At 60.3% G+C, this 114,268-nt stretch carries 102 protein-coding genes, 1 tRNA gene, 3 pseudogenes and 1 riboswitch; of the genes and pseudogenes, 60 read left to right on the top strand and 46 right to left on the bottom strand.

All coding sequences use genetic code 11. The features are described from left to right. Window positions 1-56 precede the first annotated feature (56 nt). The 5 genes from modA to J4E08_RS19480 are packed head-to-tail and all read left to right on the top strand — an operon-like array spanning window position 57 to window position 4,783. Window positions 57-806 carry a molybdate ABC transporter substrate-binding protein gene (modA, locus tag J4E08_RS19500; protein ID WP_349539902.1) on the top strand — a complete coding sequence of 250 codons (750 nt, stop codon included), beginning with the start codon at window positions 57-59 and terminating at the stop codon, window positions 804-806. A 3-nt stretch (window positions 807-809) separates the two neighbouring features. Continuing rightward, on the top strand, window positions 810-1,499 hold the full coding sequence (gene modB / locus J4E08_RS19495) for a molybdate ABC transporter permease subunit (RefSeq protein ID WP_349539901.1): 690 nt from the start codon (window positions 810-812) through the stop codon (window positions 1,497-1,499). Further along, window positions 1,499-2,566: a molybdenum ABC transporter ATP-binding protein gene (modC, locus tag J4E08_RS19490; RefSeq protein ID WP_349539900.1), complete on the top strand. Its 1,068-nt coding sequence runs from the start codon at window positions 1,499-1,501 to the stop codon at window positions 2,564-2,566. Before modB ends, modC begins: the two co-directional genes overlap by 1 nt. 31 nt (window positions 2,567-2,597) lie before the next feature. Continuing rightward, window positions 2,598-3,263, top strand: a complete 666-nt coding sequence (locus tag J4E08_RS19485) for an SDR family NAD(P)-dependent oxidoreductase (RefSeq protein ID WP_349539899.1) — start codon at window positions 2,598-2,600, stop codon at window positions 3,261-3,263. Next, window positions 3,257-4,783 carry a cryptochrome/photolyase family protein gene (locus tag J4E08_RS19480; RefSeq protein ID WP_349539898.1) on the top strand — a complete coding sequence of 509 codons (1,527 nt, stop codon included), beginning with the start codon at window positions 3,257-3,259 and terminating at the stop codon, window positions 4,781-4,783. The genes J4E08_RS19485 and J4E08_RS19480 overlap by 7 nt, the downstream gene beginning before the upstream one ends. A 71-nt stretch (window positions 4,784-4,854) precedes the next feature. Here J4E08_RS19480 and J4E08_RS19475 read toward each other — a convergent pair whose 3' ends face one another. Beyond that, a complete protein-coding gene (locus tag J4E08_RS19475) occupies window positions 4,855-6,297 on the bottom strand; it encodes an MORN repeat-containing protein (RefSeq protein ID WP_349539907.1) in 1,443 nt (480 codons plus the stop codon). A gap of 149 nt (window positions 6,298-6,446) precedes the next feature. Here J4E08_RS19475 and J4E08_RS19470 point away from each other — a divergent pair, with 149 nt between their 5' ends. Beyond that, window positions 6,447-8,105: an NAD+ synthase gene (locus tag J4E08_RS19470; RefSeq protein WP_349539897.1), complete on the top strand. Its 1,659-nt coding sequence runs from the start codon at window positions 6,447-6,449 to the stop codon at window positions 8,103-8,105. Between the two features lie 54 nt (window positions 8,106-8,159). Here the strand turns inward: J4E08_RS19470 and J4E08_RS19465 are convergent, their stop codons facing one another. From J4E08_RS19465 to J4E08_RS19450, 4 genes are all read right to left on the bottom strand, one after another. Beyond that, a complete protein-coding gene (locus tag J4E08_RS19465; protein ID WP_349539896.1) occupies window positions 8,160-8,681 on the bottom strand; it encodes a PRC-barrel domain-containing protein in 522 nt (173 codons plus the stop codon). Window positions 8,682-8,816: 135 nt separating this feature from the next. Beyond that, window positions 8,817-9,206, bottom strand: a complete 390-nt coding sequence (locus J4E08_RS19460) for a metallopeptidase family protein (RefSeq protein ID WP_349539895.1) — start codon at window positions 9,204-9,206, stop codon at window positions 8,817-8,819. Between the two features lie 59 nt (window positions 9,207-9,265). Then, window positions 9,266-9,790 (bottom strand): RNA 2',3'-cyclic phosphodiesterase, encoded by a 525-nt coding sequence (gene thpR, locus J4E08_RS19455; RefSeq protein WP_183969127.1) that lies wholly within the window; start codon window positions 9,788-9,790, stop codon window positions 9,266-9,268. Window positions 9,791-9,871: 81 nt separating this feature from the next. Next, window positions 9,872-10,813, bottom strand: coding sequence for a 1-phosphofructokinase family hexose kinase (locus J4E08_RS19450; RefSeq protein WP_349539894.1), 942 nt, complete (start codon window positions 10,811-10,813; stop codon window positions 9,872-9,874). A gap of 144 nt (window positions 10,814-10,957) precedes the next feature. Between J4E08_RS19450 and gltX the strand changes: the two genes are divergently transcribed. Next, a complete protein-coding gene (gene gltX, locus J4E08_RS19445) occupies window positions 10,958-12,277 on the top strand; it encodes a glutamate--tRNA ligase (protein WP_349539893.1) in 1,320 nt (439 codons plus the stop codon). A 77-nt stretch (window positions 12,278-12,354) separates the two neighbouring features. On the opposite strand, the gene J4E08_RS19440 is transcribed toward gltX, so the two are convergent. Beyond that, window positions 12,355-12,942 carry a gamma-glutamylcyclotransferase family protein gene (locus J4E08_RS19440; RefSeq protein ID WP_349539892.1) on the bottom strand — a complete coding sequence of 196 codons (588 nt, stop codon included), beginning with the start codon at window positions 12,940-12,942 and terminating at the stop codon, window positions 12,355-12,357. Window positions 12,943-13,037: 95 nt separating this feature from the next. Here J4E08_RS19440 and J4E08_RS19435 point away from each other — a divergent pair, with 95 nt between their 5' ends. The 5 genes from J4E08_RS19435 (at window position 13,038) to gcvP (ending at window position 18,544) form a co-directional block, all read left to right on the top strand. After that, a complete protein-coding gene (locus tag J4E08_RS19435) occupies window positions 13,038-13,556 on the top strand; it encodes an RrF2 family transcriptional regulator (RefSeq protein WP_349539891.1) in 519 nt (172 codons plus the stop codon). An 8-nt stretch (window positions 13,557-13,564) separates the two neighbouring features. Further along, a riboswitch (glycine riboswitch) is annotated at window positions 13,565-13,663 on the top strand. 147 nt (window positions 13,664-13,810) lie between these two features. Then, window positions 13,811-14,932, top strand: a complete 1,122-nt coding sequence (gene gcvT, locus J4E08_RS19430) for a glycine cleavage system aminomethyltransferase GcvT (protein ID WP_349539890.1) — start codon at window positions 13,811-13,813, stop codon at window positions 14,930-14,932. Between the two features lie 17 nt (window positions 14,933-14,949). Next, window positions 14,950-15,309, top strand: coding sequence for a glycine cleavage system protein GcvH (gene gcvH / locus J4E08_RS19425; protein WP_183969119.1), 360 nt, complete (start codon window positions 14,950-14,952; stop codon window positions 15,307-15,309). Continuing rightward, window positions 15,278-15,601 carry a hypothetical protein gene (locus tag J4E08_RS19420; RefSeq protein ID WP_349539908.1) on the top strand — a complete coding sequence of 108 codons (324 nt, stop codon included), beginning with the start codon at window positions 15,278-15,280 and terminating at the stop codon, window positions 15,599-15,601. The genes gcvH and J4E08_RS19420 overlap by 32 nt, the downstream gene beginning before the upstream one ends. Before the next feature lie 96 nt (window positions 15,602-15,697). Continuing rightward, the gene (gcvP, locus tag J4E08_RS19415; RefSeq protein ID WP_349539889.1) at window positions 15,698-18,544 is read left to right on the top strand and encodes an aminomethyl-transferring glycine dehydrogenase; all 2,847 of its coding nucleotides are present in this window, start codon (window positions 15,698-15,700) and stop codon (window positions 18,542-18,544) included. A 5-nt stretch (window positions 18,545-18,549) separates the two neighbouring features. Here the strand turns inward: gcvP and J4E08_RS19410 are convergent, their stop codons facing one another. From J4E08_RS19410 to J4E08_RS19390, 5 genes are all read right to left on the bottom strand, one after another. Next, window positions 18,550-19,968 (bottom strand): UdgX family uracil-DNA binding protein, encoded by a 1,419-nt coding sequence (locus J4E08_RS19410; protein WP_349539888.1) that lies wholly within the window; start codon window positions 19,966-19,968, stop codon window positions 18,550-18,552. Then, window positions 19,968-21,203: a putative DNA modification/repair radical SAM protein gene (locus J4E08_RS19405; RefSeq protein ID WP_349539887.1), complete on the bottom strand. Its 1,236-nt coding sequence runs from the start codon at window positions 21,201-21,203 to the stop codon at window positions 19,968-19,970. Before J4E08_RS19405 ends, J4E08_RS19410 begins: the two co-directional genes overlap by 1 nt. Before the next feature lie 57 nt (window positions 21,204-21,260). Then, complete coding sequence (locus J4E08_RS19400) at window positions 21,261-22,145, bottom strand: inositol monophosphatase family protein (RefSeq protein WP_349539886.1); 885 nt, start codon at window positions 22,143-22,145, stop codon at window positions 21,261-21,263. Between the two features lie 146 nt (window positions 22,146-22,291). Further along, window positions 22,292-24,808 (bottom strand): ABC transporter permease, encoded by a 2,517-nt coding sequence (locus J4E08_RS19395; protein ID WP_349539885.1) that lies wholly within the window; start codon window positions 24,806-24,808, stop codon window positions 22,292-22,294. Further along, entirely contained in the window at window positions 24,805-25,503 is a 699-nt protein-coding gene (locus J4E08_RS19390; protein ID WP_183969108.1) for an ABC transporter ATP-binding protein, read from the bottom strand. Before J4E08_RS19390 ends, J4E08_RS19395 begins: the two co-directional genes overlap by 4 nt. A 13-nt stretch (window positions 25,504-25,516) precedes the next feature. Here J4E08_RS19390 and J4E08_RS19385 point away from each other — a divergent pair, with 13 nt between their 5' ends. Then, window positions 25,517-26,200: an arylesterase gene (locus tag J4E08_RS19385; protein WP_502949299.1), complete on the top strand. Its 684-nt coding sequence runs from the start codon at window positions 25,517-25,519 to the stop codon at window positions 26,198-26,200. A gap of 1 nt (window position 26,201) precedes the next feature. On the opposite strand, the gene J4E08_RS19380 is transcribed toward J4E08_RS19385, so the two are convergent. The 6 genes from J4E08_RS19380 to J4E08_RS19355 form a co-directional block, all read right to left on the bottom strand. Then, a complete protein-coding gene (locus J4E08_RS19380; RefSeq protein ID WP_349539883.1) occupies window positions 26,202-26,399 on the bottom strand; it encodes a hypothetical protein in 198 nt (65 codons plus the stop codon). A gap of 36 nt (window positions 26,400-26,435) precedes the next feature. Continuing rightward, entirely contained in the window at window positions 26,436-27,596 is a 1,161-nt protein-coding gene (locus J4E08_RS19375) for a geranylgeranyl reductase family protein (protein ID WP_349539882.1), read from the bottom strand. Window positions 27,597-27,628: 32 nt separating this feature from the next. Continuing rightward, window positions 27,629-28,177, bottom strand: a complete 549-nt coding sequence (locus J4E08_RS19370) for a L,D-transpeptidase (protein WP_183969105.1) — start codon at window positions 28,175-28,177, stop codon at window positions 27,629-27,631. Window positions 28,178-28,311: 134 nt separating this feature from the next. Continuing rightward, window positions 28,312-28,968 (bottom strand): MotE family protein, encoded by a 657-nt coding sequence (locus tag J4E08_RS19365; protein WP_349539881.1) that lies wholly within the window; start codon window positions 28,966-28,968, stop codon window positions 28,312-28,314. A 9-nt stretch (window positions 28,969-28,977) separates the two neighbouring features. Then, window positions 28,978-29,322, bottom strand: a complete 345-nt coding sequence (locus J4E08_RS19360) for a hypothetical protein (protein WP_183969102.1) — start codon at window positions 29,320-29,322, stop codon at window positions 28,978-28,980. 11 nt (window positions 29,323-29,333) lie between these two features. Then, window positions 29,334-29,855, bottom strand: coding sequence for a flagellar basal body-associated FliL family protein (locus J4E08_RS19355; protein ID WP_349539880.1), 522 nt, complete (start codon window positions 29,853-29,855; stop codon window positions 29,334-29,336). Between the two features lie 126 nt (window positions 29,856-29,981). Here J4E08_RS19355 and fliF point away from each other — a divergent pair, with 126 nt between their 5' ends. From fliF to J4E08_RS19330, 5 genes are read left to right on the top strand one after another with little or no spacing between them, the layout of a single operon-like run. Next, on the top strand, window positions 29,982-31,586 hold the full coding sequence (gene fliF, locus J4E08_RS19350; protein ID WP_183969159.1) for a flagellar basal-body MS-ring/collar protein FliF: 1,605 nt from the start codon (window positions 29,982-29,984) through the stop codon (window positions 31,584-31,586). Then, complete coding sequence (locus tag J4E08_RS19345; RefSeq protein ID WP_183969098.1) at window positions 31,583-32,200, top strand: FliH/SctL family protein; 618 nt, start codon at window positions 31,583-31,585, stop codon at window positions 32,198-32,200. The genes fliF and J4E08_RS19345 overlap by 4 nt, the downstream gene beginning before the upstream one ends. Beyond that, complete coding sequence (locus J4E08_RS19340) at window positions 32,193-32,477, top strand: FliM/FliN family flagellar motor switch protein (protein WP_349539879.1); 285 nt, start codon at window positions 32,193-32,195, stop codon at window positions 32,475-32,477. The genes J4E08_RS19345 and J4E08_RS19340 overlap by 8 nt, the downstream gene beginning before the upstream one ends. 4 nt (window positions 32,478-32,481) lie before the next feature. After that, on the top strand, window positions 32,482-33,213 hold the full coding sequence (gene fliP / locus J4E08_RS19335; protein ID WP_183969094.1) for a flagellar type III secretion system pore protein FliP: 732 nt from the start codon (window positions 32,482-32,484) through the stop codon (window positions 33,211-33,213). Between the two features lie 58 nt (window positions 33,214-33,271). Beyond that, window positions 33,272-34,483 (top strand): MFS transporter, encoded by a 1,212-nt coding sequence (locus J4E08_RS19330; protein WP_349539878.1) that lies wholly within the window; start codon window positions 33,272-33,274, stop codon window positions 34,481-34,483. Here the strand turns inward: J4E08_RS19330 and trhO are convergent. Together trhO and J4E08_RS19320 are read right to left on the bottom strand one after the other, a co-directional pair. Continuing rightward, a complete protein-coding gene (trhO, locus tag J4E08_RS19325; protein WP_349539877.1) occupies window positions 34,480-35,409 on the bottom strand; it encodes an oxygen-dependent tRNA uridine(34) hydroxylase TrhO in 930 nt (309 codons plus the stop codon). The genes J4E08_RS19330 and trhO overlap by 4 nt on opposite strands. A gap of 39 nt (window positions 35,410-35,448) precedes the next feature. Continuing rightward, complete coding sequence (locus tag J4E08_RS19320; protein ID WP_349539876.1) at window positions 35,449-36,666, bottom strand: Hsp70 family protein; 1,218 nt, start codon at window positions 36,664-36,666, stop codon at window positions 35,449-35,451. 102 nt (window positions 36,667-36,768) lie between these two features. Between J4E08_RS19320 and pncA the strand changes: the two genes are divergently transcribed. The 6 genes from pncA (at window position 36,769) to J4E08_RS19290 (ending at window position 43,433) form a co-directional block, all read left to right on the top strand. Further along, window positions 36,769-37,362 (top strand): bifunctional nicotinamidase/pyrazinamidase, encoded by a 594-nt coding sequence (pncA, locus tag J4E08_RS19315; RefSeq protein ID WP_349539875.1) that lies wholly within the window; start codon window positions 36,769-36,771, stop codon window positions 37,360-37,362. Between the two features lie 113 nt (window positions 37,363-37,475). Next, window positions 37,476-39,419, top strand: coding sequence for a hybrid sensor histidine kinase/response regulator (locus J4E08_RS19310; protein ID WP_349539874.1), 1,944 nt, complete (start codon window positions 37,476-37,478; stop codon window positions 39,417-39,419). Beyond that, entirely contained in the window at window positions 39,377-40,666 is a 1,290-nt protein-coding gene (gene pncB / locus J4E08_RS19305) for a nicotinate phosphoribosyltransferase (protein ID WP_349539873.1), read from the top strand. Before J4E08_RS19310 ends, pncB begins: the two co-directional genes overlap by 43 nt. Window positions 40,667-40,776: 110 nt before the next feature. After that, entirely contained in the window at window positions 40,777-41,862 is a 1,086-nt protein-coding gene (gene hisC, locus J4E08_RS19300; RefSeq protein WP_183969081.1) for a histidinol-phosphate transaminase, read from the top strand. Further along, window positions 41,859-42,785, top strand: a complete 927-nt coding sequence (locus J4E08_RS19295) for a prephenate/arogenate dehydrogenase family protein (protein ID WP_349539872.1) — start codon at window positions 41,859-41,861, stop codon at window positions 42,783-42,785. Before hisC ends, J4E08_RS19295 begins: the two co-directional genes overlap by 4 nt. 12 nt (window positions 42,786-42,797) lie before the next feature. After that, complete coding sequence (locus J4E08_RS19290; protein WP_349539871.1) at window positions 42,798-43,433, top strand: extensin-like domain-containing protein; 636 nt, start codon at window positions 42,798-42,800, stop codon at window positions 43,431-43,433. 7 nt (window positions 43,434-43,440) lie between these two features. Here the strand turns inward: J4E08_RS19290 and J4E08_RS19285 are convergent, their stop codons facing one another. Then, a complete protein-coding gene (locus J4E08_RS19285; protein WP_349539870.1) occupies window positions 43,441-43,875 on the bottom strand; it encodes a hypothetical protein in 435 nt (144 codons plus the stop codon). A gap of 200 nt (window positions 43,876-44,075) precedes the next feature. Here J4E08_RS19285 and J4E08_RS19280 point away from each other — a divergent pair. Further along, window positions 44,076-44,258 (top strand): annotated as a pseudogene (locus tag J4E08_RS19280) (transposase); the annotation flags it as partial. On the opposite strand, the gene J4E08_RS19275 reads toward J4E08_RS19280, so the two are convergent. Then, window positions 44,248-44,454: a hypothetical protein gene (locus J4E08_RS19275; RefSeq protein ID WP_349539869.1), complete on the bottom strand. Its 207-nt coding sequence runs from the start codon at window positions 44,452-44,454 to the stop codon at window positions 44,248-44,250. The pseudogene J4E08_RS19280 and the gene J4E08_RS19275 overlap by 11 nt on opposite strands. Between J4E08_RS19275 and J4E08_RS19270 the strand changes: the two genes are divergently transcribed. Continuing rightward, window positions 44,383-44,739 (top strand): hypothetical protein, encoded by a 357-nt coding sequence (locus J4E08_RS19270; RefSeq protein ID WP_502949300.1) that lies wholly within the window; start codon window positions 44,383-44,385, stop codon window positions 44,737-44,739. The genes J4E08_RS19275 and J4E08_RS19270 overlap by 72 nt on opposite strands. 1 nt (window position 44,740) lies before the next feature. Here the strand turns inward: J4E08_RS19270 and J4E08_RS19265 are convergent, their stop codons facing one another. Further along, the gene (locus J4E08_RS19265) at window positions 44,741-47,203 is read right to left on the bottom strand and encodes a response regulator (protein ID WP_349539866.1); all 2,463 of its coding nucleotides are present in this window, start codon (window positions 47,201-47,203) and stop codon (window positions 44,741-44,743) included. Window positions 47,204-47,221: 18 nt separating this feature from the next. Between J4E08_RS19265 and J4E08_RS19260 the strand changes: the two genes are divergently transcribed. Then, complete coding sequence (locus J4E08_RS19260) at window positions 47,222-47,563, top strand: DUF2853 family protein (protein ID WP_349539865.1); 342 nt, start codon at window positions 47,222-47,224, stop codon at window positions 47,561-47,563. A 1,627-nt stretch (window positions 47,564-49,190) separates the two neighbouring features. Then, complete coding sequence (locus tag J4E08_RS19255; protein ID WP_349539906.1) at window positions 49,191-49,619, top strand: EVE domain-containing protein; 429 nt, start codon at window positions 49,191-49,193, stop codon at window positions 49,617-49,619. A gap of 37 nt (window positions 49,620-49,656) precedes the next feature. Here the strand turns inward: J4E08_RS19255 and J4E08_RS19250 are convergent. The 4 genes and pseudogenes from J4E08_RS19250 to tsaD all read right to left on the bottom strand — a co-directional run. Further along, window positions 49,657-49,972: pseudogene (locus J4E08_RS19250) on the bottom strand (IS3 family transposase); the annotation flags it as partial. A 298-nt stretch (window positions 49,973-50,270) separates the two neighbouring features. Continuing rightward, window positions 50,271-50,540: a YciI family protein gene (locus tag J4E08_RS19245; protein WP_183969065.1), complete on the bottom strand. Its 270-nt coding sequence runs from the start codon at window positions 50,538-50,540 to the stop codon at window positions 50,271-50,273. 3 nt (window positions 50,541-50,543) lie between these two features. Continuing rightward, window positions 50,544-51,506 (bottom strand): NAD(P)H-dependent glycerol-3-phosphate dehydrogenase, encoded by a 963-nt coding sequence (locus tag J4E08_RS19240; protein WP_349539864.1) that lies wholly within the window; start codon window positions 51,504-51,506, stop codon window positions 50,544-50,546. Beyond that, window positions 51,503-52,582 carry a tRNA (adenosine(37)-N6)-threonylcarbamoyltransferase complex transferase subunit TsaD gene (gene tsaD, locus J4E08_RS19235; protein WP_349539863.1) on the bottom strand — a complete coding sequence of 360 codons (1,080 nt, stop codon included), beginning with the start codon at window positions 52,580-52,582 and terminating at the stop codon, window positions 51,503-51,505. Before tsaD ends, J4E08_RS19240 begins: the two co-directional genes overlap by 4 nt. Window positions 52,583-52,675: 93 nt before the next feature. Between tsaD and J4E08_RS19230 the strand changes: the two genes are divergently transcribed. The 4 genes from J4E08_RS19230 (at window position 52,676) to J4E08_RS19215 (ending at window position 57,490) form a co-directional block, all read left to right on the top strand. Continuing rightward, window positions 52,676-53,443: a uroporphyrinogen-III synthase gene (locus J4E08_RS19230; protein ID WP_349539862.1), complete on the top strand. Its 768-nt coding sequence runs from the start codon at window positions 52,676-52,678 to the stop codon at window positions 53,441-53,443. Window positions 53,444-53,462: 19 nt separating this feature from the next. Then, complete coding sequence (locus tag J4E08_RS19225) at window positions 53,463-55,028, top strand: COG4223 family protein (RefSeq protein WP_349539861.1); 1,566 nt, start codon at window positions 53,463-53,465, stop codon at window positions 55,026-55,028. 13 nt (window positions 55,029-55,041) lie between these two features. Then, on the top strand, window positions 55,042-56,589 hold the full coding sequence (locus tag J4E08_RS19220) for a heme biosynthesis protein HemY (RefSeq protein WP_183969055.1): 1,548 nt from the start codon (window positions 55,042-55,044) through the stop codon (window positions 56,587-56,589). Between the two features lie 825 nt (window positions 56,590-57,414). Further along, window positions 57,415-57,490: transfer RNA gene (locus tag J4E08_RS19215), tRNA-Thr, on the top strand. A gap of 547 nt (window positions 57,491-58,037) precedes the next feature. Here J4E08_RS19215 and J4E08_RS19210 read toward each other — a convergent pair. Then, window positions 58,038-60,239: an NADP-dependent isocitrate dehydrogenase gene (locus J4E08_RS19210; protein ID WP_349539860.1), complete on the bottom strand. Its 2,202-nt coding sequence runs from the start codon at window positions 60,237-60,239 to the stop codon at window positions 58,038-58,040. 318 nt (window positions 60,240-60,557) lie between these two features. Between J4E08_RS19210 and J4E08_RS19205 the strand changes: the two genes are divergently transcribed. The 6 genes and pseudogenes from J4E08_RS19205 to J4E08_RS24605 all read left to right on the top strand — a co-directional run. Continuing rightward, window positions 60,558-61,955: a polysaccharide biosynthesis/export family protein gene (locus tag J4E08_RS19205; protein ID WP_183969051.1), complete on the top strand. Its 1,398-nt coding sequence runs from the start codon at window positions 60,558-60,560 to the stop codon at window positions 61,953-61,955. An 80-nt stretch (window positions 61,956-62,035) separates the two neighbouring features. Next, window positions 62,036-62,815, top strand: coding sequence for a metallophosphoesterase (locus J4E08_RS19200; protein WP_349539859.1), 780 nt, complete (start codon window positions 62,036-62,038; stop codon window positions 62,813-62,815). Window positions 62,816-63,176: 361 nt separating this feature from the next. Further along, window positions 63,177-64,241, top strand: coding sequence for a lipid A-modifier LpxR family protein (locus tag J4E08_RS19195; RefSeq protein WP_349539858.1), 1,065 nt, complete (start codon window positions 63,177-63,179; stop codon window positions 64,239-64,241). Window positions 64,242-64,413: 172 nt separating this feature from the next. Then, window positions 64,414-65,478 (top strand): Hint domain-containing protein, encoded by a 1,065-nt coding sequence (locus tag J4E08_RS19190; protein WP_349539857.1) that lies wholly within the window; start codon window positions 64,414-64,416, stop codon window positions 65,476-65,478. Between the two features lie 126 nt (window positions 65,479-65,604). Then, window positions 65,605-66,156 (top strand): hypothetical protein, encoded by a 552-nt coding sequence (locus J4E08_RS19185; RefSeq protein ID WP_349539856.1) that lies wholly within the window; start codon window positions 65,605-65,607, stop codon window positions 66,154-66,156. Between the two features lie 483 nt (window positions 66,157-66,639). Next, window positions 66,640-66,891 (top strand): annotated as a pseudogene (locus J4E08_RS24605) (zinc-binding dehydrogenase); the annotation flags it as partial. 116 nt (window positions 66,892-67,007) lie between these two features. Here J4E08_RS24605 and J4E08_RS19180 read toward each other — a convergent pair. From J4E08_RS19180 to J4E08_RS19155, 6 genes are all read right to left on the bottom strand, one after another. After that, window positions 67,008-67,478, bottom strand: coding sequence for an Hsp20 family protein (locus J4E08_RS19180; protein ID WP_349539855.1), 471 nt, complete (start codon window positions 67,476-67,478; stop codon window positions 67,008-67,010). Between the two features lie 296 nt (window positions 67,479-67,774). Next, the gene (locus J4E08_RS19175) at window positions 67,775-68,497 is read right to left on the bottom strand and encodes a trypsin-like serine peptidase (RefSeq protein WP_349539854.1); all 723 of its coding nucleotides are present in this window, start codon (window positions 68,495-68,497) and stop codon (window positions 67,775-67,777) included. A gap of 157 nt (window positions 68,498-68,654) precedes the next feature. Then, window positions 68,655-69,941, bottom strand: coding sequence for a glycolate oxidase subunit GlcF (glcF, locus tag J4E08_RS19170; RefSeq protein ID WP_349539853.1), 1,287 nt, complete (start codon window positions 69,939-69,941; stop codon window positions 68,655-68,657). Between the two features lie 14 nt (window positions 69,942-69,955). Further along, on the bottom strand, window positions 69,956-70,294 hold the full coding sequence (locus J4E08_RS19165; protein WP_349539852.1) for a hypothetical protein: 339 nt from the start codon (window positions 70,292-70,294) through the stop codon (window positions 69,956-69,958). Next, window positions 70,294-71,403: an FAD-binding protein gene (locus J4E08_RS19160; RefSeq protein ID WP_349539851.1), complete on the bottom strand. Its 1,110-nt coding sequence runs from the start codon at window positions 71,401-71,403 to the stop codon at window positions 70,294-70,296. Before J4E08_RS19160 ends, J4E08_RS19165 begins: the two co-directional genes overlap by 1 nt. Window positions 71,404-71,449: 46 nt before the next feature. Continuing rightward, window positions 71,450-72,895 (bottom strand): FAD-linked oxidase C-terminal domain-containing protein, encoded by a 1,446-nt coding sequence (locus J4E08_RS19155; RefSeq protein ID WP_349539850.1) that lies wholly within the window; start codon window positions 72,893-72,895, stop codon window positions 71,450-71,452. Window positions 72,896-73,102: 207 nt separating this feature from the next. On the opposite strand from J4E08_RS19155, the gene J4E08_RS19150 reads away from it, so the two are divergent. Both J4E08_RS19150 and J4E08_RS19145 read left to right on the top strand, forming a co-directional pair. Then, the gene (locus tag J4E08_RS19150; protein WP_349539849.1) at window positions 73,103-73,513 is read left to right on the top strand and encodes a CopD family protein; all 411 of its coding nucleotides are present in this window, start codon (window positions 73,103-73,105) and stop codon (window positions 73,511-73,513) included. A gap of 17 nt (window positions 73,514-73,530) precedes the next feature. Next, a complete protein-coding gene (locus J4E08_RS19145) occupies window positions 73,531-74,238 on the top strand; it encodes a DUF599 domain-containing protein (protein WP_349539848.1) in 708 nt (235 codons plus the stop codon). Window positions 74,239-74,548: 310 nt separating this feature from the next. Here J4E08_RS19145 and J4E08_RS19140 read toward each other — a convergent pair whose 3' ends face one another. Genes J4E08_RS19140 through J4E08_RS19125 form a run of 4 tightly spaced genes read right to left on the bottom strand, consistent with a single transcriptional unit; the run spans window position 74,549 to window position 81,265 of the window. Beyond that, complete coding sequence (locus tag J4E08_RS19140; protein WP_349539847.1) at window positions 74,549-76,603, bottom strand: glutamine amidotransferase; 2,055 nt, start codon at window positions 76,601-76,603, stop codon at window positions 74,549-74,551. Beyond that, window positions 76,600-79,377: a DUF4159 domain-containing protein gene (locus tag J4E08_RS19135; RefSeq protein ID WP_349539846.1), complete on the bottom strand. Its 2,778-nt coding sequence runs from the start codon at window positions 79,375-79,377 to the stop codon at window positions 76,600-76,602. The genes J4E08_RS19140 and J4E08_RS19135 overlap by 4 nt, the downstream gene beginning before the upstream one ends. Continuing rightward, complete coding sequence (locus J4E08_RS19130) at window positions 79,374-80,249, bottom strand: DUF58 domain-containing protein (protein ID WP_349539845.1); 876 nt, start codon at window positions 80,247-80,249, stop codon at window positions 79,374-79,376. The genes J4E08_RS19135 and J4E08_RS19130 overlap by 4 nt, the downstream gene beginning before the upstream one ends. Continuing rightward, a complete protein-coding gene (locus tag J4E08_RS19125; protein WP_183969018.1) occupies window positions 80,246-81,265 on the bottom strand; it encodes an AAA family ATPase in 1,020 nt (339 codons plus the stop codon). The genes J4E08_RS19130 and J4E08_RS19125 overlap by 4 nt, the downstream gene beginning before the upstream one ends. Before the next feature lie 69 nt (window positions 81,266-81,334). Between J4E08_RS19125 and J4E08_RS19120 the strand changes: the two genes are divergently transcribed. Next, the gene (locus tag J4E08_RS19120; RefSeq protein ID WP_349539844.1) at window positions 81,335-81,916 is read left to right on the top strand and encodes a DUF1285 domain-containing protein; all 582 of its coding nucleotides are present in this window, start codon (window positions 81,335-81,337) and stop codon (window positions 81,914-81,916) included. Window positions 81,917-82,017: 101 nt separating this feature from the next. Here J4E08_RS19120 and J4E08_RS19115 read toward each other — a convergent pair whose 3' ends face one another. Both J4E08_RS19115 and J4E08_RS19110 read right to left on the bottom strand, forming a co-directional pair. Then, complete coding sequence (locus J4E08_RS19115; RefSeq protein WP_349539843.1) at window positions 82,018-82,392, bottom strand: rhodanese-like domain-containing protein; 375 nt, start codon at window positions 82,390-82,392, stop codon at window positions 82,018-82,020. Window positions 82,393-82,403: 11 nt separating this feature from the next. Continuing rightward, window positions 82,404-83,297 (bottom strand): MBL fold metallo-hydrolase, encoded by an 894-nt coding sequence (locus J4E08_RS19110; RefSeq protein ID WP_349539842.1) that lies wholly within the window; start codon window positions 83,295-83,297, stop codon window positions 82,404-82,406. Window positions 83,298-83,489: 192 nt separating this feature from the next. Between J4E08_RS19110 and J4E08_RS19105 the strand changes: the two genes are divergently transcribed. The 7 genes from J4E08_RS19105 (at window position 83,490) to J4E08_RS19075 (ending at window position 95,585) form a co-directional block, all read left to right on the top strand. Then, the gene (locus J4E08_RS19105; RefSeq protein WP_349539841.1) at window positions 83,490-84,716 is read left to right on the top strand and encodes a urate hydroxylase PuuD; all 1,227 of its coding nucleotides are present in this window, start codon (window positions 83,490-83,492) and stop codon (window positions 84,714-84,716) included. Between the two features lie 389 nt (window positions 84,717-85,105). Beyond that, on the top strand, window positions 85,106-87,010 hold the full coding sequence (gene mutL, locus J4E08_RS19100) for a DNA mismatch repair endonuclease MutL (RefSeq protein WP_349539840.1): 1,905 nt from the start codon (window positions 85,106-85,108) through the stop codon (window positions 87,008-87,010). Beyond that, complete coding sequence (locus J4E08_RS19095) at window positions 87,007-88,176, top strand: DNA recombination protein RmuC (RefSeq protein WP_349539839.1); 1,170 nt, start codon at window positions 87,007-87,009, stop codon at window positions 88,174-88,176. Before mutL ends, J4E08_RS19095 begins: the two co-directional genes overlap by 4 nt. A gap of 242 nt (window positions 88,177-88,418) precedes the next feature. Next, a complete protein-coding gene (gene aceE, locus J4E08_RS19090) occupies window positions 88,419-91,076 on the top strand; it encodes a pyruvate dehydrogenase (acetyl-transferring), homodimeric type (protein WP_349539838.1) in 2,658 nt (885 codons plus the stop codon). A 76-nt stretch (window positions 91,077-91,152) separates the two neighbouring features. Next, window positions 91,153-92,427 (top strand): 2-oxo acid dehydrogenase subunit E2, encoded by a 1,275-nt coding sequence (locus tag J4E08_RS19085; protein WP_349539837.1) that lies wholly within the window; start codon window positions 91,153-91,155, stop codon window positions 92,425-92,427. 5 nt (window positions 92,428-92,432) lie between these two features. After that, complete coding sequence (gene lpdA, locus J4E08_RS19080) at window positions 92,433-94,157, top strand: dihydrolipoyl dehydrogenase (RefSeq protein WP_349539836.1); 1,725 nt, start codon at window positions 92,433-92,435, stop codon at window positions 94,155-94,157. Between the two features lie 294 nt (window positions 94,158-94,451). Next, window positions 94,452-95,585 carry a hypothetical protein gene (locus tag J4E08_RS19075; RefSeq protein ID WP_349539835.1) on the top strand — a complete coding sequence of 378 codons (1,134 nt, stop codon included), beginning with the start codon at window positions 94,452-94,454 and terminating at the stop codon, window positions 95,583-95,585. Window positions 95,586-96,125: 540 nt separating this feature from the next. On the opposite strand, the gene J4E08_RS19070 is transcribed toward J4E08_RS19075, so the two are convergent. Then, window positions 96,126-96,773: a ChrR family anti-sigma-E factor gene (locus J4E08_RS19070; protein WP_349539834.1), complete on the bottom strand. Its 648-nt coding sequence runs from the start codon at window positions 96,771-96,773 to the stop codon at window positions 96,126-96,128. Next, entirely contained in the window at window positions 96,770-97,348 is a 579-nt protein-coding gene (locus J4E08_RS19065) for a sigma-70 family RNA polymerase sigma factor (protein WP_343056004.1), read from the bottom strand. The genes J4E08_RS19070 and J4E08_RS19065 overlap by 4 nt, the downstream gene beginning before the upstream one ends. Window positions 97,349-97,582: 234 nt before the next feature. Here J4E08_RS19065 and J4E08_RS19060 point away from each other — a divergent pair, with 234 nt between their 5' ends. The 5 genes from J4E08_RS19060 to J4E08_RS19040 all read left to right on the top strand — a co-directional run bounded on the left by J4E08_RS19060 (window position 97,583) and on the right by J4E08_RS19040 (window position 101,347). Further along, window positions 97,583-98,878 (top strand): NAD(P)/FAD-dependent oxidoreductase, encoded by a 1,296-nt coding sequence (locus J4E08_RS19060; RefSeq protein WP_349539833.1) that lies wholly within the window; start codon window positions 97,583-97,585, stop codon window positions 98,876-98,878. Next, window positions 98,875-99,651 carry a DUF1365 domain-containing protein gene (locus tag J4E08_RS19055; RefSeq protein WP_349539832.1) on the top strand — a complete coding sequence of 259 codons (777 nt, stop codon included), beginning with the start codon at window positions 98,875-98,877 and terminating at the stop codon, window positions 99,649-99,651. The genes J4E08_RS19060 and J4E08_RS19055 overlap by 4 nt, the downstream gene beginning before the upstream one ends. Beyond that, window positions 99,648-100,205: a DUF3833 family protein gene (locus tag J4E08_RS19050; protein WP_349539831.1), complete on the top strand. Its 558-nt coding sequence runs from the start codon at window positions 99,648-99,650 to the stop codon at window positions 100,203-100,205. Before J4E08_RS19055 ends, J4E08_RS19050 begins: the two co-directional genes overlap by 4 nt. After that, window positions 100,202-100,933 (top strand): SDR family NAD(P)-dependent oxidoreductase, encoded by a 732-nt coding sequence (locus tag J4E08_RS19045; RefSeq protein WP_349539830.1) that lies wholly within the window; start codon window positions 100,202-100,204, stop codon window positions 100,931-100,933. The genes J4E08_RS19050 and J4E08_RS19045 overlap by 4 nt, the downstream gene beginning before the upstream one ends. A 72-nt stretch (window positions 100,934-101,005) precedes the next feature. Continuing rightward, window positions 101,006-101,347, top strand: coding sequence for a DUF3775 domain-containing protein (locus J4E08_RS19040; protein WP_349539829.1), 342 nt, complete (start codon window positions 101,006-101,008; stop codon window positions 101,345-101,347). Here the strand turns inward: J4E08_RS19040 and J4E08_RS19035 are convergent. Then, a complete protein-coding gene (locus tag J4E08_RS19035; protein ID WP_349539828.1) occupies window positions 101,344-102,597 on the bottom strand; it encodes a DNA polymerase IV in 1,254 nt (417 codons plus the stop codon). The genes J4E08_RS19040 and J4E08_RS19035 overlap by 4 nt on opposite strands. A gap of 98 nt (window positions 102,598-102,695) precedes the next feature. Here J4E08_RS19035 and J4E08_RS19030 point away from each other — a divergent pair, with 98 nt between their 5' ends. The 3 genes from J4E08_RS19030 to J4E08_RS19020 are packed head-to-tail and all read left to right on the top strand — an operon-like array spanning window position 102,696 to window position 104,276. Beyond that, complete coding sequence (locus J4E08_RS19030; RefSeq protein WP_183968981.1) at window positions 102,696-103,589, top strand: SPFH domain-containing protein; 894 nt, start codon at window positions 102,696-102,698, stop codon at window positions 103,587-103,589. Beyond that, a complete protein-coding gene (locus tag J4E08_RS19025) occupies window positions 103,589-103,855 on the top strand; it encodes an NfeD family protein (protein WP_183968979.1) in 267 nt (88 codons plus the stop codon). The genes J4E08_RS19030 and J4E08_RS19025 overlap by 1 nt, the downstream gene beginning before the upstream one ends. Further along, window positions 103,848-104,276, top strand: a complete 429-nt coding sequence (locus J4E08_RS19020) for an NUDIX domain-containing protein (protein ID WP_349539827.1) — start codon at window positions 103,848-103,850, stop codon at window positions 104,274-104,276. The genes J4E08_RS19025 and J4E08_RS19020 overlap by 8 nt, the downstream gene beginning before the upstream one ends. Before the next feature lie 258 nt (window positions 104,277-104,534). Here J4E08_RS19020 and J4E08_RS19015 read toward each other — a convergent pair whose 3' ends face one another. Together J4E08_RS19015 and pyrF are read right to left on the bottom strand one after the other, a co-directional pair. Next, window positions 104,535-104,807, bottom strand: coding sequence for a hypothetical protein (locus tag J4E08_RS19015; RefSeq protein WP_183968977.1), 273 nt, complete (start codon window positions 104,805-104,807; stop codon window positions 104,535-104,537). 397 nt (window positions 104,808-105,204) lie between these two features. Beyond that, window positions 105,205-105,939: an orotidine-5'-phosphate decarboxylase gene (pyrF, locus tag J4E08_RS19010; RefSeq protein ID WP_349539826.1), complete on the bottom strand. Its 735-nt coding sequence runs from the start codon at window positions 105,937-105,939 to the stop codon at window positions 105,205-105,207. Window positions 105,940-106,357: 418 nt separating this feature from the next. Here pyrF and clpB point away from each other — a divergent pair, with 418 nt between their 5' ends. Next, window positions 106,358-108,970, top strand: coding sequence for an ATP-dependent chaperone ClpB (gene clpB / locus J4E08_RS19005; protein WP_349539825.1), 2,613 nt, complete (start codon window positions 106,358-106,360; stop codon window positions 108,968-108,970). A gap of 82 nt (window positions 108,971-109,052) precedes the next feature. On the opposite strand, the gene J4E08_RS19000 is transcribed toward clpB, so the two are convergent. Together J4E08_RS19000 and J4E08_RS18995 are read right to left on the bottom strand one after the other, a co-directional pair. Further along, the gene (locus J4E08_RS19000) at window positions 109,053-109,535 is read right to left on the bottom strand and encodes a fasciclin domain-containing protein (RefSeq protein ID WP_183968971.1); all 483 of its coding nucleotides are present in this window, start codon (window positions 109,533-109,535) and stop codon (window positions 109,053-109,055) included. A gap of 195 nt (window positions 109,536-109,730) precedes the next feature. Continuing rightward, on the bottom strand, window positions 109,731-110,171 hold the full coding sequence (locus tag J4E08_RS18995) for a DUF302 domain-containing protein (protein ID WP_183968969.1): 441 nt from the start codon (window positions 110,169-110,171) through the stop codon (window positions 109,731-109,733). A gap of 116 nt (window positions 110,172-110,287) precedes the next feature. On the opposite strand from J4E08_RS18995, the gene J4E08_RS18990 reads away from it, so the two are divergent. The 3 genes from J4E08_RS18990 to msrQ all read left to right on the top strand — a co-directional run bounded on the left by J4E08_RS18990 (window position 110,288) and on the right by msrQ (window position 113,518). Beyond that, a complete protein-coding gene (locus tag J4E08_RS18990; protein WP_183968967.1) occupies window positions 110,288-111,853 on the top strand; it encodes an FMN-binding glutamate synthase family protein in 1,566 nt (521 codons plus the stop codon). A 166-nt stretch (window positions 111,854-112,019) separates the two neighbouring features. Beyond that, window positions 112,020-112,919 carry a protein-methionine-sulfoxide reductase catalytic subunit MsrP gene (gene msrP, locus J4E08_RS18985; RefSeq protein WP_349539824.1) on the top strand — a complete coding sequence of 300 codons (900 nt, stop codon included), beginning with the start codon at window positions 112,020-112,022 and terminating at the stop codon, window positions 112,917-112,919. Continuing rightward, entirely contained in the window at window positions 112,919-113,518 is a 600-nt protein-coding gene (msrQ, locus tag J4E08_RS18980) for a protein-methionine-sulfoxide reductase heme-binding subunit MsrQ (protein WP_349539823.1), read from the top strand. Before msrP ends, msrQ begins: the two co-directional genes overlap by 1 nt. The last annotated feature ends 750 nt before the right edge of the window (window positions 113,519-114,268 follow it).

Here is a 114,268-nt window from a genome sequence, read left to right as displayed (position 1 = left end):
GTTCTGCCGGTGATTTTCATCTGGCGATGTGTCTGCCCACATGCGACACCTTTGATATGAAACGCATCGTCGCCTCTCTTGTTGCTCTCAGTCTCGCCACGCCCTTGGCCGCGCGCGAGGTGACGGTCTTTGCCGCGGCCTCCCTTCGCACAGCCTTGGACGAGGTCATCGCGGCCTACGAACGAGAGACCGCCGACGAGGTCGTGGTCAGCTACGCCGGATCGTCGGCGCTGGCGCGACAGATCCAGCAGGGGGCTCCGGCGGATGTATTCCTGTCGGCAAACGTGGGCTGGATGGACAGTCTGGAGGACGCGGGACTGCTGGCCGAGGGCACGCGCACCGATTTGCTGGGCAATGCGTTGGTCCTGGTCTCTGGCACGCCCGGTGACCCTGTAATTCTCGGACCGGAAACGGATCTGGTGGGACTCTTGGACGGCGGCAAACTGGCCATGGCGCTGGTGGATGCAGTGCCCGCCGGCATCTATGGCAAAGCAGCGTTGGAGCATCTGACGCTGTGGGACAGCGTCGCGCCGCAGGTTGCGCAGACTGATAATGTGCGGGCGGCACTGGCTTTGGTCGCGCTGGGCGCCGCACCGTTTGGGATCGTGTACGCCACCGATGCGCAGGCAGAACCGAGGGTCTATGCACGCGCCAGTTTTCCGTCCGACAGCCATCCCCCCATCATCTACCCGATGGCCGCACTGGATGGACAAGCACAGGAGGCCTTGCCTTTCGTGTCATTTCTGAAAACGCCTGAAGCCAAAACCCTTTTCGAATCCAATGGCTTCCGTGTTCTGGATGACTGACTGATGAGCTGGCTCGGGCCGCAGGAATGGGCCGCCGTAGCCCTGTCGTTAAAGGTGTCGTTCTGGGCCATGCTGTCCTCGCTGCCATTTGGGATGCTCTGCGCCTACGCCTTGGCCCGTTGGCGGTTTCCCGGGCGACAGGTCCTGAACGGTCTGGTGCATTTGCCCCTGATCCTGCCGCCGGTTGTAACAGGCTATCTGTTGTTGATGACCTTCAGTCCGCGGGCTCCGGTGGGGCAACTGCTCGACACCATTGGCCTGCCGCTGGCGTTCCGTTGGACCGGCGCGGCCTTGGCTGCGGCTATCATGGGCTTCCCTTTGATGGTGCGGGCCATGCGTCTGTCCATTGAGGCGGTTGACCCCAAACTTGAAGAAGCCGCAGCCACGCTTGGGGCGTCCCGCGCTTGGGTCTTTTGCACCATCACCCTCCCTTTGATCCTGCCGGGCGTTCTGACCGGCGCGATTCTTGCGTTTGCCAAGGCGATGGGAGAATTCGGGGCCACGATCACCTTCGTTTCCAACATTCCGGGCCAAACACAAACGCTGCCGTCCGCGATCTACGCGTTTCTGCAGGTGCCGGGTGGCGAATCCTCTGCGCTGCGGCTGGTCGTTGTGTCCGTGGTGGTGGCCATGACGGCGCTGATGCTGTCTGAATGGGTGTCGCGCAAGATTGCCGCGCGGGTTGGCGCGTGATGCTGGAGATCGCGCTGTCTCACCGTTTTGGCGACTTTGCGCTGGACGTCGAGCTGCATTTACCACCCGGCCTGACAGTGCTTTTTGGCCGTTCCGGCTCCGGGAAAAGCAGCGTGATCAAGGCGGTCGCGGGCCTGTTACGTCCAGACAAGGGGCGGATCGTTCTCCAGGACCGCGTGCTGGGGGACACCGACCGCAACATCTGGCTGCCGCCTCACAAACGCGGGCTTGGAGTTATATTTCAGGAAGGTCGTCTGTTTCCACATCTGACAGTGCGTCAAAATTTACTTTACGGGCAAAGGCGCGGAGGCACAGGCGAGCTGTCCGATGTGGTGGACATGCTGGGCATAGGTGATCTTATACACCGCCGGCCCGCAGGCCTATCTGGCGGTGAACAGCAGCGCGTGGCCATCGGTCGGGCGCTTTTGGCGAATCCTGGCGTGATCCTTGCCGACGAACCGCTTGCCGCGCTGGACGAGGCGCGAAAGGGCGACATTCTTCCGTATTTCGAAATGCTCAGGGATCGGGACATCCCGATCCTTTACGTCACCCATTCGCCGGCAGAGGTCGCCCGTCTTGCAACGCAAGTCGTCGTTCTCGACGAGGGGCGCGTGCTGCGTCAAGGCACGGCGCGCGACGTTTTGGGCGACCCTGCTCTGGTGCCAGCAGGCATCCGCGGCGTCGGTGCCGTGCTCGAAGCGCGGGTTGCCCGCCATCACGATGACGGACTGACTGAACTGGATGCCAGTGGCGTGCCGTTGTTTCTGCCGCGCGTCTCCTCGTCAGTCGGTGACGTCGTGCGCATTCGTATCGCGGCGCAGGAGGTCATTCTGTCTCGGTCGCGTCCCGAAGGTTTGTCCGCGCTGAATATCCTTCCGGGTCATGTGGATAGCATCCGCTCAGGGGATGGCCCCGGCGCGCTGGTGGCCTTGCGCACGCCCGCCGGTCGGGTGCTCGCCCGGGTCACGCAACGCTCTGCCCAGGCGCTTGGATTGACGGAGGGCGTATCGTGCCATGCGGTGGTCAAGACTGTGGCCATTGCGCCGGAGGACATCGGCCGGGGTTGAACCCCGTCGCGCTCCCCCTAACTGGCGCATGATGAAACGCGCATTGATCATAGGGTCGTCCGGCGGCATTGGCGCAGCCTTGGCGCAGGCGCTTGAGGCCCGAGATATAGAGACCGTAGGCCTGTCACGCTCCGTTGACGGGCTGGACATCACCTCCGAGGACAGCGTGGCCGAGGCATTGGGTCATCTGGAGGGGACATTTGACCTGATCTTTGTCGCCACAGGTGCGCTGCGGATCAACGGCGCAGCGCCGGAAAAATCGTTGGACGCTGTGGATGCACGGGCCTTGGCTGACCAATATGCGGTCAACGCGATCGGACCGCTCCTGATCCTGAAACACGCCCGCCGCCTGCTGCCACGACACGATCCATCGGTCTTTGCGGTTCTGTCAGCGCGGGTCGGCTCTATCGGCGACAACCGGTTGGGCGGCTGGTACGGATATCGGGCAGCAAAGGCGGGCGTGAACCAATTTATTCACGGGGCGTCGGTAGAATTAGGGCGTAAATACAAAGGCCTATGCTGCATCTGCCTGCACCCCGGCACGGTGGAAACGGACTTCACCAAGGGCTATCAGGACCGCCATGCAACGGTCACACCCGACGTCGCGGCGGAACGCCTGTTGGATGTGATCGGCGGCCTGACGTCACGGGACAGTGGTCGCTTCCTCGATTACGCGGGAAAGGACATTCCGTGGTGAACCTTGTCCTCGTCCTTGGGGACCAGCTGTCCGACCGCGTGGCGGCGTTGAAAGCCGCTGATAAATCGCGGGATGTGGTGGTGATGGCCGAGGTCGCGGATGAGACGACCTATGTTGGCCACCACCCCAAGAAGATCGCGCTGATCTTCGCAGCGATGCGCAAATTCGCGACGCGCTTGAGGGATGACGGTTGGCAGGTCGCCTATACTGAACTCGACGACACCGACAATTCCGGCAGCATCTGTGGAGAGTTGCTGCGTCGTGCAGAGCAGTTCAGCGCCAGCGATGTCATCGCCACCGAACCCGGCGAATGGCGGTTGATCGACGCTTTGAACCACTGTCCGCTCAAGGTGCAGCAGGTGGAGGATGATCGTTTCATCGCCACGCACCGGGATTTCAATGAGTGGGCCACGGGTCGCAAAGCCCTGCGTATGGAGTATTTTTACCGCGACATGCGGCGCAAGACCGATTTGATGATGGACGGTGATCAGCCCGCTGGCGATCAGTGGAACTACGATCACGACAACCGCAAACCGGCCTCTGGCGAGGTGGATACAGCCCCGATGCAATTCACGCCGGATGAGACGGTTGAGGAGGTCTTGGATCTGGTCGAGGCGAGGTTCGGTGAAAATTTCGGAGAACTTCGACCTTTCACCCTCGCCACGGATCAGGCGCAAGCCCGCCGTGCGCTTGCGCATTTCGTCAAATCCGCGCTGCCGAAATTCGGTGACTATCAGGATGCGATGATGGAGGGGGAGGCCTTTCTCTGGCACGCGCATCTGTCTGCTTACATCAACATCGGCCTGCTTGATCCGCTGGAAGTCTGCCAAGCGGTCGAGCAGGCTTGGAAAAATGGGGACGCGCCGATCAACGCCGCCGAAGGATTCATCCGCCAGATCATCGGCTGGCGGGAGTATGTGCGTGGCATCTATTTCCACGAGGGGCCGGATTACACCCAGCGCAATGGTCTGCGGCATTCCCGGGACCTGCCGTGGTTTTACTGGGGCGGCGAGACGCGGATGCGCTGCGTGGGCCAAGCGGTCGATCAGACCCGCACCGAAGGGTATGCCCATCACATTCAGCGCCTCATGGTCACGGGCAATTTCGCCCTGTTGGCCGGGATTGACCCGCATCAGGTGCATGAATGGTATCTGAGCGTCTACATTGATGCCTTCGAGTGGGTGGAAGCGCCCAACACCATCGGCATGAGCCAGTTCGCGGACGGCGGCGTGATCGCGTCAAAGCCCTATGTCTCGTCCGGAAACTACATCAAGAAGATGTCGGATCACTGCGGCAAGTGCAGTTACAACGTCAATGCGAAGGATGGAGAGGACGACGCCTGCCCCTTCAACCTGCTATATTGGCATTTCCTCGATCGGCACCGCGACCGGTTCTCGGACAATGGCCGCATGGGGAACATGTACCGCACGTGGGACCGTATGGCAGAGGATAAGCGCGGTCGAATATTGGACCGCGCCAACGCATTCCTGAAAAGCATGGACAACGGCCAAACGGTCTAACAGATTGCCGACCCGTCTAGGGCAATGCAGCTCAGATCAGTGGGCAACGCCTTGGACCATCAATCGACCCGTTACTGATCCGTCGGAACCTCGGGCGCCTCATCCGGGGCAGGGGTCGTCGTCGAGTTTCGGGTCAGCGCGCCGCCGATCCACTCCCCCGTGGCCTGTTCCCCAGAGGCGTAGCGCATGGTGCCTTCGCCCTGTCGCTTGCCGTCGACAAAGTCGCCCTCGTAGACATCGCCATTGGCGTAGGTTGCCACGCCCTTGCCGTTGATCTCGCCGTTGGACCAGCCGCCTTCGTAGCGGAAGCCCGATGGCATGACGATTGTGCCTTGCCCATGACGCAGCCCATCGCGGAACTGCCCCTCGTACACCGTCCCGTCGGGGTAGGTTGCCGTGCCGGTGCCGTGGCGTTCACCGTCCTGCCATGCGCCTTCGTAACGGTAGCCGTCCGGGTATGTCATAACGCCCTGGCCTTCATTGCGCGCGTTGATGAAATCGCCCTCGTAAACCAGGCCATTGGGGTAGGTCGCGCGGCCCTGACCGTCGATCACACCATCGATCCAGGTGCCCTCGTACGTCGCGCCATCAGGATAGGTGATCTTGCCCGTGCCGTTCGCCAGGTCGCCCTGGAATTCACCCTCGTAGACTGATCCATCAGGATAGGTGACTTTACCCTGACCTTCGATCTGACCGGACACCCAGTCGCCGGTGTATTGATAGCCGTCCTGCCCGCTAAAGGTGCCAACGCCGTGCCGCTGGTCGTTGTTGAACGCGCCCTCGTAGGTGTCGCCGTTCTTGTAGGTGACTTTGCCCAGACCCTCGCGGCGGCCATCGACCAGATCGCCCTCGTAAATATCGCCGTTGGGTTGGGTCAGCTTGCCGCGTCCGTCGATCTGACCGTCGCGCCATGTGCCCTCGTAGACTAGCCCGTCGGTCATGGTGAGCTTGCCCATGCCGTCGCGCTCGCCATTGGCCACGCGCCCCTCGTAGACCGAACCATCGGGGTAGTTGATGTCGGCATTGCCTTCTTTCACACCGTTCACCCACTGGCCGTCATAGACGTAGCCGTTGGGCGCGGTCATCACGCCCTTGCCGTGGTGCAGCGCGTTGCGGAAGGACCCCTCGTAGCGCACGCCATTGGCATAGGTCGCGACACCTTGTCCGGTGATCTTTCCGTCCAGCCAAGACCCTTCGTAGGTGCCACCGTCGGCAAAGGTGATGCGGCCCGCGCCCTCCGGCTTTCCCTTGGCAAAGGTGCCTTGGTACACTGATCCGTTCGGAAAGCGTGCCACGCCTTGGCCGCGGATCTCGCCCTCAACCCATGCGCCATCGTATTCGTAGCCATTGGGCAGGCGGTAAGTGCCCTGGCCGTGCTGCAACCCGTCCTGAAAGGTGCCTTCGTAGACGCCGCCGTCGTCATATTCCTTGGTCACGACATCGCCGTCCTGCGCAAACGCCACAGGTGTTGTGGCGAGCGTCGCGATCAGGGTGAGAATGGCCTTGGTCTTCATGAGCTGCCGCCCTCCCAGCGGGTGTTCCGGTAGGGAATTGGTAAAGGAGGGGGCGACACGGGGCAACGCCGTTTTGGCCATGACTTTGCGGGCGGCTTTCATCCGCCCTCTGGTCTGCTATGTGGAGGGCAAAGTTGAAAGGACGCGCGATGACCGATCGTTTCCGCCTGACCATGGCGCAGCTGAACCCCACTGTGGGTGATCTCAGGGGCAACGCTGAAAAAGCGCGTGCCGCCTGGGCGCAGGGGCGCGAGGCCGGGGCCGACCTTGTGGCGCTGCCAGAGATGTTCATCACGGGCTACCAGACGCAGGATCTGGTGATGAAGCCCGCCTTCATCAACGACGCGGTTGCGACGATCGAGGCACTGGCGCGCGACTGTGCCGACGGCCCTGCGCTGGCCATCGGCGGTCCATGTCCCGAAGGAACGAAGCTGCACAATTCCTACTACGTGCTGCAGGATGGCAAGGTTGCCTCCATCACTCACAAGTTTTTCCTGCCCAATTTCAACGTCTTCGACGAGGTGCGCCTGTTTTCCCGCGATCAGATGCAAGGGCCGGTCTCGGTCAACGGTGTCCGTCTCGGGATGCCGATCTGCGAAGATGCCTGGTATCCGGACGTGGTCGAGGCGATGGAGGAATCGGGTGCGGAGATCCTGGTGGTGCCCAATGGCTCCCCCTATTTCCGCAATAAGTACGAAACCCGCCTGAACAAGATGGTCGCCCGGGTGATCGAAAGCAGCTTGCCGTTGGCCTACCTCAACATGGTGGGTGGGCAGGACGATCAGGTGTTCGACGGTGGTTCCTTTGTCCTGAACGCCCACGGCGCGCCGGCGGTGCAGTTCCCCGTTTTCGACGAAGTGGTTGAAACAGTGGAATTTACCCGAGGCGACAACGGCTGGGTTGCAGAGCCGGGCCGCTTTGACAAACACCCCGACGCTTGGGAGCAGGATTACCGCGTCATGGTCGAATCCTTGCGCGATTATTGCGGCAAGACCGGATTTGGCAAGGTGCTGCTGGGCATGTCGGGCGGCATCGACTCCGCCTTGGTGGCAACGATTGCCACTGATGCGCTGGGCGCGGACAACGTGCGCTGCGTCATGCTGCCCTCGGAATACACGTCGGATCATTCGCTGGAAGATGCCAAAGGCTGCGCCGAGGCGCTGGGGGTCCGCTATGATTTCGTGCCGATCACCGAAGGACGCGATGCGATTACCAACACGCTTGCCCCACTGTTCGAGGGCACGCAGCCCGATCTTGCGGAGGAGAATATCCAAAGCCGCCTGCGGGGGCTGCTGCTCATGGCGCTGTCGAACAAGTTTGGGGAAATGCTGCTGACCACCGGCAACAAATCCGAGGTCGCAGTGGGTTATGCCACGATCTACGGTGATATGGCAGGCGGCTATAATCCGATCAAGGATCTCTACAAAACCCGTGTGTTCGAGACGTGCCGCTGGCGAAACGCCAATCACCGCGCATGGATGAATGCCCCCGAGGGTGAGGTCATTCCCGACCGGATCATCACCAAACCGCCTAGCGCCGAATTGCGTGAAGACCAGAAGGACAGCGACTCGCTGCCCGACTACCCTGTGCTTGATGCGATTCTCGATATTCTTGTGGATCAGGACGGCTCTGTCGCGGATTGCGTAGATGCCGGATACTCGCGTGAAGATGCGCAGCGAGTGCAGCACCTGCTCTACATCAGCGAATACAAGAGATACCAATCCGCACCCGGTGCCCGCCTGACGCCGCGCGCCTTCTGGCTGGATCGCCGTTATCCCATTGTAAACCGTTGGCGCGACGAAGGCTGAACGCAAAGAAAAAGGGGCCATAAAGGCCCCTTCCTCTATCAAACTAGAACTGAATTAGTTCCAAGGCGCTTCGTCAACGCTCTCACGCTGTTCCAGCTGCTCTTCGTTCAGACGCGTCACGATGGCGTAGGTCTTGTCGTCGACCGGAACCAGTTTGACGTCGTTCATTTCCAGCATCACGTGCTTGTCACCGATGTCGAGGAAACCGCCGACCTCAGCCACAACGCCAATCATCTGACCGTTGGAGTCGAGCACGATGTCTTCGATCTCGCCGATCTCGTTCCAGTCAGCGCCGACTTTGTCGTAAGTCATGTCCCATGCGGAGCCTTCGTCGTTGGCTTCGTTCATGGTGTAGATGTTGCCGCCGGTGATATCGCGGGTACGGATCAGCTTGGCGTCAGACTCCATGTCGTCGTTCATCGCAGTATCGGTCGTCTCCACCCCGTTGGTCTCCATCTGAGTGGATTCCATCTTCGTGGTGTCCTTGGCCATCGCGTCGTCTGCGGAGTGGCTCTCGGCGAATGCGCCGGTTGCGGCTACGGACAGTGCGAGTGCGGATGCATAAAAGGTTTTCATGGTGTGCTCCCTAGTTGGTTTCTGGGTATCTAACGGGGGAGAGCGGCAAGTCGTTCCAGTTTGTTTCGACTGAATATTTTTTAATCGTTCTGGAACTTTTCCCGTATTGAGGGTGTGGAATGTGTTAACCGCGTCCTATTCCCACCACGGGTCAATGGCGGCGATATCGCCGTCTGACCAACCAAAGTGATGCGCGATTTCATGCACCACCACATGCGTCACCAGATCCTGCAGGTCCACATCGCCGCGGGTCTTCCATTCATGCAGGATAGGCTGTCGAAACAGCCAGACCGTATCGGGGAAGGGCGCCGGGTCGGACACGGATTTGAACGGCAGCGGTACACCGTCGTAAAGCCCGGTCAGCTCCAGCGGGTCATCGATCTGCATTTCATCGAGGATATGTTGACGCGGCCAATCTTCCACGCGCAGCAATATTTGCGCAGCAGGGGCACGAAAGGGATCTGGCAAATCGGCCAGCGCGGTTTCGGCCATGGCGCGAAAGGCATCGGGATCTGTGCGTGTCATAGGGTTCAGATATGCGGGCGGGACGCCAAGCGAAAGCATCTCTTGGTGAAATACCCAGATCAGCCCAGGGGATAAGATCCCAGCAATTCATGCACTGCTCCGTCGCTGTTCAGATGCGACTGAAAGAGTGCAAAGTTTGTGCAAACCGCCGTTGGCATCCGTGCTCCGGCCAGCGCGGCCAGCGCGCCAGAGGCATTGGCCCCCCCCTTGAGCCGCGCCAGCGTGACGTGGGGCCGAAAGCGCCGCCGCTCCAGCGTCAGACCCGCGCCGCGCAGGCGTGAGCGGACCCGATCATACAGCTCCATCAAGGGCGCGTCGCCGTCGACCTCCAAGCCAACGACCTGCCCGTCACGTCCGCCCAACAGTGCGGCACCGCTCAATGTCAGGGGGATTTGCGGCGCGCGCAGCGTTTCCAGCCCTTCATGCAGCGCTTGCGCGATTTGCTCGGGTTGGTCGCCAAGAAAGGCCAGTGTCAGGTGCAGGTTTTCTTCCGGCACAGGTCGACCTATCGGCAGCTGGGCCTGTAGATCAGTCAGGGCGGCACGGGTTTCCGGCGGAAGGGTCAGGGCAATGAACAAGCGCATTCCGCGACACTGCCACGGAAGGACCGACCAGCGCCAGAGCCGGAGGGCTTTCCTTGGGGTCTCAGCAGGTTAACACACCGTTTACAGTTTGAGCAGAGTCGTGCGTGGCAGCATCTCGGCGTAATCCTCCGGGCGGCAAAGCTGCGTGCCCGGACTGATGACGGCAGCCGCCGCCGCAGCGGCCCCCCTGCGCAGGGCCTCGGGCGGGGCCTCTCCTGTTGCGATGGCCAGAGTGAACCCACCGACAAAGCTGTCCCCCGCGCCGATGGCAGAGACCACACGGTCGTTGGCGGCGGAGGTGTGCCATTGGCCATCCGGTGTCGCCATGACCGAGCCATCCGCCCCGCGCGCGATAATCACCAGCTCTCCCGCGCCGCGTTGGCGCAGAGTCTCGGCGAAGGCGGCGCTGTCGACGCGGGTCTCCAGCGGCAGCCCGGACAGGTCGCGCGCCTCGTGGCTGTCCATCCGCAAAACGTAAGGTGCGGGCGGTACGCCTTGCGCTTGCAGATCCAGATGAGGCCCGGACGTGTCGATAATCACTCGCCGTGGTGCCAGGCGCGTGCAGGCCCGGGGCAGGAAGCCCGGCTCCGCCCCCGGCGGCATCGACCCGGAAAACACGATCAAAGCATCCTCCGGCGCCTGCGCCACGATCTGATCCAGCACGCTGTCCAATTGCGCCTCGGTCCAGATGGGGCCGTTCAGAACGAACCGATACTGGTCCCCGCTGGCCGCGTCGGTGACGGCAAAGCTGTGGCGGGTCTCTCCCGGGGCACCAACGCGCAAGGGGTCCAGCCCGTAGTCCACCAACAGCGCCGCCAAAGCGTCGCCTGTCGGTCCACCCAGGGCCACCAAAGGTCGCGCGACGCCGCCAAGTTGCGTAATGGCCCGCGCCACATTCACCCCGCCGCCGCCGGGCTCGGCGCTTTCAGGCCCGCAGCGCAGCTTTCGATTGGGCGACACCTGCGCCGTCGACGTCGCAAGGTCGAGAGCCGGGTTCAACGTGACAGTGAGAATTTGTGACATGTGCGGTCCTCTGCTCAGGTCTTGCCGCGACTTTGGCACAAGCGCCCCTGAGGACAAGTCGGATTTGCCCAGCCTGACGCGCGTCAGCCTAGACAATTCTGGCGCAATGTGAAAACAGCGCTTTCTGTCAGGAGGCCCCATATCATGACCGTAACCCGCTTTGCCCCGTCGCCCACCGGCTGGATTCACGTCGGTAACCTGCGCGCCGCGCTGTTCAACTACCTCATCGCCAAAAAGGCGGGGGGCACGTTCATCCTGCGCATCGACGACACCGACCCTGAGCGGTCGAAAGAAGAATACGTCGACGGTATCAAGCGTGACCTCGAGTGGTTGGGCATTCATTGGGACAAGGTGGAGCGCCAGTCCGAGCGGCTCGACCGCTACGTCGAAGCAGCGGACAAGCTGCGCGAGATGGGCCGCTTTTACGAAGCATGGGAAACGCCGACAGAGCTGGACCTGAAGCGCAAGAAGCAGCTCAACATGGGCAAGCCGCCGGTCTACGACCGTGCCGCGCTGAGCCTGTCGGACGAGGAAAAGGCGACCCTTCGCGCAGAGCGGGGCGCCGGGGTCTGGCGCTTCAAGCTGGCGCACGAACGGATTGAATGGAACGACGGCATTCTGGGCGACGTGTCTATCGACGCGGCCTCGGTGTCGGACCCTGTGTTGATCCGTGCGGACGGTCAGTTCCTTTATACTCTGGCTTCTGTCGTGGACGACACGGATATGGGCATCACCCATGTGGTGCGCGGCAACGACCACGTGACCAACACGGCAACCCAGATCCAGATGATCGAGGCGCTGGGCTTTGCACCGCCAGAGTTTGCGCACTTCTCGCTGCTCACCGGCCCGCAAGGCGAGGCGCTGTCCAAGCGTCTTGGCACGCTGGCCCTGAAGGATCTGCGCGAAAACGGCGTGGAGCCGGAGGCGCTGATCTCGCTCATGGCCCGTCTGGGGTCCTCGCAGCCGGTGGAGCTGCGGATGAGCATGGACGAGGTGGCCGAGGGCTGGGAGCTGTCGCAGTTCGGCTCCGCCCCGACCAAGTTCGACGCCGAGGATCTCTATCCGCTGACCGCCCGCAAGCTGCACGATCTGCCGTTCACGGAAGTGCAGGACGAGGTCGTGGCGCTGGGCGTTCCAGCGGACAAGGCAGAGCTGTTCTGGTCCGTGGTGCGCGACAACCTGACCACGCGCAAGGACATGGGCCCGTGGTGGGCGCTGTTCCGCGACGGCGCAGAGCCGATGGTGGCAAACGAAGACCGCGATTTCATCGCCGAAGCCATGCCGCTTCTTGGCGAGCCGCCCTATGATGCGACCACCTGGAAGTCATTCACTGACGCGGCAAAGGAAAAAACCGGTCGCAAAGGCAAAGGCCTGTTCATGCCGCTGCGCAAGGCAATCACCGGGATGGAGCGTGGTCCGGACATGGCTGCCGTTCTGCAGCTGCTGCAAAAGCGCCCCGGCTGAGGTGCTTTTGGCGTAGCTCGATCGCGTATTTGAAAAGCAAAAAAAGGGGGCGTTCCAGGGGAGCGCCCCTCGTCGTTTCAGGTGGTCAGGATGCGGCTGCGGCGGTCGATCAGTCCTTGATCCACGATGGCACGCGCCTCTTGGTTCAGGGCGGTGGTGCGTGGATAGCGCGGGCGGTCACGGTCGTTGAGGATCGGGGCGCTCCATCCTTCGGTGGTGGCGAAGAAGTCCTTCGCCCCCTGCGGCCCGTGGATGTCCAGAAAGCCTGCAATCACCGTATCGAGATAGCTGAGCAGCACCGGGTGATCCTCGTTCGAGGGCAGGTGGGTTTCCGGCGGCACCGCGTACAGCGCGATGATCTCGGCTGGACTGTCATGGGTGATGGCTCCGCTTTGCTCGTGACGATCATAGCCACTTTCGCGCAGATCCAGTGCCGCCCAGGCGCGATCTTCCGCACCGCCCTTGCCGGTGCCAGGCACAGGGGCGATAGCGCCGTCGGTGTAGCTTGCCGGGTCCGCTATGGCGCTGAGAAAGCAAAGCTCATGGTCGGGGACGGCGACCCAGGCGCGGCGCCAGCCGTGGGCACGTGCAGGGTAAAGCGGTGCGTGATCGTGGGTGCCCGCGTTGACCAGCGACCCATAGCCGAAGAAATACATATGCTGCATGGCGTTGTCGTAAAGCGCCCAATTGATGCATGTCAAACACATGGTTGCAAAAACCTGAGACAAACCATGAGCCAGGATTTGCAGAGAGCTGTGTTATGCGAGTGACCAAGAGAACGAATATTGCCATGCGGGTGCTTATGTATTGTGCCGCCCACACAGACCGGCTTGTGACCAAGCACGAGATCGCCGGCGTGTGCAATGTGTCAGAGAACCATCTGGCGCAGGTTATCAACCAGTTGGCGCAACTTGGGTTTTTGCATACCCAAAGGGGGCGGAACGGCGGTTTGGAACTGGCCCGTCCGGCATCGGAAATCGTCATCGGAGAGGTCTTTCGCCATCTGGAACAGCCGGTGCCGCTTGCCGAGTGTTTTGCCGACGTGGACAACACCTGCCCGCTGACGGAGGCCTGTCGCCTGCGCGATTTGCTGACAAATGCGGCAAACTCTTTCTATGCAACGCTGGATCCGGTGACGCTGGACGCCTTGATCTGTGACAACGGTGAACTTTTGCAGATCATCTCGCCGCAAGCCATTTGCAAGACGGCGACACCTTCGGAAGTCTCGGTTGACAGACAGGCGTCGCCCCCTCTTGCCAATGTGACGCTTCTGGACTAGCGTCCGGCCAAATCTCGATGGGAGAACTGTTCCGCCCGATTTGGCGGCACAGTGCCGAAGGCGCAACCGCCCCGGAAACGCTCAGGCCCACGGACCGTCGAGGGGTACAGACTCTGGAGAGTGGCGCACCAGCGCCCGCCGAAGGGATAACGATCTCAGGCAGGCCATAGGCCGACAGACAGAGGGGGCAGAATGGGCATCGCGGTGCCCGGACTGTCCGGGTGCATGGGTCCCGGCGAACGAACGGGGGCCTTATGGCGCAGGACGATACCAACACTGATTTGCAAGAGACCGCTCTGAACGGTCTGCACCGGGCGCTGGGCGCAAAGATGGTGCCCTTCGCAGGCTACGACATGCCCGTGCAATATGGCCTTGGCGTCATGAAAGAGCACCTGCACACGCGTGCGCACGCCGGTCTTTTCGACGTGTCGCATATGGGGCAGGTTGTGTTGCGCGGTGACGGTCTGGATGACGCGTTGGAGCATCTCGTTCCCGTTGACGTGGCCGGGCTGCCTGTGGATCGGCAACGCTACGGTTTCCTCATGAACGCCGAGGGCGGGATCGAGGATGACCTGATGATCGCCCGTTGCGCGGATCATCTTTTCATTGTGGTTAACGCGGCCTGCAAGTCAGCGGATATCGCTTTGCTGCGCGCTGCTTTGGAACCGAAGGACATCACGGTTGAGGTGCTTGACCGCGCTTTGATCGCCTTGCAGGGGCCGTCAGCCGAGGACGTGCTGGCGGAATTGGCCCCCGAGGTGCGGGCCATGCGTTTCATGGATGTGGCCACAGTGACACTGGATGGGGCGGAAGCATGGGTTTCCCGCTCCGGCTACACCGGCGAGGACGGCTATGAAATCTCCGTGCCCAACGCGGCGGCGGACGCCTTGGCCAAACGTCTTCTTTCCGATGATCGGGTCGAAGCCATCGGCCTTGGCGCGCGCGATTCGCTGCGCCTTGAGGCCGGTCTGTGCCTCTACGGGTCTGATATCGACAGCACCACCAGCCCGGTTGAGGCGGGTCTGACATGGGCCATGGGCAAGCGTCGGCGGGCCGACGGCGGTTTCATCGGCGCGGATATTGTCCAGGCCCAACTGGCCGATGGCGTTGCCCGCAAACGTGTCGGACTGCGCCCCGAAGGGCGAGCGCCCATGCGTGCCGGCGTTTTGCTGTTTGACGCCGCCGAGGGAGGCGCGCAGGTTGGCGAAGTGACGTCTGGCGGGTTTGGCCCGACGGTCGGTGGCCCGGTGGCGATGGGCTATGTGGCGGTGGAAAGCGCGGCCACGGACACACGGCTATGGGGCGAAGTGCGCGGCAAGCGGATGGCGGTCGACGTCGTCTCGCTGCCCTTTGTTCCCAATGGATTCAAAAGGTAAGCCGACAGGAGACAGGCATGAAGTTTACCGAGGAACATGAGTGGTTGATGATAGACGGCGACCTCGTCGTTGTGGGCATCACGGCGCACGCAGCGGAACAGTTGGGCGACGTTGTGTTCGTCGAACTGCCGGATCCGGGCGGCGAGGTGTCCAAGGATGACGAGGTCGTGGTGATCGAGTCGGTCAAGGCGGCGTCAGATATCCTTGCGCCATTGGACGGCGAGATTGTGGAGGTCAACGAGGCCCTCGTCGCTGACCCGGGCAAAGTAAACGAAGACCCTGAAGGGGACGCCTGGTTCTTCAAGATGAAGATCGAGGACATGTCCGAGCTGGATGAGTTGATGGATGAAGCGGCGTACAAAAAGTTCATCTCCTGAACCTGTTGCCCTGGGCAAACCCGAGATGGCGCTGTGGCGTCGTCTCGGAGCGGAGCTGTCGGATGGCGTCTTTGACCGGTTCGACAGCTTCGAGGCCGCGCTCGGCGCCGCGCTGGATGTGTTTACCGCCGAGGAGCGTGCCGCCTTGCGAGGCATCATCACCGGTTTGGCCGCTGACGGCGACGCGCGTGATGCTTGGGCGGCCTCCGGCGCTGAAATTGGGTTCGGCGGACCGCGCGACGCACGCATGGCGCTGTTGATGCTGCTCGAAGCGGCGAAAGCAAAAGCCTGACACTGGCGCCCGCAATCGCGGGCGACCTATGGATAACATGACCAAGAAGACACCAGAGCCATTGCGCTGTTGGCGTCTCATGGAAGGACTGCGACGATGACTTACGAGCCGATCGACTATCTCCCCTATGATTTCGCCAACCGTCGACATATTGGCCCCTCACCAGAGGAAATGGCGCAGATGTTGGACGCGCTGGGCGTGGATGATCTGAACGCCCTCATCGCCCAGACCGTGCCGGACGACATTCGCTGGGAGGGTAAGCTCGACTTCGGCAAGGCGCTGTCAGAGCGGGAGGTCATCCACCGCATGCATCAGGTGGCCCAGCAGAACGAGGTGCTCGTCTCGCTCATCGGCCAAGGCTACCACGGCACCGTCACACCCCCGGCGATCCAGCGGAATATCTTGGAGAATCCAGCGTGGTACACGGCCTACACCCCTTATCAGCCGGAGATATCGCAAGGTCGTCTCGAAGCGCTCTTGAACTACCAGACCATGGTCTGCGACCTGACCGGCCTGCCTGTGGCCAATGCCTCCCTGCTGGATGAGGCCACTGCCTGCGCTGAGGCGATGACCATGGCGCTGCGCGTGGCAAAATCCAAAGCCCGCGCCTTCTTCGTTGATCAGAACTGCCACCCTCAGAACATCGCCGTGATCAAAACCCGCGCCGAGCCTTTGGATATCGAGGTCATTGTCGGTCCGGTGGACGAGCTCGACGCAACCAAGGTTTTCGGCGCGATCTTCCAATATCCCGGCACCCACGGCCATGTGCGCGACTTCACGTCCGAGATGGAGGCGCTGCACGCGGCCAAGGCCATCGGCGTGGTCAGTGCCGATCCTATGGCGCTGTGCTTGCTGAAGGAACCGGGTGCGATGGGCGCGGATATCGCCGTGGGCTCCACCCAGCGGTTTGGTGTGCCAGTCGGCTACGGTGGCCCGCACGCCGCCTACATGTCCTGCCGCGACGAGATGAAGCGCGCCATGCCGGGCCGAATCGTCGGGATCTCGATCGACAGCCACGGAAACAAGGCCTACCGCCTCGCGCTACAAACCCGTGAACAGCACATCCGCCGGGAAAAGGCGACCTCCAACGTCTGCACGGCGCAGGCGCTGCTGGCCGTCATGGCGGGGTTTTACGCGGTGTTCCACGGGCCAAAGGGCCTGCGCGCCATTGCGCAACGCATTCACCGCAAAGCCGCGCGGCTGGCCAAAGGGCTGGAGGCGGCGGGCTTCGCTGTCGAGCCAAAGAAATTCTTCGACACGATCACCGTCGACGTGGGCTTGCTGCAACGTGGCGTCCTGCAGGCGGCCGTGCGCGAAGGGCTGAACCTGCGCAGAGTCGGCAAGACCAAGGTCGGTATCACGGTAGATGAACGCACCCGGCCCCAGACCATCGAAGCCGTCTGGCGCGCCTTTGGCCTTGTCCGAAACGATGATCCACAGGAGTCCGAGTACCGTCTGCCGGAGGCTTTGATTCGGCAGTCCGACTACCTGCAACACGACGTGTTTCACATGAATCGGGCCGAGACCGAGATGATGCGCTACATGCGTCGGCTTGCCGACCGCGATCTGGCGCTGGACCGTGCGATGATCCCGCTGGGGTCCTGCACGATGAAGCTGAACGCCGCCGTGGAAATGATGCCGGTGTCATGGCGCGAATTTTCCATGATCCACCCCTACGCGCCGAAGAATCAGGCGAAGGGCTACGACGTGCTGATCCGTGACCTGTCGGATAAGCTCTGCGCCATCACGGGCTATGATGCGATCTCCATGCAGCCGAACTCTGGCGCGCAGGGGGAATATGCCGGGCTCTTGACCATCCGCGACTGGCAGCGCGCGCGCGGCGAGGGGCAGCGCAACGTGTGTCTGATCCCGGTCAACGCCCACGGCACGAATCCGGCCTCCGCGCAAATGGTCGGGTGGAAAGTTGTCGCGGTGAAATGCGATGACAAGGGTTCCATCGACCTCGACGACTTCCGTGCCAAGGCCGAGAAATACACCGACCAGCTTGCCGCCTGCATGATCACCTATCCCTCGACCCACGGCGTGTTCGAAGAGACCGTCAAACAGGTCTGTTCCATCACGCATGAACACGGCGGGCAGGTCTACATCGACGGGGCGAACATGAACGCCATGGTGGGCCTGTCGCGCCCCGGCGACCTCGGCGGCGATGTGAGCCACCTTAACCTGCACAAGACATTCTGCATTCCGCACGGCGGCGGTGGGCCGGGCATGGGGCCGATCGGGGTCAAGGCGCATCTGACGGCGCATCTGCCGGGCGATCCGCTTTCCGGCAATGGCGCAGTCAGTGCGGCGGCCTTCGGTTCCCCCTCGTTGCTGCCGATCTCTTGGGCCTACTGCCTGATGATGGGCGGCGAGGGACTGACCCAGGCCACGCGCATCGCCATTCTGAACGCCAACTACATCGCCAAGCGGTTGGAGGGCGCCTTCGACGTTCTATACCGTGGCCGCACCGGCCTGGTGGCGCATGAGTGCATTCTGGATGTGCGCGGGTTCGAAAAATCCGCCGGGGTCACGGTCGACGACATCGCCAAACGCTTGATGGACGCGGGTTTTCACGCGCCAACCATGAGCTTTCCCGTACCGGGCACCCTGATGGTTGAGCCGACGGAATCAGAAACCAAGGCCGAACTGGACCGTTTCTGTGACGCCATGCTCGCCATCCGGGCAGAGATCCGCGCCATCGAAGACGGCGATATGGACCGCGATCAGAACCCGTTGAAAATGGCGCCCCACACGATGGAAGACCTCGTGCGCGACTGGGATCGCCCCTACACGCGCGAGCAGGGATGCTTCCCGCCGGGGGCCTTCCGTGTCGACAAATATTGGCCGCCAGTGAACCGCGTGGACAACGTCTATGGCGATCGCAATCTGATCTGCACCTGCCCGCCAATGGACGCGGACATGGATGAAGCAGCGGAATAAGTGCGTTAAACCGACCTCGCCGCCAGTGCGAGGTCGGCCCGATAGCGCGCCTCTTCCTCGGCCCTCAGCCCAGCGTCCGGCAGGCGCAGAATGTAGCTGGGATGCACGGTAACCATGAGTGGAATTCCATCCTGCGTCTGCTCAAACCGCCCGCGTCTTTTCAGCAAACCCTCTCGCGTGCCGGTGAGGCTTTCCAGCGCAGTGCCGCCCATCGCGACGATCAGCGTGGGCTGAACGCGCGCAACTTCTAGGTCGAGCCACCATTTGCAGTGCTGAATTTCATCGCGGTTCGGGTTCTGGTGCAGGCGACGTTTGCCGCGCGGCTTGAATTTGAAATGCTTCACAGCATTGGTGACATAGATCCCGCCACGATCAATTCCGACCTGTTCCAAGGCCGCATCAAACACTGCCCCGGCGGGGCCGGCAAAGGGATGCCCTTTCAGATCCTCTTGATCGCCCGGTTGCTCCCCCACGATCATCAGCGCGGCGTCCAACGGCCCTTCGCCCGGCACCGGCTGAGTCGCATTTTCCCACAAAGGACAGCGCCGACAGCCCTGCAGTGCGATCAGGAACTGATCCTGGGTCTCCAGCTTGGCGGCTTGTTGGGAATGGAGCCGATCAAGGATCGGCGCGGCCCGGGCCGGGGCCAGTGTCGGCGCCTTTGCGGCCATCTCGGCCGCGCGGGCCTGAGCCGTTGCGATCATCTCGGGGATCAGATCGGCCTCAGGCAGGTTTTTCCAGTACTTCTTGGGCATCTCTGCCTGCATTGCTTTCACCTTCACCCGCGCGGGATTGAAGATCGACCGGAAATAGGTGCGCCAAAGCTCCTCGGTCGCATCGTCGGGCAAGGGTGGTTTCGTTACGCCGTCCGAAAATGTCACAGCCCCATCGTAATGCGCCGTCAGATGCGGGGTGAAAATCGTCCAGTCCATGTCGCCAAACCGCTTGGCAAAAAATGGTGCGCTCGGTTCCATGATGAAGTGCGACGGCTCAAACCAGGCGGCAAATGCACGACGGTTCGCGCCGGGCTGTGACACTTCCCGAAAGCGTACAAAGGCCGTCATCTTGTGTTTGTCCCGACTGACCTCTTTGGCCATTTTGTGCAGCCGGTCGATACGCGGATCGCCGCGGTCTGCCAGCAGGCCCTTGTCCCGTTGCAACGCATGAAGCACCGCGTAGAGACGCGCAAACCGTTCCGAATCACGGTTCCAAATGACAAGATTTGCGAGTGAAATGAATTGTTTGGACGCTGTGACCGCTTTGTCGCCTTTCGGCAGTGGTATTTTTGCGCCAAACAGATCCGCGCAGTCATCACCGAAGGACCACAGGATGTCCTCAGGCGGCGTTTCCGCCGACAACAACGTCCGCGCCGCATCCCGCCATGCGCCAAACGTCCCAACCTGCGGAAGCGAAACGCTGTGCATCAGAAGAGCGAAAGCTGTTCCGGGGGCGGCGCAAATCGCGCGCGTAAATCAACGGTGTCCGTCAAGGCACGCGGCGACCAATCGAGCGCATGAATGAAGGGTTTCGCATTTTTCAGGTTCGCGCCCATGCGCCGTAAATCGTCATACCGCAGGGTGCGATGCCGACGGGTTGTCAGAATGCGGTTCACGGTTTTGGTGCCGAAACCCGGAACCCTCAGCAGCACTTCACGCACCGCGGTGTTGACGTTGACGGGAAAAATCGTCCGGTTTGCCAAGGCCCAGGCGAGCTTTGGGTCAATCTCCAGATCAAGGTTGCCATCGTTGCGATTGGCGGTGATCTCGTCCACCTCGAATCCGTAAAACCGCATCAACCAATCCGCCTGATACAGCCGATGTTCGCGGATCAAGGGCGGCTTGACCAACGGCAGCACCTTGGACGCGTCCGGGATCGGCGAGAACGCAGAATAATACACGCGTTTCAGTTTGTAAGAGCTGTAAAGCCTTGTACTGCTTTGCAAAATAGTCGCGTCATTGGCGCCGTCCGCGCCAACGATCATTTGCGTCGACTGCCCCGCCGGCGCGAATTTCGGCGGCCGCTTTCCAGTGTGCGATTTATCTTTTTGCGCCTCTTTCAACACGCGCACGTCGGCCATGGCTCGACGGATCTGATCGGGTGACTTCTCCGGTGCGTAATCTTTGACCGCGCGATCCGTGGGCAATTCGACGTTGATCGACAGCCGGTCAGCGTAAAGACCGGCCTCCTCGATCAGTTTCGGATCTGCATCCGGAATCGTTTTAAGGTGAATGTAGCCGCGAAAATGATGTTCTTGCCGCAGTGATCGCGCAATGCGCACCATGTCGGTCATCGTGTCGTCAGGCGACCGGATAATCCCTGAGGATAGAAACAGCCCTTCGATATAGTTGCGGCGGTAGAACTCCAAGGTGAGATGAACCACTTCCTCGGGCGAAAACCGAGCACGCTCCACATTGCTGCTGACACGATTGATGCAATAGGCGCAGTCGTAAATGCAGAAATTTGTCATCAGAATCTTGAGCAGCGAAATACAGCGACCGTCCGGCGCATAGGCATGACAGATGCCCGCCCCGGTGACGCTTCCGAGGCCCTTGCCATCCCGCGAATCCCGCTTTTGCCCCCCGCTTGAGGCGCAAGAGGCGTCATATTTGGCGGCGTCCGACAGAATCGCCAATTTGTGGTCCAGAGATTTTGTGCTCATATGTTCACTCTACGTTCACATCGGTTTGCGAACAAGAGGGGAACAGTAACGGCTTTGTCAGGCGTTGTCAGGCTTCGCCGGCGCGTCGAGCAAGAAGTCAAAGAGGTCACGCAACCTGCCCCAAGTCGCCGCGTCGGAGGCGCACAACAAATAGCCTTCCTTCCCGACCAAATAGTCGGAGCCGTCAAGCATGGCCACATGTCCGCCAGCTTGCTGGATTGCGATGGCGCCCGCCGGATGATCCCAAGCGGTCATCTTGGCGAATAAAACGAAATCCGCATTGCCGGAGGCGACCATCCGTGCCTCGTGGCAAGCGCACCGAAGGGAGGTGATGCGTGCAAATTTAGGGAACGTCGCGGCAAGCTGTGCTTGCTTGTCTTTCGGGACCAGCGCAACGGGCGCAAAGCCAACGAGGTCTTCGATTGGGCCGCCTTTGGTGGTTTCCAATGTGCGACGCAGATTGCGTGGCATGACCAACTCTGTCGGGCCTCCGGCAGCGGCAGTGATGAAATCGTTAACCATCGGGTCATAGAGCAGACCGTAAACCGGCCGCCCGTACCGAAGGACGGACAGCATCACGCCAAACAGCGGCAAGCCCTTGGCATAATTCCAGGTACCGTCGACCGGGTCGATGGTGAAACAGATCTCGGCTTCGGCAATTTTCTCGAGGATTTCCGGATTCGCTGATGCATGCTCTTCCCCAACGATCAGCGCGTGGGGAAACATGGTTTGCAACGCGCGGGCAATCATAGCCTCCGCGCCTTTGTCAGCCTCCGTGACAAGGTCATGGATGCCGGTTTTCGTATCGATTTGATGCGACGACAATTTGCGAAACCTGGGCAAAATTTCCGCCTTGGCGGCCCGTCGAATGAGATTCAGGATCTGTGCGCGCTGCGCCATCGTCAGGGGGGCCGTTACCGGCACGGGAAGAGAATCGGTCATTGGGTGCGCTCCGGCATTCTGCTGCGGTTGCATCATGAAGTGACAGCGCCATCGCCGGGGTTCAAGGGCGGGGACGGCTGAATGTTGGCAAATCAGAAGGCGCAGGAGGCGTCACTCCGCCCTGCGCCTCTCGAGGCAAAAACGCCCTATTCACTGGCGCGCAGCACCTGTGCCGGACGCACGGCAAGCGGGCGCCACGCGAACATCAGGTTGGCGATCAATGTGGCGAGCACGCCGCCAGTGACGACGCCAATCGCATTTGGCCAGACGACGGAGAAAGTTGTGTCCATCACGAATGTCATGATCGCCCAACCGCCGAGGATGCCAGCCCCCAGGGCCACCAATCCTGCGCTTGCGCCCAGCAAGGCAGAGCGCAGGGCGAAACTCTGCAATATCTTTGATCGGGACGCGCCCAGCGTTTTCAACACGGCTGATTCATATGTACGCGCGGTTTCTCCCGCCGCTGCCGCTCCGATCAGCACGAGGAAACCTGTTACCAAGGTGGCAGCAGCCCCCCAACGGACCGCCGTGGCGATGCCGTCAACCAATTCGGACACGCGGTCGATCGCATCGCGCACCCGGATCGCGGTGATATTGGGGTAGGCGTCGGCGAGATCGCGCAGGATCTGCGCTTCGGCCTGAGGTTCTGCGTAAACGGTGGAAATGAAGGTATGCGGCGCAGCAGAGACCGCTGCCGGATTCAAGGTCATGACAAAACCAATCCCCGCGGTTGAAAAATCCACTTCGCGGAAGGACGTGATCGTCGCGGTGATGTCGCGGCCGAGGATGTTGATCGTGATCGTATCACCCAGAGAGAGCCCGATTTCTTCTGCTTCCTCTGCTGCGAAACTGACCTGGGGTGGTCCGGTGTAGTCCTTGGGCCACCACTCTCCCGCGGTTACTGTGGTGCGACTGTCAGGCTGGGCAGCGTAGGTGATGCCCCGGTCCCCGCGCACGACCCAGTGACCGCCGGCGACCTCCTGGGCAGACCTGTCATTTATTCGCGTGACGATGCCGCGCATCATCGGGGCGCTGTCGACGCGGCTTACAGCGGGATCGTTTTCCACACGATCCCGGAACCCGTCGATCTGATCCTTTTGGATATCAACAAAGAAATAGGAGGGCGCACGTTCCGGCAGCTCTCGCTGGATAGCCTGCCTGAAATTGCCATCGATTTGTCCGATTGCGGCAAGAACGGCCAGTCCAAGACCCAGTGACAGAACCACGGCAGATGCGCTTTCCCGTGGTCCGCCGATGCTGGACACAGCCCATCGAAGTGCTGGGCGCCCCCGCGTGATGCGCGTGGCGCGCCGCGCGGCGCGTTGGATAAGCCACGCGGCACCGGCCAACAAGATCAGTGCGCCGAGTATGCCGCCAGCGGTTGCAAACGTCAGGCGCGCGTTGCCGGAAAACACCGCTGCCGTGCCCACCAATCCGATGACCAGAATAACCGTGGCGACGATGTATCGCGGTCCGGGCAGAACCTTCGCACCGGACAAAGCATCACGGAACAACGTTGCGGCGCGAACCTCCTCTGCGCGGGCAAGTGGCCACAGGGTGAAGAGCAACGCCGTGAGGGTCCCGTAAAGCGCGGCCTCGATCAGGGGTGCCGGATAAAGGGTGAAAATTGTCGGGATGGGTAAGGCTGTGGCGATGATCGGGGACAGCAGCAACGGTATACCGGCGCCGAGGATCAAACCCATCACAATGCCAAGCACGGACAGAACGCCAATCTGTAGAAAATACGTCATGAAAATCGTTTGCCGTGTTGCCCCAAGCGTCCGCAAAGTCGCGATGACGGAGGTCTTGTTGGCGAGGTACGCCCTCACCGCTGCTGACACGCCGATGCCGCCGACGGCCAAGCCGGACAGCCCGACCAGCACAAGGAAACTGCCCAGGCGGTCCACGAAACGCGCAATTCCAGGCGCACCGCGGCGAGAATCGCGCCATCGCAAACCGCTCGACTCGTATTTGGCCTCTGCGTCTTGGCGTGCCAGATCAAGATCCGTGCCCTCGGGCAACAGCAAACGGTATTCCGTTTCGAACAGCGAACCGGGCGCCAGCAAGCCTGATCCGTCCAAATCGTCGGTCCTAACCAGCGTCCTTGGTCCCAACCCGAACCCGTCTCCCGCGTCATCCGGCTCCGTCACGAGAATAGCGCGTAGGGTGAAATCCGCCTCGCCAAGGCGAAATGTGTCGCCCGGCGACAGCGCAAGCCGATCCGCGAGAACCGGGGCCATCACGGCGCCGCGTTCTGCCAACGCTTCATCCAACGATATGGCGGGGTTCAGCGCAACCGAGCCCAGCAAAGGATAGGCCGCGTCGACAGACTTTACTTGTGTAAGGCCTCTTTCGGTTTCGCCATTCCGCGTGACCGTCGCCATTGATCTGAAATCAGTGATTTCAGACATCTTGGTCGAAATATCGTCGAGGTAGGCGCGCTCCTCGTCATTGGCGAAACGATAGGTGAATTCAGCTTGTGCATCGCCGCCCAGCAGGACTGCGCCTTGGTCCTGAAGGCCGGCTTGAATGGCTGACCGGACGGATCCGACACCGGCGATGGCCGCGACCCCAAGGGCCAAGCAGGCAAGGAAAATGCGAAAGCCGGACAGGCCGCCGCGCAGTTCCCGGCGGGCGAAACGGGCGGACGTCTTGAAACTCATTCGGCAGCCTGTGTCGCGGTGGCCTCAGCGTCAATCAAGCCGTCTCGCAAGGGAATGGTCCGGTCGCAAAGCGTGGCCAGCTCAGGCGCGTGGGTCACGAGCACGAGGGTTGCCCCGTGTTCGCGCGACAGGTCGAACAGCAGATCGGTGATGGCCTGACCATTGGCCCCATCGAGGTTCCCCGTCGGTTCATCCGCGAGCAGAATGCGCGGCTGCGGCGCCAAGGCCCGCGCAAGCGCCACGCGTTGTTGTTCCCCGCCGGATAGCTGCGCCGGATAGTGATCGCCGCGATGGCCCAGGCCAACCTTGTCCAGCATGGCTTGCGCGCGACCAAACGCATCGGCCTTGCCCGCCAGTTCCAACGGCGTGGCAACATTCTCCAGAGCGGTCATTGTGGGAATAAGGTGAAAGCGTTGAAAGACCACGCCCATGTTGTCGCGCCGAAACCTGGCCAACGCATCTTCGTCCATGTCCGTCAGATCTTGGCCAAGCGCCAGGACCGCGCCTGAGGTCGCACGCTCCAACCCGCCCATGATCATCAGCAGCGACGACTTGCCAGAACCGGAGGGGCCAATCAGGCCAAGCGTCTCTCCGGCAGCAACGTCCAGCGAAATGCCGTGAAGGATTTTCACCATCCCGGCATTGCCCCTGAGGCTCAGAGTGACATCTTGGAGAGAGAGAACAGGTTCGGTCATGAAAGGCTCCGCGATGTGGTCAGTATTCAGATATGGTGTTTTTCGCGGATGCAGCAAGGCAGCACTGGTCGGCTTGGTAACGATTGGGTTGACAACACCGGCGATGACACGTGCCGATACGGTGCATTTGTTGGCGTTGGGCGACAGTCTGACGCAAGGCTATGGGCTGCTTGAAGACGAAGGTTTCGTGCCCCAGCTGCGGGAATGGCTGACGGAGCGCGGCCATGATGTCAGGATCGTGAACGGCGGCGTGTCCGGAGACACGACTGCTGGCGGCTTGTCACGGGTTGAATGGTCGCTGACGCCGGAAATAGAGGGTATGATCGTCACGCTTGGCGGCAACGACTTGTTGCGTGGCATTGATCCGGCGGTCTCTCGCGCCAACATTGAAGGCATTCTGCAAGTGGCCGAGGCGCAGGATGTTGACGTCCTTTTGATCGGCATGACCGCGCCGGGAAACTATGGCGCTGATTACAAGGCTGATTTTGAACGGATTTACCCGGAACTCGCCGAGGGCTATGGCACACTCTACCTTGATAATTTTTTCGCAGGGGTCTTGCAGGATGGGGAGATGCCAGCAGACATCGGCAACGTTATGCAAAGCGACGGCATCCATCCGAACGCCTTGGGCGTAAAGCAAGTTATCGAGGCCGTCGGACCAAAGGTCGAAGATTTGATTGCGCGGATTGAAGGGTGATTCAGACCGCCGCGTTCTCTCGACCCGGCATTTGCGGTGGCAAAGTCCAGCTGTACAGCAGAAAAGCAAAGCCCAGAACGACTGACAGGCTGAGGTAAAGTCCGAATGCGGCCATTGGCGGAACGCTAGCCACGGCCCAAGCGGCAACCCCAACGAGGGTACCCAGAATACTGCTGAACATGAAAGCGATTATAGCCATGATAAAACCTCTTGCCCGATCATACGCGCCAAATCGTTAACGCGAGATGAACTTATCAGGGCCTTTGCTGGGCGATTTTGCGTCTCTAAGGGCGCGCAGCGCAAAACCGGGCGCACGTATTACCATCTGCCGCATGATCGCGCCGTATTCTGTTTCTCCCGCCAGCAGCCTCAAGTATTCCGACTTCAGGGTTTTGGAGCGCCGAAAGCTTTGGATAAAAGTCGGACGCAGGGCTTCGCGGAACATGATCTGACGCAGGACGCGCGCTTGTTTGAGGCTGGAGTGGATAGGCTTCAGGGACCGTTTGTATCGCTTCAATGCTGACTGCGGGGCTTGATTGGCTAAGGCCTGCGCGACCGCGATGCCAGCCAGTTCTCCGCTGCGCATGGCGTGGGCGATGCCCTCTCCCGTAATCGGGTCCACCAGACCCGCGGCATCTCCGGCCAACAGAACACAGCCCTTTCCCGGCGTCGCGCGAAAGCCGCCGAACGGCAAGAATTGCCCCTTCACCTTCAGCGGCTCAGTCACGCCAAGCTGCTCAAGATACGCGGCCATTTTAGCCTTCATATCAGCGTTGCGGTGCATCACGCCGCCAACACCAATCGTGGTGCCGCCGGTTTTCGGGAACTGCCAACCATAGCCCCATTCAGCTGCACCAAAGTCAATGCGCAGCGGCACATCCGTTGCGGGCCCGGGACGCTCCACTTCCAGGGCAAAGCCAATTTGCTTCCGATCGAATGCTTCCCCAAACAGTAACTTGGCTGTCGGACTGTTCACCCCATCCGCCGCGATAATGACAGGCGCCACCAGTCGAATCTTCGGTAAATCCACAGCAGTGGCATCCAGATCGAGCGTGCCAGATTGCCCGGTGAAGTCTTCGACACCCGCCTCGACGGCAAGCCGCACTAGGTAAGCGTCGAGATCATGCCGCATACACAGGTGGATCGGCGGTGCATCTTCTCCGGCCTCAAGATTTTGACCGAAAGCGTAAAACTCGAAAGACTTCCGTTTCTCCAACGGAATTTCCGGCATGGTTTTGCCGAAAATCCGAGCGTAATGGCCGATCGCACGTCCGGTCAGGCCACCACCGCATAACTTGTCCCGAGGAAAGTCATGCTTGTCGATCAGAGCGGTCCGCAGACCATTTCTCAAGGCAGTACACGCAGCTGCGGTGCCCGCGGGACCCGCTCCGATCACAATAAGATCGAATGATCGCGTCGGCCGTCCTGTCACAGAACCGTAACTTTGGTTCCTACGGGTACGCGCGGATACAGGTCCTGGACATGCTCATTGATCATCCGAACGCACCCGTTGGATACAGAGCGCCCGATAGAGCGGGGCGACGTTGTGCCGTGGATTGCGTTGTAGGTGTATCGACCGTCGCGATAGAGATACAGGGCGCGTGCACCAAGCGGGTTACCCGGACCACCCGGCTGGACATAGTCGTTGTCGATGAATTTGCTGTAGGACTGCGGATCGCGTTCGATCATCGCGTTGGTCGGACGCCACGTCGGCCACTCTTTCTTGCCACCGACGTAAAATTCACCGGATATCGCTTGACCCGCCTTGCCGAAACCAACCCCGTAACGCATCGCCGAGCCAGGCTGGTCAATGTAATACAGGAAGTGCGCGCGCGGCAGAATCAGGATTTGGCCCGTCGCCGCGTCCGGCTTCATCCCCACGCGCTGGGGTTTGAACATGGGATCGACCTCAAAGGCGAGGGCGGGGGTAGCAAGCGTCGCTGCTGCTGCGGCGACAAATGTACGACGGCTGATCATGGCGACACTCATCTATTAGTTTATCTTAGACATGTGGCCTCTGGCCGGTCGAAAAGCAATCCCGGCTTCCGGGTGAGAGGGGTCACAAGGGCGTGGGGGGTGTGTTTCATGTGGCGTATAAGCAACACCCATTGTCACTCTTTGGGGACGTTCGCGTTGCGGCCAGCAAGGATCACGCTGATCAAATAGGCTTTTTGCGGGTCCATCCCGGCCATGATTGCGGCAGCTGAATTGGGCCGCATGCGGGATAGAAAACCAGCTGCAAACTGCGGATCCATCTCTTGGAAGAGTGCCGCTGCCTGCTTGGGCTTCATATTGGCATAAACGTCCGTCAACTGCGTCAAGTCATCTTCTGCCGCCGTCCGAGCCAAGGCCAGCGTATCCCGCAATCGTTTCTCTGCGTCCTCAAGAGCCTGCATTTTGCGCTCAATTTCTTGTTCCGCGACCGAAAGTGCCTGCATTCGCACATTCATGTCTTCTTCGCGCTTTGAGACACGCGCCTCCCGCGCCTTCAAGGCGGCGATCAGGGGAACGATCTCGGCGTCGGACACAGTCGAAGCGGCGCTGCCCTGAGCTGCGTGCTGCTCTTCGCGGACCTCTGGCGCGTGGCTTTCCGCGTCCGCATCCGCTTTCGCCATGGCCTCGCCAGCGCCAACACCAACGCGCACCAAGGCCGACGCCAGAAGCAGAGCGCCGATCGCGGCCAGGGTGCCTTTCGGCTTTTTACGAGACTTGCGGACGGATTTCGCTTTGGGCGCCTGAACATCAGCCTGCTTTTTGAACAGTTTCATAAGACGACCTCAGTTTCGAGAATGGCGGACAAAGACCGGTTCCGACGCTTCCGGGGCCGGTTGTGGCTTTTGAGGCAGGTCGTGCATTGAGGCGACAAGTAACTCCAGTCTTCGCGCGACATCTTCCGCCCGGTCTGTCAGCTCTTGCAGGGACTTTGAAGAATCGCCGGCACTGTCCTGAGCCGCCGTCAGCGTGCGCGTCAGATCGTCGACTTGGGCGGACAGAACAGCCACGGCACCGCCGACGCCGTTCTCCAGATCGGTAAACTTGCTTAGCCTGCGGGCCAGGATGAAGCAGTAAAACCCCGCCCCAAGCGCGCCGGCCACCAACAGAATATCTGCAATCATTTCCATAGGATTCTTCCTCAATTCAGAACGAATTCGAGGACCAGGAGGTCGCGGACCCGGTCCTCCCCGGCGACAAGGCGCACACGTCGCAGCATTTGTCCGCGCAGCTTCACCAGCGCGCCCGGCGCTTCGAGATCGCGCGGTTCAAGCGCGCGAAGATAACTGTTCAGCACGTCTTGGACGCGCGGCAGGATTCCCTCGACCTCGGCGGCGTAGTTTTGCGGTACCTCCAGGCTGGCGCGAAATCGTAGATGCGCTGCCTGTGTACCGGGGCCAAGCGACACAACCACCTGCGGCACCTCGATAAACGACACTGCGGGCAGGGCAGGTGTATCGACCTGCTCTTCCGACTCGGCGCCGCTGTCACTCCCGGCGCTGTGCTCCGCAGTATGATCACCGTCACCCCCCAGCATTCCTGACTGCACGGCAAAAAAACCGCCACCGCCACCTGCGAGGGCCAGAACAATGCCGATGATAAGCGGCAACTTTGAAGGCTTCTTTTCTTCGACGTTTTCGTCGTCGACCGTCGCATCCGACATGCAGAACCTCTTTTCCGATCTGCAGCCTTTTTAAAGGAAAGGGGCTAACTGATTGTTAAGTCGAATGCGCCAAAACTCTGAACAACCGAACAGAAGGTTTGGACGGAGGTTGGATTGAGCCAGATCATGAACAGTTGGGCGGCCCTTGGTGGACGTCAGAGAATGGTGGTTTTGGGTGCAACCCTGGCCATGGTGTTGGCAGTCTGGGGATTGGCGAGAATCGCTTCCGCCCCGAATTATTCGCTCCTGTACGCCGGGCTCGAAAACGGAGCCGCCGGGGATGTTGTTACAGCGCTCGAACAGCGCAACGTACCGTTTGAGGTGCGCGGCGGGGCAATCTTTGTTCCCGAATCGCAGCGTGATGAGCTGCGGCTCACTTTGGCGAGCGAGGGGCTGCCGGCCAACAGCGGGCAAGGCTATGAGTTGCTTGATGGACTGTCGGGCTTTGGCACCACCAGCCAGATGTTCGATGCGGCGTACTGGCGCGCGAAAGAGGGGGAATTGGCGCGAACGATCGTCGCGAATGCCCAAATCGCCAGCGCGCGTGTGCACATCGCCAACAGCTCTGCGAACCCGTTTCAACGCAATGTGACTCCAACGGCGTCCATCTCGGTCACCACGACAGGAGGGTCGCTATCGGCGACCCAAGCGCGAGCGCTCAAGTACCTCGTGGCCTCTGCCGTCCCCGGCCTGGAGCCCGAAAGCGTCGCGGTGATCGACGGTAAAGGTGGCTTGATCGGTGCCGAGGATGACAACACTGGCGGGCCCAGCGCGGATGACAAGGCCGCTTTGCTGCGCGATCGTGTGCAACGCCTGATGGAGGCGCGCGTCGGCCAGGGCAACGCCGTGGTAGAGGTCAGTGTCGACACCGTCACTGAAAGCGAGATGATCCGCCAGCGCAGCTTTGACCCGGAAGGGCGCGTGGTCATTTCCACAGATACGGAGGAAAGCACCGATACCTCGCAGAATCAGGACGGCGGCGACGTGACGGTGGCCTCCAATCTGCCAGACGGGAACGCCGGTGGCGGAGAGACTTCTTCGTCCCAGAGCGCCGAAACGCGTGAACGGATTAACTACGAAGTATCAGAAACCACACGCGAAATCACGAAGGTGCCGGGCGCGATCAAACGTCTGACAGTGGCTGTCTTGGTGAATGGTACCTACACAGACGACGGGAATGGTGGGCAGACCTTTGTTCCCTTGCCGGATGGCGAACTCGAAGCGTTGCGTGATCTGGTGTCCTCTGCCGTAGGATACGATCAGGAGCGCGGGGATGAAATCACACTTCGTTCGCTGCCTTTCGAGCGCCCGGAAGGTCTTGGGACCGGCCCAATCGAACCCGGTCTCTTTACAGGTGTGATCGACACGATGCGCCTGATTCAGATAGCTGTGCTCGCCGTCGTTGCCCTCATCCTCGGGTTGTTCGTGGTGCGTCCCGTGCTCGCCAGTGCTGATGCAGCCGGGGCGGCGGGAGCTTTGCCCCCACCCGATGGCGCCTATGATGCCGGACCAGCGCTGGATGGCGAGATCGAGCCGATGGGTGGCTTTGGCGATCTGCCGATGATGGGCGATGGACCAGATTTCAGCGGCATGGGCATGGGCGATTTTGATGGGTCATCGTCTGATGACGATCCCGTTGATCGCCTGCGCAACCTCATCGAGGAACGCAAGACGGAGACCGTGGAAATCCTGCGCAGTTGGCTGGAAGAGGACAAGGAGAAAACAAGTTGAGCGCGCTAGAGGACCTATTGGAAGACTTCGGAACCGGCAGCTCTGTGACCTTGCCTTCCCTCAACCAGCCCGAAGCATCGATCAGCGAATCCGAACTGGAGGGGCAGAAGCTCGAAGCCTTCGAAAAAGGCTATCGCGCAGGATGGGATGACGCGGTGAAGGCGCATTCCGATGATCGCACGCACATCACCAGCGCGTTGGGTCAGCATCTGCAGGATCTGTCTTTCACTTATCAGGAGGCCTATAGCCAGATGATGAATGCGGTCAGCCCTTTGCTGACGGAGATGGTCGGCGCGCTGTTGCCCGAAATGGCCCGAGCCACCCTGGGCCATCACATCGCCGAGCAACTCGAAAAACTCAGTAACGAAATCGGGGGCGCGAGCGTGGAGATCGCGGTCGCCCCGGGTAAGCTCGAGGCCGTCGGGTCCGTGCTTGACGCCGATTTCGGCTTTCCGATCCAGCTGGTGGAGGATGATACCCTCTCCGAAGAACAGGCCGACATCCGTTTCTCCCAACAAGAACGCCAGATTGATCTTGGCGACCTTATCGCGTCCGTAAGTGAGGCCGTGCAGGGATTTGCCTACGAAAACCAAAGGAAAACGAACCATGGATAATGCGCAGGCCGGTCAGGCGCAGGGCAGCACGCCTTTTACCACCGTTCCGATCGAGATCACCGTATCCGTCGGCAAGGCACGCCCTCTTGTGCGCGAGCTTTTACAGCTCAACGAAGGGTCTGTTCTCACCCTCGATAAGCAGCTGGACGACCCGGTGGAACTTTATGTCGGGGAAAAGCTCATTGGAATCGGCGTTTTGGAGGTGGTGGAGGGAGACGGCCACGGCCAATTGGCCGTACGTCTGACCGAAGTGGTCGACTTGCAAAGCCCGGCCTGACGCCATGCGATTGGGGGTCATCCTGGCACTGTCCTTCGGGGCGGTTCTCCTCGCGCAGCCTGCGCTCGCGCAATCCGTTTCCATAGACGTGGGGGAGGGTGGATCTATCACCGCCACGTCGGTCCAGTTGATCGCGCTGATTACCTTGCTGAGCCTCGCGCCCGGCATCGGGATCATGATCACCTGCTTTCCGTTCATGGTCACGGTTCTGGCGATCTTGCGGCAGGCCGTGGGGCTGCAACAGTCACCCCCCAACATGTTGATCGTCAGCCTCGCATTGTTCCTGACCTATTTCGTGATGGAGCCTGTATTTACAGAGGCTTACCAAGCAGGCGTGCAACCCCTGATCGAAGAGCAGATTGAAATTGAAGAGGCTGCCGTTCGGGCCATCGCGCCGTTCCGCGAGTTTATGGCCGGGCGCACGGACGCCGATACCTATCAAGCCATGGCCGACCTTCGCCCTGACGCCGCGATGACGACCCTGGAACCTGCATCGCCGCTGTCCGTTCTGGTGCCCAGCTTCATGCTGTCAGAGGTCGCGCGCGCCTTTCAGGTGGGCTTCCTGATCTTCCTGCCATTTCTGATCATAGACCTCGTTGTGGCGGCTGTGCTGATGTCCATGGGCATGATGATGGTGCCACCGGCCATTGTGTCTTTGCCGTTCAAACTGGCCTTCTTCGTGGTGGCCGACGGATGGAGCCTGCTGGCCGGCAGTCTCGTCAGAGGGTACTTCTAGCACGGAAAGCGGCGTTTTCGGACTGGTGTGCAGGGTGCGCCCCTCATATGGTTTCACCATGACCCCGTCCCCTTTTGACAGTGGCTACTCGTGGTGGCGGCTCGCCCTGACCTTGGCGATCGCCGTGATGGGCAACGCGGGCATGTGGGCTATCGTTGTGATCCTGCCTGATGTGGCCAACGAATTTGATGCGGGCCGTGCCGGTGCGGCAATGCCCTACACCATCACCATGGTCGGCTTTGCGCTGGGCAATCTGTTCATCGGTCGCGCCGTGGACCGCTACGGCGTGAAGAGGGCGCTGAGCGGGGCGGGTGTGCTGATCGCGCTGGCTTACATGCTGGCCTCCCTCGCGCCCTCGATCCTCATTCTGAGCGCGGTTCAATTCTTCATTGGCTTCGGCACGGCAGCTGCCTTTGGTCCGTTGATTGCCGATGTGTCGCTGTGGTTCCAACGCTGGCGCGGGCTGGCTGTGGCGGTCACGGCCTCGGGCAACTATCTGGCCGGGGCGATCTGGCCGTTGGTCCTTGCCGGCCTCTCGGGCGATGCAGGCTGGCGGTGGAGCTACATGGCGCTTGCTGTTCTCACGCTCGCGATCTTTATCCCTCTGGTATTGCTGCTGGGCCGCACCGTACCGGAGGACGCGCTCAGCCAAGCCGAGGCCCAGGCGCGGGAGAAGGCAAGAGCCACCGGTTTCTCCTCCCGCCAGCTGGTCTGGCTCTTGGGGGCGGCGGGCATCGGGTGTTGTGTGGCCATGTCCATGCCGCAGGTTCACATCGTTGCGCTGTGCGTGGATTACGGCTTCGGCGCGATGGCGGGGGCGCAGATGTTGTCAGTGATGCTGATGGGCGGCGTAGTCTCCCGCATCGGCTTTGGCCTGTTGTCGGATCGGCTGGGCGGGGTACGGACCCTGCTCATCGGATCGGTGCTGCAAGCGCTTGCGCTGTTCCTTTACCTGCCGGCGGGCGGTTTGGTCAGCCTGTATATCGTCAGTCTTATCTTCGGTCTCAGCCAAGGGGGCATCGTCCCGGCCTACGCGGTGATCGTCCGGGAATATCTGCCTGCGCGCGAAGCGGGTGAGCGGGTGGGCTTCGTTATCATGCTTACGATCATCGGCATGGCGCTGGGCGGTTGGCTGTCCGGAGTGATCTACGATCTGACCGGCAGTTATGAATGGGCCTTCATCAACGGCATCGGCTGGAACGCCATGAACATCGCGGTGATGGTGTTGATCCTGACGCGCGGCAGACGGGCGAACGCGGCCCTGGCCTAGCGTTCGAGGGGGTGATCATCCTCGTCGGCGTGCAGGTGCCGCTCGCCACGGGCATGGGCCAGGGCGATCTGCTTTTGCCGCTCGCGGAAGCGTGCCTTGTCCTCATCAGAGGTTTCTTCGACACAAAGGTGACAGCTGACGCCATGTTCGTATTCGGCGCGCGCGCGATCCTCGGGCAGAATGGGTCGACGGCAAGCGTGGCACATCACGTGGGGCCCCTCGGTCAGCCCGTGATCCACCGACACACGACCATCAAACACGAAGCAGGATCCATTCCATGTGCTGTCCTCTTGCGGGACCTCTTCTAGGTATTTCAGGATGCCGCCCTTGAGGTGGAAGACGTCTTCGACTCCCTGTCCAATCAGATAGTTGGTGGATTTTTCACAGCGGATGCCACCGGTGCAGAACATGGCGATGCGCTTGTTGTGAAAGCGGTCCTTGTTCTTTTCCCACCAGGCCGGGAATTCGCGAAAGCTGGTGGTCTCGGGGTCGACCGCGCCTTCGAAGGTGCCGATGGCGATCTCGTAGTCATTGCGCGTGTCGATCACCGCCACGTCCGGAGACCGGATGAGGTCGTTCCAATCCGCAGGGTCGACGTAATGACCGACGCGGGCCTTGGGGTCCACGTCAGGCTGGCCCATTGTGACGATCTCTTTTTTCAGCCGCACCTTCATGCGGGCGAAGGGGCGCACCTCGGCGGTGGAGAGCTTCCATTCCAGATCGGCACAGCCGGGCAGGCCGCGCAGATGGGCCAGCACCGCGTCTATACCGTCGCGCGGGCCAGCGATGGTGCCGTTGATCCCCTCGGCGGCCAGCAGCAGCGAGCCGGTCACATGGGCCTCGCGGCAGAGCGCCAGCAGCGGGTCACGCAGGGCGGTGTGATCGGGAAAGCGGGTGAAGTGGTAGAGGGCGCAAACAGTGTACATGAGTGTGCGGTACTCCCAGAATTGTCAGCTGACAATCGGCTATTCTGCCGCAATGGCAAGGCCATGGACCACGGCGGTAAAGACCTCTGTGTCGACGGGTTGGGCATCGGGCAGGGCGGTGGCCATGGCGCTGCGCACGGCCCCCAGAAGGGAGGAGCCGCCGACAAAGACCACGCTGTCCACGGTGGCGGGCGCAACGTCTGCCTCGCGCAGCGTCTCCATCGCTTGAGCGGCGATCTGGTTGGCGAATTCGGTGAGCGTTGCGTTCATCGCCTGTTGAGACAGATCGAGTCCAAGCCCTTTTTCTATTTCACGCAGATCGATTCGCCCCATGTCCGCGCCGTTGGCCGCGATCTTCCCGGCCTCGACCGCGTAGGCAATGTCGTGGCCAAGATGGCTTTCGAGCACGTCGGACAGCCGTTCAAACGGTTCGGGGTCGGGGGCGAGGCGAATCCAGCGGCCCACTTCGCGCAACTGGGCAGCATCGTAGACAAACGGGATCTTTTCCCAGCTTGCCAGATCGTGAAACAGGGCCTTGGGCGCGGCGTGGGTGCTGCTGCCCATTTCTGCGCCGATCTCCGCCCCGTAGCCGAACAGCGGCATGGCGAAATCGAGGCTCAGGGCCTTGTCGAAGTCGGTCCCGCCCAGCCGCAAGCCGGTGGAATGGATCACCTGCGTGTCTGACCCGGCGCGGTCGCACAGCGTAAAGTCGGAGGTGCCGCCGCCGATGTCGACGATCAGCGACCGCCCTTGTACGCCAGAGGCCAGCGCGGCGGCCTCCGGTTCGGGGAGGAAGTCGACATGCTTGAACCCGGCGAGGTGGTAGGCCTCTGTCAGGTCGGCCAGCGCCTGCGCGTCACGCTCGTCAGAGGCGGAGTGAAATCGCACCGGACGCCCCGACAACGCGGTGTCGAAAGTCATGTGCGTGTGCGCCTCGGCGCGTTCGCGGATCTCTGACAGGAAGCGGGCGATGACCTCGATCAGGGTGATGCGCTCGTTCAGGATGCGGCGCGGTTCGCGGGCCAGCGGCGTGCCGAGAATGGATTTCAGCGCACGCATGAAACGTCCCTCCGCCCCGTCGCGCATGGCGCGGGCGGCGGCGGACCCGTAGACATATTTCTTGTCGGCAAAGTCGATGAAGACGGCGGTGGGCAAGGTCTGTTCGCCGGGTTCCAGCGGGATCACGTAGGGCTGGTTGCCCGCCATCACGCCAGCGGCGGTGTTCGAGGTGCCGAAATCCAATCCGAGCCGAGCCATGGGAATCCCTTTCGTACGAAGCGGGCGGAATAGCCAGAAGTTGCGGCTATGGCAATCCATCTGTGGTCATCCTAGGGTTGCCCAAACGATAGGGAGACCGCCATGCACGCGCTGATCGTGATCGACGTTCAAAACGATTTCTGTCCCGGGGGCGCGCTGGCCGTGCCGGGCGGGGATGAGATCGTGCAGGATATTAATGCACTGATGTCAGAGTTCGATGCGGTGGTGCTGACGCAGGACTGGCATCCGGCGGGGCATTCGTCCTTTGCCTCCACCCACGACGGCCGCGCACCGATGGATCTGATCGAGATGCCCTACGGACCGCAGGTGCTGTGGCCCGATCATTGTATTCAGGCCTCTCCGGGCGCGCAGTTCCATATGGCGCTGGAAGCGGACCGCGCTGACCTGATCCTGCGAAAGGGGTTCCGCACGGAGATCGACAGCTACAGCGCGTTCTTCGAAAACGACCATCGCACGCCTACCGGGCTGGAGGGATACCTGCGCACGCGGGGGATCGACCGGCTGACCATGGTGGGGCTGGCGTTGGATTTTTGTGTGAACTTTTCCGCGGTGGATGCGGCAAAGCTGGGATTTGCGGTGGAGGTGCGGGAACATCTATGCCGTGCAATTGATTTTGACAGCTCCCTTCAGGCGGCAAAGACGGGGATGCAGCAGGCGGGCGTGGCGCTGGTTTAGCCACTAAAGTTTGAAATAAAGACGAAAAGTAACCGGATTTGTAGTCTTCCCTGACTATCGGGATTTGTACATTCTGTTGACCTAGCATCTATTTCAGCCGGAAGCCCCACCTCATGTCGCAACCCGATGCGGTCCAAGCGACCGCAGATGCCCAATTCGAGTCCCGCTACGGTCAGGCAGCCTTGCTTGACCGGTATGCACGCGCGCGCATTCGGGATTTTCTGGTTCGGCAGGTGGCGACGCTCATCGGGACGGTGGTGGTCTGGTATGTGGTCAATCCTACGGCCGCGATGGTCTGTGTTTTCCTCGCCTTGGCGGGGGAGGGGATCGACCTGATCAGCTTGCAGTATGTTCGCAAGCGATTGCGACTGGGAGCGTCATTACCACCCTTGTTACGGTTCACGGCCTTCACCGCCGGGGTGCAGTCGCTGACCATTGCCGTTTGTGTCTTGCTGCTTCTGGCCTTTGCGACGACGGGTGAGGCATCTTTGATCGCGCTGTGCTTTCTCATGGCTGGGGCTGTGAATGCCGGGTTTGTCATGACGCATCATCGGCTGGCGTCGTGTGTCAAGCTTGGCGTTCTGTCGTCCTGCGTGCCAATCTATCTGGTGGCGGACGTGGTGACAGCGGGCGGTTTCGGGATTCCACAACTGATCCATCTGCTTCAGGTGGCGATGTTGAGCTATTTGACCTTCTCCTTTGTTGCGTTTGCAGTGCGCAGTTGGAAGCGGCGGCTGACCAATGAACGCGACCTGATGCAGAGCGCGGCACAACAAGAGCTGACCAATCGCAAGTTGCTGGCGGCGAAGAAAGAGGCGGAGCAGGCGGCGCAGGCCAAATCCGCCTTCCTCGCGACCATGAGCCACGAGATCCGCACACCGTTGAATGCTGTGATCGGCATGAGCGATCTGCTGGCCCAGACCGAGCTCGGCCACGAGGGGCGCGGTTATGTTGATACGATCCGGACGGCGTCGACATCGTTGTTGGGGATCATCAACGATGTGTTGGATTTCTCGCGGCTGGATGCGGGCCAGATGGCATTCGAGGCGCTGCCCTTTGCGCCGTCCGAATCTATCAGCGCGGCGGCACGGCTGTTGATGCCTTTGGCGCAGGCCAAAGGACTGACAGTCGTGATCGCGGACGACGGTTCGCTGCCGGCGCGGGCCAGTGCGGACGAAGGAAGGCTGCGGCAAATCCTGCTGAACCTGATGGGAAATGCAATCAAATTTACCGAACAGGGCGAGGTCAAGGTCATCTCTCGGGCGGAGCAGACACCGGACGGTTGGCGCATGGTGATCCGTGTGATGGACACCGGGGTCGGCGTGCGGCCTGATCGGAGCGATGCCATTTTCGAGGTGTTTCAACAGGCGGATGCGGCCACCACGCGACGGTTTGGCGGGACGGGTCTGGGTTTGCCGATCAGCCGGGCGCTGGCGCGACGCATGGATGGCGACATCCAGCTGTTGCAGCCGGATCCGGACCGTCACGGCGCGACCTTCGAGCTGACCGTCGCGCTGAAGCGTGCGCCGGCAGAGGCTTCGGCGCGCGGACCCGGTCTGGTGCCCGTGGACAAGGGTATCGCAAGACCATTGCGCGTGATCCTTGCTGACGACAACGAAACCAACCGCCTGCTGGTGCAGCAACTGCTGAAGGCAGAGCAAGTGACGCTGTACCAAGTGGTGAACGGGCGCGAAGCGCTGGATCTGACTGCGCGGATAAAGCCGGACGTGGTGCTGATGGATATGGCCATGCCGGAACTCGACGGGCTGGAGGCCTCGCGCCGTATCCGAACGCTTGATATCCCGCAGCCGCATATTATCGCGCTGACCGCCAACGCCTTTGCCTCTGATCAGGCGGCGTGTCAGGCTGCGGGGATGGATGACTTCCTTACGAAACCCATTCGGAAATCCGTGCTCATCGCGGCACTTGCGCGTGCGTCCCGACTTCATAAAGGTGTTTCACAACCGGGGACTGATGCCGTAACAGGGCTCGACCGTTCGGAAGGGAGCACGCCGTGGACATCGCGACAAGAGTCTGGAACCACAAGTGGAAAATAGATCCGATCGTCCGGTCCCTGATCGATACGGATTTCTACAAGCTGTTGATGTGCCAGTCGGTGTTTCGCAATCACCGCGACACCAACGTAACGTTCAGCCTGATCAACCGCTCCAGCGAGGTACCTCTGGCCAGACTGATCGACGAGGGCGAACTGCGCGAGCAGCTTGACCACATCCGGTCGCTGTCCCTGACCCGCGGCGAAAGCACCTGGCTGCGCGGCAACACGTTTTATGGCAAGCGCCAGATGTTCCGTCCGGATTTCATGAAGTGGTTCGAGACCCTGCAACTGCCCGCCTACCATCTGGAACGGGTCGGCGACCAATACGAGCTGACCTTTGAAGGCAAATGGCCCGAGGTCATGCTGTGGGAAATTCCCGCGCTGGCCGTGTTGATGGAGCTGCGCGGCCGCGCCGTGCTGCACGACATGGGGAAGTTCGAGCTTCAGGTGCTGTACGCGCGTGCCGCCACGAAGCTGTGGGAAAAGGTCGAACATCTGCGACAGGTGCCCGATCTGAAGATCGCTGATTTCGGTACGCGGCGGCGGCATTCGTTCCTCTGGCAGGACTGGTGCGTGCAGGCCATGCTCGAAGGGCTGGGCAAGAATTTCACCGGCACGTCGAACTGCCTGATCGCCAAGAACCGCGATCTGGAGGCGATTGGCACCAACGCACACGAGTTGCCCATGGTCTACGCTGCGCTGGCCAAGGATGATGCCGCATTGGCGCAGGCCCCTTATGATGTGCTGGCGGATTGGCACGAGGAGCATTCCGGCAATCTGCGCATGATCCTGCCCGACACCTACGGCACCGACGGCTTTCTGAAGCACGCGCCAGACTGGCTGGCGGGGTGGACCGGCATTCGTATCGACAGCGGCGATCCTGCCGCCGGTGCAGAGACCGCGATCCGTTGGTGGCAAGACCGGGGCGAAGACCCCACGAAGAAGCTGGTGATCTTCTCCGACGGTTTGGACGAGCAGAAAATCGTCGAGTTGTATCATCAGTTTACGGGGCGGGTTCGGGTGTCCTTTGGCTGGGGCACGCTGTTGACCAATGATTTCCGCGGGCTTGTTCCAAACGATGCCCTGGCGCCATTCAGCCTTGTCTGCAAGGCGGTGTCGGCCAACGGCAACCCCACGGTGAAGCTGTCCGACAACCCCAACAAGGCGATGGGCCCGGCCGAGGAAATTGCGCGCTACAAGCGTGTTTTTGGGGTCGGCGAACAAGTTGCGCAAAAGGTGGTGGTCTGACGTCCGGGTTGCCGGAAAACGTCACCGACACCTGAGCGTCGACCCGCGTCCTTTGTGGGGCTTTTCTTGGCCCGCGGACGGGGGTAAGCCCCTGTGCGAAGGAGTTACCAATGGCCCCCATCGACCCGCAGCCCGGCATCATGGACATCGCCCTGTATCAGGGCGGGAAATCCAAGGTGGAAGGCGTCACCAACGTGGTGAAGCTTAGCTCGAACGAGAACCCCTTTGGCGCAAGCCCTGCGGCGAAAGACGCGGTGGCGCGCTCCGTGCACGAGCTGCATCGCTATCCCCCGACCGACCACGAGGATCTGCGCCGTGCCATTGGCGAGGTGCATGGCGTTGATTGGGAGCGGGTGATCTGTGGCGTTGGATCGGACGAGATCATCACCTTTCTGTGCCAGGCCTACGCGGGGGAGGGCACCGAGGTGCTGTACACCGAACACGGCTTTGCCATGTATCGCATCAGCGCGCTTGCGGCTGGCGCGACCCCGGTCGAGGTCAAGGAACGCGACCGCGTAACTTGCGTGGACAACCTGCTGGACGGCTGCACCGACAAGACGCGGCTCGTGTTCATCGCCAACCCCAACAACCCCACCGGCACCATGATCGGCATGGCAGAGATTGAACGGCTGGCCGAAGGGCTGCCGGATCAGTGCCTGCTGGTGCTTGACGGGGCCTACGCGGAATACGTCGAAGGGTACGATGGCGGCGCCAAGCTGGTCGACATGCGCAACAATGTGGTGATGACGCGCACGTTTTCAAAACTGTATGGTCTGGGCGGTTTGCGCGTCGGCTGGGGCTATGGGCCGCGTCATGTGATCGACGTTTTGAACCGTGTGCGCGGGCCGTTCAACCTGTCGTCTACGGCGCTGGCAGCGGCAGAGGCCGCCCTGCGCGACACCGCCTATGCCGAGAAATGTCGCAACGATAACACGCGGTTGCGCACTATCTTGTCAGAGGCTCTCGCCGAACATGGTGTGCCTTGTGACACTTCGGTTGCGAACTTTGTGCTGGCGCGCTTTGCCGATCAGCAAGAGGCGGAAGATTGCGATCTGTATCTGCAAAAGCAGGGGCTGATCGTGCGCCGCGTGGCGGGGTACAACCTGCCCAACTGCCTGCGCATCACCGTAGGCGATGAACCGTCGGTGCGTCGCGTCGCCTATTGCATCGGCCAGTTCAAGGCAGGTGCCCGATGACGGAGGCCACCCCGGCCCCCGTCTACCGCAAGATCGCGCTGATCGGTCTGGGTCTGATCGCCGGCTCCATGGCTTGGGCCTGCCGCCGCGACGGCATGGCGACCGAGATCCGGGGCTATGCACGCTCCGAGAAGAGCCGCGAAATGACGCGCCGCCTTGGGTTCTGCGACGTGGTCTGTGACAGCGCCGAAGAGGCGGTGCAGGACGCGGATCTGATCGTCCTGGCGACCCCCGTGGGTGTCATGGGCGCCGTGGCCGCGTCCATTGCCCCGCATCTGAAGCCCGGCGCCGTGGTGATCGACGTCGGATCGGTCAAGCGTACGGTGATCGAGGAGGTGCAGCCGCACATCCCGGAGGGCGTGCATTTCATCCCCTGTCACCCCATGGCCGGGACAGAGCATTCCGGGCCGGACGCGGGCTTTGCCAGCCTGTTTGACAACCGCTGGTGCCTGATCGTGCCGGTGGACCACACGCCCGATGCAGAGGTCGCGCGGCTGGAGCAGTTCTGGAGCCGCCTTGGCGCCATGACCGAACGGATGGACCCGGAGCATCACGACCTCGTATGTGCGGTGGTGAGCCACATTCCGCACCTGATCGCCTACACGATGGTGGGTGTGGCCGACGATCTGAGCCGCGTCAGCGACCAGGAGGTCATCAAGTTCTCCGCCGCTGGGTTTCGCGACTTTACCCGGATTGCCGCCAGTGACCCGACGATGTGGCGTGACGTGTTCCTGACCAACAAGGAAGCCACGCTGGAAATTCTTGGCCGCTTCACCGAAGAATTGTTCGCCCTGCAACGCGCCATTCGCACCGGCGATGGTGAGCAGCTTCACGCCTACTTCACACGCACCCGTGCCATCCGTCGTAGCATTCTGGAGGCCGGGCAGGATACGAATGAGCCTGACTTTGGCCGGACTCGGTAATCAGGTGGGACCATGGATGTGATGCGTTATGTGATGCTGGCCGTGCTGGTGATCCTTACGGGGTGCGGCTCTGCGCGGGATCGGGCGTCGGACAGTATCGATGCACTGCGCGCGCGGTTTGACGGCATGGGCTCTGTCTGCGGCGATCCCTCCCTGATCGGTGAGACGATCGGCGTGGTCGACGGGCGCGGGGAGTGTGGGATGCGCAACGGCATTCGCCTGCGGGCTGTGGACGGTGTCGCGCTGTCGCAACCCGCCGCGATCCGGTGCGAGACCGCGCGCCAGCTCAAGACATGGATCAACACCGCCGCCCGTCCCGCTGTGGGCAACGAAGGCGGCGGCGTGGCTGAGCTGAAGGTGGCTGCATCTTATGCGTGCCGGACGCGAAATCACAAGGTTGGCGCAAAGCTTTCGGAGCATTCGAAGGGCAACGCCATCGACATCGCGGCGGTGCGCCTGGTGGACGGTACAGAGATGTCGGTTCTGCGCGATTGGCGCAGCCGCACCTATGGGCCGATGTTGAAGCAGATGCACAAAGGGGCCTGCGGGACCTTTGGCACGACCCTGGGCCCCGGGTCCGACGGCTTTCACGAAGATCATTTCCACTACGACGTGGCTGACTATCGCGGTGGCCCATACTGCAAGTGAGACGACGCTATCGCTGCGTCCGGGCGAGGGTGTCGATGATGCGGGCCCATGCCGCCACTTGTTGAGCAGGCAGCACAAGCCGAAGGCGCGGGGCGGATGGATCGGGCAGGCGCAGGTCAAGTCCCTTTGGGGTCGGACGCGCACGCGCACCGTGAAGCAGTCGCGTTTCGTTACCACTTCCCGGTGGCCAAACCAGACCGGGCCCATCGGCCGTCATCACCAAAGCGGCGGCACTGTGCGCGGTGAGGGTTACGGTCCCTGCGGGCAAGTCGGGATGACGTCGCGCCCAAGCGCGGCGGGCCTCCTCCTCTGAAGCGAACCAGCGGGGCCGTGACCGGGCGCTGACGCCAATCGCCAAAGCAATCCCCAGTCCCAGAACCATGATCCAGACCACAGTCAACTTCTCCGTGTTGCGCGTCAGGAAGCGCATGCCTTTGGTCATCAGCCCTAGGCGCTGTGCGGCCCAAGGCGCAATTCTGCAAGTTCAATATCACGTGCGTCCGCAGCTCTAGCATGTCTTTTGCGCTAAATAGTTAAGCGATCTATTGAGGCCGACTGACCGGCAAGTCGCTATGAACGCGCCCGTACTCTCTTTCGTTTCGCGCTTTCACCTTTTTCCCAGTGCTGTCGGCATTATAGGCTCTGGCTCAAGCCAACGGACCAGAGACGAGGCGCAGCTCATTTACCGAAGACCAGATCATTGGCATTTTGAAGGAACACGTGAGCGCGATTTCCGTGGCTGATCTGTGCCGCAAGCACGGGGTCAGCGATGCAACTGCCTCCAAATGGAAAGTTAAGTCTGGCGGCATCAATGTCAGCAAAGCGTGATAGAATCCTGCTGCGTTGGGACAATGGCCTGGTATTCACCTGCCATCGCTTTACGGACATCGTCTGAAGCCACGGGCTGAAACAGGAGTTTATCACGCCCCACTGTCCGCAGCAGAACGGCATTTTCGAGCGCTTCTTCTGGATGCTGAGGGAGCAGCGCGCGCATTGTCACCGCTTCGAGAGCGTCCAGCATGCGATGCGCGTCATCGGTGACTGGATTACAGTCTATGGCAACCGTCGTTCCGAGAGCCTCTCGGAGGCGCTTGATGTGCTCAGCCTAGTTGTCATCCGCAAATCAGACATGATGCGCGTCGGGGGATCAATCGCTCTATTCCTTGAAGACCTCGTCGAGCAGTACTTCAATACGCTTAAAAGCATAGGCCGTGTCGCTGCACGCTACGACAAACCTGCTAAAAGCTTCTTGGGCTTTATCGGTATCGCCGCTATCCGACTTTGGCTTCGCCTTTTGTCAACATGACCTAGGCACGACGTGAGTGTGGAGCTTGTGTGTCATCGCTCCATTTTGCCAACTTGGCGAGTAGCTTTGCGCGACGTACAGGCTTTGAAAGGAAATCTGACATGCCGGCGTTGAGACAGGCGAGACGATCCTCTGCCATGGCATTGGCGGTCAACGCAATAATTGGCACGGCGTCACGTGCTCCGCGCGCCTCAATTGTGCGTATCATTCGCGTGGCATCGTAGCCGTTCATCAGGGGCATCGACACGTCCATCAAAACAACATCTGGCTTGAGACGGCAGAAAAGGTCTACGGCTTCCTGACCGTTCGAAGCAATGTGGATTGTCGCACCACTTTTTCCCAGTAGTTTTTGGATGACCAACTGATTTGTAGCGTTGTCTTCGGCCAGTAAAATGCGTTTCCCAAGCAATGTATTCTCAGTTGCTGCTCCATTCTCCGATGAGGGGCCGTCATGTTCAAGCTGCCGTCCCAGGGTTTCACAAAGAGCACGAGCCGTGGTTTCAAGCGTAAGCGGTTTGCGCAAGACGTTGGCGAAGCCCATTGCGGTGATTTCGGATTTCGCAAGATTGCGGTCCGCGCGCAATGTCATGATGGCCGGAGGCAGCGTGATTGCGCCTTGCGTCTGGCGGTGAGCAAGCAACCCATCCACAGCCAGGTCCGACAAACCGTAGTCCAAAAGGAGAAGATCGAAGGCATCTCCGTCCACGTGTGCATGTCTGGACAGCGCCACACATTCCGCAACGGTGGCCGCCAAGACCGGCCTGATCCCGAGATTGTTGAGCATTTGCCCTAAGGCTGAGCGCGTGGAAGGGTCGCGCTCAGCCACAAGAACCTTCACACCAGACAGCGCACGTCTTGCAGTCTGCCAAAAGCTTGCGTCTGCTACAGGCACCGCTGTGTCCGGCATGGGCACGAGAATTTCGAATGTCGACCCGGTCCCAGCTTGTGAATGCGCCGACAGGGTCCCCCCCATCAAGCGCACCAGCCGCAGCGTGATTGCAAGGCCAAGGCCTGTACCTTCAAACTGGCGCGTGTCCGTATCGTCAATTTGCGAGAACTCTTCGAATACATGGTCGAGCTTGTCTTCGGGAATGCCTACCCCGGTGTCTGCAACCTTGATGAGAAGCAGGCCGCTTTTGTTACGGTCGACGGTGATGTGCACGTGGCCGCGTGGCGTAAATTTTACTGCGTTCCCAACCACGTTCAGCAAGCATTGGCGAAGTCGTGCCGAGTCGCCATGCACATATACAGGTGCCACGAGCACGCTTTCAACACAGATTTCCACCTCTTTCGAAGCAGCGGACGGCGAAAACAGACAGGCCACGTCCTCGACCAAAGCCAGCAAATCGAACGGTTCAGGACGCACCTTCATCTTCCCCGCCTCAATCTTGGAGAAGTCGAGAATATCATTTATGATTGATAAAAGTGCGACTGCGGACGATGTGATGGTCGCGGTTACGGAGCGCTGCTCAAATGATAGACTGGTCTGTTCCAGAAGTTCGGCCATGGCTATGACGCCGTTCATGGGCGTGCGAATTTCGTGGCTCATGTTTGCAAGAAATGCAGATTTTATTTTTTCCGCCTCTTCCGCCTCTTCCGCCTGTTGCCGGGCAAGGTCCAGGTTTTGGGCGGTTTTCTTCAACTGAAACCAGAAGAACAGTCCCACCGCAAAGGGGATGAGCATCAGAGCAGCGATGAGGAGACCCACCGTCAAAACCAAGTGACGATAAAGCGACTGGATATCCTCTGCCGCGTCAGTGACATCCATGTACACTTCGTAAACGCCAATCACGTTGCCTCCCCTTACAAGGGGATGAAAGACTTCGGCGTAGTGACGGACCTGACCGTTTTCGCCGTCTTTTGTCACGAATGTAATCTCTGACTGCCCCGTACGAGCGACCCTTTGGACGATTGAGGTGTCCTTATACACGACGCCGCGATTCAAAGGCCTTTCCGGGTTGAACTTCGAAATTAAAATGCGACCGTCCGTATCGAAGATTTTGAAATCAAAAACATTTTCGGCTGGCGCATGTCTGTTGAGATCGTTGAACGCAGACAGGGGAAAGGGAATCCCTTTGCGGGCGTCGGCAAGCTCATTTGCGTAAGTCTCCAGATGGTTGCCCCAAACGTAGGCCGCCGCCCGCGCCCGGTTGTGCAAATCCACATCTGCCGTATGCAAAGCAAAACGATTTCCAAGCCAAAGCGCGAGCGCTATTGCCATCACGGTCGCAGCCAAGATGTAAAAGAAGCGACGCATGCGCCAAAATCCCATGATACCGCCGCAGGCATACGGGAGCGAGATTAAGGTCTTCTGAACAGTCCCGAGCCAGCTCGCGCAACACGCAGACGGAGCGGGAAGCTCTGCAGGCGCATTTTCCTTGCCCTCCTTGAGCCTCTCGTTAACCATGGTGCCCAAGGTCTGAACGGCCGGAAAACCAAAGACGAGCACCAATTTGCCGTCCAATGAGAGGGAGCGACTGTCATGGGAAAACGTGATGAGTTGATAGAAAAATATGCCGATGATCTGCGTACCAAATGCGGCATGCAACCGGACATGGACCTGCTGACGAAAGTCACGATCGGATGCGGACCGTCAATCTACAACGCTGACAGTTCGATTGTAGCCTCCAGCCAAGATGGCGAATTGGAGACGGTGAAAGTCAATTTTTTGATGAAAAAGCTGGGCTTGCCCGACGGTCCGGACCTGATGGAGGCGATCAACCAGGTGATCGACACCTACGGTAAATCAGAGCGCAACAAGTATCGCGCGGTTGTCTACTACATGCTGACAAAGCATTTCGGGAAAGAGTCCGTTTACGTTTAAGCTGACCTCGCCAAGGCGATCCGCGACACTTCGGGATTGCACCAAATTGCAATGACTTCGGATTTGCCAAGATAGACCATCGCGGGTAAGTTGGATTCAAATCTGGCTAGAACGGCTGGGCCCGAATTTCAGGTACACGTGTGGTGCGTAGGGAGCACGTGGGTGAGAGGGGGGCCTTGGCTATAGCTGGGGTCTCCCTTTTCGGTTTTCACAAACAGGTCTGGTTCTACTGCGATCGGTGGTAGGGCGATGGGCCTTTTTGGACGAGCCTCGTCGGAGAGGTATATTGTGCCCCTCCCAGCATGATATCTGATACGCACAAGCGGCTAACCCGACGAGACCAGGAAGTGGTTGGCTTGCGATAAAAGCTTGAATTGACCCACTGACTTTCTGCTCATGCTAGGCGAGAGAACGTAGCGATGAGTATGACGATGTACGACGGCATCAAAGGGTGGTGTCGGCGAAGCGTAAGACGGCGCTTGTCAACGAGATCATCCAAGGCAAGACAACCGTGAGCAATACCAGAAGCTGCTCCGAGACCTTCAGGAGGCCTGGGGCGAGGCCATGCCGGAGCTTCTGGCCCGAAAAAAGTTGCAGGGCCTCCTGGCGGAGGGCGGCGCAGTGTTGATCGCCAAGCTCTTTGTCTGGTGGTTCGGTATTCCGAGGCGGACGGTCTATTCCACGCCGGTAAAATCCGCGCCGAAGGTCGTTCTCGCTTCGCCGAACCGTTCAAGAAGGTCCCTCTCACACATGCCGCGCATGTGCTGCCGGGCAGTGGATCGAGGAGGAACCCTCCGTCGGCTTTTGCACGGTGGCGTTGCTGCTGGGGTTCAACAAGAACACGGTGTAGAGGGTTCGGCATCTCTCTCGAACCGATGGCGTTCGATGCCTCACTCCAGACAAAGGGCTGGCACCTGTCAATGTCTGGCAAGGCTGACGACCGCCAGCGCTGCCCTCCTCACCCGCTTGCTATGCGCCGCACGCCTGCCTAGGCATTCACATTTGCGCCCTAACCTGAGCAGATTCCGCTTGTCGGTGTACGCACAGCCGCGGGTCATGCATGACCTCACCGGTGGGATAATGATCGTCACGAATTATATCCGCGAAAAGCAACGCCCATAAACGAACGCGGATCGAAGGAAGTGACCGTCCCACTGCCGCAGGCCCCCAGCCAGGGGTCGTGGATTTTGGCGAGACGCTTGGTACCATCGGCGGGCGCGTCTGCAAGCGTTCCTATTTTTTACGGTCAGCATTGTGAGCGCCTTTTGCCCGAGCGACAATGTCGACATCTCTTGCTTCAGCAAGGCCTACCTCGGCAACTGTGTGTCGGATTACCAGTGTGTCGTTTGGCTCTGAGAAGCGCTTGACAGAGCGGTAGCCTTTTCCGCTTCATTCATGAACTTATTCGTGTGACGACGGTGCCGTTCAGGTTGGTGTTCAGCCATTGTACTCACAACTCCAGTTTCCATTCCCGGCTGAATCAGCTTACTGCTTCCAACTGTCGCCACGTAGAAACTGTTCGGCCGAGGTAGAACGAATTTGCGCTCGGGAAGATTGAGGCGTCGCGAACCTCAGCCTTGGATGGTGCCAGCCTGGAAGTATCGCTCAAGTGTCAAAAAAATACTGGTTGTTCAAGACGGAGAAGTCCACGTGGTCTTGGGAAAACCAGGTCGCGCGGGGCGATACGGGTGAAGAATGGGACGGCGTGCGCAACTACCAAGCGCGCAACTTCATGCGCGAGATGAAAGTGGGCGACCAAGGGTTCTTCTACCTATCGCAGCGAGATAAAGTGATTGTTGGTATCGTCGAAGTTATTACTGTCGCTCACCCAGAAAGTTCGACGAACGACCATCGGTGGGAATGCGTGGATATCAAGGCGATCAGAAGCCTGCCCACACCCGTTTCGCTCGATCAGATCAGGGCCGATCCTCGCCTTTCCGAAATGGTCTTGGTCAAAAATTCCCGCCTCTCGGTCCAGCCAGTAAAAGAAGATGAATGGCGCATTGTGTGTGACTTGGGTGGCCTCTCACCAGAGCACTGTCGGCCACTGGATTGACGACACCGAGAAGAGTTGAAAACAACCTACGGCCAGCGCGAACGTTGCGCATGTACAGGAAGCACAGGCCAAAGCCCCACCTCTTCTTTGCCGTCGTCAACCCGAGTAGCAGGTCTCGCTGAAGAATGCCCAGAACGCCAGCGCGATGCTGACGTCTTTCGTTGCCACCGCTCTCTCGGCCACCGCGCGGCGGTTCGCTGGCCTAATGACTTTTGTCCAAAAGCCTCCTTGAGCAGATCGTTCTGCATGCTGACGTCGGCATATATGAGCTTCAGCTCGGCGGTAGGGACACGACACTCAATCTGGCGCAGAACACACATGATCTGCGCTTTGGTAAATCGTGTTTTCTTCATCGGAATCTCCTCGTTCGCCCTGCCGAGAAAATTCTATCTCCGCATCCCCTCGAGATCGGGGGGATTACGCGAGCTGGAGCAGTTTTGAGGCGTGTCGTCTCGACCTCTGTAAAATATCGACCTTATTTTGTTTTTCCATTGGGGCCATTTGGCTTTTGCCAAAGGACAAATCCAGGTCACCGAAAACCAATTCGCGGGTTCAAATGAGCGTTCGGGGTTTCCAAACATTATGCTGTCTTTCACCAACTGGTCGTCCCACGACCAGTTGGCTGTCTCGACTTGAATAGCCAAAAGGTCGTCAGATCACTTTTTTCCAAGCGCGTAGGGTCACGGTTTCAAATAGCCCGGCCTTTGCGTAGGGATCGTTGTCTGCCCAATCCTGCGCGGCAGGCATATCTGGGACATCCAAGACAACCAGCGATCCAGTCATTTCGCCGGTCTCATCAAGCAGCGGCCCGGCCTGAGTGACCACGCCTGTGGCCTCGATGTAGGCAAGATGAGCCTCGCGGTTGTCCTTGCGGATTTGCAGCGCGCCGGTTTTGTCAAAGGCCATAAGGGCAATAAGCATAATCTATTCTTCCTTCAGGGGTCTGGACAGCAATTGGTCCATTGCCTCCTGCACCGTCAGGTCACCCGTGGTCAAGGCCGCGGTCGCCTGAGTGATTGGCAGCGGAATCCCGTGAAGATCTGACAGTTTTGCCGCGGCGCGGGCGGTGGCGGCACCCTCTACCGTGATGGTGGGCTCGAAATCCTCGCCTCGGCCCAGTGACAGGCCGAAACGGAAGTTGCGCGAGCCCTCGGACGTACAGGTCAGGGTGAGGTCGCCCAATCCAGACAGTCCGGCCAGCGTTTCGGGACGGGCACCAAGCGCAGAGGCAAGTCGCGTCATCTCCGCGAAGCCACGGGTCATCAGAGCGGCGCGGGCGCTGTCGCCCAGTCCGGCACCGATACAGGCACCGCAGGCGATGGCTATGACGTTTTTCAACGCCCCCCCGAGCTCTGCCCCCACCAAGTCGGTCGTGGTGTAAAGCCGGAGCACAGGTGTAGACAGTTTCTCCTGCAATATGCGGGCCGAGGGCTCGTCCGCGCAGGCCAGTGTCAGCGCCGTCGGCAATCCGTTTGCAATGTCGGCTGCAAAGCTGGGGCCCGTCAGAACCGCAACGGTGACGCCTGGTTTGACCTGCTGCGTCAACTCCGTCACGCCAAGGCCGCTTTCCAGGTCAATGCCCTTGCAACACAACACGATACGCGTGCCGACCATTGCGGATTTTATTCGTTTCAAGACCATATGCAGGCTTTGAGCCGGGACAGCGATCAGAACGGTCTCCGCCGCAGCGGCTTTTTCCAGGTCGGTTGTGGCGCTCAGGCTATGTGGCATCTTCACACCCGGCAGCCGTGGTGAAGACTTATGGTCTCGGATGCGCGAGACGGCGTATGGATCGCGGCCCCAGATGGTCACTTCGCGCTCATCGCGGGCCAGTGCGATGCCTAAGGCGGTGCCAAAGGCTCCCGTGCCAATAATCGAAACACTCATGCCTTGGCTCCTTTCTTGCCATGTCCCACCAGCGGAGAGGCCTTGCGATCAAGTGGCCAACGCGGGCGAGCAGACAAAGTCATATCGTGCGTGATTCCTTTCGCCAGCAATTCCGATCCGGCATAGGCAATCATTGCGGCATTATCTGTGCACAGCCTTAGGGGAGGGGCAGTAAATGTCACCTTAGCGGTTTCGCAAATTTTTTGCAGGGCCGCGCGTATCGCCATATTGGCGGCCACCCCGCCCGCCACGGCAAAAGCGGGTTCAGCAGGCTCTTCTTCAAGGTAAAGCGCAACGGCGCGCCGAGTCTTCTCCGCCAGAACATCACGCACTGCCGCTTGAAATTCGGCACAGAGATCTGCGCGGTTCTGACGTGTCAGGCCGCCATTTTCTGTAATTATTCCATCACGTTGCCGCATCAAAGCTGTTTTGAGCCCGGAAAAGGACATATCGCATCCGGGCCGATCCAGAAGCGGGCGCGGCAATCGGTAGGCCCTTTCGATGCCGTGCTTTGCCTGCTCTTCAACGGAGGGGCCGCCGGGCTGCGGCAGCCCCAGAAGGCGCGCGGTCTTGTCAAAGGCTTCGCCCGGCGCGTCGTCAATTGTACCGCCAAGTCGAGTAAAATCCTCCGGACCGCGCACGATCAGGAACTGGCAGTGTCCGCCAGAGACCAGCAACATCAGATAGGGATAGGCCAGCCCATCGGTCAGTCGCGGCGTCAGGGCGTGGCCGGCAAGGTGGTTCACTCCGATCAGCGGTTTCCCGAGCCCCGTGGCGAGACCCTTACCCATCATCACCCCCGACAGAACGCCGCCGATCAGGCCGGGGCCGGACGTCACGGCAATGGCATCGATCTGGGTCAACGTCACATCGGCCTGTGCCAATGCGCGCTCGATACAGATGTCCAACCGTTCCGCATGGGCGCGTGCGGCGATTTCCGGCACAACGCCGCCAAAGGACGCGTGCAGATTGTTTTGACCTTCGACGACAGAGGACAGCACGTCGTGTCCCCGCAGCACCGCTGCAGCGGTGTCGTCGCAACTGCTTTCCAAACCAAGTATCAGGGGGTCCGTCATGCCGTGCTCCTGTAATTGGCGGTCCGCCGACATTGCCATGTGTTGCATCAGCGCGTATCACCAGAATGGTTGCCCCACAATGTCGGAGCCCCGATGGCATCACAGACAACTTCGGACAGCAGTCCGGATACCCCCGTGGTCCTGATGACACGCCCTCGGGCGGACTCCGAAGATTTCATCGCGGGGCTGAAGCGGCGCGATTTGCACTTCAACACCGTCATTTCGCCCCTTATGCGCATCGTTTTCACCGATGATCCCATAGACATAGATGGCGTGCGCGGGTTGATCTTTACGTCGTCCAACGGGGTTGCCGCATGGACGGCGCGTGGATTACGGGCAAATCTGCCAACCTATGTGGTCGGGCCCTCAACGGCCCTTGCCGCGCGCAGCATTGGTTTGAACCCTGAAATCATGGCGCAAAATGCCGTGTCGCTTGTGGACGAGCTGTGCAAGGAGGACGTGCAGGGGCCTTTGCTGCACCTTTCCGGGCGGCATACGCGGGGTGATGTGGCAGGACAATTGAACGCCATGGGGGTCGAAACACGTCGGGCCGTTCTATACGATCAACCGCCGATGCCGTTGACATCCGAGGCGCGGGCGGTCTTGCATGGAACTGTACCGGTGATTGTTCCCGTGTTCTCACCCAGAACCGCACAATTGCTAACTGAGGAGCGGCCTAAAGCGCCTCTTCTTGTCGCGGCGATGAGCGAAGCAGTGGCCTTCAACCTAGCATCGCTCCATATAGTGTCCCTGAAGGTGGCCGCGCGGCCCGATTCAGGCGCGATGCTGAATGCGGTGGCGGCACTGTTGAACACGGCGCAAGCCGAGAAAAGACATTCGGGGGGAGACCCTCGGCGATAGGGTGAAAGGGTGACGGGACGTGGCAGGCACGAGAAAAAACAGATCGGCCAAGGGGAAGACCCAGGCGGCAAGCGGAACCGATGCAAAGGCTTCTGTTTCTGAGGACAGCGTCGCGCCCGTTGGTGACGACACGCTTGCTCAGGAGCAACGCGGCGCCTCCGTTGTCGAGGGCGAGCCGGACGCCAACGCGACCACTGACGCCACCGACGTGCCAGAGGCCACACAGGATGTGGAGCCAAACCCCGAGGCCGAAGGCGATTCCGTGGCGGAGGCCAAGCCCGAGGCAAATGACAGCACCGAGGCGGAGCCTGCCGCCTCTGAACGTGCTCCCGAGCCTGAAAAAACGCCTGCTACTGACACCACGTCCGATGTTGACGCCACGCCGGAGACTGAGAGCACCTTGGGCGTTGTCACGCCATCCACTGAGCCTGATCGCGAGCAAAAGCCGGTCGACGACGAGGCAACGGTCGTGGAGGACAGGTCCCATACCAGCACGGCGACGGCAGCTGTGCCCGCAGTGCGTGAAGAAAAGAAAAGCAGCGGTTTTGTCCCGATGGTGCTGGGCGGCGTGATCGCTGCCGGGTTGGGGTATGGCGCGGCCTACCTGGGTTTTGTCGGCGGTGGTGAAAATCCATTCGAGACGGAGACACGCGCCACCTTGGCGGCACAGCGTTCGGAACTTGACGGGCTGAATGCGCTGCCGCAGGCGGTCACCGACCTGCAGGCGCAAGTGGATGGAATTGACCTCAGCGCGCTGGACACAGGGCTGGCCGGTGTGCAGGATGCCATGTCTGAAATAAACACACGTCTGACGGCAATCGACGACCAGATTGCCTCGATGGACAGCCGCATGACCGCTCTGGAAAAGCAGCCTTTGGCAGAGTCTGTCTCACCCGAGGCCATCGCAGCCTACGAGCGTGAATTGGAACAGCTGCGGGGCGCGGTTTCAGACCAGCAAGCGGCGCTGGAGGCAGAGAAAGCCGCGCTGAACGAACAGCTTGAACAGCGCACCGCCGAAATGCAGAGCATTGTTGACGAGGCCCGCGCGCTGGAGACGTCCGCAGAGGATCAGGCCCGTCTCGCCGCCGCGCGTGCCGCGGTGTCCGATGTCATCGCGCGTATCCAGGAAGGTCAGCCGTTTTCCGAACCGCTTGCGACTCTGTCAGATAATGACGTCACCGTCCCGGACGCACTGCAAGCCACGGCAGAGGACGGCGTGCCAACAATGGCGTCGCTTTCCGGCAGCTTCCCTGACGCCGCACGTCAGGCGCTGGCCGCCTCGCGCAGCAGCGCGGCCCCTGAGGGAGAGGCGGATGCCGCGACCAGCGGTGGGCTTGGCGCCTTTTTCCAAAGCCAGCTCGGCGCACGCTCTGTTGTCCCGAAGGAAGGTAATTCGACGGATGCGATCCTGTCGCGTGCCGAAGATGCGGTACGGAACAGCAACCTCGACAAGGCGTTGACCGAACTAGAGGCTCTGCCGACTGAAGCAAAAGACGCGCTCTCCGACTGGCTTTCACAGGCGGAACTTCGGCGTGATGCTCTGGCGCAGGCATCCGACCTCGCCCAGCAATTGAACCAGCAATAAGGGTTACGAAAACATGTTGTGGTCACTTATCAAGATCGTCGTTTTCGTCGCCATGGTGGCGGCAATCACCCTTGGGCTGGGGTATCTGATCGAAGCGGACGGCACGGGCCTTGCGCAGGCGCGTATCACGCTGGCAGGGGTGGAATATACTCTGACGCCGTTGTTGATGTTCCTCGGCGCGTTGGTTTTGATCGCGCTGGTCTGGCTGTTCATCCAGGCGTTCCGCATCGTCATCGCGACGCTGCATTTCATCAACGGGGACGAAACTGCCCTGTCGCGGCATTTTCACCGCAATCGCGAGCGGAAGGGCTATGAGGCTCTGTCCGAGGGGATGATGGCGCTGGCCTCCGGTGAGGGGCGCGTCGCAATCGCCAAGGCGCAGCGTGCAGAAAAGTATTTGCACAAGCCGGAATTGACGGACCTGGTCACGGCGCAGGCCGCCGAGATGATGGGTGACCGCGCCAAGGCCGAAGAGGTCTACAAGCGTCTGCTTAAGCGTGACTCGACGCGCTTTGTCGGCATTCGTGGCATCATGAAGCAAAAGCTGGCGGCCGGTGAAACCGACACGGCGCTGCAACTCGCAGAGCGCGCCTTTGCTATCAAGCCCAAGCACGAAGAGGTGCAGGACACGCTTCTGCGCCTGCAGGCGGAGAAGGCGGATTGGGCCGGGGCGCGTCAAACGCTGTCGGCCAAGCTCAAGCATGGGTCGTTGCCGCGCGATGTTTACAAGCGCCGCGATGCGGTTCTGGCCCTCAGCCAAGCCGCAGAGATCGAGGATCGGGACGAAAGTGCCGCCGCCGCAGAGAAGGCCATCGAAGCGAACCGGAACTCTCCGGACCTCGTGCCCGCGGCGGCCATGGCTGCGCGCCACTTCATCGCGCAAAAACGGCCTCGGAACGCTGTGCGCGTGCTGAAGAAAGCCTGGGAAAGCCATCCGCATCCGGACCTCGCTGCCGCCTTTGCCGCGATCGAGCCGAATGAGACACCTGACGCGCGCATCAAACGCTTTGTCCCGTTGACCCGGATCAACCCCGAGCACCGCGAGACAAAGTTGCTGTTGGCTGAACTGAACCTCGCCGCGGAGCACTTCCCCGAAGCGCGTCGCGCTCTGGGTCAATTGGTGGAAAAGGAGCCCGACGCACGCGTTCTGGCCATCATGGCGGCCATCGAAAAGGGCGAAGGCGCGAAGGATCAAGTTATTCGCGGTTGGCTGGCAAAGGCAGTCACTGCGCCGCGTGGTCCGCAATGGGTTTGTGAAAACTGCAACACGATCCATGGCGATTGGCGCCCGACCTGCACGAACTGCGGGGCATTCGACACATTGGCGTGGAAAACACCGCCGCAGTCCGAAGTGGTCTTGCCTGCAGGCGCCAACATGCTGCCGCTGATCATCGGCGCATTGGAGGACAAATCTGCGGAGGTGTCCGTCGCGGAGGATTCGCAGCGCGCCGAGGTGATTGACATCAGTCCCAAGGCAGCAGCGCGTCCTGAAGGCAAGACAGCCGCCGAACCCGAAGACGCGGAACTTGTCGAACCCGGCGACAAGAAAGACGCAAGCTAGGGCTTTCCCTGGGCGGCCGCCCGATCGGCCGCCCACCGGAAGCCGCTGTTTTGCAGTTGGTAGAGCACATCATTCGCGATGAGCGTGTAGCCCCTTTTCTCCGAATGATTATAAAGTCTAAGGCTGTTCAAGATACTGCCATATTGAAAACCGTAGGCTTTATTGCGCAAAGTTCATGAAGCCCGGACTTTGCACTTCCCGAGATGCGCTTAATCTTGGGGCACCGTAATTTGTTTGCTGAGCGTGGACTGGCTGTTCTGGACGGCGCCGCGGTCGACAGGCGGTCTGCCTGCCACCAAGATCAAGGTAGGCGATTTGCTCCTTCGACAGCTTCAATTTCTACCTTTCTCGGCAGACTACGATGCATCCGCGTGCCGTGGAATAGATGAGGTCTGGACGGCTGAGATCTTTGACGCATTGCGCAAGGACAAGATCATGGCCCCAAGACACAATCAGTCATCCCAACAAAGCTCCGGGGCGAGGTAAAGTCCGCCTACGCCCAAACAGAGGTCCGCAGACCAGAGGTCGACTCATGCACTCACATTGAGAATGGGTCACGTGGTGGGGGCTATTCAAGCCGCTCAAGACGCAACGCTACGGCCAGAACTACTGGGTGCGCCGCACGCTTTAAGCGGCGATGGCGCGCTGAGGATCTGAATGCGGAGCATCCGGTCAGTGCTATTGTCACTGACCCGAAAGCCTGGAACTGGTTCTACATGGTGGGGGCGGAGAGTGCCCCGGCCAGCGACGAAGAGATTCACGTTGCCTTTTTCGCGAAAGACGCTTGAACGGCGCGTCGCATCCATTTAAACGCTCGGCCAATCAGCCTCAATAGCTCAGCTGGTAGAGCAGGTCCTTCGTAAGGACAAGGTCGGGGGTTCGAGTCCCTCTTGAGGCACCACCATTCGCCCCGCGCCAATGAAGTCGTGTTTTTCCTTGGATTAATTTCAAGATAACTCGATGCAGCTTAGTCTGCCCCAAGGCGTGTCAGCTGCAGAGTTCGAAATGAAAAGCTCGTGTCGGACGCGGTCGATACAGCGGCTGCGGCGAAGGGTTCGGTCGTTTCCCTTTGAGGCCTCCGACAGGATCAGCCTTACTCGTGCACATCTATCCCATCTCGCGACGATTGCGCCAAAATGCTTCGATGTCCTCGCGACCTGTGTCGGCTTTTACAGTGGCGACCAGAGGCTGCCCTGGGCCAACCCTTGCCCGATGGGATTTTGCGGCACGCTGATGCTACCAGCGGGCGCGTAAATCATCAGAGAAGCGTGTTGTGCCGTCATTGGATTGCGCTTGCAATTGAAGGTGGTGCGTGGACTTTTTGCCCATGCTCAAAGCGGGCTTTGCGGGGAGGTTGACTGATGCCTCCACATCGGCGGTCGAGTTATACATCAAAAAAACCCGCCGAAATAACGGCGGGTTTTCCTGTGTTCTTTTCGGGCCGCTGATTAGCCGATGATGCCATTCAGCGTCGCCGAGGGGCGCATGACGGAGGACACCTTGTCCGCGTCACCGTGGTAATAGCCACCAAGGTCCGCCGGATTGCCCTGCGCATCTGCCAATTCCGAAACAATCGCGGATTCGTTGTCGGCCAGTGCCTTCGCGATGGGTGCGAAATGCGTCGCCAGTTCAGAGTCGTCAGACTGCGCTGCCAGTGCTTTGGCCCAGTAGCGCGCGAACCAGTAGTGGCTGTCGCGGTTGTCGGGTTCACCTGCTTTGCGGGAGGGGGACCGGTCGTGGTCGAGGACGCCTTGTGTGGCGACCTCTACTGCGTCACCCAGAACGCGTGCCTTGGCGTTGTCTTTCTGATCTGCGAGGAATTTGAACGACTCGCCCAATGCGCAGAACTCACCCAGGGAATCCCAGCGCAGGTGGTTTTCCTTTTGCAGCTGCTGAACGTGCTTGGGCGCAGAACCGCCGGCGCCCGTCTCGAACAAGCCGCCGCCGTTCATCAGCTTCACGATCGACAACATCTTGGCCGAGGTCGCCAGCTCAAGGATCGGGAACAGATCGGTGAGGTAGTCGCGCAGTACGTTGCCGGTTATGGCGATGGTGTTTTCGCCTTTGGTGATGGTTTCCAGCGAGGCGATGGTTGCGTCGCGCGGGGCCATGATCTCGAACTTGTCGGCAACGCCTTTGGCTTCGAGGATCGGCTTCACATAGGCGATCAGCTCGGCGTCGTGGGCGCGGTTCGCATCCAGCCAGAAGATCGAGCGGTAGCCTGTCGCTTTCTGACGTTCGATGGCGAGGTTTACCCAGTCTTCGATCGGGGCCTTTCGTGCGGAGGCGGAGCGCCAGATGTCGCCCTCGGCCACGTCGTGCGCATGCAGGACGGTGCCGTCGTCGAGGATCATCTTCACCGTGCCGGCTTTGGGCATTTCAAAGGTGGTGGGGTGAGATCCGTATTCCTCGGCCTTTTGCGCCATAAGCCCGATGTTCTGTACCGTGCCTGCGGTCGCCGGGTTCAGCGCGCCGTTCTTCTTGAAGAACTCGATGGAGGCATCATAGACCGGAGCGTAAGAGTTGTCGGGGATCACGCAGTTGGTGTCGTGCTCCTTGCCGTCCGGGCCCCAGCCCTTGCCGCCGGCGCGGATCAAGGCGGGCATGGACGCGTCGATGATGACGTCGGAGGGGACATGCAGGTTGGTGATGCCACGGTCGCTGTCCACCATGTACATGGGCGGACGTTCGGCGCGCACCTCTTCGATGGCTTTCAGGATCTCGGGTTCGTCCTTCACACGCTCCAGCAGGGAGCCCAGACCGCCGTTGGCGTTCACGCCCAGTTCGGCCATCTTGTCGCCGTACGTGTCGAACACCGGCTTCAGCCACTGCTTCACCGCGTGGCCAAAGATGATGGGGTCAGAGACCTTCATCATGGTGGCCTTCATGTGCAGCGAGAAGAGGGTGCCTTCTTCCTTCGTCTTGGCGATTTCGTCGGCCAGAAAGGCATCCAGCGCTGCGGCGGACATGAAGGTCGCGTCGACAACGGTGCCTTCGGGGTAGGAAACGCCCTCTTTCAGGACGGTCTCGCCATCGGCGGTCTCCAGCACGATCTTGGCGGTCGCGGCCTTGTCCAAAGTGGCGGATTTCTCGTTTGAAAAGAAGTCGCCGCCGTCCATCGCCGCCACGCGGGTCTTTGAGTCGGCGGACCAAGTGCCCATGCGGTGCGGGTTGTTCTGTGCAAATTTCTTTACCGCGGCGGCGGCGCGGCGGTCGGAGTTGCCTTCACGCAGAACCGGGTTCACAGCGGAGCCCTTGATGGTGTCGTATTTGGCGCGCACGGCTTTTTCCGCGTCGGTGGACGGGGAATAGGGGTAGTCGGGCAGCGCGTAGCCCTGCTCCTGCAGTTCCTTGACGGCTGCAACCAGCTGCGGCTCGGACGCAGAGATGTTCGGCAGCTTGATGACGTTGGCGTCGGGTTGCTTCACCAGCTCACCCAGCGCGGCCAGGTCGTCGGATTGTTGCTGTTCGGCGCTCAGTGCCTCGGGGAAGGTCGCCAGAATACGGCCTGCAAGGCTGATGTCTTTGGTGCCGACGGACACGCCTGCTGCTGCGGCGAATTTCTGAATGATGGGCAGCAAAGAGCCGGAGGCCAGCTCGGGCGCTTCGTCAACTTTTGTGTAGATAATGTCGGGTGTGGTATCAGACATGGGATCCCCCTGTTTGAGTGCTTTGCGCTCTATTTAGGGTAATGCTGTGCAAAGGTCTACAGTATGCGGCGGTATACATTGACGCATTCAAAACCCGAAGCGCATCTGCTTGACGTCGTGCCTGAGTGCGGAAGAAAAGCACGGTCTTGTTGCAGATATGACCCGGTCATCGGCGTTGCGGCTGGTTCAAAAGCCCAAATAAGTCGCGGACCGCACGTTTTGCCGGTATCACATCGTGCAACGGTGGTTTAATGCGGTGGCGATTGAAATACACCTGTGAGAAGCAGGCAACTTATTTAACTTGGAATGGATGGACGAATGGGTGGCACGTCTTTGATCGGAAGTACGCGAGGTGGCTCCTTTCTGGGTCGCAGCCTGCTCGCGGGTGTTTTTGCCTTGTCGCTGGCCTCGTGCGGCGTCACTTATAAATCTCCCAGCGTGCGCAATCAGGCCGACGGGCAGCCGGTCGTCGTGGTCAGCATGTCGCCGCAGACGGTTTCCGTGGCCAATGCGTCACCCTACGCTTCGCAAAGCCTGCCTTCGGTTTTCTTTTCGGCAGCTGGCACAGGTGCTGGTCGTGGTGTGGGCGCCTTGCCGGAAACGCCTTATTTGCCGGATGAAAGCCAGCAGGCGATGCAGTACCGTCCTCTCCCGGACGTGACCCCGGAACCTTATCGCATCGGTGTTGGTGATCAGCTTTTGCTGGCAACCAAGTCGAACGCCAGTTCAGTCGAACAACTTACCGGGCTTCTGGCTGCTGAAAACAGCCGCCAAGGCTACAGCGTCCGTGGCGACGGCACGATTGCAATTCCGGCAATCGGACCGATCCAGGTGGCTGGTCTGACGCAGGACGTCGCCGAGAACCGTCTGTTCAACGCGTTGGTCGACGCCGGTATTGATCCGACTTTCAGCTTGGAAATCAGCGAGTTCAACTCGCAGAGGGTCGCCGTGGGCGGTGCCGTGAAAAATTCGGTTATCGTGCCGATCACCCCAAGCGATTTGACCCTTGGCGAGGCATTGATCGCTGCCGGTGGCTTTGACGTTCGCGATCGACAGTTCGCTTCGATCCGAGTGTACCGAGATGGCACATTGTACCAGATCCCGCTCGACACCTATGTCGAGAACCCCGGCCTGAAGGACAAGATCCTCAAGGCGGGCGATGCGGTGTTTGTTGACACAACTTACGACCTGGATCGTGCTCTGGCCTTCTACCAAGCCAAGATTGACGTGATTTCGCTGCGCACCAGCACGCGCATCTCGTCAATGGAAATCCTTCAGGCCGAGGTCGGCTTGCGCCGCTCCGCCTTGGAGGAACAGCGTAGCAACTTCGAACGGCGCCGCGCGCTGGGCGAGGAAACGCAGGAATTCGTCTATCTTACCGGCGAAGTGAACGATCAAAGCCGATTTGCGCTGCCCTATGGTCGTCGTGCCACGCTCGCGGACGTGCTTTATGCCGAGGGAGGCTTTGACACCACCACGGGTGACCCATCGCAGATTTACGTCTTGCGGGCGGAGACAACATCGAAGGGCGAAGGCATCACGGCCTATCACTTGAATGCTGAAAACGCGGCGAAGCTTGTTTTGGCGACAAAGTTCGAGATGCGTCCGAGCGATGTCATCTTCGTCGAAGAGCAGCCGATCACAAAATGGAACCGGACGTTGCAGCAGTTCCTGCCATCGGTCCTGAGTGCTGCGCGAAGCGCCGCGGCGGGTTGATTGACAGACTGCGCGGATTCTTTGGTATTCGCGCAGTTCTGAACCTTGCGAGCCATGCCAGACGCCTCATATAAAAACACATGAAGTTATTGAACAAGATCCTGGGCCGCAAAGGGCACCCAACCGCCCCCTCGCGAAAAGCCGAGGCTTCGATTCCCTTTACGGCCCAGATCGAGCCCGATGCCCCGTTTTTCGCCATAGGTGATGTGCATGGGTGCATCAGGCAGCTTGGCGATCTGCTTGTTAAAATCGAAAAACTGGAAGACGTCCCTCAGGTAATTTGCGTCGGGGATTTGGTCGATCGAGGAGATGACTCCGCGGCCGTCTTGAACATGCTGCGCCGCTTGAATGGTGAGTTTGGTGATCTTGTCCTTTCATTGAAGGGAAATCACGAAGCCATGATGCTCGATTTCATAGATGATCCCGAAAGAAGCGGTGACCGCTGGTTGCGAAACGGTGGCTTGCAAACCTTGTCGAGCTACAGGGTCTCTCGCAGTTCGGGCACCAGCCTGATTGCGCTGCGTGATCGACTGGTAGAGGCGATGGGACAAGACATGGTGGACTGGGTGCGCGCTTTGCCGGTGAAATGGCAATCCGGCAATGTCGCAGTTGTGCACGCTGGCGCTGATCCCTTGGTGCCGATGAACCTCCAATCTGATGAACTGTTGCTGTGGGGAACGAGCGATTTCACGAAAATTCCGCGCCCCGACGGAACGTGGATTGTGCACGGACACACCATTGTCCGCGAACCCAAAGCTGAAAACGGTCGTATCTCTACGGACACTGGAGCATACGCCACCGGGCGCTTGACTTGCGCTTATGTGCGGACAGGCGACGTGTCGTTTATCGAGGCGACGTGATTGGTTCGTATTCGCTGTAGTTGAGAGAAAATACAGTTGATGCGCAGGCACGACTTTTCGACGACGCTATGCGGTTGCAATGTCAGGGTCGTGGACGCAGGTGACCGTACGGGATATTGAGCTTTTACTACCATTGGAAAAATGCACAGATATAGCTGGACAGAAACGCTAATCGCCAGATCGCAAAGCGCGGCGATCCCACCGCTTCCGACCCGTCGGTGACTGGAGGGGGCGAGAACGAGCAGAGAAGCGGGGCAAAGCCGCAACATCGTTGCGAAAATGCCATTGAGACACTTTGTGAGACGCGGTTTTCCGTGCTACGGATCGATTGCCCGGGGGGGCACGAAGGCCGAGGACTGTTATGATCCGTCGTTATGCCGTGGCGTTTTGCGTCGCGACTGCGCTCGCCCCCAATGCGCAGGCCCAAGAGATTGAGACCACGACATATGCCGATGCGGGGTATGCCAGTGCGACGGCGGCCTACGGCGCGGATTACGCGGGTCCCGAGGACACCGCCGACGGCTATGCACAATCTTCGTATGATAATGTTAGCTATGAAAAACGAGGGTTTCTTGGGCTTGAGATTTTGGGCCATGGTCGGCTGACCAGCAACGACCTGCTAGGTGATGGTAAGGATCGATGGCAGACAGGCTCCGTCTCGACATCGCGTGTGGTCGGGCGGAGCGGCTGGACAGGTGTCCTGCCCGAGAAACCCTTCGACATCATCGAATATCGCTTGGCGGCGCAGGTGATGGCGCCTCAGGATATGCGCAACCCCGAACAAGGCGACCGCCCATGGGGTGGCGCAGTGACCTTTGGCGTGCACACGCACTTCATGCGCGGCCCGGTCGAGTTGAGCATGGGCGGCGACCTGGTGATTACAGGGCCACAAACCGGCTTGGGTTCCCTTCAGACCGCGATTCATGATGTGCTGGGTCAAGATCCGGCGTCGATCTCCGTGCTGTCGGACCAGATTGAAAACGACGTTCACCCGACATTGGTTCTGGAGGCTGCGAATTCCATCACCGTCGGCGGTCAGGCTGTGCTTCGGCCCTTCGCCGAGGCGCGCGCCGGTGTCGAAACCATGGTGCGGGTCGGTGCGGATCTGACCATCGGGACAGTGGGGCGGGGCGAATTGCTCATCCGCGACGCGGTCACAGGTCAGCGTTACCGGTCCATATCTGCCCCGCTGACGGGCTTCTCCTATGTTGTGGGCGGTGACATGGCCTATGTGGACAGCTCAGCATATCTCCCGGAGGATCGGGGCTATGAGCTGAGCGGCTCGCGCAATCGGATGCGGGCCGGTGTGCACTGGCAGGGCGAACGCAGCGCAGCCTTCTACGGGCTGACCTATCTTTCCAAGGAATTCGAGGCGCAAGACACCGGCCAGACGGTCGGCTCGGTGCGGCTGGACTTCAAGTTCTGACCGAAGGCACGTGCAAAGAACATATGGCTACGCAGGATGGCCACACGTTTCAGCCGTAAGTCAGTACCCCCCCCGTTTTGTACAGTGTTGAGGAGATTTTCAGCCAAAAGCGAACTGGATAACAAGTAACGAAATAATAAGTAACGGCAGTAACAGGCAGGATAATACAGACATGGGAACGGGCTATCGAGGCACGTTCGTCATCTCTTGGTCACAGACGGAAATAGACGGTGTTCAGGCCGCATCCCCGTCCGCATTGACTGTTGGGGCCGCATGGTCCTGGCAAGGAGAACCGGTTCGGGTCGATGGCCCAAGCTCGATTTTGCGGCTTGATCAGGCCGATGGCGAAGCAGATCTGCGCAAGCGAGCGGCCCGCATGGTGCGTCGCTTGGTGGGCGCTGCAGTCACAACCAAGGACCGTCACGACGACATCGAGGTTCACCATCCTTTGTCGGATTCCAATTTCGTCGTAACGGATGGGTCGACCAGCTACACGGTGACATTGATTGATGTGGAACGCGGCGGGCGACCACTTTTGATGTTCCTTGATGAGATCCCGCCTTCCGGTCGCGATTTGTGGATCGTGCATCATACCCTTGACCCTCTTGGAACACATGCCTCTGGCGAGCAGGCCAGCGGAGTCATCTGTTTCACGCCGGGGACACGCATTTTGACACCTTTTGGCGCGAAATTCATCGAAGATCTGCGCGAAGGCGACATGGTCCAGACCAAGGACAGCGGCGCGCAACCGATCCAGTGGATTGGTTCGCGACGGATGACGGGTGCAAGGCTGTTTGCCATGCCGCGGCTGCGTCCGATCCGCATTCGTCCGGGTGCTTTTGGTATCGGTGAGCCGGACGAGGAGATTCTCGTGTCGCCAGAGCACCGCATGGTGGTCAAGGGCGTCGTCGCCCGCGCGCTTTTCAATACACCAGAGGTGCTGGTGGCGGCGCGTGATTTGGTGAACGGGGCGTCAGTGCGCCTCGACACGCATGTGAAGGAGGTGACTTATATCCATCTCATGCTCGCCCGTCACGAAGTGCTGTTCGCCAATGGTGTAGAGACTGAGAGCTTTCATCCGGCCAACACGGCGTTGTCGACGATCTCCGAAGGCGACCGTGCCCGTCTTTTGCTGCGGCTGCCCCAGGTGGCGGACAATCCGCATACCTATGGCGCATATGCGCGTCGCAACCTGTCCAGTTCCGAGGCGGCCATCCTGCTGCACGAAGCGGCCTGATCCATCTGCGGTCAGAGACCTGTGTCAAAGCGGCTTTGCCCGTCGGCGCTTTGATCCTGTCGCCGGGTAACACGGTTTTATATTTTTGCTGTCAAACTACGTGGCGAGCAAAAAGAGTGTCCGCATATGCCAGAGGATCAGGATCTATCTTTCGTCTTATGTGTGCTGTGCGGTGGTCTTGCGATTGCCGCAGGGGCCTTGGGTGTCTTGCACCTCGCGCCTGCGGTGTCAGGCGCGTTGGGATTCATGATCTTGCTGCGAATTTGCTGGCTTGATGACAACATCGCCAATGATCTGCTGGTGCGGGATGATCTTCCGCAAAGCTACATCAACGCGCAGCGTCGCCAGCAAATCATTGAGATGGCGCTCCTGGGTCGGCCGCGCGGGGACGCCGTGACTTGCCCGGTCCAGATGGCGACGAAGATGCGGGCAGAGGCTCAGGTCTGGTCTGTCGTGCTGCTTTCCGGCTGTGCCGCGTGTTTTGCGCATTCCATGCCGCTGGGCGCCTGGCTTTCCAGTGGGCTTGCCTTGGCTGGGTTTATGCAGGCGTTTCGCATGGCGGATCGGCTGTCAGCGACTCTGTGGTTGGTGGAATGCGGACGGCCGTTGTCACGGGAGGCTTTGCTTGCGCGGCCTGCATTGTCCGGGGTGTTCCGGGGGCGAAACCGTGGCCCGTAGCGGCTCGCCACGCAAAAGCGTCTGCAGGATTTCGTTCAATAGCTCCCAAACGAGGCGCACGCGAGGCGACGTGCGTAGCTCGCGGTGCGCGATCAGTCAGCGCGGATAGTCGAATTTGATCTCTGGCAGAACGCGGTTGCTTGGCCGGATGCGGCCAGGGAGATGGCTGAGACGGCCTCTCCCATGAGACGGACGAACTGCCGTTTTGTGGTCTGTCCGCGCTGGTGTTCTTGCGCGACGTGGCGCAGGTGCAGACGGGACAATGTGTACTGATCCTCGGAGCCTCCGCCGCAATTGGTGCTTAAGCGGTGCAGATCGCGCGGGCTTTCGGCGCACGGGTGACAGCGGAAACAGTGCCCGACCGTGGGCCATTTCTGACGGCACTGGGCGCGGATCGGGTGCTGGAGTACCAGCGGGGCCGCATTGAGGCAGAGCGCGGGCATGACGTTCTGCTGGATTGCATAGGAGCAAGACTGGCGGCATATCCGGGCCAGCCTGAAACCGGACGGCGTGCTTATCCAACTGAATTTAAAGGGAAAAGATCTGTCGCACCTGATTTGGCCAAAGCTGTTTGGCGGGCCGCGACTGGTTCTGACTGTTTCTGGTGACAGCGCGGAGAAGCTGGCGGTGCTGACCGAAATGTGGGCCGAGGGCACACTGCGCCCGGTGATCAACACAGTGTATCCACTGGACGAGGTGGTTGACGCGCATCGCCATGTGGAGGGACCGCACAAGGCGGGGGCCGTGGCGCTTCGACAGAAACCGCGCAAGAGCTGCCCAGGACCGCATGATCGAAAACCAAGAAGGCCCCGAAGAAATCTCCGGGGCCATGGTGCATTATGTAAAACTGTTCAGTTGACCTTGTCAGACTCGACCACGTCCTTTGCGATAGCCGCCTGCGGCTTTGCGATTTCGATCCGACGCGGTTTCAGCGCCTCAGGGATCTCGCGCGCGAGGTCGATATGCAGCATGCCATTCTCGTGGCTTGCGCCGATCACGCGCACATGGTCCGCCAGATGAAAGCGGCGCTCGAACGCGCGGGTGGCAATGCCGCGATGCAGGTAGGCGCGGGATTCGGTGTCGTCGGCCTTGCGAGCGGAAACAACAAGCGCGCCTTCCTTAACCTCTACGGACAGGTCTTGATCGGCGAACCCTGCCACAGCGATAGAGATGCGGTAGGCATCATCTGCGGTTTTTTCAATATTGTAGGGGGGATAGCCTTGCTGAGGTGCGTCACTGGTCAGCACGCGATCCATCATCTCGGCCAGTTGATCAAAACCAACGGTGGCACGGTACAGGGGGGCAAAATCATATTGTCTCATGGAATCCTCCAATTGAGCGATACCTAAGGTTGTTGGGCCTTCCGCGATGGACAGGCCCGGGGTCTGCGCCGGAACCCTGTTCAGGCATTCCGGTGAGATTAATTTGGGAGCGGTTTTTCGGGTTTCAAGACCCTATTTGCGCGGTCAGGGGCGCATGCAATACGGGCAGTATTCCACCCGCCTGCAGACACCCATCCGACACGTGCCGATATCTCTGTAAGGTCCGTTGTACATATGACCGGGTGATTCCCATCCTGCGCCACGTATGCGCTGCTCATACGAAGCGATTGGGTATCTCAGGGCTTTATAAACTTGGCACCGGTGTCGCGGCGGCTGCCTGCGGGCATGGTTTCCAGCCCTGCGCCGGGATCTTGTGCGGTGTTGAGCGCGGCCTTCAGTTCTGTCAGCGGTTCGAGCATATCGACTGCCAGAGAAACCTTTCGCCCATCCGCGGCCGCCTTGGCCGAGACGACGGAGACGATGCGCGGGACGCCATCCGCGCCGAAGCTGAACACCGGAGAGCCAGACGCGCCAAAGTCTACATCGCAGGACAGCACCAGCAGCCCCTGTTGATGCGCAATCACAGTGCAAAGATCCTGCATTGTGGGGGCCTCTGACCTGTTGTGCGCGTAGCTGACGACGCCGACCTCTGCCCCGGGCATTGGCAGCGGGCCGGTGTCAAAAGGCGTTATGGTGGTGTTCCGGATCGGATGTTGCAGTTCGAGCAAGGCCACGTCGTTGCGTACCCGCGCAGTGCTGGAGGTCTCTGCGTAGTCGTAATCAGGGTGCGCCACGGCGCGACGCGTGCGGCGATACGCGGCGGCGCGTCCATTGCGCCAGCCGGCGAGAAATTGGATGTCGCTGATGTCGGCCCGCAGGCCAGTGCGCGCATCGTAAAGGCAATGCGCGGCAGTCAGAACGAGCCGCTCGGTGATAAGCGCGCCGGTGCAAAACGCTTCTCCGGCGATCTCCAGACGTCCGACGGCCTCCCACTGACGGGCGCCTTCAGTGCTTTCCATCGTAAACAGGCTTTGTGCAGACGCGAAATTCGCGAGGAAAATCAATATTGTAGAAATGACTGCCCGCACGTCGCCCCCTTTTCTACCGGATTTATTCAGACAATAAGGCGAAAATGGGGCGGCGGGTGCGAGGCCGTCTCACGCCTCCGTGAGGCTCTTAGTCCTGGCGGAGCGCCGCAGGTTTCGGCCCTCCCGTGGCCCAGTCGAGCAGTTCCACCGTATGCACCACCGGGATGCCGGTGGCGCTGCCGATCTGCATCATGCAGCCGATGTTGCCGGCTGAGATGACGTCAGGCTGCTTGGCCTCCAGCGTTTTGACCTTGCGTGCCTTGAGCTGGCCAGAAATCTCGGGCTGCATCAGGTTGTAGGTGCCCGCCGAGCCGCAACACAGATGGCTGTCCGCAGGTTCGACGACCTCAAATCCGGCGCGACGCAGCAGGGCCTTGGGCGCGGTGGTCACTTTTTGACCGTGCTGCAGGGAGCATGCCGCGTGATAAGCAACGCGCAGATCCTTGGGCGCGCCTTCGGGGATGTCCAGCCGGGTGAGCAGTTCCGAAATATCGCAGGCCAGCCCCGCCACCCGCGCCGCGTCCTCGGCCAATGGATCGTTGCGCAGCATGTGGCCGTAGTCCTTTACCGTGGTGCCGCAGCCCGATGTGTTGATGACGATGGCATCCAGTCCCTTGCCATCCATCTCGCGCACCCAAGCGCGGATATTGGCGCCGGCAAAGCGGTGAGAGCTGTCGGTCTTCCCCATGTGATGGGTCAGCGCGCCGCAACAACCCGCGCCTTCGGGAATGACGACCTCCACCCCCAAGCGGGTGAGCAAGCGGATGGTCGCGTCGTTGATGTCGGTGTTCAGGGCCTTTTGCGCGCACCCTGTCATCAGGACGACACGCATCTTCGGTGTCTCAGGCGTAAAGCTTTGCGGGTCATCGTTGCGCGACACAGGCGGGATGTGTTTCGGTGCCATGTCGAGCATGGCGCGCAGGCGGGGATCAGGCAAAAGGTGGCGGAAGGGGCGGGCGATCTTGGCTCCGAGCAGCGCCGCGCGGAACCGCATCGGATAGGGCAGCACCTGCGCCAGCATCCAGCGCAGCGCGCGCTCCGTCCTCGGGCGTTCGTAGTGTTCCTCGATATATTCCCGTGCGTGGTCAACAAGATGCATGTAGTGGACGCCGGACGGACAGGTGGTCATGCAGGCCAGACAGGACAGGCAACGGTCAATGTGCTTGACAGTTTTGGCGTCGGGCACACGCTCGTTTTCCAGCATATCCTTGATTTGATAAATGCGGCCACGGGGGCTGTCGAGTTCATCGCCAAGCACCTGATAAGTCGGGCAGGTGGCTGTACAAAACCCGCAATGCACGCAGGCGCGCAGGATATCATTGGCGCGAGCGGTGCCGGGATCAGTCAGTTGTTCGGGGGTAAAGGTCGTCTGCATGCTGGTATCCTGTGTCAGCCCATCAGCCGGGCCGTGGCCAGACCAAACCACGGCAAGGTGGTGGCGAGAATGGTGACGACGGTGATCCAGCGCCGGATGCGGGGACCTGCCAGGCGTCGAAGAAAGGCGTGGCCAACCATCGCGCAGGCCGACACCCAGCCGACCCACATCAAGGCGAGGGACAGCAAAGGTGCGCCTGTTTCCACCCACAGCGCGATGGCCATACTGCCGACGACGACAGTCGCCAGAGCGAACAGGACGATCAACGTCGACCGCACCCGAAGGAGGAGCGCACACAGCAACGGGCCACCGAAGAAGGACAAGGCAAAGGCTGTGAGCACAGAGGCCGTCATCAGTGAAAAGATCCGGGGTTCAAGATCCCGCGCGGGTCAAAGCGCTGACGGATGGCGCGGGTCAGCGCCGCCACCGGGGCTGATTCCGGCGGGAAGACCGGTGTGGTGCCCGCTCCTCGCACTCGGGTGGCGTGGCCGTCGATCATACCCAACCGGGTGCGCGCATCGGTGCCCTCAGGCATCAGGGCCCAGATCAGACCGCCGCCCCAGTCAAATATATGCGAGGTCGGGGCAAGCGCTTCGACCAATGCCGGCGCGTCACTGGGCTTGCAGGAAATACGCCAGACATCGCCATTTGCTCCCTTCATCGGTGCCACATCCCGAATGTCGGTCCATAGCTGCGCGACACGTACAGGGTCACGCTCCACACGGACCGGCAGATCGCCAAACAGGGTCGCCATGGTGTCGGCGCGATAATCGACAGACTCTGAAAAACCCTCAACCCGCAGCAGCGTGACAGCATGCCCGTCCGGGCCTTCGGGCAAATGCGCCGCGCCGGTCACGTCGAAGGGCGATCCCAGGCCGCGCGCCATCGCGCTAACAGCTTGTGCGTCATCCAGGCCGTCGATCAAGATCGTGGCGGCGGCCTCGGGTTTGGGCAGCACCTTCAGCGACACCTCGGACAACACGCCCAAAGTGCCGCGCGACCCCGCCATCAGCTTTACCAGATCGTAGCCAGTGACATTTTTCATCACACGGCCTCCGTTCTTGATCACAGTGCCTTGCCCGTCGACAAACCGAACGCCCAGCAAGAAATCCCGACAAGCCCCAGCCTGAATGCGCCGCGGGCCAGAGACGTTGGCCGCGACCACGCCGCCAATGGTGCTTTCGCCAGCGGTTCCGAGCAAACCACGATGATCCATCGGCTCAAAAGCCAACCGTTGCCCTTCGGCGTCAAGGCGTCGCTCTATCTCCGACAGCGGCGTTCCGGCGCCAGCCACCACCGTCAATGCGCCCGGCTCGTAAAGATGAATGCCTGACAAACCGGTGGTGTCCAGAACCTCTCCCGCGCCGCTGCCAACGGGCCGCGTGCCGCCGCCGCGCACCCTGAGGCCGCCTGTCGCATCACGCACCATCTCGGCCAGTTCTGCCTCGCTCCCCGGTTTCATCCGCGCCGCGCCCCCTGCTTCTTTGCATTGAAAATACTCAAAATTCTCACTCCGCCGCCAGCACTGCCGTCCGGCGGGCGTTCGAGGCATCCAGAGGAAAAACTTTCGCCGGGTTCAGCAGCCACTTCGGATCGAAGACGTCCTTGATCAACATTTGTGCTTCCAAGTCCTGCGGCGCGTATTGATGATGCATCAGATCGCGCTTTTCCACGCCGACGCCATGTTCGCCTGTCAGGCAGCCACCAACCTCGACACACAGCTTGAGGATTTCCGCGCCAAGATCTTCGCAAAGCTCCAACTGCCCCTCCTCATTTGCATTGAACAGGATCAGCGGGTGCATGTTGCCGTCGCCCGCGTGAAAGACATTTGCGACTTCCAGTCCGAACTCTTTTGACATTTCACTGATGCGTTTCAGGACATAGGGCAGCTCGTTCACCGGGATCGTGCCGTCCAGACACATATAATCGTTGATGCTGCCCATGGCGCCAAAGGCCGATTTGCGGCCTAGCCAGATACGCGCGGCCTCATCGGCGTCGGTGGCCTCGCGCAGTTCAACCGGATTGTGACGACGCGCAATCGCGGTGATCTTTTGCAACTGTTCGTCGATTTCCGCGTCTGACCCTTCGACCTCGATGATCAGCAGCGCCTCGCAATCGGGGTAGCCAGCGCCGGAAAACGCGTCCGTGGCGCGGATGCAAGGACGGTCCATAAACTCGATCGCGACGGGCAGCACGCCCGCCTTGATGATGTCCGACACACAGGCCCCCGCAACTTCGTTGCTGTCATAGCCAATCAGAACGGGCCGCGCGCCTTCGGGTTGGTGCAGAATGCGCAGGGTGGCTTCTGTGACCACACCCAGCTGCCCTTCGGAGCCGCAGATCACGCCCAGCAGGTCCAGCCCGCCCGCGTCCAGATGCGCGCCGCCGAGTTCCACCACTGTGCCGTCCATCAGCACCAGTGTCACGCCCATCAGGTTGTTTGTGGTCACGCCATATTTCAGACAATGCGCACCGCCAGAGTTCATGGCGATGTTCCCGGCAATGGCGCAGGCCAGTTGCGACGAGGGGTCGGGTGCATAAAAGAACCCATCTTCGGCCACGGCGCCTGTCACCGACAGATTGGTGCGCCCGGTCTGCACGCGAATAAACCGGTTGTCGTAGTCGGTTTCCAGAACCTCGGCCATGCGCGCCACGCCCAGGATCACAGAATCTGCGGTGGGCAGCGATCCGCCCGCCAGAGAGGTGCCCGCCCCACGCGGGACCACGGGCACGCCTTCGTCATGACAGATTTTCAGAAGGGCAGAAACCTGTTCGGTCGATGAGGGCAACGCCACCGCAAGCGGCGGACAGCGATAGGCCGTGAGCGCATCACATTCATAGGCGAGGACCTCGGCCTCATCATGAATGATACCACCGGGCAAGGCGGCCTCAAGCATTTCGACGATGCGGGCCTTTCGAGCGATCACGGCGGCGTTGGGTTCCGGCATCTGCATGGGTGTCTCCTCCTCAGGTGTGCGCCCCTTGCCAAAAGGTAGGGCATTGCACAGCACGACGCACCCGCGCCGTGTCACCAAAAACCAAAATCCGCATAATTGGTCAACTAAAATAACCAAAACTGCAAATTGAGGGCGGAAAGTCGCGCGATACCTTGCATGTGCCCCTTGCCAAAGGTCATCTGCAGCAAACAGAAGGGGTCCCGCATGGCTTGGGTCAAAATCATACATATTCTTTGCGTGATGGGGTGGATGACGTCGATCTTTGCGGTGCCGCGCGCGCTCATTTACTGGAAACGCGACTATGCCAAAACTGGCGAAAATGGTCCGTTGGGGGATCTCACGTTCCGTCTGTACCGGTTCTCCTTCGGGCTGGGTGTCATCGCGATCCTGACGGGAATATGGTACGGAACATGGCTTGGCTGGCCTGCGTGGTTGCATCTTAAGGCCTCTCTGGTGCTGCTGCTGGCCGTCCACTATCTGTGGATCGGCAAGCTGGTGCGCCGTGCGCAACAGGGCGAATTCCGTGAATCCGACCTGTTTTTGCGCATTTTCAACGAAGCCAGTGTGATAGGGACCATTGTCATCCTTTGGGTGGTTGTGGTGCAGCCGTTTTGATAAAAATTCAGACCCTCTTGTCCGGGTTCACGCCTTGGGACGCCGCCGCGGTGCTGTTTCTGGCGCTATGCTGGATGGGGGCGTCGTTGATTATTGAACATCCACCCAGGCGCCGCCCGTCGATGTCGACGCTGATGGCCGCTTACAGGCGGGAGTGGATGGTTCAATTCGTGCATCGCAGTCCGCGGATCTTTGACAGTCAGATCGTTTCGAACCTGCGGCAAGGGACGGCGTTCTTTGCTTCGGCGTCGATGATTGCCATCGGTGGGGGCTTTGCGTTGCTGGGAAATGCGGATCAGCTGCGTGGTGTGGCCGCTGACCTGACAGAAAGCGCCGACCCCGTGGTGGTGTTCGAGATCAAGTTGATGGTGATGTTGCTGTTCGCGGCCAATGCTTTTCTGAAATTCGTATGGTCACATCGGCTGTTTGGGTACACCTCCGTGTTGATGGCCGCCGTGCCGGAAGACGTGAGCGACCCGGTGACCATGCCGCGCGCTCAAAAGGCAGCCGAGATCAACGTCACCGGCGCGCGGAGCTACAATCGTGGCCTTCGCTCGGTCTATTTCGGCATCGCCTCCGCGGCGTGGCTTGGCGGCGCGTTGCCTTTGACACTGGCGACGATCGTGACCTTGGCGGTCGTCTTGCGGCGCGAATTTGCCTCTGTCAGTCGCGCGGTCCTTCTGGAGCCGACGGATCGGACCACTGGACAGACGCCGGGGTCGTGATCGCCTTCGTCAGATGCGATACGTCCTGCTTCTGAGTTGTGTGGTGGAGCGGAGCGCTTGGCGATCAAGATGACCCGTGGCCGAGCCTGGTCAGATGTCCGTCACGCTGCGCTGATACGCGGTTGGCCGATCATGCTGAGGGCGCAACGAACTTGATGCTGGGAACGCGTGTTCTTTTGCATCCGCATGAAACCAAGCAGGCCTTTGCCCTGACGTCTGACAGTGGCTGTGATCCCCGAGGGGGGCTTGGGGCGCTGCACCGATGTTCGGCGGACGGAGGGAGCGACACTACTGCGCCGCGCGCCATGCGTTAAGCTGCGGCGCCGGCTCGCCCCTCTCGCAACCAAGCGCCAACGATCAGAGCCGCCGCCAGAAGCAGCACCAGCCAAGGCGGCAGAAGCGCGGTCTGGCGCACGTCGAGCGTTTCAAACGCCTCTCGCGGGGTGATGCCGATCCAGCCGCGTCCAGCCGCGGGACGGCCAGGTCGGACGTTGCGTACCGATGGCACGCCGTCTTCCAGCCGCAACACACCCCCGCGTGTCTCATCGATCAAGGGCGTCAGGGCCTCGCCGCTGGCGATGGTCTGGATGAATTCGCGCGGGGCGGAGGGGCCGAGTCCGACCACCGTTTCCAGATCGGATTCAGTCAGGCGATAAAGGCCGATTTCGGGCCCTTCGAAAGTCCCTTCGAACCGACCGGGGCTGACTTCTTCCAGCGGGACTTCAACGGGTTCGCCAACAGGTCCGATAACTGTGACATTGCCCACGTCGCCGGACAAAGAGCGTCGGATGATACGCATTGTCTGGCCAGTGGGTTCCGCCCAAAGCGCTTCTTCTTCCAGTTCCGGTTCCTTCATCATCCAGTGGGCGAGGCGGCGCAGCAGTTCCAATTGCGGGCCGCCGCCCTCAAAGCCACGGTTCCACAGCCACGCCTGATCGGACGCCAGCAGCGCCACGCGCCCCTCGCCGACCCGGTCAAGTATCAGCAACGGTTTGTCGTCGACACCCTGCATGACCACGTCGCCGGAGGTCGGTTCCACTTCTACCTGACGCAACCACCGGCCCCACGTTTCCGCGCCTTCCAGACCGGCGGTCACCGGGTGGCGTTCGCCCATCTCGGTCACAGCAGGACGGTAGCCGCGCTCGATCACACGGGCAGTGGGCTCCGCGGGGATGATGTCGGCAAGCGGCGAGCGATAGATCGAGTCCGCGCTGGCGAAATCCTTGCCGGCGGCGACCAGCACCGCACCGCCCTGTTCGACGTAGTTGCGCACGTTGTCGAGGTAAATCGCAGGCAGGATGCCGCGCCGTTTGTAGCGGTCAAAAATGATCAGGTCGAAATCCTCGATTTTCTCGAGAAACAGCTCTCGCGTGGGGAAGGCGATGAGCGACAATTCGGTGACCGGCACGCCGTCTTGCTTTTCTGGCGGACGCAGAATGGTGAAGTGCACAAGGTCCACGGAGCTGTCTGATTTCAACAGGTTGCGCCACGTGCGCCCGCCGGCATGCGGTTCACCAGACACCAGCAAGACGCGCAGGCGGTCGCGCACGCCGTTGATCTGTACCAGCGCGCGGTTGTTGCGATCAGTCAGCTCGCCGTCGGCCTCGGGGACCACGAATTCGATCACGTTCAGTCCGCCGTGGGGCAACTCGATCGGCAGCACCAGATCCTCGTTGATCGGCACGCGGTAGCTTTCAGGATCTGCGCCGTCGACGGAGATCTGGATGTCGGTGGTGGTCTCACCGGGGGCTGCGCCGTCATCTTCGATTCGCAGGGTCAGTTCGACCGGCTCGCCCAGGATGGCAAAGGCCGGGGCATTGCGTACGATCAGGCGGCGGTCCCAATCGTCCTCTTGCCCGGTCAGCAGAAGATGCAGCGGCGCGGGCAGGTCAGGCGCGCGTTCGAGATCATGCAGTCGCCCGTCGGACAGCAGGACAACGCCTGCAATACGGCCACGGGGTTCCTCTGCCATGGCGGCCGACAGCGCGGTCATCAACTGGCTGCCCGCATCGCCATCGCCATCCGGCACGGGAACGCGGCGGACTTCCGTGTTCGGGCGGGCGCGCAGCGTCGCCTCCAGATCATCGGCTGCGGCGGAGGTGACGCCTGCGCGCTCTGCCAGCCGTTGAGAGGCGGTTTCGTCCACCAGCATCAGCACGATGTCAGACAGTGGCGCGCGCTCCTCCTTTTGCCACGACGGCTGTGTCAGCGCGGCGATTACCACCAACGCAGCGAGCGCACGCAGCCACCAGCCCTTGAGCCCGCGCCAAAGCGCAAGCACCACGCCTGCCAACGCCAGAGCGCCAAGACCAAAGATAACCCCCCAAGGCAGAAGCGGGTCGAAAACGATCTGAGCAGCGTTCATTGGCCCAGCCGATCCAGCAGCGCAGGAACGTGGACCTGATCGCTTTTGTAGTTGCCGGTCAGAACATGCATCACGAGATTTACTCCGAACCTGTAGGCGATTTCGCGTTGGCGTTCGCCGGTAAAGCCTCGGCCCAGCGGCACCAGCGGATTGCCCGCCTCGTCCATGGCCCAGGCTGCGGCCCAATCGTTGCCGCCGATGACCACGGGGGTCACATTGTCGTTGAGATCGCGGAAGGGCATTCCGTCAATCAGCTCGGCGTCGGGCGGTGCGGCTTCGACCCAGACGTCGCGACCTTGCCATCGGCCGGGAAAGTCATTGAGCAGGTAAAAGGTGCGCGTCAGGACGTGGTCCTGCGGGACCGGCTCCAGTGGTGGAATATCGAGCGGTGCGGCCAGTTCCTGCAGCTTGCGCCCCTCCGGCGTTCCAGAGCCGAACCCTGCCACATCCGCATCTCGGGTGTCGAACAGGATCAGGCCGCCGGAGCGGAGGTAAGTGTTGAGCTTGGCATAGGCTTCGGACGAGGGAGTCGGTTGGTCCGGGGTGATCGGCCAGTACAGCATCGGATAGAACGCGAGTTCGTCGGTTTCCAGATCGACGCCGATAGGCTCCGCCGGTTCGACCGACGTTCTGAAAAACAACGTGTCGGACAGGCCGCGTAGCCCCGCTTGGGCGGTCTCGTCCAGCCGCGCGTCGCCGGTCAGCACGTGTGCGAGCACAACTTCAGACGTGGCGGCAAGCGCCCGCGCGTCGGCAGCGGGATCGGCTTGCGGTTCGTCCTGGGCACGCGCACCTTGCGGCGTAGCAGAGAGCAGCATCAAGGCAAGGCCCGCTGCCATCGCACCGCGCAGGCGACCGGACAGAGACAATGTCGCGATCACATCGGTTGCCAGCAGCAGCAGTGCCGCGGCCAGAAGCCATCCGGCCAGCGGTTGTTCCTGAGAGCGGTTCAGCCCCTCGACGGGCACAGTGTCGGGCCATGTCATCGGGATCAGCTCCGTCTCGGCGGTGACGACATTGCGCGCGATGCTGCGATCTTCGCCTTGATACAGTCCGGGGCGCAAGTCGGGGCCAAGCGGCGCAGAGACCAGAGCGGGCCCCTCAACACCGGGCAGAACGCCCGCATCCTGTGGCACGCCAAAGGCGTCGAGCACGCGCAGTGGTTGCCAGATCGTACCTTCCATATCCTCAATGTCCGGTTGCGCGGTGGCAGAGGACACGGCAAGCCGTTCAAGCATCTGCACAAACAGACCAGACAACGGCAGGGAAGACCACTCCGCGTTGGCCGTGACGTGGAACAGGATGACCTGCCCTTGTCCGACCTGTTTGCGGGTGACCAGCGGCGTGCCATCGGCCAATTGCGCGATCACGCGGTCAGCCAGTGTCGGGTCGGGCTGGGCCATAACCTGACTGTTCACGGCCACATCGTCGGGGATGGTCAGGCCCATGAATGGACTGCCTTCGGTGAAAGGGGCAAGCGACTTGGGTTCGCCCCAGCTCATCGCGCCGCCAACGGTTCGGCCACCGGCGCGCAGGCGCACGGGCATCAGCGGATCTTCGGTGTCGCGGCTGATGTCAGAGGCGGCCAGCCGTGGTCCGGCAAAACGCAGCAGGGTGCCGCCAGCATTCACCCAGTCGAGCACGTCGGCGCCCTCCTGACCGGTCAATTGTGCGACATCCACCAGCGCGATCACATCCGGGTTGGAGGGGATCACGGTCTTCAGATCGGTTTCCAGAATGTCGGCCGTCGGGGCAAGCGCTTTGCGAAGATAGTGCAGTGGGTCAAGCAGTTGCAGACCCTCGCGGTCCTCGCGGGCGGCGATCAACGCCACCTCGCGCCGCCGTAGGGAGTCGTCGGGCAGGGTCACCGCGCCGGCGCTGTCCGCGCCGCCGATCTCGAACCTTTCGATGCGGGCACGCAGTTCAGACGGGAGCGACAACTCAATCTGGGTTGTGAGGGCCTGTGCCTCAAACGTTACCGGCGTGCGCATCAGGACCGCCGGGTTGCCGGCGGGATCGCGGCCATGACCTTCGAGCGTCACTTCTGCCTCGGGGCCCGGGCGCAAACGGCGCAGAGTGGCGGTCAAATTGCCATCCGCCAATACCATTGGTTCCAAGGCGAGCAGGTTGCGCGGTGCTTCGAAGACCGTGACCTGCCCCCGCTCCTGCGCGGCCTCCAGCAGCGGCGCGCGTCCATCACGGTTCAGCCCGTCGGACATCCAGTAAGTATCGAAATTCTCGTCCGGAAGCAGGTCGATGGCACGGTCCAGCGCGTCTGGTCCCGGCTCCCATGGTTCTGGCTCAATACCGGTCAGGCGAGAGCGCAGGACCTCTGCGGACAGAAATTGCGGCTCCTGCGGGTCCGTGAGCCGTATCAAGGCGACCCGGCGATCATCGCGCCCGGCCTCTGCCAGTAGCCCGTCGAGCGTGTTCATCCGCAGCCGCCAATCTGCAGCCGAGGCCCAGCTTGCATCCATCACCACCAAGAGCGGTCCGTTCCCTGCCGCATCGCCCTCATCGCGCGGATTGAGGATTGGCCCGGACAGGCCGATAATCACCGCCGCCACCGCCAGCATTCGCAGCAACAAAAGCCACCATGGCGTGCGGTCCGTCACCTGCTCGTCGTTTTTCAAGCTAAGCAACAGCACCACCGCAGGGAATATCCGCCGAACCGGAGCAGGCGGGATGGCACGCAAAATGATCCAGAGGATCGGCAACGCGATCAGTCCCATTAGCAACCATGGGGCGGAAAACCCCAGTCCGAACAAGGTCATCCTTGGCTCCCGTCCAGCGCGCGATAGACCCAAAGCAAGGCCGATTGGGCGCTGTGATCCGTGTGATGCGTGAAATACTGCCAGCCGGTCAGGCGGCAGAGGGTATCAAGCCGGTCTTTGCGTTCCGCGAGACGTTCAAGATAGCGGTCGCGCAGGTCATTAGCCTTCAGTGTCTCATAGGCAACGGATTTGTTCACGCTTTCAAAGATGGTGCGCCCATGGAAGGGGAAGGCTTCCTCCGAAGGGTCGAGCACCTGAAACAGAACGCCACGCACGCCACGGTCAGCGGCTTTGGTCAGCGCGGCCTCCACCGGGGCGATGTCGCCGAGAAAATCGGAAACGAACAGCGCTTTGGCGTTGGGCAACATGCCGCGCGCCTCTGGTTCGGCGTAGTCGTCTTCGCCGTCAGTGCTGAAATATTCCGCCAGACGAAGAGTTTGAGCATCCCCCCGGCGCGGCGGCAAGGCCCAGCCGGTCAGCCCCACCCGTTCGCCGCCGCGCACCAGCAAGACTGCCGTGGCAAGCGCGGTCAGCCGCGCACGGTCGGACTTGGTCGGAATGTCCTTGTGACTGGAAAAGCGCATGGAGGCCCCGGGGTCGACCCACATCTGAACCGATTGCGCGATCTGCCATTCACGTTCCCGCACGAATTGCTCGTCGCCACGGGCAGAACGCCGCCAGTCGATTTGCCGAAACGAGTCGCCTGCCCGGAGCGGACGGTATTGCCAGAAATCGTCGCCCAGCCCAGCGCGCCGACGGCCGTGGTCACCCAGAAGAACGGTGCCGGCCAGATGTTCGGCACGGGCCAGAAGCGCGGGGAAGCGGCTGGCTTCCTCCTGCGCCCGGGTGCGGAGATGGGCGACGGAACTCACGCTGCGGCGACTTTTTGCAACAGCCCGCCTGCCACATCGTCGATCAGCGCGCCAAGATCCTCGCCGCGTGCGCGGGCGGAGAATGTCAGCGCCATGCGGTGGACCAGAACCGGCTTGGCCATATCCAGTACATCTTCGGGCGAGGGGGCCAGACGACCCTGAAGCAGCGCCCGCGCGCGAACTGTCAGCATCAGTGCCTGAGCGGCGCGGGGGCCGGGTCCCCATGCAACAATGTCCTTCACCCGCTCAGGCGCGCTGGGATCGTCGGGGCGGAATGCGCGCACAAGGTCGAGGATCTGCTCAACAACCGCGTCGCCCACGGGCATCCGACGTAGTAGCCTCTGCGCGGCGATCAGCTCTGCCGCGGTAAAGACCTGATGGCTGTCCGCTTCTTCTGTCCCTGTTGTGGCAAGCAGAATATCCTTCTCGGTCTTGCGATCCGGATAGGCCACGTTGATCTGCACGAGGAAACGGTCAAGCTGCGCCTCGGGCAGGGGATAGGTACCTTCCTGTTCGATGGGGTTTTGCGTGGCGAGCACGTGGAACGGCGCCTCCAGCGGGCGCGTTTGCCCGGCAACGGTGACCACTTTTTCCTGCATCGCTTGGAGCAACGCCGATTGCGTCCGGGGCGAGGCGCGGTTGATCTCGTCGGCCATGAGAAGCTGACAAAAGATCGGGCCTTCGATGAATTTGAAGGCACGCGTGCCGTCTTCTCCGGTTTCCAGAACCTCTGAGCCGAGGATATCGGCAGGCATCAGGTCCGGTGTGAACTGCACGCGGTTGCCGTGCAGCCCCATGACGGTGCTCAGTGTTTCGACCAAACGGGTCTTGCCCAGGCCGGGCAGGCCGATCAACAGCGCGTGACCGCCGCAGAGCATGGAGGCCAGCGTCAGGTCAACGACGCGCTCCTGGCCAATGAATCTCGCAGTGATGGAGCGTTTGGCCTCTGCCAGCTTCGTCTCCAATGCTTCGATATCGGCGACCAGATCCTCGGCGTCGGTGTCTAGGGGGGGCATGGCATCTCTCCGTTTCCGACCTATAGTCTTTTGTTCAATGTATCCTTGGTTAGGTTAATGGCAAAAGCAATGTCGGCACAAAATATCGTGACACCCTCGGCTGATGGCATCGCCGCCTCAGCGCAAGCTGCAAAAAAGGGCAGGGGACTGCCGCCGGTCGACAAGTGGGACCCGCCATTTTGCGGTGATCTGGACATGCGGATCGCGCGGGACGGCACTTGGTTCTACCTCGGGACGCCCATTGGGAGGGTCGGACTGGTCAAGCTGTTCTCGTCCATCCTGCGCAAAGATGGCGAGGATTACTTTCTCGTGACTCCGGTTGAAAAAGTCGGAATCACGGTCGAAGATGCACCATTTGTCGCGGTCGATTTCACGGTGGAGGGCAAAGGCGAGGCGCAAACCATATCGTTTGAGACCCATGTGGGCGATTTTGCCACCGCAGGGCCAGACCACCCGATCCGCGTCGAGCGCGACCCGGAAACCGGTGAGCCGTCTCCTTACGTCTTGGTCCGCCGCAACCTCGAAGCGCTCATTGACCGCAAAAGTTTCTACCGTTTGGTGGACATCGGTGCACATCATGACGATTGGTTCGGATTGTGGTCTGGCGGCAAGTTCTTCCCGATCATCCCGTCAAGCGACGTCGAGGTTTAAGAGCACGGCCCCGGATTCATTGCTTCAAAAATACTCCGAGGACGTGGGGGCAGAGCGCCCGCCGTCGCACTTGGGCACGACGAAAAGACTGATGTCCCCCCTCACCCCATACGTTGTGGCGCACCGGTGCCCATGTTCACACCGATGTACGGCTTTTTGGCGGCTTTCCACGCGCCGAACCCGCCTTCCATATGACCGATCCTGGTGATTCCGGCATCCATTGCCGCGCGGCTCATCTTCTCCGAACGCACGCCAGAGCCGCAATGCAGCACGATCTGCTTGTCTGACTGGCCGGGCAGCGCGCCCGCGTCGAAGCCCGCCATGGGCATCAGCAACGCACCATGAATGTGCTCGAACATGTATTCCTGCGGTGTGCGCACGTCGATCAGGATAATCTTGCCGCTCGCCATGCCAGCCTCGACCTCATCCACTGTCCAGGTCTCAAACGTTGCGCCGTTCACGGTTTCGCTTTTCATGTGCTTTCCTTTCAGAACTTGTTCGCGGGTATCTTGAAATAGAAGTGGCCATCATCCTCCAGCGGTACAAGTCGCCCGCCGCGCAGGTTGACCTGTAGCGCAAAGAGCATTCGATCCGGGAGAGACAGCGTCGCGTCGCGATCATCACGCAGCTTGGTGAATTCCGCCTCGGTTTTGCCCGCAAGATGCGGGTTCCGTTGCTTGTGCTCGGCCACTGTCGCCTCCCATGCGGGATCGTGTCGGTCCTTGACTGGTGGGTAATCGTGGCCGACGAACAACCGCGTGTCATCTGGAAGCGTCAGTATCTCCTGCAACGAATTCCACAGGTCTTTCGATGATCCGCCGGGAAAATCGGCACGGGACGTGCCTGTATCTACATGCATGAGCGTGTCGTGTACAAAAGCTGCGTCACCCATGACATAGGTGATCGAACCCAGCGTGTGCCCGGGCGAAAGCATCACGTTCACCTGCACATTGCCGAAAGAGAATTGCTCGCCAGCGGCAAAGAGTCTGTCAAAATCGCGGTCGGGGTCAAAGGCGTCTGGCAGGTGGTAGATGCCACGCCACAACGCGGAAATCTCACGGATCTTCTCGCCAATCGCATTGGGCGCACCGGTTTGCCGTGTCAGCCAGTGCGACGCCATCATGTGATCCGCGTGCGGATGCGTGTCGAGCACCCAAGCCACGGTAAGCCCCTGCGCCTTTACGAAATCCAGCACCTCCTGCGCGCTGTCCGTGCGGGTGCGTCCGGCCTCCGGGTCGAAATCGAGAACCACATCGATCAGTGCGGCTTGCTTTGTCTCCGGACAGGCGGCCACATACATGATCGATCCGGTGTCGCGATCGTAGAACCCTGTGACCTCTGGAGAGCCGGACCCCGTCGACGGGCTTTTGCGGGTGAACATGCATATCTCCTGTCGTTTTCAAATTCTGTTAATGGAATGTAACGCCGCGACAGTTGGTCAGTTCCATCCCAAATTCAAGGAGATTTGCGCTGCGATCCAGGGATGTAGAAGGCGGGAGCCTTTGCATGGCACTTTACGTGAGATAGCGTGATGTTCATACACTCGGCCAAGCGTCATAAGGAAAGACACTACATGTACGATCTCGCCACATTCGGCGCTTGGGCCGAATTTGCCATTCGATGGCTGCACGTGATTACCGCCATCGCCTGGATTGGATCTTCGTTCTATTTCATCGCGCTGGACCTTGGATTGCACCGCGACCGTAATCTCGCCTCCGGCGCGGATGGCGAAGAATGGCAAGTGCATGGCGGTGGCTTTTACCACATTCAGAAATATCTCGTGGCGCCGTCGCAGATGCCCTCTGATCTCGTGTGGTTCAAATGGGAAAGCTATTGGACCTGGATCTCCGGCTTTGTCCTGCTGACGGCGGTGTATTACTTCGGGGCGGAGTTCTATCTGGTCGATCCAAATGTCATGGACCTCGCGGCGTGGCAGGCGATTGGAATATCCGTTCTGTCCCTTGGCCTTGGCTGGGTGGTCTATGACCAGCTGTGCAAATCGCCGCTGGGCAAGAACCTGAACCTGCTGATGGTCGTTCTGTTCGGCGTGCTGGTGCTGATGGCCCTGTTTTACACGTCGGTGTTCTCAGGGCGGGCGGCGCTGTTGCATCTGGGGGCCTTCACCGCGACGATCATGACCGGCAACGTCGCGATGATCATCATCCCCAACCAAAAGGTCGTCGTGGCCGATTTGATCGCTGGCAAGACACCCGATCCAAAATACGGCTTTATCGCCAAGCAGCGGTCCACGCATAACAACTACCTGACACTGCCAGTTTTGTTCCTGATGCTGTCGAACCACTATCCGCTGGCCTTTGCGAGCGAGTTCAACTGGCTGATTGCGCTGCTGGTTTTCCTGATGGGGGTGACGATCCGGCATTTCTTCAACACGGTGCACGCGCGCAAGGGGACTCCCACTTGGACGTGGCTGGCGACCGCCGTGCTGTTTCTGCTGATCATGTGGCTGTCCACGGCGCCTTTGTTCCAGACGGAAGAGCCGGAAGAGGCGCAAGGGCCGGCCGCGCTGCGGTTTGCGCAGGCCGATGGGTTTGAGGATGTGCATGACATCGTGCTGGGGCGGTGTTCCATGTGCCACGCGGCAGAGCCGGTCTACGGCAACCTGTTGTGGCCGCCCAAGGGTGTGCGTCTGGAAACCGAGGCGCAGGTCGCCCGACATGCGCGCGCGATATTTTTGCAGGCCGGGGTGACACATGCCATGCCGCCGGCGAACCTGTCATGGATGGAAGACGACGAGCGTGCCGCCATCCGCAAGTGGTACGCCGACGCAACAGGCGGCTAAGCGTGTTTGATGTTGCGAGCTGTTAGGCCCCAGTGCGGGACAAGTTGGCCAAGGAAATGGCCCGCACTGTCATCTGCGCTGCGACGCTTCTGAAAAGCTGAAGTATCAGCGTTGGACCAGCTTGATGGGTTGAAACCACGTCTTTGCAAAGCTTTCGCCGTAGACGGAGGAAATCGTTTCGAACGCGATCAGGGGAACCAGCATCTTCGTATCCTTTACTCGATTGGTTATATTGATGATAACTTTATTAACGCAATAAAGTTTCGGAAAATATGATACATAGGTACATATGTTGCATAGTCATCACGCGATACCTTGTTTGATGCAGGTGCGGCGTTAGCGCTGAACGGCGGTTTCAGAATCGGAAATGTGGTGCTAGGTCTGGTGGCATGAACACGCACGACCCCAATATGCGCCCAACCATCCGGCAACTGGACGACGCTTCCATCAACCGCATCGCGGCTGGTGAAGTGGTGGAACGCCCCGCGTCTGCGGTCAAGGAATTGGTCGAAAACGCCATTGACGCTGGCGCGCGTAGGGTCGGCATTGAAATCGCGGATGGGGGTAAAACCCTGATCCGGGTCACCGATGACGGCTGTGGCATGACTGCAGACGACCTGCCATTGGCGCTGTCGCGGCATGCAACCTCAAAGATCGACGGCAGCGATCTGCTCGACATTCACTCTTTTGGTTTCCGCGGGGAGGCGTTGCCCTCGCTGGGGGCGGTGGCGCGTCTGACGCTGCAAAGCCGAGCCAAGGGCCACGAGGCGGTCGAACTGTCTGTTGATGGTGGGCATCGCGGCATAGCAAAACCTTGTGCGCTGAACGGTGGCACAGTTGTCACCCTACGGGATTTGTTTTTTGCCACACCGGCACGGCTGAAGTTTCTGCGCACGGACCGGGCCGAGATGCAGGCGATTTCCGACACGATCAAACGTCTCGCCATGGCCGAGCCGTCGATTGGTTTTACCCTGCGCGATGTGTCTGGCGGCAACGATCGCGTGACCTTCCGTGTGGAGCCTGAGCAGGGCGATCTGTTCGACGCGCTGCGGGGACGGCTGGCGCGCGTCATGGGCAGCGAGTTTGCAGAGAATTCGCTTGCCATCGATGCGGAGCGGGAGGGCTTTCGCCTCACCGGGTATGCCGCACTGCCGACCTATTCACGTGGAACATCGGTGGCGCAGCATCTGTTCGTAAACGGTCGGCCCGTGCGGGACAAAACCCTGATCGGTGCTTTGCGCGGGGCCTATCAGGATTTCCTGTCGCGGGATCGGCACCCGGCGGTGGCGCTGTTCGTCGATTGCGACCCGCACAAGGTCGACGTGAACGTACACCCTGCGAAATCAGAGGTGCGGTTTCGCGATCCCGGCGTGGTGCGCGGGCTGATCGTGACCTCACTGCGGCACGCGCTTGCGAACGCCGGGCATCGGGCGTCGACCACCGTGGCGGATGCGACTTTGAACGCACTGAGGCCTGAACAGGTGGGCCCGTTGGGACATACCCCCCAGCCGCCGCATCAGCAGCGCGTGTACCAGATGGACAGGCCCAGTCTTGGCGCGCGGCAAGCCAGCTACGCGGCGCAAGCGCCGGCGGATTTCCAGCCTGCGCCGGCCTACCCCGCGCAACACAGCGGCTTTGCCGAGCTCGGCGGCAGCTATTCGGGCCGTGTGGTTGAACCAGAGGCCCCGCAAGAGCCACGCGAGGACATCATCCGCAAACCGCTTGGCGCGGCACGGGGGCAGGTTCATGAGAACTACATCATTGCCCAGACGGAAACGGGCATGGTCATCGTGGATCAACACGCCGCGCATGAACGTCTGGTGTACGAAAAGCTGAAAAAACAGATGGCCGAAAATGGCGTTGCGGCGCAGGCTTTGCTGATCCCGGACGTGATCGACTTGTCCCATGACGAGGCGCAGCGCCTGCTGGCGGTGGCCGATGATCTGTCGCGTATGGGGCTGACCGTCGAAGCCTTTGGCAACGGGGCGATTGCGGTGCGGGAGACCCCGGCGATCCTTGGCGAAGTGGACAGTCAGGGGCTGATCCGCGATATTCTGGACGAGCTCGACGACCTTGGCGAAAGCCAACTGGTCCAGGAAAAGATCGAGGCGATCCTGAGCCGCGTGGCCTGCCACGGCTCGATCCGCTCAGGCCGCATCATGCGCGCCGAAGAAATGAATGCGCTCCTGCGCGAGATGGAGGCAACACCGCATTCCGGCCAGTGCAACCACGGGCGCCCGACCTATGTGGAACTGCGCTTGACGGACATCGAACGGCTGTTTGGGCGCTCATGATCCAGATTGGCGACGTGTCGCTGAACCTCTCTGATCCTGTGACCTTGATTGCGCTGGGCGTGGTCTGTCTGCTGCTGTTCTTGCTGGTATCCTCAGCGCGCTCTGCCTCGCGTGCGGCGCGATCAGTGGAGCCCTTGGCACAGCAGATGCGCGGCGTTGCGGGGCGCGTTCAACAGTTGGGGGAGGGGCAGGAGCGGCTGGCCGGCGGTCTGCACCATGTGTCGGAGGCACAGGCGACAAGCCAATCTGCCATGATCCAGTTGATGGAACAAAGGCTTGCCGAAGTGCAGGACAAGATGGCCGTGAACCTGCATGGCTCTGCCCGGCGCACGGCGCATTCCTTGGGAGAACTCCAGGAGCGGCTGCAATCCATCGACAAGGCGCAGGCCAACATCACCAAATTGTCGGGCGATGTGCTGTCGTTGCAGGACATCCTGTCGAATAAACAGACGCGCGGGGCATTTGGCGAAATCCAACTGCATGACATCGTATCAAAGGCGCTGCCCTCGGACAGTTATACGTTGCAGGCAACGCTGTCCAACGGGCGGCGCGCCGATTGCCTGATCCACTTGCCGAACCCGCCGGGACCAATCGTGGTGGACGCGAAATTCCCGCTCGAAGGCTACGAGGCCATGCGCCGCGCCGATACGCCGGAACAAAGGACCCGTGCGGCGCAGCAATTCCGGCTGTCGGTTCGCAAACACATCCGTGATATTTCCGACCGCTACATTATCGAGGGAGAGACGGCGGATGGGGCGTTGATGTTCCTGCCGTCCGAGGCGGTCTACGCAGAATTACATGCCAACTTCACCGATGTGGTGCGCGAAGGCTTCACTGCGCGGGTTTGGATCGTTTCTCCGACCACTTGCATGGCGACGCTCAACACCATGCGGGCGATTCTGAAGGACGCGCGCATGCAAGAGCAAGCCGGAGCTATCCGTAAGGAATTGCATGCGCTTTATGCTGACGTTGATCGGCTTGGAGGGCGCGTGGCGAACCTTGACCGCCATTTCGGGCAGGCCGCCAAGGACATTGAAGAGATTAAGATCAGCGCGGAAAAAGCAGGTAAGCGCGCGAGAAGATTGGATAATTTCGATTTTGAAGACCTCTCGAAAGAGGCTGAGACCGGTCTTGCAGTCCTGCGACCCGATCAGCGCGTAGAGTAGTTTACCACTGAACTAATGGCTTTATGGGTTGCGCTAACAGTCATGCGTTGCACGCATGGGCGATATGCGATTGCCCTAATGCCGCCAGGTTTCGACCCCTGATAGACCCACCTTTAACCATGTGACGAACCTGCTAATGTGGTCCCGACTCGGGCGTCTGGCAGAACAGTCATCCGAAAAGGTTTAACGTTGAACAATTGCTGCGCTGCAGCTTTGGATCGACAGAGGAGGGAAGAGGACACATGAAAGACACTCCCCAGGACGTGGACCCGATAGAATCCCAAGAGTGGCAAGAAGCCATTGAGGATGTGATTGAACGGGATGGCGCCGACCGTGCGCATTTCCTGCTCGACAAGGCGGTTCAACGTGCAAGGGCAGCGGGGGCAAAGCTGCCCTTTTCTGCGACCACGCCATATCAGAACACGATCTCGCCTGACGACGAGGTCGAAATCCCCGGCGATCAAGAGATGGAATGGCGCATCCGCACCATCAATCGCTGGAATGCCATGGCGACCGTGGTCAAACGCAACAAGGAAAGCAGCGAATACGGTGGCCACATCGCGTCCTTCGCCTCGTCTGCGGCGCTATATGACGTGGGTCTCAACCACTTCTGGCGGTCCAAGTCTGCGATTCACGGCGGCGATCTGGTGTTCTTTCAGGGCCATGTGATCCCTGGCATCTACGCGCGTTCCTTCATGGAAGGGCGTTTGTCCGAAGATCAGATGAAGATGTTCCGCTCCGAAGTGTCCGGCGAAGGGCTTTCGTCCTACCCGCACCCTTGGCTGATGCCCGATTACTGGCAGTTTCCGACGGTCTCCATGGGTCTTGGCCCGCTGATGGCGATTTACCAGGCACGCTTCATGAAATACATGGAGAACCGTGGCCTGATCGAGAAATCCGACCGCAAGGTCTGGGCCTTCCTCGGCGACGGCGAAATGGACGAACCCGAAAGCCTCGGCGCGATCCATCTGGCTGCGCGCGAAGGTCTCGATAACCTGATCTTTGTTGTGAACTGCAACCTGCAGCGTCTTGATGGCCCGGTGCGTGGCAACGGCAAAATCGTTCAGGAGCTTGAAGGCAACTTCCGCGGTTCCGGTTGGGACGTGATCAAGCTGCTCTGGGGCAAGGGCTGGGATCAACTGCTGGAGCAGGACACCTCTGGCAAGCTGCGTCAGCTGATGGATGAGACCGTCGACGGCGATTATCAGACGTTCAAATCCAAGGACGGCGCCTACATCCGCAAACATTTCTTCGGCAAATATCCGGAGACTGCGGAGCTGGTGAAGGATTGGACCGACGACCAGATCTGGGCGCTGCGCCGCGGCGGTCACGACCCCAAGAAGGTGTACAACGCCTTCAAGCGCGCGACAGAGGCCGAGGGCCAGCCGACGCTGCTGCTGGTCAAGACGGTCAAAGGTTACGGCATGGGCACCGCTGGCGAAGGCCAGAACACCACGCACCAGCAAAAGAAGATGCAGCTTGAACAGCTCAAGGCGATGCGCGACCGGTTCAGGATCCCCGTCACCGACGAGGAGCTGGAAAAGGACATCCCCTTTGTCACGCTGAACAACGCGCAAAAGGCCTACATGGCCGAGCGGCGCAAGGATCTGGGCGGTTCTTTCCCGAAGCGGGAAACTGAAACGCCGAAGTTGGAGATCCCCGGCCTTTACGCGTTCAAAAAGGAACTGGCGGACAGTGGCGAGCGGGAATTCTCGTCGACCATGGCATTTGTCCGCATCCTGACGACGCTGCTGCGCGACAAGAAGATCGGCAAGCAGGTCGTGCCGATCGTGCCGGACGAAAGCCGCACCTTCGGGATGGAAGGGCTGTTCCGGTCTGTGGGCATCTACAACCCGCTGGGGCAGAACTATACGCCGGAAGACCGCGAACAGATGTCCTACTACAAGGAATCGCTCGACGGTCAGGTGCTGCAGGAAGGCATCAACGAGGCAGGCGCCATGGCCGATTGGATTGCGGCGGCGACGTCCTATTCCAATCACGGCGTGCCGATGGTGCCGTTCTACATCTACTACTCCATGTTTGGCTTCCAGCGGATCGGCGATCTGGCTTGGGCCGCTGGCGACAGCCGTGCGCGTGGTTTCATGCTGGGTGGCACCGCCGGGCGGACCACGCTGAACGGCGAAGGTTTGCAGCACGAGGACGGCCACAGCCATATTCTGGCCAGCACCATTCCGAACTGCATCAGCTACGATCCGACCTTTTCTTACGAGGTGGCGGTGATCGTGCAGCACGGGCTTCAGAGGATGTTCGTGGATCAGGAAGATGTGTATTTCTACCTGACTCTGATGAACGAGAACTACCATCATCCGGAAATGCCGATGGGCGCCGAGGAAGGCATCATCAAGGGTCTCTACCGGATGAAGAAGGCCGAAAAGCCCGCCAAGAAACACGTGAACCTGATGGGCTCCGGCACCATTCTGGTTCAGGCAATCAAGGCGGCGAAGATGTTGGAAGAGGACTTCGGCGTAACGTCTGATATCTGGTCGGCAACCTCGTTCAACGAACTGGCGCGTGATTTTCAGGACACGGAGCGGCACAACCGTCTGAACCCATTTGCCGAGGAGCGTGTGCCCTACGTCACGCAAACGCTGGCGAATGCCAAAGGTCCGATCATCGTCGCCACAGACTACATGAAGAACTACGCGGAGCAGATCCGCGGTGCGGTGAAGCAGCGCTTTACCGTGCTGGGCACAGACGGCTTTGGCCGCTCGGACAGCCGGGTGAATTTGCGCCGCTTCTTCGAGGTGGACGCCAATCACATCGCGGCCGCTGCCATGGTGGACCTCTTCCGGGAGGGCGTGGTCTCTGAAAAGGACCTGCAAGCAGCCATGGACAAATACGACATCGACGGCGGCAAGCCGAACCCGCGTTTGGTTTGATGGGAGGCCTGCTTTGGGACTGAGGGCCGTGGTGCCTCACCCAAAGCACGCAAACCGATCAGGAGGAAAGTAAAGAATGACAACCGAAGTAAAAGTGCCGGATATCGGCGATTTCGATGCAGTGCCCGTCGTTACCGTTCTGGTGAGCGTGGGCGATACCATCGCGGTGGAAGACGCCATCATCGAGCTGGAATCCGACAAGGCGACGATGGAGGTTCCGTCCTCTCACGCCGGTGTCGTGAAGGAGATCAAGGTTGCCGAGGGGGACGAAGTCTCCGAAGGCACCGTGGTGCTGATCCTTGAGGCCGACGAGACGGGCGACGACGCGAAGGACGCGCCCAAGGAAGAGCCGAAAACGGAAGACGCGCCCAAGCAGGAGGCCCCGAAAAAAGAGGAGCCCAAGCAGGACGCCGCCCCCGCGCCGAAAACGGACGCCGGTTTCAACAAGGTGCATGCCTCGCCGTCTGTCCGGGCGTTTGCGCGGCGGGTCGAGGTTGACCTGACCACCGTGAACGGGTCTGGTCGCAAAGGTCGCATCCTGCGCGAAGACGTCGAAGGTGCTCTGAAGGCGGCTGCGCCTGCAGCGTCCAGCGGTGCCCCGGCCCAGGGTGGCATGGGCATTCCGCCAATTCCTGCGGTGGACTTTTCCAAATTCGGACCGGTTGAAGATGTGGATATGCCGCGGATCAAGAAGATCTCCGGTCCTGCGCTTCACCGCTCCTGGCTCAACATTCCGCATGTCACGCACAACGACGAGGCGGACATCACCGAGCTGGACAAGTACCGCAAGGAGATGGACACCCACGCCAAGGAAGAGGGCTACCGCGTTACGCTGTTGTCCTTTGTTATCAAGGCCTCCGTGTCCGCGCTCAAGCAGCATTGGGAAGTGAACTCTTCGATTCACCCGGACGGCGACAAGCTGATCAAGAAGGACTTCTACAACATCGGTTTTGCGGCAGACACGCCCAATGGCCTGATGGTTCCCGTGATCAAGGACGCCGACCGCAAGGGCCTGGTGGAAATCTCCAAGGATCTTATGGAGCTGTCCAAGGCCGCCCGTGATGGCAACCTGAAATCCAAGGATATGCAGGGCGCGACCTTCACCATCTCGTCGCTTGGCGGGATCGGCGGGACGTCCTTCACCCCCATCGTGAATGCGCCGGAAGTGGCAATCCTAGGCCTGACCCGGTCGAAGATGGCTCCGGTCTGGAACGGCTCCGAGTTCGAGCCGCGCCTGATGCAGCCGCTGTCGCTGTCCTATGACCATCGCGCCATCGACGGTGCCCTGGCCGCGCGCTTCTGCGTGACGCTCAAGGGCTTGCTCGGTGATATGCGGAAACTGATGTGGTGAGCGATATGGACATCAAAGTACCCGATATCGGCGATTTCACGGACGTTCCGGTCGTGACCGTGCTGGTTTCCGTTGGCGACACCGTTGCCGAGGAAGATGCACTGATCGAGCTTGAATCAGACAAGGCCACCATGGAGGTGCCGTCCTCCGGTGCCGGTAAGGTCAAGGAAATCAAGGTAAAAGAAGGTGACAGGGTCAAAGAGGGCGACGTGATTGTCGTGCTTGAGGCCGCCGAGGGCGCCAGCGAAGAGGCCCCGAAAGAGGCTCCCAAATCCGAGGCACCCAAGGCGACCGAGGCCACTGGCACTGCGTCAGGCCCCGGCGACATCCATGCGGAGCTTGTTGTTCTGGGGTCCGGCCCGGGCGGCTATTCTGCGGCGTTCCGCGCGGCGGATCTGGGACAAAGCGTTGTTCTCATTGAGAAAGACGACAACCTTGGCGGCGTCTGCCTGAACGTGGGCTGCATCCCGTCCAAGGCGATGCTGCACATGGCAAAGGTCATCACCGAAGCCGAGGAAACCGCGCATCACGGTCTGAAGTTCGGTGCACCAGAGATTGATCTGGACGGTTTGCGCGACTTCAAAAACGGTGTCGTGAACAAGCTGACCGGTGGTCTCGATGGCTTGGCCAAGCAGCGCAAGGTGAAGGTTGTCAAAGGCTACGGCAAGTTCACCGGCCCCAACATGATCGACGTCGAGGGCACCACCGTGTCGTTCGACAATTGCATCATTGCCGCCGGATCCGAGCCTGTGACGCTGCCCTTTATCCCGCATGACGATCCGCGTGTGATCGACAGCACCGGCGCGCTGGAGCTGGCGGATATTCCGGAGCGTCTGCTGGTTCTGGGGGGTGGTATCATCGGGCTGGAAATGGCCTGTGTTTATGATGCGCTTGGCTCCAAGGTTACGGTTGTCGAGCTGATGGACCAGATCATTCCCGGCGCGGACAAGGACGTGGTCAAGCCGCTGATGCAGCGGATCAAAGGCCGCTATGCCAACATCTTCCTCAAGACCAAGGTGACTGCGGTCGAGGCAAAGGATGACGGCATGCACGTTACCTTTGAGGACGATAAGGGCGAGAGCTTTACGGATACGTTCGACAAGGTTCTGGTGGCTGTTGGTCGTCGTCCCAATGGCAAGAAAATCGACGCGGACAAGGCCGGCGTGTCGGTTGACGAACGTGGCTTTATCGGTGTGGACAGCCAGCAACGTACTGGGGTGAAGCACATTTTCGCCATTGGTGACGTGGTGGGGCAGCCGATGTTGGCACATAAGGCCGTGCACGAAGGCAAGGTCGCCGCAGAGGCCGCCGGCGGCGAAAACCGCCATTTTGACGCCAAGGTAATCCCGTCGGTGGCCTACACCGATCCTGAAGTCGCGTGGGTCGGCGTGACCGAAACGCAGGCAAAGGCCGATGGCATCAAGTTCGAGAAAGGCGTGTTCCCCTGGGCCGCGTCGGGCCGTTCGTTGTCACTGGGGCGCTCTGAGGGAATGACCAAGCTGTTGTTCGATCCCGAAGATCAACGGGTGATCGGTGGCTGCATCGTCGGCCCGTCAGCCGGTGATCTGATCGCCGAGGTCGCACTGGCCATTGAGATGGGCGCAGACGCGGTCGATCTTGGACACACGATTCACCCGCACCCGACGCTGTCGGAGACGGTGAACTTTGCCGCCGAGATGTTCGAAGGCACGATTACAGATCTGATGCCGCCGAAGAAGAAAAAGCACTGATCGCGGGCTGGGGAAAACCCCCTGCATGTGACGGTCTACAGGGCGTCCGGTGTGCACCGGGCGCCCTGTAGACCGTCCATCCCTGATAGCGGGTGCGATTGGTCTCAAAATACGCGAAAAATAGTGGTTGGCCCGTAGTCATAATTCGAGACATCTCCGCATCTGTCCAACGTTCAAACCGGCTATTGATGTAAATGCACAGGACATTTTGAGGATGCCGGTGGTGTCAGAAAACTCTCTGGAAAGATGCTGATGACAATATTTCTGGTGTGATACCGGAACAGGAGCGCGATGATGTCTCTCTCTCTTTTGACAGCTCAGGTCAGCACGGGTGGGATGATCTCACAGGCTGGGATTGCCCATACCCGGCCTCGCCCGACGGATACTGAGGCCCTACTGACGTTGTACGACGCGAAGGTCAGTCGTGACCGTGTCGAGCACGAGGACCGCATGTCCAAGATACAGGAGATGCAGCGCGCCGGGCGATCATCGGAGGCCACCGCAAGACGGGTTGAGCGCCTACAGCAAAAGACCGCAGCCTATCAGGCAGCTTTGAATAAGCTGACAGGAGGCTCAAAGAACGAAGGGCGCGTGCTCTTCGCGGCAGCATCCGGACCGGATGGGGGCGCAGTGTCTGCCCGCGCGGAGTGGGTGAAGACCGTGCAGACCGGAGATGGCAACGACGCGGTCACCTTAACCGGGAATCGGGTGCAAAGCGTTTACACGGGCGCAGGCATGGACGAGGTGGCAGTCAACGGGCGCGAGGTGCAAAGTGTCTACACCGGAGCAGGCGCGGATGCGGTCGCGGTGAGCGGAACGGTGGTTAGCAGCATCTACACCGAAGGCGGCAACGATGCGATCAGCGTTCAGGCGGGTATCGCAGGCGGCATTTATGGTGGTGACGGTTCGGACGCAATCACAGTGGATGCTACCTTGGGAGAGAGCGTCGCGCGTCGCCTCTCGCTGAACGAAACAACTGCGGCGGAACGCGCGGCGCTTTTGTCGGGCGACGTGGCGGCGCGGTATCGTGCTGTCCAAAGCAACATTGCTGATGTGAATGGTGGGGCTGGAAACGACGCCATCACCGTCAGCGGGGCTGAGGCGATCCATGTCGCGGGCGAGGCGGGGGACGACCTTATTTCGATATCGGGGCGGACGGTCGGCCTGCACTACGGCGTTGGGGATGGTCATGACGTTGTGCAAATCGGCGCTGGTACGGACGTTTTGCTGCAATTGGGCGCGCGCCCTGATGGATCGTCGGCGCCTGAGGCGTACAGCGTAACCCGCGAGGGTGATATGATGCGTCTCGATTTCGGCAACGGCTCGATCACCTTTACGGGGATGACGCAGGCAGGAACAGTGGCGGTGCTGCCAACCGGTTGGGGAGAGCCTACCTACCTCAACGCAGCGCTGGACAGGACCGCCTGAACTGAGCTTTTGAGATCAGTCCCGGCATTTGGATGATTAAATTTAGGGTGAAACGATCCGGCGCTGGTGTCAGATCTTGTAAATGTGTGCGTCGGTTTCAGACAGTTTGGGATCGTCTGCGTGCATGCCAAGTTCTATCCCAGTGCGGGCAACTGATGGTCGCGACGCAAGATAACCTCCGGCTATCTTTCACAATCGGAGCCGCTTTCTGCGAGGGCGTACTTACGGTGATCGACTCCCAAGATCGTGCCCGTTCGCGCGGTGATAATAATCGCACGGTTGCTTTAATTCTGCCGAGTGACATCAGGCCATGTCGCTGGCACGACCGGCCTAGCGTCGGCCCCTCATGACAGCGGCCGGAGCAGGTCTCCGACATATTCGCCTGCCCATTCAAGTTCTCAAATCATTTGTCAGACGTTTGAAAGAGCGTCGAATTCAACATCAACGCTCTTCATCACAACCGCACGAATGGTTGTTCCCATCGCCAACCTGATCATCCGCACACCCTGAAAGGTTCAACCCGGCGAATAAACATAGTTGCTAGATCCTGAAGATCGGCTGCAACATCCGCGGGAGGAAACCGTTAAAGCGCAGGGGGGCATCCGTCACGGCGAGGCAAATGCAATCTTCGGAAATGTCGGCCACGGGCATGTGTTCGACGGAGTCATCCGCCACCTCTATGTCGCCGCGTTCAAAACGCCCGTCCTCGTCAGAGAACGCGCCCTGCAAAACCAGCGTCAATTCCAGCCCTTTGTGCGAGTGGTCAGGCACAGCGACTCCTGCCGGGATGAACAGCAGACGTGCAGTGGCCTCGGACGTGGTGTCGAGGATTGCCTGTTTCACGCCCAGACCCAAAGGCCGCCACCGGACCTTGTCCAGCGAGCCTATGTAATTTCGTAAAGGCGCGGGCACAACGGGATCCGGTTCGGGCAGTTGAATCGGCCTCGTCTCTGGCGCGACACAGCGAATGGCGGCCATAGCGCGATCCAGCGCATCGTCAGAAAGCGCTTCGACCTCTTGCGTGTCGAGCACGGCTCCCCCGAGAGCCTCGTAACTTTCAACCGCCGCGCGGCAGGTGTCACACAACGACACATGGCTTGCGACGATCAGGTTGACCGCTTCGGGCAACGTGCCGATGGCATAGCTTTGAAGCAGGTCTTCGGTTAAATGATGAATCGGGTCTGTCATGATTGGTCTCTCGTGGTCATCGCATGACGCAGGCGGTCCAAGGCCAGCCGCAGGCGGGATTTGATCGTGCCAAGCGGTAGTCCGGTGGCATCAGCGATTTCGCTGTGCGTCATATCGCCGAAATAAGCCTTTTGGATCAGATCTCTTTGCTTTTCAGGCAGGGCATTCATGGCCGCAGCCAACTGTTCGGTTTCCTGTTGCAGGCCCAACAGACTTGCCTGATCCGGGTCCGGTTCAGGGCCCCAGGGAAGATCCTCTGGCTCGGGCCGGCGTTGGCGGCGGATGCGGTCAATTCTCTTGTTCCTTGCAATCGTAAACAGCCATGTCGCCGCCGAGGCCCGGGCCGGATCGAATTGCGCGGCCTTGACCCACAGTGTGGTCATAACCTCTTGCGCGCATTCCTCAGCCTCGGTCGCATCGGCCCCGGATCGCATGAGGAAGCCCTTCAAACGCGGCGCAAAGTGCCGGAAGAGCGTGGCGAATGCAGCCTCGTCCCGGTCGTCGCGGATGCGAATGAGCAAGGCAGCCCAAGTGGCGGCCTCGCTTTCGCGTGGTGTTGACGGACGGCTTGTCACCGGCTTGGGTCGCTCCTTGGTCGCTGACGTCCTTGATGGCCTGTCCCGACGGGTCGGTGCAAGGGACGGAGGGTCGCGTTGCGCGTCGGTGGTCAAAAGGCTGTACATGAAACTGGTACGCAACGCGGTCGGCATTGGATCACAGTGCCGCGTTAAAAAACTTCCGCCGCGTTGTCATCCATTTGGCGGTCGCGTGCGTAGTTATCAGTATTACATTCGAAAAGGACCGACTGCATGCCGTTTGAAAACAGCCCAATCCCGCCGCGTTCCGGTGCGCGTCGCCGCATTGCCGTGATCGGGGGCGGGATCTCTGGTCTTGGGGCGGCACATATGCTTGGGGCCGATGCGGAGGTCGTGCTGTATGAAGCGGAGGACCGGTTGGGCGGTCATGCCCGCACCCGTAAAGTGGGCGATCAGCCGGTGGACACAGGGTTCATCGTGTTCAATTACGCCAACTACCCGCTTCTGACCCGGCTGTTTGACGAGCTGGATGTGCCGGTGGTGAAATCCGACATGAGTTTTTCCGCATCGCTGAAAAGTGGTCTGGAATATGGTTTGCGCGACGTCGGAGCGATCTTTGCCCAGAAGCGGAACGCCTTGAACCCACGCTATTGGGGGATGCTGCGCGACGTGATGCGGTTCAACAAGCACGCTGTCGCGGTCGCCAAGGATGAAAGCCTGACGCTGGGCCAGTTTCTTGAAAAGCTGGGCACCGGGGAATGGTTTCGGAAGCACTATCTTTTGCCCTTGTCCGGGGCAATCTGGTCAACGCCTACGGAAAAGATCATGGACTTCCCGGCCCATGCCTTGGTCCGCTTTTTCGAAAACCATGCCCTGCTGAGCGCGACGGGTCAGCATCAATGGTACACCGTGCAGGGCGGTTCGGTCGAATATGTGCAGCGGTTGGTGGCTGCGTTGAAGGCACAAGGCACTGTCTTGCGCGCGGGCACTCCGGTCGACGCGGTGCAGCGGTCGGGCCTCCAGGTCATGGTGAAGGCACGCGGCGATTGGGAAGCATTCTATGACGTCGTGTTTGCAACACATGGGGACGTGTCGCTGAAGCTGCTGACCGATCCATCTGCCGAGGAGCACGCAGCGTTGAGCAAAGTCGCCTATCAGCCCAACAAGGTCGTCTTGCATTCCGATGAAACGATGATGCCGACACGCCGGGCCTGCTGGTCGTCGTGGAATTACGTCGAGGCGCCTGACAAGACGACCGAGGCGATCGACCTGACCTACTGGATGAACCGCTTGCAGCAGATCCCCGAAACTCTGCCGCTGTTTGTGACGCTGAATTCGACCCGGCCCATAGACCCGTCGAAGGTGCATGACGAAGTGACCCTCCGCCATCCGGTCTACGATACAGGAATGTTGGAGGCTCAGCGCGCGGTTGCGGGATTTAACGGGGCGCGGAACACCTGGTTCTGCGGTGCCTGGATGCGCAATGGTTTCCACGAGGATGGCTTGGCCAGCGCGGCAGAGGTGGCCCGTGGCATCGCGGAACGTGCGCGCCGTGAGGAGGCCGCATGACCGACTTCATTCGCGCGCATACCTTTCACGGGCGCAAAGGGGCGATCGAAAACGCCTTTCGCTATTCCGTGGATTACGTGCTGTTGGAGCCGGAAACCGAGACGCAGGAGCCCATCATGTTCGGGCGCAACCGCGCGGGCCTCATGTCGGTGCAGGACAGCGATCACGGTGGTGCGCCGAAACAGGGACGCGGGGCGGCTTGGGCACGTGAGGTTTTTGCCGCCAACAGTGTCACTTTCTCCGGACCGTTGAAGCTGCTGACCCAGCCACGCTTGCTGGGGCATGTGTTCAACCCGGTGTCTTTCTGGCTGGCCTATGACGGAGAAACCTTGCGCGCGGTGATCGCGGAAGTGTCGAACACGTTTGGCGACCGTCACTCCTACCTCTGTGCGAAGGCAGACGGATCAGGCATCACGCCGGAGGACCGTATCACGGCGCAGAAGATTTTCCACGTCTCTCCCTTTCAGCCCATTGAAGGACAGTATGAATTCCGCTTCGATATTCGGCCCGACCGAATTGGGATATGGATCGATCTGGACCACGGACATGGCGGTCTGGTCGCAACGCTTGTGGGGCCTCGGGCAAAGCTGAGCAATCGCGCAATGCTGTACTCTGCTTTGCGCAGACCGTTTGGCTCGCGGCGCGCCCTGGCGCTGATCCATTGGCAAGCGTTGAAACTTTGGTGGAAAGGCGCTGGATATCGCCCACGACCTGAACCTCCGGCGGACGAGGTCTCTGGCGAGTTGCCGATGCACCAGCAGGAGGCGTCATGATTTGGGCCTTGGCAGGGGCTGCAATCGTGGCGCTGACGGTGTTGGCGCGGCGCAGACTGGCAGATTTTCCGGCGCAACATCTGGGCGATTATCGTGATGAGCCGGGTGAGGCGCTGGACCTTCGCCGTCATCTGAGCGGACCGATAGAAGCACATGGTGTGATCTACGGACCCACAGGGCGCGTTGTGTCGCGCTTTGCCGCTGATTTTGTCGGAACGTGGCAAGGCAACACAGGGGTCTTGAAGGAACACTACCGCTATGCGTCAGGCCGTGAAGAAGCTCGTGAATGGCGGCTGATATTGGGTAATGATGCAACTGTAACCGGCGAAGCGGACGATGTTATTGGCAAGGCGCGCGGGCAATTGGCGGGGCCAGCCCTGCGGCTGCGCTATCGGTTGCAATTGCCCGACGATGCGGGCGGCCATGTCCTGAGCGCGACTGACTGGATGTATCTTGCCCCCGACGGCGCAGTGGTGAACCGATCCCAGTTTCGCAAGTTTGGTATCAAGGTGGCCGAACTTGTCGCGGTGATGCGCCCAAAGGAGAAGACATGAGAAACTGGACCGGAAAACGCTACTGGATTGTTGGCGCAAGCGAAGGCCTGGGCGCGGCTCTGGCCCGAAAGATGAGCGAGGCCGGTGTCGAGTTGATCCTGTCGTCACGATCAGAGGATAAGTTGCAGGAGGTGGCAGACAGTCTGCCCGGTCATGCAATTGTAAAACCGGTCGATGTGACGGATTACGACGCGTTGAAAAAGGTCGCCGATGACATCGGGGACATTGACGGTGTAATCCAACTGGCAGCGGTGTACTGGCCCTTTGGTGCGAAGGCATGGGAGCCGGAACACGCGAATCTTATGACGGATGTGAACATTGGCGGCGCCATGCGTTTGGTGAGTGCCGTTATCCCCCGCTTTGTAGAGCGGGACAAAGGCCACTTTGTCATGACTGGTTCGCTGTCAGGATACCGTGGTTTGCCGGGATCGGCGGCCTACGTTTCGACCAAATCCGCGGTTATGTCCCTGGCAGAATCGCTTTACGCGGACCTGCACAAAACAGGGGTGGAGGTGCAATTGCTCAGCCCTGGTTTCATTGAGACGCGGCTGACCGATAAAAACGATTTCAAAATGCCGTTCAAAATGCAGCCGGAAGAAGCCGCTCAGGTTTATTTCGATCACATGTCGAAGGGGGGCTTCCAAAAGGCTTTTCCCAGAATGTTTTCATGGGTGTTTCGAGGCAGCCAGTTTCTTCCCGATTGGCTATACTATCGAATCTTCGCCTGAGAACTTGTTTAAGGTCAAAGAAACATATCTCTTTTCCCACCATCTTGCAGATAAGGCGACAGGAGGCGTGTCATGGACAGATTTAACGACAAAATTAGCCCGCGGCAGGTGGCTGCGGTCATCCTGATGGCCCGCGAATTGAATCGCGGCGAAGCAGAGTTGCGCGGTCTGATTGATCGAATGGACGAAGAGGAAGCAGCTGCGCTCACCGCGATCATGTGGATCGGACGTGGCACCTTCGAGAGCGCCGAGGCGAGCGAAGCCTATCAGACCGCCCTTGCGGAGGCTTCGACCCCAACGGCGGATTATTTGATCGGCACACCACATCTGGCTGACAATCTGGAGGCGGGGCTAGAGGCCATGGGCTACGACGTCACCGAGGAAGAGGATGGCCTGCTGAATCGCGGAACCTAACGCAGCGCGCGCCCTTTGAGGATTGCGCCATCGCCAAAACGCTTGCGGATCTCATCTGCGGCGCGTTCAGCCTTGGCGCGGGTTTGCGCCTGCGGATCCAGCAGGTCGGGCACACGGTCGGCCATGCTGTCCGGCACCAAGTCCGACAGGCTTACGCCGATCAACCTCCACGGTCCGTTCTCGGGCACTTGGTCAAATAACCCGCGTGCGGCACGATATAGCGTGTCGGCCATCTGGGTCGCATCAGGCAGGGACATGCGTTTGGAGAGCAGGCTGAAATTGCTTCTCCGCAGCTTCAGTGTGACGGTCCGGCCAGCCAAGCCCTTGGCCTTGGCGCGGTCCGTGGTCTTTTCTGACAGGCGCCACAGATGCCCCTCAAGAATGTCGCTGTCCGCAGTGTTCTCGTTGAATGTCGTCTCGTTGGAGATGGATTTGACCGGTGCATTGCGAGTCACGCGGCGGCGGTCCTCGCCGCGTGCCAAGTGATACAGCCGCTCACCCATGCTGCCGAAACGATGCATCAGATCGCGCTTTTCCCAGCGCAAAAGATCCTCGAACGTACGAATGCCTGCGCGATCAAGTGACGCCTGTCCGGCCTCGCCCACACCCCATAGCATACGCACGGATTTGGGCCGGAGAAACGCTTGCGTCTCTGCTGCGCCGATCACGGCAAAACCGCGCGGCTTGTCGAGATCAGAGGCGATCTTTGCCAGAAACTTGTTATGTGACAGACCGATAGAGCCTGTGACGCCGATTTCTTCGGACATGCGTTTGACCAGCTTGGCCAGCATTACCGCTGGCGGATGGCCGTGCAGGCGCGCGGTGCCGGTCAGGTCGATGAAAGCCTCGTCGAGCGAGAGCGGCTCAATCGCAGGGGACAGTTCCTCCATCAACGCGCGGATTTGTTTCGAAACTTCGGCGTAGACTGCACCGCGCGGCTTGATGACCACGGCATCGGGGCACAGTTGCAGGGCCTTGTACATCGGCATGGCCGAGCGCACGCCGCGTATCCGCGCGATATAGCAAGCCGTGGACACCACGCCGCGCCGGCCGCCACCGATGATGACAGGTTTGGAGGCGAGCTCCGGGTTGTCACGCTTTTCCACAGACGCATAAAATGCGTCGCAATCCATATGCGCGATGCTCAGACTGAAGAGTTCCGGATGCGCCACAATGCGCGGCCGCCCGCAAGCGGGGCAGCGCTGTCCGCTGTCGAACGTGGTGAGGCAGTCGCGGCAAAGGGAGGGCATGTGCGGAGAATATCGCCTGTAGCGGGTGCGGACAATCTGGCGCGTGGGCGCCCTTATGCTTACATAGGTCTCAGTTATTTTCAGCGAAAGGTTTTCCTATGCCACCCGAAGAGATGCTGGCGAATTTTGTCGGGTCCAACATCATCGTGCTGCTGCTGGCGGTGTTCGTTATCATTTGTATCTTCCTCGGTGTGCGGATCGTGCCGCAGTCGGAGAAGTTCGTGGTGGAGCGCTTTGGCCGACTGCGCGCGGTATTGGGGCCGGGGATCAACTTCATCATCCCCTTTCTAGACAAGGTCCGGCACAAGATCTCCATCCTGGAACGCCAGTTGCCCACGGCGTCGCAGGACGCGATCACCATGGACAACGTGTTGGTGCAGGTGGAAACCAGCGTGTTTTACCGCATTCTGGAGCCGGAAAAGACCGTCTACCGGATCCGCGATGTGGACGGGGCGATTGCCACGACCGTTGCAGGTATCGTGCGCGCCGAGATCGGCAAGATGGAGCTGGACGAAGTGCAGTCCAACCGGGATCGGTTGATCTCCGAGATCAAGTCCAGCGTCGAGGACGCGGTGGACAACTGGGGGATAGAGGTCACGCGCGCCGAAATTCTTGATGTGAATCTCGACCAAGCAACACGGGACGCCATGTTGCAGCAGCTCAATGCCGAACGCGCCCGTCGCGCGCAAGTGACGGAAGCGGAGGGCAAGCGCCGGGCCGTGGAATTGGCTGCGGATGCACAGCTGTATGCCGCTGAACAAGAGGCCAAGGCACGTCGTATCACCGCCGAGGCAGAGGCCTATGCCACAGAGATCGTCGCCCGCGTCATCAAGGACAATGGCATTGAGGCCGCGCAGTACGAGGTTGCTTTGAAACAGGTCGAGGCGTTGCGCAAGGTGGCAGAGGGGCCTGGCACTCAGACAATCCTGTTGCCGTCCAGTGCGCTGGACGCCTTTGGTGATGCATTCAAGTTGTTGAAAAGGCGCACCTGATGGGGTGGGATGCCTGGTGGCTCTGGGTGGCCTTCGGTGTGGTTCTGTTGATTGTCGAGGTTCTGGCACCCGGCTTCGTCGCGCTGGGATTGGCGGTCGGAGCCATTGTCGTGGGACTGTTGTTACTGACGGTCGGGATTGGCTCTTTGCCCTGGGCGCTGCTGATTTGGGCGGTGGTTTCTGCCATCGCATGGTTTGCCATTCGCAAAATGGCGGGGGAGCGCAAAGGGCAGGTTAAGATATGGGACACCGACATTAATGATTGATTGGCCCGGCGCGCCGCGTGCCCGGTTTCGTGGCGCGAAGCTGATGTTGTTTGCGGGCGACGATGTATTGGTGCTGCGCCGGGACGATGTGTCGTGGATCGACTGGCCTGGATATCTCGACTTTCCCGGTGGACTGCGTGACCCGGGCGAAACGCCTGAGGCCTGCGTCTTGCGTGAAACACGGGAAGAATTAGGGTTGGATGTGTCGTCTGCATTGCTGCGTCCGGTGCATCTCCATCACGGACCGAAAGGGGTGGAGTGGTTTTTCGCTGCGCACGGGTCTGAGGATTTGATCGATCAGGCCCGGTTCGGCGACGAGGGGCAAGGCTGGAAAGCCATGCGGCCCAAGGACTTCGTCGCGGCAGAGGACGCAATACCGCAGTTCCGTACCGTGCTGGCCGCGTATCTGAAAACACTTTAGCTTTTGGGAAAGAAAAACCGGGGCGTGCTTAAAATCAAGCGACGCCCCGGTCAGTTTTCCGGCTCTCAGGGGACAAACAGAGGGCCGGATGGCAGGCTCATACAGGTGTATGAACCGCAGGCAGATCTCCCCAGAGGGGGAACCGAACACCACATAAACGTGCTTCGGCTAGTGTCGCGCCATCAATTCCAAGAGACGGCACAGGGGTAAGCCCAAGGCTGTGGGAGGACAGCCTCCAAGGCCAAACTTTGTCTAAACTCAGGCTGCGTGTGACATATCGCCAACGCGCCGCGGCGGCATGATCGGTTTGCGCATTTCGCGGGACTTGAGGGCGCTTCGATCGCTCAAGCCAATCAGGGCGGCGTTCAACAGGCCGCGAGATGCAGCTTCAAAATCTGTGGTCATGGGAGCATCGAACTGGCTTGCTACCCTAACGCGTCCACCGGGGGTGTGGAGGGTGACCAAAGCTTCAAAACACTGTTCGACGGCGTTGTAACGGACGTCATGGATGCGTGGTGTCATATCGCTCATGCTTCTATTCCCTTCTGTCCTTGACTGCTCTTCGTTAACCTTCATGTGGTATTAACGTAACGACCTGTGGAAAAGTTTCACGTATCTTTTGAAAAAGGTTTTCTTCTGAGCTCAAGGCGTTGGCGGGAATCGGCGCAACAATGAGTGGATTTATGCCTAGGGTTATCCACACACTAGTATGTGATTCGGGCGTTACCTGCAGTCGAGCGTGACGTTCACAATTCTCACACCCTCGCAAGCGGCCTACCTTCCCAACGGATGCACAGGCATGCAGGTTCCTTATCGTGACTGAATGCGACGGAGGGAGCTTCGTTTAAACCGCTTCAGAGCGGGAACGCTGCGCTCAGGGCATCCGCTGTCATCAGGAATGCCCCGCACGGGTAAGGATGGCGACGTGCTATTGGCTACGGCTTGCCTGCGCGGAGTTTATTTCCTGAACTATAGCCGCTGCCGCGGCGCGTGGATCTTTGGCGCGGTGCACCGGACGTCCCACAACGATATGGTCAGCGCCGTCCCGGATTGCCTGAGCGGGGGTTGCAATGCGTTTCTGGTCGCCCTTGTCGGCACCTGCGGGCCGCACACCGGGGGTGACGATAAGGCGGCCATCGGATTCGGGAAGCGCGCGGATCAGCGCGGCTTCATTCGGAGAGGCGATGACCCCATCGGCTCCGGCGTCAAAGGCGCGTCCAGCCCGTTCGGTCACCAGATCGGGGATGGCACCGTCTTTATATAGCGAATTGTCGAGATCTTCGCGGTCAAGCGAGGTCAGGACGGTCACGGCAAGGATTTTCAGATCAGAGCCTGCCGCGCCTTCCTTGGCGGCGCGAACCACATGAGGGTCACCATGCACCGTCAGAAAATCGAGATCGAACTGCGCGATGCCGCGCACGGCAGCTTCGACGGTGGCACCGATGTCGAAAAATTTCATATCGAGAAAGATGCGTTTGCCGTGCTCCTGCTTGAGTTCATTGGCCAAAGCGAGGCCCCCGCCGGTCAGCATGCCCAAACCGATTTTATAAAAGGAGACGGATGGCCCCAGTGTCTGAACAAGTTCAAGGCCCTGAATCACGTTGGGCACATCAATGGCGACGATCAGGCGGTCATCGGCGGGCTTGGTGGTGGCTTGGCTCATGGCAGGGCTCCTCTAACGCGCCTTCCGTTTGGCGGGCTGGAGAGGCCACGTCAAGCGCGGGTCAGTTCAACTCGGTGTATGCCGGGCGCAAACCGTGGACCATGTGATCTGGAATCCATCGGGTGGTTTAGCGCTTTAGTCAGCAGCATCGGCCGACCCACTGTTGACGGCTATGTCTGACGACGTTTGGGGACCCGCGATTTCGATGTCCGTCACGAATTTCTTTCAGGGGCCTCAATCAAAACCTGATGCGATGAGAGGTTCTAAAATAGGCAGCATCGGTTCAGTGATATTTTTACAACAAGGCGCTTGAACCAGCACCGCCAGTGCCCCATCTTTACTCCGAGGCCCGAAAAGGGGCGCGTGCCACAGATCGTGGGCGTGACCGAGGTTGGGTGCTTGTTAAAGGAGAAGTGTGATGAACTTGGAGAAGTTCACGGATCGTGCGCGCGGTTTCATTCAGGCCGCCCAGACGATTGCGATGCGGGAAAGCCATCAAAAGCTGGCACCCGAACATGTATTGAAAGCCCTGATGGATGATGACCAGGGGCTGGCGTCCAACTTGATCAGCGCGGCCGGGGGCGATCCCAAGCGCGTTGTGCAAGTGCTTGATACCAAACTGGCAAAGATCCCAAAGGTGTCTGGAGACGCTGGACAGGTGTACCTTGATTCCGCCACCGGCAAGGTGCTGGATGAGGCGGAAAAGATCGCCAAGAAGGCGGGCGACAGCTTTGTTCCGGTGGAGCGGATGCTGATGGCGTTGGCCATGGTGAAATCCCCGGCGAAAGAGGCATTGGATGCGGGCAAGGTGTCCGCGCAAGGCTTGAATGGCGCGATCAATGACGTGCGCAAAGGACGGACGGCAGACAGCGCGTCTGCCGAGGATGCCTATGAGGCGCTGAAGAAATATACCCTGGATTTGACCGAGCGTGCGCGTGAGGGGAAAATCGACCCGATCATTGGTCGGGACGAGGAAATTCGTCGTGCCATGCAGGTGTTGTCCCGCCGGACAAAGAACAATCCGGTTTTGATCGGCGAACCCGGCGTGGGTAAAACTGCGATTGCCGAAGGTCTGGCGCTGCGCATTGTTAATGGCGACGTACCGGAAAGCCTGCAGAACAAGCGTCTGCTCTCTCTGGACATGGGCGCGCTGATTGCTGGTGCGAAGTATCGCGGCGAGTTTGAGGAGCGGCTGAAGGCCATCCTGTCCGAGGTCACTACAGCGGCCGGTGAGATCGTGTTGTTCATCGATGAGATGCACACGTTGGTCGGCGCGGGTAAGGCGGATGGCGCGATGGATGCGTCCAACTTGCTGAAACCGGCTCTGGCGCGCGGGGAATTGCACTGCGTCGGCGCAACAACGCTCGACGAGTATCGCAAGCACGTGGAAAAAGACGCGGCCTTGGCCCGTCGTTTCCAGCCTGTGATGGTGCAGGAACCTACCGTGGAGGATACGATTTCCATTCTGCGCGGCATCAAGGAAAAGTACGAGCTGCACCACGGTGTGCGGATCTCGGACTCGGCCCTCGTGGCGGCGGCGACTCTCTCGCACCGCTATATCACGGACCGTTTCCTGCCGGACAAGGCCATCGACCTGATGGACGAGGCTGCGTCGCGTCTGCGGATGGAAGTCGACAGCAAGCCCGAAGAGCTTGACCAGCTCGACCGCAACATTCTGCAAATGCAGATCGAGGTCGAGGCCCTGAAACTCGAAGAGGATCAGGCGTCCAAGGACCGGCTCGAAAAGCTGGAAAAGGATCTTGCCGAGGTTCAGGAGCGCAGTGCCGAGATGACGGCACAGTGGCAGGCGGAGCGTGACAAGCTGAGCCTCGCCCGCGATCTGAAGGAAAAGCTCGACCACGCCAAGGCAGAGCTGGAGATCGTCAAGCGCGAGGGCAACTACGCGCGCGCCGGTGAGTTGCAGTATGGCTCTATCCCGGAGCTCGAAAAGCAGCTGGCGGAGGCCGAGAACGCTGACGACATGATGGTCGAAGAGGCTGTACGCCCGGATCAGATCGCTTCGGTGGTTGAACGCTGGACCGGTATCCCGGCGGGCAAGATGCTCGAAGGGGAGCGCGACAAGCTGCTGGGCATGGAGGCCAACCTGCATCGTCGGGTTGTCGGCCAGAATCAGGCCGTGACGGCGGTGGCCAATGCGGTGCGACGGGCGCGTGCCGGGCTGAACGACGAAGGGCGGCCCTTGGGCTCGTTCCTGTTCCTGGGCCCGACCGGCGTGGGTAAAACCGAGCTGACGAAGGCCGTGGCGGAGTTCCTCTTTGACGACGACAACGCAATGGTGCGGATCGACATGTCGGAGTTCATGGAGAAACACGCGGTCAGCCGTTTGATCGGTGCGCCTCCGGGCTACGTGGGCTATGACGAAGGCGGTGTCCTCACCGAGGCCGTGCGGCGCAGGCCTTATCAGGTTGTCTTGTTCGACGAAGTCGAAAAGGCCCACCCGGATGTGTTCAACGTGCTGTTGCAGGTGCTCGATGATGGTGTGCTGACCGATGGCCAGGGCCGGACTGTGGACTTCAAGCAGACGTTGATCGTACTGACGTCGAACCTTGGTTCGCAGGCCCTGTCGCAGCTTCCTGAAAGCGGCGACGCGGCGCAGGCCAAGCGTGATGTCATGGACGCTGTGCGGGCGCATTTCCGCCCCGAGTTCCTGAACCGTCTCGACGAGACGATCATATTTGATCGGCTTAAGCGCGAGGACATGGGCGGGATCGTGGACATCCAGCTTGGGCGTCTGCTCAAGCGACTGGCAGCCCGCAAGATCCGGCTGGAGCTGGACGACGAGGCGAAGCAGTGGCTGGCCGACGACGGGTATGACCCGGTGTTCGGCGCGCGGCCTTTGAAGCGGGTGATCCAGCGTGCGTTGCAGGATCCACTGGCCGAGATGCTGCTGTCCGGAGACGTGTCTGACGGCGACGTCGTGCCAGTCTCCGCCGGGGCCGAAGGGCTGTTGATCGGCGATCGTGTCGGTGCGACCAACCGGCCCAAACCGGATGATGCGGTCGTCCACTGAGGTCTGCCAAAATTGAAAAGGCCCGCCGATCTGGCGGGCCTTTTTTTACGATATGGCGAGCGCGCTTCGGCGCTCTCTGGCCTTACATCGGCGGCATGATTACCTTGTCGATGACATGGATCACGCCGTTTGACGCTTCGATATCCGCTTGGGTCACGGTGGCATCGTTCACCATGACACCGTTGTCGAGGTCGATCGTGACGTCCGCGCCTTCGACAGTGGCGGCTTTCATATCATCTGTCAGATCTGTGGACATGACCTTGCCTGCGATGACGTGGTAGGTCAGAATTTCTGCCAGCTTGTCCTGGTTTTCCGGCTTCAGCAGGTCTTCGACAGTGCCATCCGGCAAGGCATCAAAGGCGGCATCGGTCGGTGCAAAGATGGTAAACGGTCCGTCGCCCTTAAGGGTATCAACGAGATCGGCAGCCTGTGCTGCAGCGAGCAGAGTTTCAAATGTGCCTGCCTCGGTGGCAGTCTCCACGATGTCTTTGGACATGGCGTGGCTTTCGGCAAAGGCTGGCGCGGCAAGGGCGATCGATGCGGCGAGAATGGTTGAACGTAGCATTTTGTCTCTCCTGTTGGTCAGTCCGTGATGCTTGTTGCATCGGATAGGACTACGGAGGAGATGCGAGATTGGACTTCGCGTATAAGTATTGTCTTTCGACTTGAAACGTGGCGCGAACCCCCTAAGCCGCACCACCTTTCGCCGTCGAATGACAATAGTGTTATTCCAAGTGATCCGCTGTGAACGGATTGAACGTCATTCCAACCCGATAGAAGCGCGGGCAATGCCGTCGAGCAACGCCTCAACCTTTTGCATGGCGCCTTCTGGATAGCTGCGAAAGCCTATGGTCGTGGTGTCCGGCGTATCCGGCTGCACGATCACGAAGATCTGGTAGGGACAGAAGGAAACGTTCATTGGATCGGCCTCCATCACCTCGCGCGAGATCCGGGCCGAGCAAAAGCTGTAAACGTCCGCGTGAATAAAAAGGTCGACGGTGCCGCCCACGTCTTCCTTGGTGCGGGCGAGCATTTCGCCGGTGTGGCTGATGTGGTCAACCACCAGGCCCTCGTCGAGGATGGCGTTTTCCAGGCCAAATATGACGTCGTCGAACGATTGTTCTGTGTCATAGCGGACGATATCTGCGGTTGCGGTGGTCGCTACCAGCATCAGAGCGGCAGATGTCAGGAATTTTTTCATGCTCTCTCCCTTACACTTGTGATTGGCCGGGGTGCCATTTGGGTGTGATGATGACAAGGTAGCGTGAAATTTGTGCATTTGCATTCAGTCAAATCAAAGCATTCCCGGAGGTGAATATGGAATACGCGATGACCGCCTTGCAATACTTGGCGTTGCTTTTCGTCTTCGTCGTGGGTCTGGGGGTAATGGCCGTTTGCGCCATGTTCTACTTGGACACACGGCAAACTGGTGACGCGATCCGGCGCAACTACCCGGTGATCGGCCGCTTTCGCGGGCTGTTCACCGAGCTGGGGGAGTTCTTTCGCCAGTATTTCTTTGCCATGGACCGCGAGGAGATGCCGTTCAATCGGGCGCAACGCAACTGGGTCTATCGCGCGGCAGAAACCAAATCGAACACGGTGGCCTTTGGCTCCACGCGGAACCTCTCGTTGCCGGGCACGCCGATCTTCATGAATGCGGTGTTTCCGCCGCTGGATGACCAATTCGCCTCAACGGAGCCGATGATCATCGGACCGCACTGCCGGGAGCCATACGCAGCCACGTCGATCTTCAACATCTCAGGCATGAGTTATGGTGCGCTGTCCAAGCCTGCCATCCGCGCATTGTCCCGCGGAGCAGGGCTGGCGGGGATCTGGCTGAACACGGGGGAGGGCGGCTTGGCACCGGACCACCTCGAAGGGAACTGTGACATTGTTTATCAAATCGGCACGGCGAAGTTCGGCGTGCGCGACGAGGCGGGCAACCTGTCAGATGAAAAGCTGCGCCATATGGCGGCAAAGCCCAACGTGAAGATGTTCGAGATCAAGCTCAGCCAAGGGGCAAAGCCGGGCAAGGGGGGAATCCTACCGGCCGCCAAGATCGACGAGGAAGTGGCCTCAATCCGTGGTGTGCCGATGGGAAAGGATGCGATTTCGCCAAACCGTCACCGTGAGGTGGACGATTGGGATGATCTGCTAGACCTCATCGGCCACATCCGCGAGGTCACCGGAAAACCGGTGGGGATCAAGACTTGCATCGGGTCCGCCGACCCTTGGTTCGACTTTTTCAAGCGGATCAAGGAGCGTGGCGCCGAATGCGCGCCGGACTTTATCGCTGTGGATGGTGGTGAAGGCGGCACAGGCGCGGCGCCGATGCCGCTTATCGACCTTGTCGGGATGCCGCTGCGCGACGCGCTGATCCGCATGGTCGACCTGCGCGACTTGGCCGGGATGCATGATCGCGTCCGTATCATCGCGGCGGGCAAGATGGTCGCGCCGGGCGATGTGGCCTGGGCTATTTGCATGGGCGCGGATTTCGTTGTGTCGGGGCGGGGCTTCATGTTTTCACTCGGCTGCATTCAGGCCCTCAAATGTAACAAGAACACCTGCCCCACGGGGATCACGACGCATATTCCTTCGCTGCAAAAAGGGTTGGTGGTCGAAGAGAAGGACAAGCGTGTCGCGGCTTACGCCAAGGCCGTTATCAACGAGGTGGAAACCATTGCGCACTCTGTCGGTGTGGCCGAGCCGCGCCAGATGCGTCGACGCCATGTGAGGGTCGTGGTGAACGATGGATCATCCGTGCAGATGAACGACATTCACCCGTCGGTGCATCTTGGGCTGGACGGGCTGGAACGCGCGCGAGGCCACAAGCAATTCGAGGACGCCATGCGTCGCTTGCAGATCGAGGGCGAGACTCTGTAGCACGCAGGTGGGTGATCTCTTTGAGCCCCGACGGGTCGAAAGCGCCACCTCCCGACCTTCCAGCGATGCTTTGTTACAGCGCTCTACCGTCATCGTGAGATAGTGTTTGTTGGTGCATTGACGGCTTCACCTTACCTATGGGGCAACCGATATCGAGGAGAGCCCCATGAGCCGCCGCTGGACCAACGACCTGACCGCTGCCGACGTGACACCCGAAGCATTGTTTCTGAATCGTCGCCAGGTGATGGCCGGTGCGGGAGCTCTGGGCATTGCTGGTGGTCTGGCGGGCGCGGCAAAGGCCGAAACACTGGAGCCCAACGCCTTTGAAGACATCACCAACTACTGCAACTACTACGAGTTTGGCACGGGCAAAGAAGATCCTGCGAAATACGCGGGTGCTTTGACCACCGACCCTTGGACTGTGCAGATCGACGGTATGGTCGACAAGCCCGGCGACTACAGCTTTGATGACATCATGAGCCAGATGGACATCGAAGAGCGCATTTACCGCTTCCGCTGTGTCGAGGCGTGGTCGATGGTGGTGCCTTGGAATGGATTTGAGTTGGCAGACTTGCTCGACATGGTCGGGGTAAAGCCGGAGGCGAAATACGTTGCCTTTGAAACCGCTTTGCGCCCCGAAGAAATGCCGGGTGTCAGGTATCCGGTCCTCGACTGGCCTTATGTGGAAGGTTTGCGTTTGGACGAGGCGCGTCACCCGCTGACCCTGATGGCTACCGGCCTGTACGGCAAACCGCTGCCAAACCAGAATGGTGCACCGTTGCGCCTGGTCGTGCCATGGAAGTACGGCTTCAAATCGATCAAGTCGGTGGTCAGGATCACTCTGACCGACACCCAGCCTGCGACCGCATGGAATAAAGCAAATGCGGGAGAATACGGGTTTTATTCCAACGTGAACCCGGAGGTGGATCACCCTCGCTGGTCACAGGCGTCCGAGCGCCCATTGGGCGGTGGCCTGTTCGCCCGGCGGAAACCAACCTTGATGTTCAATGGGTATGACGAGGTCGCAGGCCTGTACGAGGGCATGGACTTGGTTAAAAATTTCTGATGCAGGCGCTCAACGCATATGTCCGGCGAGTGCCAACCTGGATGGTGTATCTGGGATTGGCGCTTCCGGTGCCGTGGCTTCTGTACCTGGGCCTCACGGGGGGCCTTGGCGTCGAGCCGATAAAGGCTTTGGAGCATGAGCTAGGCAAGTGGGCGCTGTGGCTTCTGATCGCGGGTCTGGCGATAACGCCGTTGCGCAAACATGCGGGGGTCAACCTGCTGAAGTTCCGACGGGCGATCGGGCTTATGGCCTTTTACTACGTGGCGCTGCATTTGCTGGTTTGGCTGGTGCTTGATGTTCAACAGCCCTCCGAGATCTGGGCCGATATTGTGAAACGCCCGTACATCACCGTTGGAATGGGGGCGTTTGTGCTGATGATCCCATTGGCGATCACCTCCTCCAACCGAGCGATCCGTGCGCTGGGCAGCCGCTGGCGGCAACTGCACAAGGTTACGTATGCAGTCGCTCTGTTGGGGGTCTTGCATTTCGTCATGCTCGTGAAGGGTTTCCAGATCGAACCGATTTTATACATGGCACTTATCGCGTCGCTGCTGGCGCTGCGTCTGCCGCGTCGAGGACTGTACCAGCGGCTTGCCTAGACACGCGGCCAACAGTCATTGTCGGGAAAATCGGCTAAAGTCATTGCATGATAGGTGGTGACTTTGTGGGTGACTGGCCCGCAATAAGATCAGGAACCTCCTGAAGCTGTTTCAACGAACGCGTTTTGACCGATAGTTCTTTCGGATACCCGTTTTAATGCGCGTGTTTTCAGAGGCTTGTGGTGTTTTGCGAAGAAAATGTGACGAAGCGCCAAAAAAGGGGTTGCGAGTCGTTTGGTGTAACCGTAAAAGCCCCTTCACCGGCGGCGCTGAGGCGCTGCGGGTCGGACCGGACGGAGCGGACGAGGCGCTGAGAGGCGACACTGAAGCGAAGCGAGGTTGAAGCATACCGAGGATATGGTCAGGCGGGCGCGCTGAGAGATTAGCGCGGCGGTCTGGTTTTTGCCCTCAACGTTATTTGAAATCGCTAATATCTGAAGAGATATGTGGGCGGCCCTGGTCCGATCGATGGATCAACCCTCTCATATCAACGCTTCTAGGGCTTCGGTCCGATGATGAAGTGTCAGCTTCACTGTTTGGAGCGGCTTTCGGTTTCTGATGAAACCAGAAGCACGTTATCAAACAGATGACTTCCAATGCGTGTTCAATCCTTAGCCGGGTGAACATAGGGATCTGCCCCCGAGGTGGTCCTGAGTATTGGAGATGTGCAGAGGTTCGAACGTCAAGGATATGCGGTAACGCATTTCAACTTGAGAGTTTGATCCTGGCTCAGAACGAACGCTGGCGGCA

The sequence above is a fragment of the Sagittula sp. NFXS13 genome (assembly GCF_040148795.1).
Classification (GTDB): Bacteria; Pseudomonadota; Alphaproteobacteria; order Rhodobacterales; family Rhodobacteraceae; genus Sagittula; species Sagittula marina.
The sequence above is the reverse complement of the archived record's forward strand: the minus strand, read 5'-3'. Positions and strand labels throughout refer to the sequence as shown.

Bases quoted from the DNA above. Each gene is read 5' to 3' on its own strand.
- J4E08_RS19230 (WP_349539862.1), top strand. From the start codon at position 52,676: ATGGCATCACAGACAACTTCGGACAGCAGTCCGGATACCCCCGTGGTC.
- J4E08_RS19365 (WP_349539881.1), bottom strand. From the start codon at position 28,968: ATGAAACTGTTCAAAAAGCAGGCTGATGTTCAGGCGCCCAAAGCGAAA.
- thpR (WP_183969127.1), bottom strand. From the start codon at position 9,790: ATGCGCTTGTTCATTGCCCTGACCCTTCCGCCGGAAACCCGTGCCGCC.
- pncA (WP_349539875.1), top strand. From the start codon at position 36,769: ATGCACGCGCTGATCGTGATCGACGTTCAAAACGATTTCTGTCCCGGG.
- msrQ (WP_349539823.1), top strand. From the start codon at position 112,919: ATGCAGGCGCTCAACGCATATGTCCGGCGAGTGCCAACCTGGATGGTG.
- J4E08_RS19245 (WP_183969065.1), bottom strand. From the start codon at position 50,540: ATGCTTATTGCCCTTATGGCCTTTGACAAAACCGGCGCGCTGCAAATC.
- J4E08_RS19355 (WP_349539880.1), bottom strand. From the start codon at position 29,855: ATGTCGGATGCGACGGTCGACGACGAAAACGTCGAAGAAAAGAAGCCT.
- J4E08_RS19440 (WP_349539892.1), bottom strand. From the start codon at position 12,942: ATGCAGCATATGTATTTCTTCGGCTATGGGTCGCTGGTCAACGCGGGC.
- J4E08_RS19320 (WP_349539876.1), bottom strand. From the start codon at position 36,666: ATGGCTCGGCTCGGATTGGATTTCGGCACCTCGAACACCGCCGCTGGC.
- J4E08_RS19380 (WP_349539883.1), bottom strand. From the start codon at position 26,399: ATGGCTATAATCGCTTTCATGTTCAGCAGTATTCTGGGTACCCTCGTT.
- J4E08_RS19210 (WP_349539860.1), bottom strand. From the start codon at position 60,239: ATGTCTGATACCACACCCGACATTATCTACACAAAAGTTGACGAAGCG.
- pyrF (WP_349539826.1), bottom strand. From the start codon at position 105,939: ATGAGCCAAGCCACCACCAAGCCCGCCGATGACCGCCTGATCGTCGCC.
- fliP (WP_183969094.1), top strand. From the start codon at position 32,482: ATGCGATTGGGGGTCATCCTGGCACTGTCCTTCGGGGCGGTTCTCCTC.
- J4E08_RS19165 (WP_349539852.1), bottom strand. From the start codon at position 70,294: ATGACGGCCTCTGTGCTCACAGCCTTTGCCTTGTCCTTCTTCGGTGGC.
- fliF (WP_183969159.1), top strand. From the start codon at position 29,982: ATGAACAGTTGGGCGGCCCTTGGTGGACGTCAGAGAATGGTGGTTTTG.
- J4E08_RS19275 (WP_349539869.1), bottom strand. From the start codon at position 44,454: ATGCTGGACGCTCTCGAAGCGGTGACAATGCGCGCGCTGCTCCCTCAG.
- trhO (WP_349539877.1), bottom strand. From the start codon at position 35,409: ATGTACACTGTTTGCGCCCTCTACCACTTCACCCGCTTTCCCGATCAC.
- J4E08_RS19035 (WP_349539828.1), bottom strand. From the start codon at position 102,597: ATGCCCTCCCTTTGCCGCGACTGCCTCACCACGTTCGACAGCGGACAG.
- gcvP (WP_349539889.1), top strand. From the start codon at position 15,698: ATGACTTACGAGCCGATCGACTATCTCCCCTATGATTTCGCCAACCGT.
- clpB (WP_349539825.1), top strand. From the start codon at position 106,358: ATGAACTTGGAGAAGTTCACGGATCGTGCGCGCGGTTTCATTCAGGCC.
- J4E08_RS19200 (WP_349539859.1), top strand. From the start codon at position 62,036: ATGAAGTTATTGAACAAGATCCTGGGCCGCAAAGGGCACCCAACCGCC.
- J4E08_RS19110 (WP_349539842.1), bottom strand. From the start codon at position 83,297: ATGTTCACCCGCAAAAGCCCGTCGACGGGGTCCGGCTCTCCAGAGGTC.
- J4E08_RS19020 (WP_349539827.1), top strand. From the start codon at position 103,848: ATGATTGATTGGCCCGGCGCGCCGCGTGCCCGGTTTCGTGGCGCGAAG.
- J4E08_RS19040 (WP_349539829.1), top strand. From the start codon at position 101,006: ATGGACAGATTTAACGACAAAATTAGCCCGCGGCAGGTGGCTGCGGTC.
- J4E08_RS19370 (WP_183969105.1), bottom strand. From the start codon at position 28,177: ATGATCAGCCGTCGTACATTTGTCGCCGCAGCAGCAGCGACGCTTGCT.
- J4E08_RS19385 (WP_502949299.1), top strand. From the start codon at position 25,517: ATGTGGTCAGTATTCAGATATGGTGTTTTTCGCGGATGCAGCAAGGCA.
- hisC (WP_183969081.1), top strand. From the start codon at position 40,777: ATGGCCCCCATCGACCCGCAGCCCGGCATCATGGACATCGCCCTGTAT.
- lpdA (WP_349539836.1), top strand. From the start codon at position 92,433: ATGGACATCAAAGTACCCGATATCGGCGATTTCACGGACGTTCCGGTC.
- J4E08_RS19070 (WP_349539834.1), bottom strand. From the start codon at position 96,773: ATGACAGACCCGATTCATCATTTAACCGAAGACCTGCTTCAAAGCTAT.
- J4E08_RS19450 (WP_349539894.1), bottom strand. From the start codon at position 10,813: ATGTCACAAATTCTCACTGTCACGTTGAACCCGGCTCTCGACCTTGCG.
- J4E08_RS19390 (WP_183969108.1), bottom strand. From the start codon at position 25,503: ATGACCGAACCTGTTCTCTCTCTCCAAGATGTCACTCTGAGCCTCAGG.
- J4E08_RS19075 (WP_349539835.1), top strand. From the start codon at position 94,452: ATGTCTCTCTCTCTTTTGACAGCTCAGGTCAGCACGGGTGGGATGATC.
- J4E08_RS19475 (WP_349539907.1), bottom strand. From the start codon at position 6,297: ATGAAGACCAAGGCCATTCTCACCCTGATCGCGACGCTCGCCACAACA.
- gcvH (WP_183969119.1), top strand. From the start codon at position 14,950: ATGAAGTTTACCGAGGAACATGAGTGGTTGATGATAGACGGCGACCTC.
- J4E08_RS19175 (WP_349539854.1), bottom strand. From the start codon at position 68,497: ATGGAAAGCACTGAAGGCGCCCGTCAGTGGGAGGCCGTCGGACGTCTG.
- J4E08_RS19045 (WP_349539830.1), top strand. From the start codon at position 100,202: ATGAGAAACTGGACCGGAAAACGCTACTGGATTGTTGGCGCAAGCGAA.
- J4E08_RS19485 (WP_349539899.1), top strand. From the start codon at position 2,598: ATGAAACGCGCATTGATCATAGGGTCGTCCGGCGGCATTGGCGCAGCC.
- J4E08_RS19160 (WP_349539851.1), bottom strand. From the start codon at position 71,403: ATGAAACCGGGGAGCGAGGCAGAACTGGCCGAGATGGTGCGTGATGCG.
- mutL (WP_349539840.1), top strand. From the start codon at position 85,106: ATGAACACGCACGACCCCAATATGCGCCCAACCATCCGGCAACTGGAC.
- J4E08_RS19395 (WP_349539885.1), bottom strand. From the start codon at position 24,808: ATGAGTTTCAAGACGTCCGCCCGTTTCGCCCGCCGGGAACTGCGCGGC.
- J4E08_RS19060 (WP_349539833.1), top strand. From the start codon at position 97,583: ATGCCGTTTGAAAACAGCCCAATCCCGCCGCGTTCCGGTGCGCGTCGC.
- modC (WP_349539900.1), top strand. From the start codon at position 1,499: ATGCTGGAGATCGCGCTGTCTCACCGTTTTGGCGACTTTGCGCTGGAC.
- J4E08_RS19220 (WP_183969055.1), top strand. From the start codon at position 55,042: ATGTTGTGGTCACTTATCAAGATCGTCGTTTTCGTCGCCATGGTGGCG.
- J4E08_RS19055 (WP_349539832.1), top strand. From the start codon at position 98,875: ATGACCGACTTCATTCGCGCGCATACCTTTCACGGGCGCAAAGGGGCG.
- J4E08_RS19185 (WP_349539856.1), top strand. From the start codon at position 65,605: ATGCCAGAGGATCAGGATCTATCTTTCGTCTTATGTGTGCTGTGCGGT.
- J4E08_RS19135 (WP_349539846.1), bottom strand. From the start codon at position 79,377: ATGACCTTGTTCGGACTGGGGTTTTCCGCCCCATGGTTGCTAATGGGA.
- J4E08_RS19290 (WP_349539871.1), top strand. From the start codon at position 42,798: ATGGATGTGATGCGTTATGTGATGCTGGCCGTGCTGGTGATCCTTACG.
- J4E08_RS19310 (WP_349539874.1), top strand. From the start codon at position 37,476: ATGTCGCAACCCGATGCGGTCCAAGCGACCGCAGATGCCCAATTCGAG.
- J4E08_RS19340 (WP_349539879.1), top strand. From the start codon at position 32,193: ATGGATAATGCGCAGGCCGGTCAGGCGCAGGGCAGCACGCCTTTTACC.
- J4E08_RS19115 (WP_349539843.1), bottom strand. From the start codon at position 82,392: ATGAAAAGCGAAACCGTGAACGGCGCAACGTTTGAGACCTGGACAGTG.
- J4E08_RS19180 (WP_349539855.1), bottom strand. From the start codon at position 67,478: ATGAGACAATATGATTTTGCCCCCCTGTACCGTGCCACCGTTGGTTTT.
- J4E08_RS19025 (WP_183968979.1), top strand. From the start codon at position 103,589: ATGGGGTGGGATGCCTGGTGGCTCTGGGTGGCCTTCGGTGTGGTTCTG.
- glcF (WP_349539853.1), bottom strand. From the start codon at position 69,941: ATGCAGACGACCTTTACCCCCGAACAACTGACTGATCCCGGCACCGCT.
- J4E08_RS19195 (WP_349539858.1), top strand. From the start codon at position 63,177: ATGATCCGTCGTTATGCCGTGGCGTTTTGCGTCGCGACTGCGCTCGCC.
- J4E08_RS19240 (WP_349539864.1), bottom strand. From the start codon at position 51,506: ATGAGTGTTTCGATTATTGGCACGGGAGCCTTTGGCACCGCCTTAGGC.
- J4E08_RS19050 (WP_349539831.1), top strand. From the start codon at position 99,648: ATGATTTGGGCCTTGGCAGGGGCTGCAATCGTGGCGCTGACGGTGTTG.
- J4E08_RS19405 (WP_349539887.1), bottom strand. From the start codon at position 21,203: ATGAGCACAAAATCTCTGGACCACAAATTGGCGATTCTGTCGGACGCC.
- J4E08_RS19260 (WP_349539865.1), top strand. From the start codon at position 47,222: ATGGGAAAACGTGATGAGTTGATAGAAAAATATGCCGATGATCTGCGT.
- J4E08_RS19155 (WP_349539850.1), bottom strand. From the start codon at position 72,895: ATGCAGATGCCGGAACCCAACGCCGCCGTGATCGCTCGAAAGGCCCGC.
- J4E08_RS19465 (WP_349539896.1), bottom strand. From the start codon at position 8,681: ATGAAAACCTTTTATGCATCCGCACTCGCACTGTCCGTAGCCGCAACC.
- J4E08_RS19410 (WP_349539888.1), bottom strand. From the start codon at position 19,968: ATGCACAGCGTTTCGCTTCCGCAGGTTGGGACGTTTGGCGCATGGCGG.
- modB (WP_349539901.1), top strand. From the start codon at position 810: ATGAGCTGGCTCGGGCCGCAGGAATGGGCCGCCGTAGCCCTGTCGTTA.
- msrP (WP_349539824.1), top strand. From the start codon at position 112,020: ATGAGCCGCCGCTGGACCAACGACCTGACCGCTGCCGACGTGACACCC.
- J4E08_RS19360 (WP_183969102.1), bottom strand. From the start codon at position 29,322: ATGGAAATGATTGCAGATATTCTGTTGGTGGCCGGCGCGCTTGGGGCG.
- gcvT (WP_349539890.1), top strand. From the start codon at position 13,811: ATGGCGCAGGACGATACCAACACTGATTTGCAAGAGACCGCTCTGAAC.
- J4E08_RS19095 (WP_349539839.1), top strand. From the start codon at position 87,007: ATGATCCAGATTGGCGACGTGTCGCTGAACCTCTCTGATCCTGTGACC.
- J4E08_RS19140 (WP_349539847.1), bottom strand. From the start codon at position 76,603: ATGAACGCTGCTCAGATCGTTTTCGACCCGCTTCTGCCTTGGGGGGTT.
- J4E08_RS19205 (WP_183969051.1), top strand. From the start codon at position 60,558: ATGGGTGGCACGTCTTTGATCGGAAGTACGCGAGGTGGCTCCTTTCTG.
- aceE (WP_349539838.1), top strand. From the start codon at position 88,419: ATGAAAGACACTCCCCAGGACGTGGACCCGATAGAATCCCAAGAGTGG.
- modA (WP_349539902.1), top strand. From the start codon at position 57: ATGAAACGCATCGTCGCCTCTCTTGTTGCTCTCAGTCTCGCCACGCCC.
- J4E08_RS19125 (WP_183969018.1), bottom strand. From the start codon at position 81,265: ATGCCCCCCCTAGACACCGACGCCGAGGATCTGGTCGCCGATATCGAA.
- J4E08_RS19285 (WP_349539870.1), bottom strand. From the start codon at position 43,875: ATGACCAAAGGCATGCGCTTCCTGACGCGCAACACGGAGAAGTTGACT.
- J4E08_RS18990 (WP_183968967.1), top strand. From the start codon at position 110,288: ATGGAATACGCGATGACCGCCTTGCAATACTTGGCGTTGCTTTTCGTC.
- J4E08_RS19470 (WP_349539897.1), top strand. From the start codon at position 6,447: ATGACCGATCGTTTCCGCCTGACCATGGCGCAGCTGAACCCCACTGTG.
- J4E08_RS19420 (WP_349539908.1), top strand. From the start codon at position 15,278: ATGAAGCGGCGTACAAAAAGTTCATCTCCTGAACCTGTTGCCCTGGGC.
- J4E08_RS18995 (WP_183968969.1), bottom strand. From the start codon at position 110,171: ATGAAAAAATTCCTGACATCTGCCGCTCTGATGCTGGTAGCGACCACC.
- J4E08_RS19150 (WP_349539849.1), top strand. From the start codon at position 73,103: ATGGCTTGGGTCAAAATCATACATATTCTTTGCGTGATGGGGTGGATG.
- J4E08_RS19295 (WP_349539872.1), top strand. From the start codon at position 41,859: ATGACGGAGGCCACCCCGGCCCCCGTCTACCGCAAGATCGCGCTGATC.
- J4E08_RS19120 (WP_349539844.1), top strand. From the start codon at position 81,335: ATGTCGGCACAAAATATCGTGACACCCTCGGCTGATGGCATCGCCGCC.
- J4E08_RS19105 (WP_349539841.1), top strand. From the start codon at position 83,490: ATGTACGATCTCGCCACATTCGGCGCTTGGGCCGAATTTGCCATTCGA.
- J4E08_RS19400 (WP_349539886.1), bottom strand. From the start codon at position 22,145: ATGACCGATTCTCTTCCCGTGCCGGTAACGGCCCCCCTGACGATGGCG.
- J4E08_RS19190 (WP_349539857.1), top strand. From the start codon at position 64,414: ATGGGAACGGGCTATCGAGGCACGTTCGTCATCTCTTGGTCACAGACG.
- tsaD (WP_349539863.1), bottom strand. From the start codon at position 52,582: ATGACGGACCCCCTGATACTTGGTTTGGAAAGCAGTTGCGACGACACC.
- J4E08_RS19030 (WP_183968981.1), top strand. From the start codon at position 102,696: ATGCCACCCGAAGAGATGCTGGCGAATTTTGTCGGGTCCAACATCATC.
- gltX (WP_349539893.1), top strand. From the start codon at position 10,958: ATGACCGTAACCCGCTTTGCCCCGTCGCCCACCGGCTGGATTCACGTC.
- J4E08_RS19085 (WP_349539837.1), top strand. From the start codon at position 91,153: ATGACAACCGAAGTAAAAGTGCCGGATATCGGCGATTTCGATGCAGTG.
- J4E08_RS19015 (WP_183968977.1), bottom strand. From the start codon at position 104,807: ATGAGCGATATGACACCACGCATCCATGACGTCCGTTACAACGCCGTC.
- J4E08_RS19330 (WP_349539878.1), top strand. From the start codon at position 33,272: ATGACCCCGTCCCCTTTTGACAGTGGCTACTCGTGGTGGCGGCTCGCC.
- J4E08_RS19000 (WP_183968971.1), bottom strand. From the start codon at position 109,535: ATGCTACGTTCAACCATTCTCGCCGCATCGATCGCCCTTGCCGCGCCA.
- J4E08_RS19435 (WP_349539891.1), top strand. From the start codon at position 13,038: ATGCGAGTGACCAAGAGAACGAATATTGCCATGCGGGTGCTTATGTAT.
- J4E08_RS19460 (WP_349539895.1), bottom strand. From the start codon at position 9,206: ATGACACGCACAGATCCCGATGCCTTTCGCGCCATGGCCGAAACCGCG.